At 43.8% G+C, this 88,734-nt stretch carries 96 protein-coding genes and 1 other annotated feature (1 of these 97 cut by a window edge); of the genes, 90 read left to right on the plus strand and 6 right to left on the minus strand.

The genetic code is table 11. From position 1 onward, the window contains the following. A protein-coding gene (locus G601_RS0107580; protein WP_026665007.1) for a hypothetical protein crosses the window boundary here: on the minus strand, positions 1–494 show its 5' portion. 190 nt of this gene lie to the left of the window's left edge; only the first 494 of its 684 coding nucleotides appear in the window; the start codon lies at positions 492–494; its stop codon lies beyond the left edge, outside the window. 314 nt (positions 495–808) lie between these two features. On the opposite strand from G601_RS0107580, the gene G601_RS0107585 reads away from it, so the two are divergent. Next, positions 809–1,225 carry a DUF4430 domain-containing protein gene (locus tag G601_RS0107585; protein WP_035787349.1) on the plus strand — a complete coding sequence of 139 codons (417 nt, stop codon included), beginning with the start codon at positions 809–811 and terminating at the stop codon, positions 1,223–1,225. A gap of 433 nt (positions 1,226–1,658) precedes the next feature. Here G601_RS0107585 and G601_RS26080 read toward each other — a convergent pair whose 3' ends face one another. Then, positions 1,659–3,749, minus strand: a complete 2,091-nt coding sequence (locus G601_RS26080) for a hypothetical protein (protein ID WP_026665008.1) — start codon at positions 3,747–3,749, stop codon at positions 1,659–1,661. 271 nt (positions 3,750–4,020) lie between these two features. On the opposite strand from G601_RS26080, the gene G601_RS0107595 reads away from it, so the two are divergent. Beyond that, a complete protein-coding gene (locus G601_RS0107595; protein ID WP_026493570.1) occupies positions 4,021–4,308 on the plus strand; it encodes a hypothetical protein in 288 nt (95 codons plus the stop codon). A gap of 239 nt (positions 4,309–4,547) precedes the next feature. Here G601_RS0107595 and G601_RS0107600 read toward each other — a convergent pair whose 3' ends face one another. Next, positions 4,548–5,828 (minus strand): O-acetylhomoserine aminocarboxypropyltransferase/cysteine synthase family protein, encoded by a 1,281-nt coding sequence (locus G601_RS0107600; RefSeq protein ID WP_026665009.1) that lies wholly within the window; start codon positions 5,826–5,828, stop codon positions 4,548–4,550. A gap of 1,655 nt (positions 5,829–7,483) precedes the next feature. On the opposite strand from G601_RS0107600, the gene G601_RS0107610 reads away from it, so the two are divergent. The 42 genes from G601_RS0107610 (at position 7,484) to dtd (ending at position 55,934) form a co-directional block, all read left to right on the plus strand. Beyond that, positions 7,484–9,094 carry a PilZ domain-containing protein gene (locus G601_RS0107610; protein WP_026665010.1) on the plus strand — a complete coding sequence of 537 codons (1,611 nt, stop codon included), beginning with the start codon at positions 7,484–7,486 and terminating at the stop codon, positions 9,092–9,094. 36 nt (positions 9,095–9,130) lie between these two features. Continuing rightward, positions 9,131–11,893: a hypothetical protein gene (locus G601_RS0107615; RefSeq protein WP_026665011.1), complete on the plus strand. Its 2,763-nt coding sequence runs from the start codon at positions 9,131–9,133 to the stop codon at positions 11,891–11,893. A gap of 199 nt (positions 11,894–12,092) precedes the next feature. Then, entirely contained in the window at positions 12,093–13,448 is a 1,356-nt protein-coding gene (glnA, locus tag G601_RS0107620; protein WP_026665012.1) for a type I glutamate--ammonia ligase, read from the plus strand. Positions 13,449–13,477: 29 nt separating this feature from the next. Next, positions 13,478–14,029, plus strand: a complete 552-nt coding sequence (locus G601_RS0107625; protein ID WP_026665013.1) for an ANTAR domain-containing response regulator — start codon at positions 13,478–13,480, stop codon at positions 14,027–14,029. Between the two features lie 146 nt (positions 14,030–14,175). Further along, on the plus strand, positions 14,176–14,685 hold the full coding sequence (locus G601_RS0107630) for an acyl-CoA thioesterase (protein ID WP_035787350.1): 510 nt from the start codon (positions 14,176–14,178) through the stop codon (positions 14,683–14,685). Positions 14,686–14,840: 155 nt separating this feature from the next. Next, positions 14,841–15,500 carry an HD-GYP domain-containing protein gene (locus G601_RS22390; protein ID WP_051205666.1) on the plus strand — a complete coding sequence of 220 codons (660 nt, stop codon included), beginning with the start codon at positions 14,841–14,843 and terminating at the stop codon, positions 15,498–15,500. Between the two features lie 191 nt (positions 15,501–15,691). Then, the gene (ptb, locus tag G601_RS0107640; RefSeq protein WP_026493577.1) at positions 15,692–16,609 is read left to right on the plus strand and encodes a phosphate butyryltransferase; all 918 of its coding nucleotides are present in this window, start codon (positions 15,692–15,694) and stop codon (positions 16,607–16,609) included. 24 nt (positions 16,610–16,633) lie between these two features. Beyond that, on the plus strand, positions 16,634–17,701 hold the full coding sequence (buk, locus tag G601_RS0107645) for a butyrate kinase (protein WP_026493578.1): 1,068 nt from the start codon (positions 16,634–16,636) through the stop codon (positions 17,699–17,701). 64 nt (positions 17,702–17,765) lie between these two features. Next, a complete protein-coding gene (locus tag G601_RS0107650) occupies positions 17,766–19,370 on the plus strand; it encodes a response regulator transcription factor (protein WP_242834394.1) in 1,605 nt (534 codons plus the stop codon). Beyond that, positions 19,370–20,710 (plus strand): sensor histidine kinase, encoded by a 1,341-nt coding sequence (locus tag G601_RS0107655; RefSeq protein ID WP_035787351.1) that lies wholly within the window; start codon positions 19,370–19,372, stop codon positions 20,708–20,710. Before G601_RS0107650 ends, G601_RS0107655 begins: the two co-directional genes overlap by 1 nt. Before the next feature lie 142 nt (positions 20,711–20,852). Continuing rightward, positions 20,853–21,947 (plus strand): ABC transporter substrate-binding protein, encoded by a 1,095-nt coding sequence (locus G601_RS0107660; RefSeq protein ID WP_026665015.1) that lies wholly within the window; start codon positions 20,853–20,855, stop codon positions 21,945–21,947. 74 nt (positions 21,948–22,021) lie between these two features. Then, positions 22,022–23,530, plus strand: a complete 1,509-nt coding sequence (locus tag G601_RS0107665) for a sugar ABC transporter ATP-binding protein (RefSeq protein ID WP_026493582.1) — start codon at positions 22,022–22,024, stop codon at positions 23,528–23,530. 3 nt (positions 23,531–23,533) lie between these two features. After that, the gene (locus tag G601_RS22395) at positions 23,534–24,637 is read left to right on the plus strand and encodes an ABC transporter permease (RefSeq protein WP_035790476.1); all 1,104 of its coding nucleotides are present in this window, start codon (positions 23,534–23,536) and stop codon (positions 24,635–24,637) included. Beyond that, positions 24,638–25,675 (plus strand): ABC transporter permease subunit, encoded by a 1,038-nt coding sequence (locus G601_RS0107675; protein WP_026493583.1) that lies wholly within the window; start codon positions 24,638–24,640, stop codon positions 25,673–25,675. After that, positions 25,672–26,709 carry an ABC transporter substrate-binding protein gene (locus G601_RS0107680; RefSeq protein ID WP_026665016.1) on the plus strand — a complete coding sequence of 346 codons (1,038 nt, stop codon included), beginning with the start codon at positions 25,672–25,674 and terminating at the stop codon, positions 26,707–26,709. Before G601_RS0107675 ends, G601_RS0107680 begins: the two co-directional genes overlap by 4 nt. Positions 26,710–26,834: 125 nt before the next feature. After that, entirely contained in the window at positions 26,835–29,405 is a 2,571-nt protein-coding gene (gene secA, locus G601_RS0107685) for a preprotein translocase subunit SecA (protein WP_026493585.1), read from the plus strand. A gap of 104 nt (positions 29,406–29,509) precedes the next feature. Continuing rightward, on the plus strand, positions 29,510–30,652 hold the full coding sequence (prfB, locus tag G601_RS0107690; RefSeq protein WP_026493586.1) for a peptide chain release factor 2: 1,143 nt from the start codon (positions 29,510–29,512) through the stop codon (positions 30,650–30,652). 46 nt (positions 30,653–30,698) lie between these two features. Next, positions 30,699–30,823: a sequence feature (ribosomal protein L10 leader region), on the plus strand. A gap of 23 nt (positions 30,824–30,846) precedes the next feature. Further along, positions 30,847–31,422 carry a 50S ribosomal protein L10 gene (gene rplJ / locus G601_RS0107695; protein ID WP_026493587.1) on the plus strand — a complete coding sequence of 192 codons (576 nt, stop codon included), beginning with the start codon at positions 30,847–30,849 and terminating at the stop codon, positions 31,420–31,422. A gap of 52 nt (positions 31,423–31,474) precedes the next feature. Beyond that, a complete protein-coding gene (rplL, locus tag G601_RS0107700) occupies positions 31,475–31,852 on the plus strand; it encodes a 50S ribosomal protein L7/L12 (protein ID WP_022760814.1) in 378 nt (125 codons plus the stop codon). 334 nt (positions 31,853–32,186) lie between these two features. Then, positions 32,187–36,047 carry a DNA-directed RNA polymerase subunit beta gene (gene rpoB / locus G601_RS0107705; RefSeq protein ID WP_026493588.1) on the plus strand — a complete coding sequence of 1,287 codons (3,861 nt, stop codon included), beginning with the start codon at positions 32,187–32,189 and terminating at the stop codon, positions 36,045–36,047. 67 nt (positions 36,048–36,114) lie between these two features. Continuing rightward, positions 36,115–39,807 carry a DNA-directed RNA polymerase subunit beta' gene (gene rpoC, locus G601_RS0107710; RefSeq protein WP_051205675.1) on the plus strand — a complete coding sequence of 1,231 codons (3,693 nt, stop codon included), beginning with the start codon at positions 36,115–36,117 and terminating at the stop codon, positions 39,805–39,807. 223 nt (positions 39,808–40,030) lie between these two features. Beyond that, positions 40,031–40,450, plus strand: a complete 420-nt coding sequence (gene rpsL, locus G601_RS0107715; RefSeq protein WP_026493590.1) for a 30S ribosomal protein S12 — start codon at positions 40,031–40,033, stop codon at positions 40,448–40,450. Between the two features lie 164 nt (positions 40,451–40,614). Further along, positions 40,615–41,085 carry a 30S ribosomal protein S7 gene (gene rpsG / locus G601_RS0107720; RefSeq protein ID WP_022760818.1) on the plus strand — a complete coding sequence of 157 codons (471 nt, stop codon included), beginning with the start codon at positions 40,615–40,617 and terminating at the stop codon, positions 41,083–41,085. Between the two features lie 53 nt (positions 41,086–41,138). Then, the gene (fusA, locus tag G601_RS0107725) at positions 41,139–43,256 is read left to right on the plus strand and encodes an elongation factor G (protein WP_026493591.1); all 2,118 of its coding nucleotides are present in this window, start codon (positions 41,139–41,141) and stop codon (positions 43,254–43,256) included. Positions 43,257–43,421: 165 nt separating this feature from the next. After that, positions 43,422–44,612, plus strand: coding sequence for an elongation factor Tu (gene tuf, locus G601_RS0107730; protein WP_026493592.1), 1,191 nt, complete (start codon positions 43,422–43,424; stop codon positions 44,610–44,612). Positions 44,613–44,894: 282 nt separating this feature from the next. Next, positions 44,895–45,092 carry a hypothetical protein gene (locus tag G601_RS0107735; RefSeq protein WP_242834395.1) on the plus strand — a complete coding sequence of 66 codons (198 nt, stop codon included), beginning with the start codon at positions 44,895–44,897 and terminating at the stop codon, positions 45,090–45,092. Continuing rightward, positions 45,085–45,660: a zeta toxin family protein gene (locus tag G601_RS0107740; RefSeq protein WP_026665018.1), complete on the plus strand. Its 576-nt coding sequence runs from the start codon at positions 45,085–45,087 to the stop codon at positions 45,658–45,660. Before G601_RS0107735 ends, G601_RS0107740 begins: the two co-directional genes overlap by 8 nt. Before the next feature lie 88 nt (positions 45,661–45,748). Next, positions 45,749–45,913: a hypothetical protein gene (locus G601_RS26085; RefSeq protein ID WP_155834487.1), complete on the plus strand. Its 165-nt coding sequence runs from the start codon at positions 45,749–45,751 to the stop codon at positions 45,911–45,913. Between the two features lie 324 nt (positions 45,914–46,237). Beyond that, the gene (locus G601_RS26620; protein WP_035790477.1) at positions 46,238–46,558 is read left to right on the plus strand and encodes a hypothetical protein; all 321 of its coding nucleotides are present in this window, start codon (positions 46,238–46,240) and stop codon (positions 46,556–46,558) included. Then, positions 46,540–46,926 (plus strand): C39 family peptidase, encoded by a 387-nt coding sequence (locus G601_RS22405; RefSeq protein WP_051205667.1) that lies wholly within the window; start codon positions 46,540–46,542, stop codon positions 46,924–46,926. Before G601_RS26620 ends, G601_RS22405 begins: the two co-directional genes overlap by 19 nt. A 181-nt stretch (positions 46,927–47,107) precedes the next feature. Continuing rightward, the gene (locus G601_RS24850; RefSeq protein WP_051205668.1) at positions 47,108–47,866 is read left to right on the plus strand and encodes a helix-turn-helix domain-containing protein; all 759 of its coding nucleotides are present in this window, start codon (positions 47,108–47,110) and stop codon (positions 47,864–47,866) included. Between the two features lie 199 nt (positions 47,867–48,065). Then, a complete protein-coding gene (locus G601_RS26430) occupies positions 48,066–48,206 on the plus strand; it encodes a hypothetical protein (protein WP_196808837.1) in 141 nt (46 codons plus the stop codon). 36 nt (positions 48,207–48,242) lie between these two features. Continuing rightward, the gene (locus G601_RS0107770) at positions 48,243–48,725 is read left to right on the plus strand and encodes a GNAT family N-acetyltransferase (protein WP_026665019.1); all 483 of its coding nucleotides are present in this window, start codon (positions 48,243–48,245) and stop codon (positions 48,723–48,725) included. 147 nt (positions 48,726–48,872) lie between these two features. After that, entirely contained in the window at positions 48,873–49,667 is a 795-nt protein-coding gene (locus G601_RS22415; protein ID WP_207638031.1) for a class I SAM-dependent methyltransferase, read from the plus strand. Positions 49,668–50,038: 371 nt separating this feature from the next. Then, positions 50,039–50,530: an RNA polymerase sigma factor gene (locus G601_RS0107785; RefSeq protein WP_026665020.1), complete on the plus strand. Its 492-nt coding sequence runs from the start codon at positions 50,039–50,041 to the stop codon at positions 50,528–50,530. Then, entirely contained in the window at positions 50,523–50,816 is a 294-nt protein-coding gene (locus G601_RS24855) for a zf-HC2 domain-containing protein (RefSeq protein ID WP_051205670.1), read from the plus strand. The genes G601_RS0107785 and G601_RS24855 overlap by 8 nt, the downstream gene beginning before the upstream one ends. Then, positions 50,816–51,136 carry a zf-HC2 domain-containing protein gene (locus G601_RS0107795; RefSeq protein ID WP_026493594.1) on the plus strand — a complete coding sequence of 107 codons (321 nt, stop codon included), beginning with the start codon at positions 50,816–50,818 and terminating at the stop codon, positions 51,134–51,136. The genes G601_RS24855 and G601_RS0107795 overlap by 1 nt, the downstream gene beginning before the upstream one ends. A 12-nt stretch (positions 51,137–51,148) precedes the next feature. Further along, a complete protein-coding gene (locus G601_RS0107800; RefSeq protein ID WP_026665021.1) occupies positions 51,149–51,850 on the plus strand; it encodes a hypothetical protein in 702 nt (233 codons plus the stop codon). A gap of 42 nt (positions 51,851–51,892) precedes the next feature. Further along, positions 51,893–52,795, plus strand: a complete 903-nt coding sequence (locus G601_RS0107805) for a DUF7005 family protein (protein ID WP_026665022.1) — start codon at positions 51,893–51,895, stop codon at positions 52,793–52,795. A gap of 80 nt (positions 52,796–52,875) precedes the next feature. Continuing rightward, positions 52,876–53,232 (plus strand): BlaI/MecI/CopY family transcriptional regulator, encoded by a 357-nt coding sequence (locus G601_RS0107810; protein ID WP_026665023.1) that lies wholly within the window; start codon positions 52,876–52,878, stop codon positions 53,230–53,232. Positions 53,233–53,261: 29 nt separating this feature from the next. Continuing rightward, a complete protein-coding gene (locus G601_RS24860) occupies positions 53,262–55,430 on the plus strand; it encodes a M56 family metallopeptidase (protein WP_026665024.1) in 2,169 nt (722 codons plus the stop codon). Positions 55,431–55,481: 51 nt separating this feature from the next. Continuing rightward, entirely contained in the window at positions 55,482–55,934 is a 453-nt protein-coding gene (gene dtd / locus G601_RS0107820; protein ID WP_026665025.1) for a D-aminoacyl-tRNA deacylase, read from the plus strand. Positions 55,935–56,039: 105 nt separating this feature from the next. On the opposite strand, the gene G601_RS0107825 is transcribed toward dtd, so the two are convergent. Further along, positions 56,040–57,641 (minus strand): CTP synthase, encoded by a 1,602-nt coding sequence (locus G601_RS0107825; RefSeq protein WP_026665026.1) that lies wholly within the window; start codon positions 57,639–57,641, stop codon positions 56,040–56,042. A 262-nt stretch (positions 57,642–57,903) separates the two neighbouring features. On the opposite strand from G601_RS0107825, the gene G601_RS0107830 reads away from it, so the two are divergent. From G601_RS0107830 to G601_RS22430, 4 genes are all read left to right on the plus strand, one after another. Next, positions 57,904–59,118, plus strand: coding sequence for an LL-diaminopimelate aminotransferase (locus tag G601_RS0107830; RefSeq protein ID WP_026665027.1), 1,215 nt, complete (start codon positions 57,904–57,906; stop codon positions 59,116–59,118). A 42-nt stretch (positions 59,119–59,160) separates the two neighbouring features. Continuing rightward, positions 59,161–59,961 (plus strand): YlmH family RNA-binding protein, encoded by an 801-nt coding sequence (locus tag G601_RS0107835; protein ID WP_026665028.1) that lies wholly within the window; start codon positions 59,161–59,163, stop codon positions 59,959–59,961. Positions 59,962–60,167: 206 nt separating this feature from the next. After that, positions 60,168–61,406: a bacterial transcriptional activator domain-containing protein gene (locus G601_RS0107840; protein ID WP_026493602.1), complete on the plus strand. Its 1,239-nt coding sequence runs from the start codon at positions 60,168–60,170 to the stop codon at positions 61,404–61,406. Between the two features lie 143 nt (positions 61,407–61,549). Further along, complete coding sequence (locus tag G601_RS22430) at positions 61,550–62,398, plus strand: GTP pyrophosphokinase (RefSeq protein WP_081673440.1); 849 nt, start codon at positions 61,550–61,552, stop codon at positions 62,396–62,398. A 261-nt stretch (positions 62,399–62,659) separates the two neighbouring features. Here the strand turns inward: G601_RS22430 and G601_RS0107850 are convergent, their stop codons facing one another. Next, positions 62,660–63,526 carry a class I SAM-dependent methyltransferase gene (locus G601_RS0107850; protein WP_026493603.1) on the minus strand — a complete coding sequence of 289 codons (867 nt, stop codon included), beginning with the start codon at positions 63,524–63,526 and terminating at the stop codon, positions 62,660–62,662. 643 nt (positions 63,527–64,169) lie between these two features. Between G601_RS0107850 and rpsJ the strand changes: the two genes are divergently transcribed. From rpsJ to G601_RS0108005, 31 genes are all read left to right on the plus strand, one after another. Continuing rightward, positions 64,170–64,481: a 30S ribosomal protein S10 gene (gene rpsJ, locus G601_RS0107855; protein ID WP_022761340.1), complete on the plus strand. Its 312-nt coding sequence runs from the start codon at positions 64,170–64,172 to the stop codon at positions 64,479–64,481. A gap of 142 nt (positions 64,482–64,623) precedes the next feature. Continuing rightward, a complete protein-coding gene (rplC, locus tag G601_RS0107860; protein ID WP_022761339.1) occupies positions 64,624–65,307 on the plus strand; it encodes a 50S ribosomal protein L3 in 684 nt (227 codons plus the stop codon). A 25-nt stretch (positions 65,308–65,332) separates the two neighbouring features. Then, on the plus strand, positions 65,333–65,956 hold the full coding sequence (rplD, locus tag G601_RS0107865) for a 50S ribosomal protein L4 (protein ID WP_026493604.1): 624 nt from the start codon (positions 65,333–65,335) through the stop codon (positions 65,954–65,956). Continuing rightward, positions 65,956–66,255, plus strand: coding sequence for a 50S ribosomal protein L23 (gene rplW, locus G601_RS0107870; protein WP_026493605.1), 300 nt, complete (start codon positions 65,956–65,958; stop codon positions 66,253–66,255). The genes rplD and rplW overlap by 1 nt, the downstream gene beginning before the upstream one ends. Positions 66,256–66,343: 88 nt before the next feature. Continuing rightward, positions 66,344–67,186 (plus strand): 50S ribosomal protein L2, encoded by an 843-nt coding sequence (gene rplB / locus G601_RS0107875; RefSeq protein WP_026493606.1) that lies wholly within the window; start codon positions 66,344–66,346, stop codon positions 67,184–67,186. Positions 67,187–67,219: 33 nt separating this feature from the next. Continuing rightward, positions 67,220–67,501, plus strand: coding sequence for a 30S ribosomal protein S19 (gene rpsS, locus G601_RS0107880; RefSeq protein ID WP_022761335.1), 282 nt, complete (start codon positions 67,220–67,222; stop codon positions 67,499–67,501). A 40-nt stretch (positions 67,502–67,541) separates the two neighbouring features. Beyond that, on the plus strand, positions 67,542–67,928 hold the full coding sequence (gene rplV / locus G601_RS22435; RefSeq protein WP_035772712.1) for a 50S ribosomal protein L22: 387 nt from the start codon (positions 67,542–67,544) through the stop codon (positions 67,926–67,928). Between the two features lie 20 nt (positions 67,929–67,948). Beyond that, positions 67,949–68,620, plus strand: a complete 672-nt coding sequence (gene rpsC, locus G601_RS0107890) for a 30S ribosomal protein S3 (protein ID WP_022761333.1) — start codon at positions 67,949–67,951, stop codon at positions 68,618–68,620. Next, positions 68,620–69,057 (plus strand): 50S ribosomal protein L16, encoded by a 438-nt coding sequence (gene rplP, locus G601_RS0107895; protein ID WP_022761332.1) that lies wholly within the window; start codon positions 68,620–68,622, stop codon positions 69,055–69,057. The genes rpsC and rplP overlap by 1 nt, the downstream gene beginning before the upstream one ends. Then, complete coding sequence (rpmC, locus tag G601_RS0107900) at positions 69,047–69,250, plus strand: 50S ribosomal protein L29 (RefSeq protein ID WP_026493608.1); 204 nt, start codon at positions 69,047–69,049, stop codon at positions 69,248–69,250. The genes rplP and rpmC overlap by 11 nt, the downstream gene beginning before the upstream one ends. A 23-nt stretch (positions 69,251–69,273) precedes the next feature. Further along, positions 69,274–69,528 carry a 30S ribosomal protein S17 gene (rpsQ, locus tag G601_RS0107905; protein WP_026493609.1) on the plus strand — a complete coding sequence of 85 codons (255 nt, stop codon included), beginning with the start codon at positions 69,274–69,276 and terminating at the stop codon, positions 69,526–69,528. A 33-nt stretch (positions 69,529–69,561) separates the two neighbouring features. Further along, positions 69,562–69,930: a 50S ribosomal protein L14 gene (gene rplN / locus G601_RS0107910; protein ID WP_026493610.1), complete on the plus strand. Its 369-nt coding sequence runs from the start codon at positions 69,562–69,564 to the stop codon at positions 69,928–69,930. Positions 69,931–69,941: 11 nt separating this feature from the next. Beyond that, positions 69,942–70,253: a 50S ribosomal protein L24 gene (gene rplX / locus G601_RS0107915; protein WP_026493611.1), complete on the plus strand. Its 312-nt coding sequence runs from the start codon at positions 69,942–69,944 to the stop codon at positions 70,251–70,253. Between the two features lie 22 nt (positions 70,254–70,275). After that, a complete protein-coding gene (rplE, locus tag G601_RS0107920; protein WP_022761327.1) occupies positions 70,276–70,815 on the plus strand; it encodes a 50S ribosomal protein L5 in 540 nt (179 codons plus the stop codon). A 19-nt stretch (positions 70,816–70,834) separates the two neighbouring features. Next, positions 70,835–71,020 carry a type Z 30S ribosomal protein S14 gene (locus tag G601_RS0107925; protein WP_022761326.1) on the plus strand — a complete coding sequence of 62 codons (186 nt, stop codon included), beginning with the start codon at positions 70,835–70,837 and terminating at the stop codon, positions 71,018–71,020. Positions 71,021–71,108: 88 nt separating this feature from the next. Continuing rightward, positions 71,109–71,510: a 30S ribosomal protein S8 gene (gene rpsH, locus G601_RS0107930; RefSeq protein ID WP_026493612.1), complete on the plus strand. Its 402-nt coding sequence runs from the start codon at positions 71,109–71,111 to the stop codon at positions 71,508–71,510. A gap of 15 nt (positions 71,511–71,525) precedes the next feature. Beyond that, positions 71,526–72,065, plus strand: coding sequence for a 50S ribosomal protein L6 (gene rplF / locus G601_RS0107935; protein WP_026493613.1), 540 nt, complete (start codon positions 71,526–71,528; stop codon positions 72,063–72,065). 19 nt (positions 72,066–72,084) lie between these two features. Next, the gene (gene rplR, locus G601_RS0107940; RefSeq protein ID WP_022761323.1) at positions 72,085–72,453 is read left to right on the plus strand and encodes a 50S ribosomal protein L18; all 369 of its coding nucleotides are present in this window, start codon (positions 72,085–72,087) and stop codon (positions 72,451–72,453) included. Between the two features lie 16 nt (positions 72,454–72,469). Continuing rightward, positions 72,470–72,979 (plus strand): 30S ribosomal protein S5, encoded by a 510-nt coding sequence (rpsE, locus tag G601_RS0107945; RefSeq protein WP_026493614.1) that lies wholly within the window; start codon positions 72,470–72,472, stop codon positions 72,977–72,979. Between the two features lie 32 nt (positions 72,980–73,011). Further along, entirely contained in the window at positions 73,012–73,215 is a 204-nt protein-coding gene (gene rpmD / locus G601_RS0107950; protein ID WP_026493615.1) for a 50S ribosomal protein L30, read from the plus strand. A gap of 15 nt (positions 73,216–73,230) precedes the next feature. After that, entirely contained in the window at positions 73,231–73,671 is a 441-nt protein-coding gene (gene rplO, locus G601_RS0107955; protein WP_026493616.1) for a 50S ribosomal protein L15, read from the plus strand. Further along, a complete protein-coding gene (secY, locus tag G601_RS0107960) occupies positions 73,671–74,987 on the plus strand; it encodes a preprotein translocase subunit SecY (protein WP_026493617.1) in 1,317 nt (438 codons plus the stop codon). The genes rplO and secY overlap by 1 nt, the downstream gene beginning before the upstream one ends. Positions 74,988–75,074: 87 nt before the next feature. Then, positions 75,075–75,716: an adenylate kinase gene (locus G601_RS0107965; protein WP_026493618.1), complete on the plus strand. Its 642-nt coding sequence runs from the start codon at positions 75,075–75,077 to the stop codon at positions 75,714–75,716. Positions 75,717–75,734: 18 nt separating this feature from the next. Continuing rightward, positions 75,735–76,493, plus strand: coding sequence for a type I methionyl aminopeptidase (gene map, locus G601_RS0107970; RefSeq protein WP_026665029.1), 759 nt, complete (start codon positions 75,735–75,737; stop codon positions 76,491–76,493). Between the two features lie 37 nt (positions 76,494–76,530). After that, positions 76,531–76,749, plus strand: coding sequence for a translation initiation factor IF-1 (gene infA / locus G601_RS0107975; protein ID WP_022761316.1), 219 nt, complete (start codon positions 76,531–76,533; stop codon positions 76,747–76,749). Positions 76,750–76,861: 112 nt separating this feature from the next. Beyond that, the gene (gene rpmJ / locus G601_RS0107980; RefSeq protein WP_022754357.1) at positions 76,862–76,975 is read left to right on the plus strand and encodes a 50S ribosomal protein L36; all 114 of its coding nucleotides are present in this window, start codon (positions 76,862–76,864) and stop codon (positions 76,973–76,975) included. Between the two features lie 149 nt (positions 76,976–77,124). Beyond that, positions 77,125–77,493, plus strand: a complete 369-nt coding sequence (gene rpsM, locus G601_RS0107985) for a 30S ribosomal protein S13 (RefSeq protein WP_022761315.1) — start codon at positions 77,125–77,127, stop codon at positions 77,491–77,493. A gap of 58 nt (positions 77,494–77,551) precedes the next feature. Next, positions 77,552–77,950: a 30S ribosomal protein S11 gene (rpsK, locus tag G601_RS0107990; protein WP_026493620.1), complete on the plus strand. Its 399-nt coding sequence runs from the start codon at positions 77,552–77,554 to the stop codon at positions 77,948–77,950. Positions 77,951–78,105: 155 nt separating this feature from the next. Beyond that, positions 78,106–78,699: a 30S ribosomal protein S4 gene (rpsD, locus tag G601_RS0107995; RefSeq protein WP_026493621.1), complete on the plus strand. Its 594-nt coding sequence runs from the start codon at positions 78,106–78,108 to the stop codon at positions 78,697–78,699. Between the two features lie 95 nt (positions 78,700–78,794). Further along, a complete protein-coding gene (locus G601_RS0108000) occupies positions 78,795–79,757 on the plus strand; it encodes a DNA-directed RNA polymerase subunit alpha (protein ID WP_026493622.1) in 963 nt (320 codons plus the stop codon). Between the two features lie 153 nt (positions 79,758–79,910). Then, positions 79,911–80,447, plus strand: coding sequence for a bL17 family ribosomal protein (locus G601_RS0108005; protein ID WP_026493623.1), 537 nt, complete (start codon positions 79,911–79,913; stop codon positions 80,445–80,447). A 59-nt stretch (positions 80,448–80,506) separates the two neighbouring features. On the opposite strand, the gene G601_RS0108010 is transcribed toward G601_RS0108005, so the two are convergent. Further along, positions 80,507–80,716: a hypothetical protein gene (locus G601_RS0108010; protein ID WP_026665030.1), complete on the minus strand. Its 210-nt coding sequence runs from the start codon at positions 80,714–80,716 to the stop codon at positions 80,507–80,509. Between the two features lie 155 nt (positions 80,717–80,871). Here G601_RS0108010 and G601_RS0108015 point away from each other — a divergent pair, with 155 nt between their 5' ends. From G601_RS0108015 to G601_RS0108070, 11 genes are all read left to right on the plus strand, one after another. Then, positions 80,872–81,732 carry an energy-coupling factor transporter ATPase gene (locus G601_RS0108015; protein WP_026493625.1) on the plus strand — a complete coding sequence of 287 codons (861 nt, stop codon included), beginning with the start codon at positions 80,872–80,874 and terminating at the stop codon, positions 81,730–81,732. Then, positions 81,723–82,571 (plus strand): energy-coupling factor transporter ATPase, encoded by an 849-nt coding sequence (locus G601_RS0108020; protein WP_026665031.1) that lies wholly within the window; start codon positions 81,723–81,725, stop codon positions 82,569–82,571. Before G601_RS0108015 ends, G601_RS0108020 begins: the two co-directional genes overlap by 10 nt. Positions 82,572–82,576: 5 nt before the next feature. Continuing rightward, on the plus strand, positions 82,577–83,377 hold the full coding sequence (locus tag G601_RS0108025) for an energy-coupling factor transporter transmembrane component T family protein (protein WP_026493627.1): 801 nt from the start codon (positions 82,577–82,579) through the stop codon (positions 83,375–83,377). Positions 83,378–83,416: 39 nt separating this feature from the next. Continuing rightward, positions 83,417–84,163: a tRNA pseudouridine(38-40) synthase TruA gene (truA, locus tag G601_RS0108030; protein ID WP_026493628.1), complete on the plus strand. Its 747-nt coding sequence runs from the start codon at positions 83,417–83,419 to the stop codon at positions 84,161–84,163. 217 nt (positions 84,164–84,380) lie between these two features. Next, positions 84,381–84,809, plus strand: a complete 429-nt coding sequence (gene rplM, locus G601_RS0108035; RefSeq protein ID WP_026493629.1) for a 50S ribosomal protein L13 — start codon at positions 84,381–84,383, stop codon at positions 84,807–84,809. A 20-nt stretch (positions 84,810–84,829) separates the two neighbouring features. Further along, positions 84,830–85,228: a 30S ribosomal protein S9 gene (rpsI, locus tag G601_RS0108040; RefSeq protein ID WP_026493630.1), complete on the plus strand. Its 399-nt coding sequence runs from the start codon at positions 84,830–84,832 to the stop codon at positions 85,226–85,228. Between the two features lie 104 nt (positions 85,229–85,332). After that, on the plus strand, positions 85,333–85,542 hold the full coding sequence (locus tag G601_RS0108045; protein WP_026665032.1) for a hypothetical protein: 210 nt from the start codon (positions 85,333–85,335) through the stop codon (positions 85,540–85,542). A gap of 133 nt (positions 85,543–85,675) precedes the next feature. Then, positions 85,676–86,173 carry a GNAT family N-acetyltransferase gene (locus G601_RS22440; protein ID WP_051205671.1) on the plus strand — a complete coding sequence of 166 codons (498 nt, stop codon included), beginning with the start codon at positions 85,676–85,678 and terminating at the stop codon, positions 86,171–86,173. Next, positions 86,170–86,517: an ASCH domain-containing protein gene (locus G601_RS0108055; protein ID WP_026665033.1), complete on the plus strand. Its 348-nt coding sequence runs from the start codon at positions 86,170–86,172 to the stop codon at positions 86,515–86,517. The genes G601_RS22440 and G601_RS0108055 overlap by 4 nt, the downstream gene beginning before the upstream one ends. Before the next feature lie 167 nt (positions 86,518–86,684). Continuing rightward, complete coding sequence (locus tag G601_RS26435) at positions 86,685–86,990, plus strand: GNAT family N-acetyltransferase (protein WP_330368820.1); 306 nt, start codon at positions 86,685–86,687, stop codon at positions 86,988–86,990. A gap of 114 nt (positions 86,991–87,104) precedes the next feature. Beyond that, a complete protein-coding gene (locus G601_RS0108070) occupies positions 87,105–88,010 on the plus strand; it encodes an Abi family protein (protein WP_026665035.1) in 906 nt (301 codons plus the stop codon). Positions 88,011–88,734 lie beyond the last annotated feature (724 nt).

Consider the following 88,734-nt stretch of genomic DNA (forward strand, 5'->3'; position numbering starts at 1 on the left):
TCTTTTTGCCAATCATTTAAGTAATAGGTTTGTTTTCTGTCTTTGGCCTTGAGTCTTTTACCCGGTGAGCTGAGGTCTCTACGATAGCCACCGCTTACTGTGATGTTGTATACAGGGTCGCCATCTCTGTCGATAATGATTGTCTTATAATCTCCGAAGCCTGTATTTTTTCTCCTGCAGTCATTGCGGGAGTTTATGATATCTTTCTTTGAAAGATTTGATCTGTTGATTCTGATTTCTACCTGATAGGATCTGTATTCAACAAAATCATCGTTGGTATCAAGAAGTTTATCCTCCACGAGTGTGGAATTAATTGTATAGCGTGCTTTTCTTGGGGTAGCTCCGGGATAAAGGACACTGTAAACGTTACCTGAGCTGGATGTGTAAAGCTTACCGCAAAGACTGGCTGCCGCCCGTACCTCTGTAGGTGAAAATGACAACGCCAAAATAAGGGCAAGCATCAGTGCCGCCAGCTGCTTAAACATCTTCTTCATTTGAAAACCTCCTCATAAGAAATGATTTTTCTTCGCAACAATTTATTGGTATTCGTGACAAGTTTGGGTGATTCCGTTCCGTGACATTTTTTCCAGATATTTTCAAAAATATTGGATAAAATAATCATTACATAATTGGAAAAGCAGAACAAGGAACACCACATTAAACTATTATGTAAAAATCCTAAAGAACATCTGAAAAATTGGGTACAAAGGGGCACGTTCTGTGCCGTAAGGATTGCGGGAAAACGCTTGAGTATATACTGAAAATAGTGTATTATCGGTTGGTATGTCAAAAGAGAGGAGTTTTTAACATGAAAAATAACAAGAAGATTATTATCGGTGCAGTTATTCTGGTAGCATTAATCGCGGTTTTTGCCTGCGTTTACAAGTTCAACAAGCCCGCTACCAAGGCTGGTTCAAAGGATGTTGTGATCGCTGTTACAGGAAGCGACGGACAGACAACCTCCTACAATCTTTCAACAGATGCTGAGTATCTGATCCAGGCTATGGATGAGCTCGTAGAGAACGGTTCAGGCTTTACCTATTCAGGAACAGACGGTGAGTACGGCATGATGGTTGAGTACATCAACGACGAGAAGGCTATCTATGCTGAGGACAATGCTTACTGGGCACTGTATGTAAATGGCGAGTATGGACAGTACGGCGCAGACCAGCAGCCTGTGACCAGTGGGGATGAGTATACCTGGACCTACGAGAAGGCACAGTGATAAAAATTTTTTAAGGGACAGATTTAGAATGACCGGGACGAAACACAGATTTTCAATTCTTGATATAGCGCAGGCAGGTATTATGGTTGCCGTGATAGAGGTATCTAAAATGGCACTCAGCGGCATGCCTAACATTGAGCTCACGAGCTTTTGGCTAATTATGTTTACGCTATTTTTCGGATGGAAAATCGTGGTGGTAGTTCCGGTCTTTATTTTGGTTGAAGGCGCTTTTTATGGGATGCACCTCTGGTGGATCATGTATCTCTACGCGTGGCCCCTGCTGGTTTTGATCGTGTGGCTCTTCAGGAAAAATACCTCGGCCATTTTCTGGGCCATCGTGTCCGGCACCTTCGGGCTTATGTTTGGAGCGCTGTGCTCAATTCCCTATTTCGTGATAGGCCTTAGCTCAGGTGGAGTTGCCGCCGGGCTGCGTTCAGCCTTCGTCTGGTGGACAGCGGGTATTCCGTGGGACTTCATACACTGCGCGGGTAATTTCGTGATCATGCTTGTGCTGTATCGGCCTATTTCGGAGGCTATGAAGTGGATAAGCAGGGAGAGAGGATGAGGTCCTGTGAGGGGTCGCATCTCCGGACTCTGTTATGAATTTGCAGTGCTGGTAGGTTTCACCGCTAAATTCCGCAACCGGCCACTCAGCGGCTAGCTTCTTTTCGGGGTTATCGATGGTAACCTTAACTGTGTACAGCGGCATGGTTTCTGAAACTGTCATGCTGAAAATGTAGTACTGACCACGGTCCATAACCAGCGGATCGATGCCTTTTCCCTTATCGTCAACAATCTCAAGGGTTGTGTTGTCGTGCAGCGCTACGATCATCACCTTATTGGATCCGTTGGGCTCGACGGCATCAGATATTATCTGCGTCTCCGTGAACCATGTCTGGGGATCGGTCACTACGAAAAATGCGGCATCATCAGGTACATATTCCATGAATTTTTTGTAGTCGCTCGCTTTTCCTGAAACTGCGTAATCGCAGAAGGCGCACATTGCATGGTCCCGTCTTTCGGGCAGCTCGAAAATTTCTTCCTTCGTCTCGTCGGCGTCTACTTTCAGATACTGACATTTAACCTTTTTTCCATCATCAAGAAATTCCAGGTCCAGGATTTCATCGCCGTCAACGGTAAACATCAGGTCACCGCAAAGGTCTCTGACTTCGTTCCACTGGGCATATATTGCCGTTGAGAAATCGTCGTCAAGCCAGATGAGGCCCGTTCCCTCGATCGGAGTTTCAGTGAACTGGCCGTAGAAGGTGTCAAAGATGTGATATGCGCTGGTGTGAGGAGATATGTGACATTCCACGATCTTTTTTCCATAGGCGGAGCGGACATCCAGAATGTGACTGCCGGGGCTGGTCTCGGACAGGTCATAATCGATGCCATTCCAGGTGAAGGTCATGAAGTCATAGGACACATCATCCTCGCGGTCGCCAACATTGTAAATGCCGTAGAAGGCCTGGTCAACCTCCTCGAGATCCTCCAGCTCGCCATTTTCATCAAGTGTGATACGGCACATCAGCCTGGGATACGTCATGTCCAGTCGCTGGCTGTTCAGGAGGAGATTCTTGTTTACCTTGTCAGTGTATTCGTAGAAGGCAGAGCCTATGCAGACAGGCTCAAAAGCTGCTGCCGTAAACCGCGTTCCGGTGTACTCGTTTTCATCGTCCCATGTGAGCGGGATCATCTCCTGTGCCCAGAAGCCCTCGTCATCAGCCTTCCAAAGCCAGCCATAGAAGATTTCCTTTGCATCGGGTTCCACTGCGATTTCTCTTTTTCTATGCATGAGGACCGCCTGCGAACCCATGTAAAATGAGCCGTCCACGTTGGTCTGATCCTGGAACAGAACGGTGGTTATGAAAGAATCGCCGTTGCCGGTGGACTCCATATACATGTAGTCGTCGCCGTCGCAGTTTCCGATATAGATCTTGCAATCGGAGGTGTCCTTGCCGTCTTCAGGAACATAGTAGTGGTCCCTGTCGAAGTTCATCTTATCAATCCCCGAGACGTTTATCGTGAAGGACAGTGGTAGCTTGTCCTCGCCGGAATACAGGTGGTTGGCGCCAAGGCTTCCTTCGCACTTATCGCCGCTGCCCGTATATTCGTATGAAAAGCTGCCGTCATTTTGGAAGCTTATGGTCGCGTAGTCCGTTTTTGTGACGGGATTTACAAGGCTCCAGTCACCTTCCATGAACTCTAATAGATCTGCTTCGGATGCAGGGATTTTTACTGAGTCCGAGGAGTCAGAGCTGTTCTGCTCGGAGGCTGCGTCTTCGGTGTTGTCTGATGATTCGCTATTGGCAGAAGCGGTTTGGGAAGTGTCTGCGGTGGAAGAGCTGTCTTTTGCATCCGCAGTGTTTTCGCTGGTACTTTCTGATGCACCGGAGCTTTCTGTTGCATCGCCTAATGTGCCGGAGCTTTTGTTATCTGCCGGTGCTTTGCTGCAGGCAGTGGCGCTAAGCATCAGGGATGCTATCATGGTTGCAGATAATAGAAATCCAAACTGTTTTTTCATTATGATAATTCCCCCTCTCTCGCTCAATTTTATCATTATTTTGAACACTAATTTATTATAATAATATAAATTTCGTGAAAGGTGCCTGTAAAAGGTGTCTGGGACTTTCTGTTGTTGCCTGTAAAAGGTGTCTGGTAATTTCTGTTGGTGCCTGGCACCTTTCTCTAAAAAAGCTGAGAAAATAGGGATTTTTGTGTTTTACAAATTGAGAATCATTGTTATAATGGACTCAATTTATTTTGAAAAAATACAGGTTAGGGGAGGAAGCGCTATGGGAATTACAGAGAAACTGGATGAATTGTTGGATTTGGCAAGAGATAACGCAGAGCTTAAAGAGAGACTTCTTGATACACAAAAGTCTGTGAATCCTGTGGCTGATTTTTGTGCTATTGCCAGTGACAATGGCCTGTCGATGTCTGTCATGGACATTGTGAATCAGGGCGAGGAGTTCTACGCTGAGATCAAGCGCAGCACCAACGGTGGAGGAGAGAACTCACCGGACCTTGATTTCCAGAATGATGAGTATTCAATTTTCATGATGAGATTAAGAGATCTGTAAGAAGATAAGAGAAAGCTATAAGAAGATAAGAAAAAAATGTAAGAGATAAGAAAAAATCTATAAGAAGATAAAAAGAGTTATAAAAAAGTTGAACCGCACCCCTGTTATGGAGTGCGGTTTTTGTTTAGTCGGTGAAGCCATGCTTCAAATTTTTATTCTTTATCTGGAAAGATATTATGAAATGGTTTCTGGTAGTAAGTCCTGCCATGCTAAGGCGGGATCATTTGTCAGCACTGTCATCAGATTGCGGCAAAGCCCTTTTCAAGATCTGCAATGATGTCGTCGATGTGCTCTGTACCGATTGAGAGTCTGATTGTGCTCTGTGTGATGCCCTGGTCCTTAAGCTCCTCATCATTAAGCTGTGAATGAGTTGTTGTCGCAGGATGGATAACAAGGCTCTTTACGTCGGCAACGTTTGCAAGGAGTGAGAAGATCTCAAGGTTGTCGATGAACTTCCATGCAGCGTCTTTTCCTCCCTTGATCTCAAATGTGAAGATGGAAGCGCCACCGTTCGGGAAGTACTTCTCATAAAGTGCGTGATCCGGGTGATCAGCGATTGAAGGGTGATTAACCTTCTCAACCTTGGGGTGGTTCTTGAGGAACTCAACTACCTTCCTGGTGTTCTCTGCATGTCTATCGAGACGGAGTGACAATGTCTCCACACCCTGCAGTAGGAGGAAAGCATTGAATGGAGATATTGTTGCTCCGGTGTCTCTCAAAAGGATAGCTCTGATGAATGTTACAAAGGCAGCAGGGCCAACCGCATCATAGAAGGATACTCCATGATAGCTGGGGTTGGGATCAGCGATGTTAGGATACTTGCCGCTTGCCTTCCAGTTGAACTTACCTGCCTCAACGATGATTCCGCCGAGGGTTGTGCCGTGGCCACCGATGAACTTGGTTGCTGAATGAACTACGATGTCAGCGCCGTGCTCGATGGGTCTGATAAGATAAGGCGTTCCAAAGGTGTTATCAATTACAAGCGGAAGTCCGTGCTTGTGAGCTATCTCTGCGATTGCATCGATGTCCGGAATATCACTGTTAGGATTGCCAAGGGTCTCAAGGTAGATTGCTCTTGTGTTTTCCTGAATTGCTCCCTCAACTTCGCTTAAGTTATGAGCATCCACAAAGGTTGTTGTCACGCCGTACTGAGGAAGTGTGTGTGCCAGAAGGTTGTAGCTTCCGCCATAGATTGTCTTCTGTGCTACGATATGTCCGCCGTTTGCTGCAAGTGCCTGGATTGTATATGTGATAGCTGCTGCTCCTGATGCAACTGCCAGGGCTGCACTTCCGCCCTCAAGAGCTGCAATTCTCTTTTCCAGAACATCCTGAGTTGAGTTTGTAAGTCTTCCGTATATATTACCTGCATCAGCAAGTCCGAATCTGTCGGCCGCATGCTGGCTGTTTCTAAACACGTATGATGTTGTCTGATAAATCGGAACCGCTCTTGCATCTGTTGCCGGATCCGGCTGTTCCTGTCCTACATGTAACTGTAATGTCTCAAATCTGTAATTACCCATTTCGTTCTCCTCCTACTTCACTTTCATTTTTGTCTGTAATACGGTTTGTTGTGTATTACTTTTGTTTTTCTCAGTATTACAGCTGTTTCTCGTCTGCATTACTTCTGCTTTCATCAGTATTACAGCTGTTTCTCGTCTGCATTACTTCTGTTTTCATCAGTATTACAGCTTTTTCATCTGTATTACTTGGCTCGTTTATTGTTGGGAATAATATATAACTATTCACATAGTGAGTCAATAGGTTTTAGGATAAACAAAACTTATTGCCTTCGATAGTTTCTGGTTATTGTGGGGAGTGGGGGGCGTGGTTGTGGGCGAGATTATTCTGTAGTTGTGGGTGGATTATTCTGTTGTTGTGGACGGGATTATTCTGTAGTTGTGGGCGGATTATTTTGCAGTTGTGGACGGGCTACGTGACATGTTTATTGATTCGGTACTGGTCAAGTAGCCCTGGGACTATGTTTTGGCCAGCCTACGCGACTTCTTGATGCTTCTGGATATTTCTTGAGTAGTTCTGAGCCTTTATCAGCGCTTGCCTACTTGCCCTTGCTTAGATTTTATAAAAAATCGCGTAGGTTTCATTAATTTTCTCTTCCAGACTACGAGACTTTCTGCTTGTTAGGGGATAGGTCTAGTAGTCTGGGGAGTATGCTTCTTTAAGACTACTCGACTTGTAGATTGTTTGGAAAAAGGTCAAGTAGCGGTAGAACCTTGTTCCGGCACGACTACTTGATTTGTTAATTGTATGGAAAAGGTTCAAGTAACTCATGGACATAGCACCACCGCAGGGCTGGCCAGACTACGTGACTTGTTTGTTGTAGGGGCATTGATTCAGTAGAAAGGTTCAGAAGAATAGCCGGAACAACTAAAAGGTATATTTGCATAGAGATAGTTGTCCGGAAAAAAGGATAAGAACAACTAAATAGAATATTTGTGCGAAAATAGTTGTCCGGAAAAATAATTGGAACAACTAGACGGGGATATTTTGTAGAAATAGTTGTCCGGAAAAAAGAGCGGAACAACTAAACAGCATATAAGTACAGAAATAGTTGTCCGGAAAAATAACTAGAACAACTAGATAGAATATTTGTGCGAAAATAGTTGTCCGGAAAAATAATTGGAACAACTAGACGGGGATATTTTGTAGAAATAGTTGTCCGGAAAAAAGAGCGGAACAACTAAACAGCATATAAGTGCAGAAATAGTTGTCCAAAAAAGGAACAGAACAACTAAACAGCATATAAGTACAGAAATAGTTGTCCGGAAAAAAGAGCGGAACAACTAAACAGCATATTAGTGCAGAAATAGTTGTCCAGAAAAAGAACCGGAACAACTAAAAAGCATATTAGGACAGAAATAGTTGTCCCAAAAACGGAACAGAACAACTAAACAGCATATAAGTACAGAAATAGTTGTCCCAAAAACGGAACAGAACAACTAAACAGCATATAAATGCAGAAACAGTTGTCCTGAAAAAGAAATCGGAACAACTAGAAGCTGATACTTATTAGAAATATTTCCACCACCCACCTCCCCTCCAAATTCCCACCCCTCAAGCCCCATTTTCTCCCCGAATTTCTGCATTTAAGCGCGTTTTTATAATTGCGAAGACATAGACGTTGTAATAAAATATCAATATGAAACTAAGCGACGTGATGAAAGATTCAAAAATAAAAATTCATGCATCCATCAATGGGCACGGAATTCTCCTTATTACTAAGGCAGATATAGGTGTTCGTGATGGTCTTCTTGTGGACTCCCTTACTTACTTTGATGAGGACCTTACGTTTACGGAACCCTCCAAGGTTGTGGCTGTCAATAAGAGGGATGGCAGATCCTATGAGTTCATGGCTACGAGGATCGGACCTGTGGAGACCAAGTATGGTAAGTTCCATCTGATAAGATGCACGGACGATGGCAAGATCGTCAATCGCAGACAGGCTGAGAGATATGATATCGACAGACTCGGCGTTATCAGGATTGGCGACAGCAAGGATATCAGGAATGCTCTCGTCTATGATATTTCAATGAAGGGCATAGCCTTTATTCTTGACACGGAAGCCTCCGTGAAGGTTGGGGATCACATTATCGCGTCATTTAGATACGATCCGACTTATTTCCATTTTTATGCATGCGAAGCAACTGTGGTTCGCGTATTTACGATGAATGGTCAGCCGGCAGTCGGCTGTACTCTTGATGCTATGGGAGCTGATCTTGTAACGCTCATCACCAGCAGGAAGAAGGAGAAGCTTGGCCTTAAGGTTGACGACATCCTTGATGTAGCGGGATCACCCGATGAAAAGATCGCATCAGGAGATAAGATTCCTGTGAATTACGTTCCGCAGCTGGCTGTTTCTAAGGAATACGAGAGCCAGAAGCATCAGGGCAAGTGGGAGCTTCCAACCCCTGAGAAGAAGTCGCCTAAGAGCACACCTGCTCCCAAGTATGAAAAGCCGCAGCCAAGGCGTGAGCAGATTCCTGTGGAAGAAGAGGATCCTGAGCTTCAGCTCATGTCACCCGACGAGGCAGCAGATCTTATTCCCGAGAGATCGGAGGAGGAGATCATGCGCAAAAGGGCAGAGCGCGTAGCCGATATGGACGATATGCCTGAGCTTCCAAACAGCATGCCACTGGTGGATGCCGATGACCTTGAGGAGCTTGCTTCAATAGAGGACAGAACTCCTGCCAAGGCTAAGAAGCTTTTGCCGCAAAAGCCTGAGAATCCGCTTGATGATCTTAAGAAGACCAGGGGCGGTGCTACCAAGAAGTCCAAGCAGATGGTAGCTGACCTTGCTTCCCTTGAGGGCGCGTCATTTAAGCCTTCAGAGAAGACTAAGAGGAAGCTGGATTTCATATCAAAAATAGTTGGGGATAAGAACGAGCTTAAGAAGATGATTGATACTTCCGATGAACCTGATTACAGGGCAGCGGAGGGAATGTCAGCCGCAAGGACAGGTCATCAGGTTAGATTTGTCGATGCGTATAATACTTCTATGAATACAAAGCCTGCACCCAGTTCGGAGAAAGCGGTAAATGCGGGGAGGACTCCGGCGGATGACAGGTATATGGCAGATGAGCCTGTAAGAACAAGGAAGCAGACCTCTGCACTTTCCGGTGGATTCCATGATGAATTTGACGGATACTTTAATCAGAATGGCAACGCTGTAGACGAAGGTCTCTTTGCTCCCAAGAGGGATGACGGATTCCTTACTCCTGAACAGATTGCAGATATTATAGAACTTGAGAGGATAAGTAAGAACGAGTAAAGACTAAAACTAATTACAAACGGGGGAGTTTGACTTATGGGGACAAATCACAGAATCCATTTCGGATTTCTTTTTCATGTAAATTTTTATCATGCTGATCTTGGGGATACCAACGACAACAAGGGCTTTGGAAGAGACCTTGCACGTATCCGCGAGATCCTTGATATCATGGCCAAGGCTAATAAGGAGGGGCAGCCTGTTCAGGCAGCGTGGGATTTTGAGAATGATTACACACTTGGAAGGATCCTCCCTTCTTTGGGGCCCGATGTTGTTGACGGCGTCAAGGCACGGCTTCGTGAGAGAGGCGACGAGCTTTTATTCTCGGGAAGACATGCCAATCTTTTTGCCGGCATGACAGGAAAAGAGCTCAATTTTGCACTTCATTTTAAATCCAATGATCTTGGTGAAACTTCAGATGCACTTCGCGCAGAGGGTGATATTTTCACTCCGTCTATGATCGCCAGACTGAGAAAGTCAGGTATTAATACTGTGCTTTTGGGAAACAGTAACGTTGGTCCAAATGCGCTGTCCACGGTAAGTAAGGAGCTCAGGAAATCTCCTTATGAGACCTACAATCCATCAACCTACAGACATGGTAACAATTCAATAGTGGTGGTTCCTTACTACACTCCGGCTGACTGGATTGAAGAGGGTTCAATGACAAAGTTCCTGACAGGTCTTCATGAAAAGCAGCTGTCCGGTGAGATTGAGGGTGACCTTTTTGTGCTGGCAGGCGCCGATGTGAGAAGTCCCTGGTGGGAGCCTATGGAGATCAGAAGCCTTTTCAGAAAGGCAGCAGGTACCGAGGGCCTTGCAGGCTTCCTTAGAGCTCTGAGAAAACTGGACTTTGTTGCGTATAACACACCAAGCGGATATTTAAGAGATCATGCTCCTGTATCGGAGATCACCTTCGCAGGGGATGTGGCTGAGGGCAGAGGAAGTGACCTTTCATCCTACAGTGAGCTTCCCTATGACAGACTTATCTGGACCCGTATCGAGAGAGCGAGAATCGGCAGCAGGATTTACAACGCTGAGAGAGCATCCGATTCCCTGGCTGAGAGAATAAGACTTTTGTCAGCATCCGAGTTTGGACCGTTTTCACCGGCGCCGGAAAAGGACAGGTTCAGCGAGATTGAAAGGCTTTCTCTTGATATTCAGAATATCGAGAGAAAGGCTATTAATACAAAAGAGATGTCCATGAGAACCAGCGGACGTCAGAGACTTAACAACAGTGCGATCGGTAAGCATCTCTACTCAAGGAGAAAGGACGAGGAGGAGAGGAATTCCTTCATTATAATGAATGCCTCCGGTCAGAGAACTGTCTCCTTCCAGCTTGCTATCGACGGAGGTCAGTGTCCAAAAATCAGTACACTGGTTTTGGAGTGTGATGAGTGTCAGATCGACTCCTACACCGCAGTTGAGATGGGTAAGGAGAACGGATATGTAAACACCGCCTTTGTGGTTATGAAGTTCGCAGAGGCTCAGAATACTTACAAGATTTATTATCATTTTGACAGGTCGGATATTCCGAAGGAGCCCCATAAGCCGCTTATTGAGCTAAGACCCGAGGATCACCCTGTTTTCCATGCTGAGGGTGCCATGAAAAGGCTCCTTGAGGCACAGGGTAAGCTTAAGACAAAGCCGGAGCCTCCCAAGGAAGAGCAGAATCCTGCAGTTGCAGAGCGCATAGCAGCCATGAACAATGCCAAGGGTGCAGGCAAGGCAGCCCGCATAGCAGGTGTGGAGAGAGAAAGCTATGTTATCACAAGCCCCGGACATAAGCTTAAGATTGTTGTGGGCGGAACAGGAGCTTCAAAGGGTAAGATCCGCGAGGTGTACTTCGGAGATGAGAGAATCGGAGATGAGCAGTTCCTTTCATCCTTTGTAAAAAGCGGTGATACCGTAAATGAGTTTACCTGTGAGGAGGTTGCTTCTGCTGAGCTTGCGGGAAGAGGAGACGGTGTGAGGATTACCGGAACGGTTCACGCAAAGGGCGAGGCTACTCCCGGCAAGTTCACGATGCAGCTGATCAAGACCTCAGCTCTTAAGGGAATAGACGGCGTTCTGGTTCATATGGATGTGACTTACCCCGATATGGAAAACGGTGCTGGAGCACTTCAGGAGGTGGCACCGTTCCAGATATCACCTCAGTACCGCGCAGGTGTGGCTGTAATAAGGAAGAGCTTCACCGGGGATGTGAGTGATTTCCCTGTTTCTGTTTTCGGAAAAGCGGTGAGAGGAAACGAGAATATCTCTTCATTTAACCATCAGCTTACAGCAGGTATCGTAGGTGCCAAGGGCGCTCTGTCAGGCTTACTTCTTGGTATTCCGAGAACTGTTCTTGGAGGCCTTGCGGTTTGTCCCGGAAGACTTACAACGGACGGCGAGGGTCAGCACCTTTGCCTCAATCCCTACGGAACCTACGGCACCGGCAAGAGGGAGTATCCTTCCAAGAGCGCAGGACTTATGCAGAAATACGCAGACGCGGCTGTCAATGAAAAGCCTGCAAATATAGCTGCCGGCTACAGCGGAGTTCGTGAGAGATTCTGCATGTGCATGGCTGGCTTTGGCGGTGCAAGTCCCAGCGAGAACCTTATTGCCGAGCTTACAGCTTTTTGTGACGGAGCAATTATCTGCGGAGATGAGACAGGTGTTATCCATCCCTTCGAGGGCGATAATGTGAGACTTCCAAGGACCTACAAGGATGTTTCCATAAGACCTGTAAAGAGCGCAGATCCTGCTGAGCTCAAGGCGATAAAGGCAGAGCTCTCCAAGTTTTTAAATCACCGTCGCAAATGATTTTCGGTGAAAAATCTGTTGACGCAGACATGCGTTTTTTGATATTGTAGACGCAAGGCAAAGGCGCCATTCCATAGGGAAAAGTGTCTTTGCCTTTTCTTTTTTTAGAGAAAAAATTCCGCGAGCGCGCAAGGGCTTTAGTAGTTTTAGAAATATTGCGGCAGCGCCTCCGCATAAGATGGCGCAGAAAGAGGATGAAATGGGCAAGCTAACCAAAAAGGACATTTTCAGAATTGTGAAGGAAGAAGACGTAGCTTTTATCAGGCTTCAGTTTTGCGATATTTTCGGCACACCGAAGAATATTGCCATAACTGCAGGTCAGCTTGAAACTGCACTTAACAATGACTGCATGTTTGACGGCTCAGCTATAGAGGGATTTACAGGACTTTCAGGTGATAAGTTTGAGGAGCTTGAGAGCGACATGTATCTGTACCCCGATCTTGACAGTTTTCAGATATATCCCTGGAGACCCCAGAGTGGTAAGGTTGCAAGAATGTTCTGCGACGTTTACACCGCTGACAGAAAGCCTTTTACATGTGATTCCAGACATATTCTTAAGAAGGTTCTTGAGGAGGCAAAGGAGATGGGCCTTATTTTCAAGGCAGATCCCCAGCTTGAGTTTTTCCTCTTTGATCTTGATGATGAGGGGCAGCCTACGACACAGACTCATGAGAATGCCGGCTATTTTGACCTTGCTCCTGCAGATCAGGGTGAGAACGTGCGCCGAGATATCATCATGAACCTTGAGGAGCTGGATTTTAATATCACTTCCTCTCACCATGAGATTTCTCCTGCTCAGCACGAGATTGAGTTTACAGAAGATGACGCAGCCAGAATGGCTGATATGATAATGACCTTCAAGATGGCAGTTAAGACTATTGCTAAGCGCCACGGTCTCTATGCGACCTTCATGCCCAAGCCCAAGGAAGGCGTGAACGGTTCAGGTATGCACATCAATATCCTCTGTGAGGACGAGGAGGGAAGAGATGTTTTTGCAGGACAGGATGGCAAGCTCTCTGAGACTGCAAATCATTTCATCGCAGGTATCCTTGAGCATATCTGTGGCATGACTCTTGTGACCAATCCTCTTGTTAATTCCTATAAGAGACTTGTTCCCGGCTATGATGCTCCTGTTAATGTGTCATGGTCTTCATCATCAACCAACAGAAGTGCGCTTATCAGAATTCCTACAATGGCAGGCAGAAATGCCAGAATCGAGCTTCGTAATCCTGATGCTGCATGCAACCCTTATCTTGCGCTGGCACTTATTCTTGCGGCAGGTATGGATGGAATCAAGAGAGAGCTTATGCCTCCGGCTGAGCTCAAGGTCAATCTTAAGAACAAGACCGATGAGGAGCTTAGAAAGACTAGATTCTCAACTCTTCCCGAGACTTTGGGAGAGGCCATCGACAGCTACAAGAAGGACAAGTTTGTAAAGGGCATTCTTGGAGATGCTGTATTTAACAGATATCTTGATGCAAAGCGTAGCGAGTGGAAGAATTTCCGCACCTGTGTGACCCAGTGGGAGATCAACGAATATCTGAACAAGCAGTAATAGATTATTAAGTAAGGGAATGTGCCAGCTTGCAAAACATTATAGTTGCATTCGCTAAGCAGTCGGATGCGCAGAACTTCAAAAGCATATTGATGCGTGGCGGTTTTGAGATCGCCAACGTGTGCACAACCGGTGCCCAGGTTCTTTCAGCTATGGAGAACCTTGGTAGCGGCGTGGTCATTTGCGGCTCCAGGCTCGGTGATATGCAATGCATCGAGCTTGCAGGGGGTATGCCGGACTATTTCACCATGCTTTTGGTTGCAAGCCCCGCAAAGGCAGATGAGTTACCGCTCCACGATCACAGCAATATCGTGTATCTGCCCACACCCCTTAAAAAGGACGACCTCTTTTCAACGGTGACCATGCTTGTGGAGGGCGTTCAGCTCCGCCGCAAGAAGCTCAAGGAAAAGAGGAGATTCAGAAGTATCGAGGATCAGAAGATCATCGACAGCGCCAAGGCGATCCTTATGGAGCGCCACAATATGACTGAGCCCGAGGCCCACAAATATCTGCAGAAATGTTCCATGGATTCCGGAACATCTCTTCTTGAAACCGCGGAGATGGTTCTGTCTATCAAGTGATTTTTGGAAACTCTCTATAAATGTAGGGAGTTTTTTTATTGTGTTCTGCAAGAAATTCTCATGTGAAAATCTTTTTCTGTTGCCCCTTTGAACATCATATATATGGTATAATTTACTTATATTTTTTAGGAAAACGGAGGCTTGTTATGAACAACAGAGTTTTTCATGTAGATCACCAGATAGCAAGTAAAAATGTGGAGGATTCCGTCACAGAGTGGACCAGAGTCGTTAAGTTTGATGAGATCAACGGTTATGAGCGACTTTTCGGTGGAGAGCTGATGAGCTGGATAGATCAGGTAGCGGGCACAACTGCTCTAAGGCATGCCGGCACGCCGGTTACGACTGCTGCGATTGATAACATGCAGTTCAAGCAGGCGATCAAGCTCAATGATATCGTTGTTTTAATAGGAAGAATTACTCACGTTGGAAGGACTTCCATGGAGGTTCGCGTGGACACCTACGTTGAGGATCTTCGCACAGGCATGAGACATGTGGTTAACAGAGCTTACCTCACCGAGGTCTGCGTCGATGAAGACGGCAACCCGACTACGGTTCCTTATGGCCTGAATGTCCGCACTGAGACTGAGAGAGCTGAGTGGCAGGGCGCTGAAAAGAGAATAGAGCTGCGTGCGCAGAGGAGAAGAGAAGGATTTTAATTTAGGGCTTTTCCTTTGGTACTAAAGAGTGTAAAATAGTTTCCTACATACCTTTATTAAGTTATGTAGGAATTCTTGTTTGTATGAGAAATTTCTGTTTTGTCTGGGGGGGATAAGAAACGAGCATTAGTAGTAAAGAGGGAACAGAGACAAAGATGGATGATTTTGAAGTAAAATACCACCAGCAAAAAAGGCTTATAGATCAGCTTATGCACGCTCTTGCCAGAGTGGCTGATGAGAACGGAAGATATACCAAGGAGCACTCTGAGAGAGTTGCGCTCTATTCCATGGAGATCGCAAGACGCATGGGTAAGAGCCGCAGGGAGCAGTATGAGATCTATCAGATGGGTCTGCTTCACGATATTGGTAAGATCGGAATTCCGGACTACATCACAGCCAAGGCAGAAGGGCTTAAGGATAATGAGTACAATCTCATGAAGAAGCATCCCATGATAGGTGCCAAGATTCTTCAGGATATCACTGAGATTCCGGGACTTGCGGTTGGTGCCAGATGGCATCATGAGAGGTTCGACGGAAGCGGTTATCCAGACGGACTTGTGGGTATCGCCATTCCCGAGGAGGCCCGCATAATTGGTGTTGCGGATGCCTATGATGCCATGAGCTCCGAGAGAATTTATTCAGGAGTCATGAAGCAAAAGAAGGTAAGGGAAGAGATAGAGCGAGGCAAGGGAACCCAGTTCGATCCTGAGATTGCGGACATTCTTCTTCAGATGATAGATGATGACAAAAACTATGTCATGAATTCCGAAGTGCCTACTTATATTATAGAAGAGTATTTCACAAGATTAGAATAATAATGAAAATTTACGCCGGTAATGCGCTTTTAGGCATGCCGGTTCATTGAAAAGCGAGGCGCATCGTGGTAAAATTCTAACGGTGTGCCTCGTATTTTTTGCATATCTTTTGAAAAGTCATAAGACATATGAAAAATTCGAAGTACATATTATGTTGAATTATATTTTTTTGATAACCAGGAGGAACACAAATGAGTAAGAGTTTCGACGATATTCTCGCGAAGTTAAAGACAGCAAGCACTAAGAAGCTTGCAGTTGCATGCGCACAGGACGAGCCCGTTCTTGAGGCAGTTAAGCTTGCTAAGGAGCGCGGCATTGCTGATGCTATCCTTGTCGGCGATAAGGATGAGATCGAGAAGATCGCAGCAGGCATGGGAATGGATCTTTCCCAGTTTGAGATCATTGATGAGAAGGATACAGTTGAGGCAGCTACAAAGGCGGTTTCACTTGTTCACGATGGCAAGGCTGATATCTATATGAAGGGTCAGCTTGATTCCAAGACTTTCCTTAAGTCAGTTCTTAATAAGGAAGTTGGACTTCGTACAGGTCGTCCTCTTTCTCACGTATGTGTATTTGAGATTCCCGGCATTGACCGTCTTCTTTTCCTTACAGACGTTGCTTTCATGCCCTATCCCACTCTTGAAGACAAAAAGGTTATTATTGAGTATACAGTAAATGTTGCAAGAGCTTGCGGCGTTGAGTGCCCTAAGGTAGCTCCCCTTGCTGCAGTAGAAGTTGTTAACGACAAGATGCCTGTTACTGTAGAGGCAGCTGAGCTCACACGTCTCAACGAGGCTGGCGAGATCAAAAACTGCATCGTTGACGGACCTCTTTCAATGGATCTTGCTATCGATCCTTCAGCAGCTGAGCACAAGGCTGGCGCTAAGGACCGTAAGATCGTAGGTGACGCTGATATCCTTCTTTTCCCTGATATCCACGCTGGTAACCTTACTTACAAGACAATCGTTCGTCTTGCAACAGTTAAGAATGGTAACATCTTAACAGGAACCAAGGCTCCCGTTATTCTTACATCACGTTCAGATTCAGTTGAGGTTAAGCTCAACTCTATAGCACTTGCAGCAGTAGTAGCAGAAGAGAAAAACTTATAATCCGTAAAAATAAAGGAGAAAACCATGATAAAAAGTTTAATCATCAATCCCGGTTCCACATCAACAAAGCTTGGTATTTTCGAGGATGAGACACTTACAATGGAGGAGACTCTCCGTCATCCCACAGAGGAGATTGTTAAGTATGATCACATCATTGATCAGCTTGCTTGGAGAAAAGAACTCATTCTTAACTTCCTCAAGGAATCTAATCAGGATGTTAAGTCTTTCAATGTTATCGTAGGCCGTGGTGGTCTTGTAAAGCCTATCCCGGGCGGTACATACGCAGTTAACGACGCACTCCTTAAGGATCTTAAGGCAGGCGTTCAGGGTGAGCACGCTTCTAACCTCGGCGGACTTCTTGCAAAAGAGATCGCTGATGAGATCGGTGTTCCTTCCTATATTGTAGATCCCGTTGTTGTTGATGAGCTTTGTGATGAGGCTAGAGTTTCAGGTCTTCCTCAGTGTCCCAGAGTTTCAATTTTCCACGCACTTAACCAGAAGGCAGTTGCAAGAAGATATGCTAAGGAGATCGGTAAGAAGTACGAGGATATCAACCTTGTAGTTGTTCACCTTGGTGGCGGTGTTTCTGTTGGTGCTCACAAGAACGGTCAGATCATCGATGTATTCAATGCTCTTGACGGTGACGGAGCTATGTCTCCCGAACGTGCAGGCAGCCTTCCTACAGGCGGTCTTATCAAGCTTTGCTTCTCAGGTAAGTACTCTGAGGCAGAGGTTCGCAAGATGGCAGTTGGTAAGGGTGGTTTCAATGCTTGGCTTGGAACTAACGATATGAGAAACGTAATCAAGATGAGAGATGAGGGTAACGACACAGCTAAGCTCGTTATCGATGCATTCATCTTCCAGCTTGCTAAGAACATCGGCTCTATGGCAGCTGTACTTGATGGTAAGGTTGATCAGATCATCATCACAGGTGGTATCGCTTACAACGCTCCTCTTATGGACAGACTTACTGAGAAGGTTAAGTTCATCGCTCCTGTAACAGTTTATCCCGGTGAGGATGAGCTCCTTGCTCTTGCTCAGGGTGCACTTCGTGTTATGAACGGCGAAGAGGAAGCTAAGATTTACGAATAATTTTTTTTGAAATAGGGTGGCCCTTCCAAGCGTTGGCTCGGGAGGGCTATTTTTAGAGGGTATGATGAAGGTATTTTTGGTTGAGGACGAATTTGTCGTCCGGGAAGGCATAAAGAACAATGTGGATTGGGAGTCGCACGGCTACGAGTTTTGTGGGGAAGCCGGTGATGGGGAAGTTGCGCTTCCAATGATACAGAAGCTTCAGCCTGATATTGTTATTACTGATATTAAGATGCCCTTTATGGACGGGCTCACACTTAGCCGCATGGTCAAGGAGAAGTTTCCCTGGATAGAGATTATACTTCTCACGGGCTATGAGGATTTTCAGTTTGCCCAGGAGGCCATAAGGATAGGCGTATCCTGCTATCTTTCAAAGCCGATAAGCGGCGATAATTTATTGAAGGAAGTGGATGCTCTCGCGGAGAAGACCAAAGAAAAAAGGCGCGAGCGAGAGATTAAAAAGCGCTATGAAGAGGAAATGAAGGAACGCACTGAATATGAGAAGCATGAGCTTTTCAGCGATATAGTCGCAGGGACCAAGGGGCTTTCTGAGATTATTGAGAGTGCCAAGAAGCTGTCTCTGGATCTTACAGCGATCAGGTACAACGTGATCCTGCTTAAGGTATGGTCCACGAGGCATGATGCTAACGAGTATTCACAGAGCGTTGTTGAGATAGAGAAAGGGATAAGGGAGATCGCCGAGAAAACCGGTGCGATTTTCTTTGAACTTGGCGTGGAAGGTATCGCGCTTTTATATGAAGGTGACGACGATAACACCATAGAAAAAAATATCGAAGAAGGCATTACTGAGATGAAGGCACTTTTCGATAACTATCACCACATCAGATATTTCGGCGGTGTGGGACAGAGTGTCGGAAGAATAAGCGATATAGGGGCTTCCTTTGGATGGGCAAGCAGAGCCTTCGCTCACATGTATCTTACTGAGGACAACGGCTTCCTTGTGGGATCGGAGGAGGGCCTCCATCCCGGGAAGGATGATGTGGTCTTATCTGAGATTGATCCCAAGCACATAGACAGAAGGCTTATAAAAGAGTTCCTTAGAAGAGGAGATGTGTCCGAGGCGGAATTTTTCATAGAGGAGTTCCTGAACGGTATGGGCAAGGGCGCCATCCGCTCAACGCTCCTTAGGCAGTACATCGCCATGGATATCTATTTCTGCGTGGCTGACTTTTTGGAGAACGAGCTTCACAAGGAGGAAAAACCGGAGATACCTACTCCGGAGGTTCTGGCGGATGAGGGTCGCACGATTCAGTACATGGCCAGGATTGTGGGTCAGGCTGCGGTTCTTAGAGAAGATGATTCCAAGGGTCATTACCGGGATGCGGTTAATGAGGTCATATCCTATATCGAGGAGCATTACACCGAGGAGGATCTGTCCCTTAATACTCTGGCAGCCCATGTGAACTTTTCACCTAATCATCTGAGTGCGGTTTTCAGACAGCAAACAGGTCAGCCCTTCATCAAGTATCTTACTGATTACAGGATGAATGCGGCAAAAGAGCTCCTTATCAGTACCTCCAAGAAGAGCAACGAGATCGGCCTTTTGGTGGGATATAAGGACCCGCACTATTTTTCATATTTGTTTAAGAAGACACAGGGGGTTACTCCTACGCAGTACAGAAGCGGCTCGCGCACGGAGGAAGGCTGATGGGAGATGAACAGGTAAAGAGCAAGAAGGTCAGGGAAGGTCAGAGTAAGCTCGCCAACCAGATTCGAATATCCTATCTGCTTCTGCTTTTGCCAAGTATTATTTTCATGGTGTATGCCTTCTATAATCTGTGGAAGGTGAACGAGAGATACGATGAGATGCTGGGTTCCGTTGTGGCAGCCAGTGAGTTCAGTCTGGATTTCAAGGAGGATTTCGACTACGAGACTTATCTTGTAATAGTAGGTAATGTCACCCTTGAGAATTCCAAGATTCCTACATATCTGTCTGCAGCAAGGAAGATCGTAACAAGGCTTGAGGACTACACTGACGACGGTGACAACAAGAAGCGTCTTGAGAGTGTTGCGAAGTACCTGGATAATCTGGAGGTCTATATCCAGAGAATCCAGAGCAATATGGAATATGACGACAGGTACGAGGATAACATCACAATCTGGGAAAATGACGTTCAGATAGTTACGTCCCTTATTCAGGAGACCATAAACGAGTACGTCTATTATGAAAATAAGCAGATTCAGACTGCTCAGATCGAGGCGAAGAAATTCTACCTTGATATCGTGAAGATCATGGGTGTTATTTTTGTGTTCATGATTCTCTTTGTGGCTCTGCTTTCCTTCTGGGGTCCCTTGTGGATAACAAGGCCTATCGAGAAGCAGGTAAAGAGTGAGCAGAAGCAGCTGCGAAAGGCTGAGTTTGAGCTTTTGCAGGCACAGATAAATCCGCACTTTTTATACAATACTCTTGATGCCATCGTGTGGTCTGCTGAGGCGGGCAATCAGAAGCAGGTCGTGAGCATGGTTGGAAGTCTTTCGGACTTTTTCAGAAGCTCTCTTAATAAAGGTAAGGAAATCGTCACTATCAGGGAGGATCTTCAGCATGTGAGAAGTTATCTGGAGATCCAGCAGATAAGGTATCAGGATATTTTATCCTATGAGATCGATGTTCCCGAGGAGATTTTTGATTATACGATTCCGAAGATCACGGTGCAGCCTGTAGTTGAGAACGCGCTCTATCATGGCATTAAGAATAAGAGGGGCGGCGGTAAGATTATCGTAACAGGCGGTGATCTGGGCGAGTACATTCAGCTGACGGTGAAGGACGACGGAATAGGTATGTCCCAGGAGAGGCTTCAGAAGATAAGGGAGAGCCTTGCCATGGAGAAGCCGGAGGATAATACTATCTACGGTCTGTATAATATAAATGAGAGAATAAAGCTTTCCTTTGGTGAGGAATACGGTATCGGAATCGATTCAACGGAGGGTGTCGGAACGATAGTTAATATCAGACTTCCGAAAATCTTAACCGAAATCGTAAAAAAATGAACTTAAATAAAAAGGGTGTAAAAAAATTAACTTTATTGCATTTATTATTCAATGGCTTTTTTATCTGTAAAAATTAGAATAGTAATTGTTAAGGGAATGGTCCCTTAGCAATTACTTTTTTCAATTAGGAGGAAAAAAAGTTATGAAGAAGAAGGTATTGTCAGTATTGATGGCATCTACAATGGCACTTAGCCTCGTAGCTTGTGGCGGTGGCGCTAAGCAGGAAGCTCCTGCAGAGCCTGCAGCAACTGAGGCACCTGCAGCTGAAGAGAAGGCTGAGGAGCCCGCAGCTGAGGAAAAGACCGAAGAGACAACTGAAGAGACCGCTACAGAGGATACATCCGCTGCATCAGGCGATCTTATCAAGGTTGGTATCATTAACAACGATCCTAACGAGTCCGGTTATCGTACAGCAAACGATGCTGACTTGAAGGCAATGTTTACAGAAGCTAACGGCTATGATGCAAAGTTTGCATACAGCTTAAAGAATGATGAGCAGATCACAGCAGCTCAGGGCTTTATCCAGGATGAAGTTGATTATCTTCTTCTTTCAGCAGCTGATACAGCAGGCTGGGATTCAGTTCTTAAGGATGCTCAGGACGCAGGCGTAAAGGTTATCCTTTTCGACCGTACAATCGATGCAGATCCTAGTCTCTATGAGGCTTCAATCGTATCTGATATGGCTAAGGAAGGTGAGATGGCAGTTGAGTGGCTCGCAGGTCAGGGACTTGATGAGTACAACATCATCCACATCCAGGGTGTTATGGGTAGTGCAGCTCAGCAGGGACGTAGTGGTGCCCTTTCCGATAAGGTAGCAGCTGAGTCAACATGGAACCTTGTTACACAGCAGACAGCTGAGTGGAACGCAGAGAAGGCTCAGCAGATCGTTCAGTCAGTTATCGATGCAGGTACACCTTTCAACGTAATCTATGCAGAGAACGACGATATGGCTAAGGGTGCTGTTGCAGCTCTTGATGCAGCTGGTATCAGCCACGGCGTAGGCAAAGACGTTATCGTTATGGGTTATGACTGCAACAAGTGGGCACTTGAAGAGCTCCTTGCTCAGAACTGGAACTATGATGGACAGTGCAATCCTTTCCAGGCTAGCTACATCGACGAGATCATCAAGACTCTTGAGAGCGGCGGCACACTTTCAGAGAAGACCATCATCATGGATGAGAAGGGCTTCGATGCTGAGACAATTACTCAGGACGACGTTGATAAATATGGTATCTAATTATTGATTTTCTGAGCGGTGCGGAATGTCCGCACCGCTCTTTTATGTAATATGAAAGAAAAGAGGTATAGCCGGTGGAAGAAAACAGAGTGCTCGAGATGCGAGGCATTAACAAAACCTTTCCGGGTGTAAAGGCGCTTCAAAATGTGGATTTTTCACTGAACAAGGGTGAGATCCATGCACTTATGGGGGAAAACGGAGCCGGAAAGTCAACTCTTATAAAGGTTCTCACAGGTGTTTACACCAAGGATACAGGTACTATCACTCTTGAAGGTCGCGGAGAGGTGGCAATAGGTTCACCTCAGGATGCGCAGAACTTCGGAATCAGTACTGTGTATCAGGAGATAACCCTCTGCCCCAACCTTACTGTGGCTGAGAACATGTTTATAGGACGCGGGGCAGGTAAGATAACAAATTGGAAAAAGATGAATGCGGATGCAGATAAGATTCTGCAGTCCCTTGAGATTCCTGCAAAGGCTAATCAGCAGCTTTCAAGCTGCTCACTGGCTGTTCAGCAGATGGTTGCCATTGCCAGAGCGGTGGACATGGAGTGTAAGGTTCTGATCCTTGACGAGCCTACATCATCTCTGGATGAGCAGGAGGTTGAAAAGCTTTTCGGTCTTATGAGAGATCTTAAAGCGAGAGGAGTTGGTATTATTTTCGTAACCCATTTCCTTGATCAGGTTTACGAGGTCTGCGACAAAATAACGGTTCTCAGAAACGGTACCCTTGTCGGAGAGTATGAGATCAAGGATCTTCCCAGAGTTCAGCTTGTTGCCAAGATGCTTGGTAAGCAGATGGATGATCTCTCTGATATCAAGGGAGAGGGAGGAACATACGAAGGCGCGGATGCGGATGAGAAGATTTTTGAAGCATCAGGTCTTCAGAGCAATGCAGGAATTAAGCCCTTCGATTTTTATATTAAGAAGGGAGAGGTCAACGGTTTCACCGGACTTCTGGGTTCCGGAAGAAGTGAATGTGTAAGAGCGATTTTCGGTGCGGACAGAGTTATAAACGGTTCTGTCAAGATGCACGGCAAAGAGGTTAAGATCAGTAAGCCTCTTGATGCTATGAAAAACGGTATCGCATATCTTCCCGAGAACAGAAGAGGAGACGGTATCATCGGAGATCTGTCTGTAAAGGAAAACATTATCCTGGCACTTCAGGTACTGACAGGATTTTTCAAGCCCTTCAGCAAGGCGCAGGTAAATGCATTTGCTGATGAGTACATAAAGAAGCTGAATATCAAAACCGCTTCAGCTGAAACACCGATCAAACAGCTTTCAGGTGGTAATCAGCAGAAGGTTATTCTGGCAAGATGGCTTCTTATGCATCCTGAATATCTAATTCTTGACGAGCCCACAAGAGGTATCGATATCGGAACAAAGGTAGATATTCAGAAGCTGGTGCTTGAGCTTGCAAAGGACGGTATGAGTGTTACCTTCATTTCTTCGGAAACTGATGAGATGCTCAGAACCTGCTCAAGACTGGTTGTTATGAGAGACAGAAAGGTTGTAGGAGAGCTCTCCGGAGATGACCTTACACAGAACAAGATAATGAGTACGATCGCGGGGGATAAGTAAGATATGAGTAAAACGACAAATAAAGATGAGAGCTTTTTCAAGAAGCTCGTAGGAAATCAGTTGTTTATACCGATTCTGGCACTTCTTCTCCTGGCGGTAATAAACCTGATAAATGATCCCGGATTTTTCAAGATAAGTCTCGGATTAAACAATGCAGGTAATCCTGTTCTCTCAGGTTACCTTATAACGATTCTGGATTACGGCTCAGAGCTTGGAATCTTGGCAATCGGTATGACACTTGTAACTGCTGCTTCAGGCGGACAGGATATTTCAGTCGGAGCAACAATAGCTATTGCTGGTTCAGCTATGCTGAGAGTTCTCTGCGGCGGAACATCAAGACCCACAGAGCTTGCAGCTCCTATCATAGTTGCTTTTCTTGTGGCTTGTGTAGTAGGAATGCTCTGCGGCGCCTTTAACGGTATGCTGGTTGCGGTATTCAAGATTCAGCCCATGATCGCAACGCTGATCCTTTTCACGGCGGGACGTTCAATCGCAGCATGGATCAACAACAATGAGTTGCCTATCGTTCCCGATCCGAAGTTTGCTTACTTTGGAAGCTTTATTCCCGGAATCCCGGTTCCGACCACAGTTTTCATAGTAATCGCATGTATCATTGTGATAGCTCTTGTGCTTAAGTTCACTAACCTCGGTCTCTATACACAGGCTGTTGGTATCAATGAGGGAGCATCAAGACTTAACGGTATCAATCCTACATTTATTAAGTTCCTCAGCTTTGTAATTTTGGGACTGTGTGTTGCAGTAGCTGCACTTATCAAGGTTAGCCGTCTTTCCACAATTAACTATTCCGTTATTGCAAAGGATATCGAGATGGATGCGATCCTTGCGGTAGCGCTTGGCGGAAACGCTCTTTCAGGTGGTAAGTTCAATATGTGGGCTTCAATACTTGGCGCATATGTTATCCAGTTCCTTACAACTACTCTTTACAAATTCAATGTGCAGTCAGATGCACTTGCAGCTTATAAGGCTGTAGTTGTTATTGTTCTTGTTGTATTTTCTGCTCCTTCAGTGAGAGATTATATGAAGCAGCTTACAAGGAAGTTCGCGTCGTCGGATAAGGCTGCGCTTTCCAAGAAGGGGGTGGCCTAAATGAAAAACGAGAAAAAGACAGGTGTTTTCGGTAAGATGAACGATACAATGCTTCTTCTTACTATTACAGTCGTAATCTTCTTTGCGATGTATATCGGTGCGATCGTATTTCAGGGTGGTGCTTTTAAAAAGCCCCAGATGTTCTTCAATATCCTGAACGCCAACGCTGCGCTGATCATCACAGCCTGCGGAATGAGCGTTGTTATGATCTCCGGCGGAATCGATATTTCCGTTGGTGGTGTTGTGGCTCTGGTATCAATGTGCTGCGCGGTTTATCTGGATTATCACGATGGAAGCATTTTTGGATCAATTCTTATTGCTCTTGGAATTGGTGTGGCATACGGTCTGGTTCAGGGCTTCCTGGTTGCTTATCTTGATATCCAGCCATTCATCGTCTCGCTGGCGGGTATGTTCTTTGCCAGAGGTATGACGACAATTGTTAATACTGCTCCCTTCAACGTTGCAGACGAGGAGTTCACAGCTCTTAAGCTTGCGAGAATCGTGATCCCGGGTATGGGAACTACCAATAAAAAGGGTATTTATGTTCCTGCTTATGTTGAGATCGGAGTTATAGTTGCACTTTTAGTTGTTGCTGTTTTATTTGTTGTTCTTCGTTGGACCAAGCTCGGACGTAGCTTTTATGCGGTTGGCGGTAACAAGCAGAGCGCACTTATGCTCGGTGTAAACGTAAAGAGAACCAAGTTTTTATCACATATGATATGCAGCGTGCTTGCAGGTATCGGTGGTTATGTTTATTTCCTCCATGTTGGTTCAGGTTCAGCCAGCCATGCAATGGGTATGGAAATGAATGCTATCGCATCCTCCATCATCGGCGGAACAATGCTTACAGGTGGTGTTGGTAATATCATCGGAACACTTTTCGGAGTGCTTTCACTTAGTACTATCCAGAATATTGTTTCATCTGCCGGTCTTGACCAGGCATGGTGGACAGGAATTACAATTGCTGCTATGCTTTGCATATTCTTACTTATTCAGAGCGTTGTTATGGCTCAGAAGAAAAAGGCACTTAAGGCATGAAAAAAACCATTACACTACTTACCTTACTGCTCCTGCTCCCGGCTATTTTGGCCGGCTGCGGGAGCAGAACCATTGAAGAAGAAAACAAGGAAGAAGCCACAGCGGGAGAGATTATAACTGTTGGTTTTTCACAGCTCGGAGCAGAATCCGACTGGAGGAATACCAATACTGCTTCCATGCAGGAAGCGCTGACTCCCGAGAATGGCTTCAATTTAGTATATAAAAACGGTCAGCAGAAGCAGGCCAATCAGATAACGGCAGTCAGGACTTTTATACAGCAGGGTGTGGATTATATTGTGCTGGCACCTGCCACAGAGACAGGCTGGGAGTCGGTTCTTACGGAAGCAAGGGATGCGGAGATCCCTGTAATTCTTGTGGATAGGAGAGTTGATGTGGCGGATAAGAGCCTGTATTCCTGCTGGGTGGGCTCTGATTTCGAGCTCGAGAGCAAGAAGATGACGGCATGGCTCAAGGCTTTTACAGACAGAAGAAATATCTCTCCCGAGAATCTGCACATAGTTAATATTCAGGGTACTCCCGGTTCCACGGCTCAGATCGGAAGAACCAGGGGCCTTGCAAATGCTGCCAGGGAGTACGGCTGGGATCTCATGACTGAGGTCAGCGGCGATTTTACGGAGAACAAGGGAAGAGAGGTTATGGCCGCTCTTCTTAAGGGTTATGACAATATAAATGTGGTTTACTGCGAAAATGACAATATGGCTATAGGAGCAATTGACGCCTTAGAGAGCGCAGGAAAACGTGTGGGACAGAACATTATGAACGGAGAGGTCATGGTGGTCTCTTTTGATGGAGTAAATGAGCAGTCCCTTCAGTACTGCAGAGAGGGCAAGATATCCTGCATAGCAGAGTGCAATCCGCTGCACGGACCCAGAGTACAGGCGCTTATTGAGGCCCTGGAAAACGGCGAAACACCTGAGAAATTCAACTATGTGGACGAGGGGCTTTTCAGCTGCGTTAGTTCGGTAAAAAATGTGGTTGTTGACGGTACGGAGTACACTATTCAGGAACCCTAGCAGGGTTGATAATATGCGCGTTATTTGCTAGAATGTCATTTGTGATTTTGTCTTTATAAAATAGGAGGCGGATCTGCTTCCTGTTTTTTTATGGCATACGCAAAATTTTAATGGAGCGATAGAGAATGAGTATTATTGATAAGATCATCGGCACACATAGTGAGAGAGAGCTTAAGAGAATCCAGAGTACTGTAGATAAGATTGAGAGTCTGCAGCCTGAGATGAAAAAACTCACAGATGAGCAGCTTAAGGCTAAGACCGATGAGTTCAAGAAAAGACTTGAGAATGGGGAGACACTTGATGATGTTTTGCCTGAGGCTTATGCCACGGTTCGTGAGGCAGCCTGCAGAGTACTTGGCATGGAGCACTTCCGTGTTCAGCTCATAGGTGGTGTGATTCTGCATCAGGGACGTATTGCAGAGATGCGTACCGGTGAAGGTAAGACACTGGTTGCTACACTTCCTTCATACCTCGATGCACTTGAAGGTAAGGGTGTTCACGTTGTTACAGTTAACGACTACCTTGCTAAGCGTGATGCTGAGTGGATGGGTAAGGTTCATGAGTTTTTGGGGCTTACTGTTGGTGTAGTTCTTAACAGCATGACAAGCGAAGAGAGACAGGCAGCATATAATTGCGATATTACCTATGTTACTAACAACGAACTTGGTTTCGACTATCTTCGTGACAACATGGCAATTTACAAAGAGCAGTGCGTTCTCCGTGGACTCAACTATGCGATCATCGATGAGATCGACTCAATCCTTATCGACGAAGCTCGTACACCTCTTATCATTTCCGGTCAGAGCGACAAGTCAACAAAGCTTTACGAGGCTTGCGATATCCTCGCTAAGCAGATGACACGTGGTGCTGATATGGAAGAGTTCTCCAAGATGGATGCCATCATGGGTATCGAGCAGGAGGAGTCAGGAGACTTCATAGTTAATGAGAAGGATAAGCTCGTTAACCTTACAGCACAGGGTGTTGCAAAGGTTGAGAACTTCTTCAGAATAGATAACCTTGCTGATCCGGAAAATCTTGAGATCCAGCACAACATTATCCTTGCCCTCAGAGCTAACAACCTTATGGCAAAGGATCACGACTACATCGTTAAGGATGATGAGGTTCTTATCGTCGACGAGTTCACAGGTCGTGTAATGCCCGGTCGCCGTTATTCAGATGGCCTTCACCAGGCTATCGAGGCTAAGGAGCATGTAAAGGTTAAGAGAGAGTCCAAGACACTGGCTACCATCACCTTCCAGAACTTCTTTAATAAGTTCGAGAAGAAGTGCGGTATGACAGGTACAGCTCTTACAGAGGAGCGAGAGTTCCGTGATATCTACGGAATGGACGTTATCGAGATTCCTACCAATAAGCCTGTAATCCGTAAGGATCTTCAGGATGCGGTTTACAAGACCAAGAAGGAGAAGCTGAACGCTGTAGCTGATGCTGTTCAGGCAGCTCATGAAAAGGGACAGCCCGTTCTTGTTGGTACTATTACAATTGAGTCCTCTGAGGAAGTAAGTAAGCTTCTTAAGAAGAGAGGAATTCCTCACAACGTACTTAACGCCAAGTTCCACGAGATGGAAGCTCAGATAGTTGCTGAGGCCGGTAAGCACGGCGCAGTTACAATCGCAACTAACATGGCTGGTCGTGGTACCGATATCAAGCTTGATGATGAGGCACTTGCTGCCGGCGGTCTTAAGATCGTAGGTACAGAGCGTCACGAAAGCAGACGTATTGATAACCAGCTCCGTGGACGTTCAGGACGTCAGGGAGATCCCGGTGAATCCAAGTTCTATCTTTCACTTGAGGATAACCTTCTCAGACTGTTCGGTTCTGAGAGACTTATCTCAATGTTTAACTCACTTGGTATTCCTGAGGGTCAGGAGATCGAGCACAAGGCTCTTTCAAAGGCTATCGAGTCAGCTCAGAAGAAGATCGAGGATAACAACTATGGTATCCGTAAGAACCTTCTTGAGTACGACCAGGTTAACAACGAGCAGAGAGAGATCATCTATGACGAGCGTAAACGCGTTCTTAACGGCGACAGCATGCGCGATACTGTTTATAAGATGATTACAGATATAGTAGAGGAGTCAGTTCAGACAGTAGTCGGAGAGGTTACTGATTCAGATGAGTGGAATCTTACAGAGCTCAACGAGCTTCTGCTTCCTATCATTCCTCTTAAGAAGATCAACCGCGGACGTATCACAAAGCTTACCAAGAACGGACTTATGCAGCAGCTTAAGGAAGAGGCTGTTAAGCTCTATGAGGAGAAGGAGGCTGAGTTCCCGGAACCCGAGACAATCCGTGAGATCGAGCGTGTAATTCTTCTTAAGGTTATCGACAGAAAGTGGATGGACCACATCGATGATATGGATCAGCTCCGTCAGGGTATCGGCCTTCAGGCATTTGCCCAAAGAGATCCTAAGATCGAGTACAAGCTTGCCGGCTTCGAGATGTTCGATGATATGACTCGTAACATTAAGGAAGATACAGTAAGACTTCTTTTCCACGTTCACATCGAAGAGAAGGTTGAGCGTGAGCAGGTTGCAAAGGTTACAGGAACAAATAAGGATGACAGTGCTGCCAAGGAGCCTGTAAAGCGTATGGAAGCCAAGGTTTATCCCAATGATCCCTGCCCTTGCGGAAGCGGTAAAAAGTATAAGAACTGCCACGGCAGAGCACAGGGTTGACCAATTTTAATTTAATTGGTAATATAAGTTGCTTTACTGATGACATTAAAACAAATGCAGAGTGATGAGCTCTGCATTTCCCATGAGAACTGGAAGGAATAGATATGGTAATACTTGATCAGATGAAGGTCGAGCTTTCTAATCTCAGAGGTACTCTTGATGAGGTGACAGCTTCTCTTGACCTTGATTCAAAGAAAAAAATGATTGAAGAGTTGTCCCGTGAGATGGAAGAGCCTACTTTCTGGGATGACGCTGACAAAGCCAATAAGAAGACAAGAAATCTTAAGAACATGCAGGATCTTGTTGCTGAGGTAGAGGGTCTTCATAAACAGTATGATGACATGATGGATCTCATCGACCTTCAGAATGAAGAGGGTGTTGATGATGACGATATGGCAGCTGAGATCAGATCTGAGCTTGATCAGTTTGAAGATACTCTTGAGAAGATCCGTATCAGCAATCTTTTGAACGGACCTTACGATAAATATGATGTAATCCTCAGACTTAATGCAGGTGCAGGCGGAACAGAGGCTTGCGACTGGGCATCAATGCTTTACAGAATGTATACCAGATGGGCAGAGAGAAAGGGCTTCTCAACAGAGGTTCTTGACTACCTCGATGGTGATGAAGCAGGAATCAAGTCAGTTACATTCCAGATTTCAGGAACTAACGCTTACGGACTTCTTAAGTCAGAGCACGGTGTTCACAGACTTGTTCGTATCAGTCCTTTCAATGCACAGGCTAAGAGACAGACTTCATTCGTTTCCTGCGATATCATGCCTGATATTGAGGAAGATGTAGATGTCGACATCAATCCTGATGATCTCAGAATTGATACATACCGTTCAAGTGGTGCCGGTGGACAGCACATCAATAAGACATCATCTGCCGTACGTATCACACATATTCCTACAGGCGTCGTAGTTGCCTGCCAGAATGAGCGTTCTCAGTTCCAGAACAAGGACAAGGCTATGCAGATGCTCAAGGCAAAGCTCTTCATTATGAAACAGGAAGAGCAGGCAGCAAAGCTTGCAGGTATCAGAGGTGAGGTAATGGATAACGCCTGGGGAAGCCAGATCCGATCCTACGTTCTTCAGCCTTACACAATGGTTAATGATACACGTACAGGATTCAAGGCTTCCAACGCTGACGCAGTTCTTGATGGAGAACTTGATCCGTTTATCAATGCTTATCTTAAGTGGCTCGCTACAGGCGGTAAGCCGGTTGGCGACACTGAGGAAGAATAAATTTAAAAAAGTTGTTGACATAATATTTATGTTGTGTTAATGTATTCAAGGTCGTTATGACCAGCCGAAGACAGTAGGTGTCATTTGATGACGTAAGCTTAGCGCCTACCGAGGAAAAGTTTGATAAGACTTTTATGCCTCTCGTCTTCGAGAGGCTTTTTCTTTGGCGGTAAATTCTATAAGGAGGTAAAAAGATGGCAAAGGTTGAATTAAAACAGCCCGTAGTAAAAGAGATTTCTGAGAAAATTCAGAACGCTCAGGCACTCGTACTTGTAGATCACCGTGGTTTAACTGTTGCTGAGGACACAGAGCTTCGTAAAAAGCTTCGTGCTGAGAATGTCAGCTACAAGGTTTACAAAAATACGATGATGAACTTCGCATTCAAGGGTACAGACTTCGAGCAGCTTTCAGATCTTCTTAACGGACCTAGCGCACTCGCTATTTCTGAGACAGATCCTGCAGCTCCTGCACGTGTACTTGTTGAGTTCGCAAAGAAGGCAAAGGCACTTGAGGTCAAAGGTGGTGTGATCGAGGGTAAGCTGTATGACGCAGAGGCACTCAAGGAGATCGCAGCAATCCTTCCTAAGGATCAGTTGCTTTCCAAGTTGCTTGGTTCTATGCAGTCACCTATCGCAAACTTCGCTCGTGTGGTTAAGCAGATTGCAGAGAAGAAGGCAGAGGGCGGCGAGGCAGCTCCCGCAGAGGAAGCTCCTGCAGCAGAGACAGCTGAGGCTCCTGCTGAAGAGGCAGCAGCTACAACAGCTGAGTAATATTTTAATTTTTAAAACGAAAACTAACTATTTTTAATGGAGGTAAATAATAATGGCAAAGTTATCCACAGCAGAGATTATCGATGCAATCAAAGAGTTATCAGTACTTGAACTCAACGACCTTGTAAAGGCTTGCGAGGAGGAGTTCGGTGTATCAGCAGCAGCAGGTGTTGTTGTAGCAGCAGCAGGCGGCGCAGCAGCAGGTGCTGAGGAAGAGAAGAGTGAGTTCAACGTAGAGCTTACAGAAGTTGGCCCTAACAAGGTTAAGGTTATCAAGGTTGTTCGTGAGATCACAGGTCTTGGACTTAAGGAAGCAAAGGATCTCGTAGACAACGCTCCTAAGATGATCAAGGAAGGCGCTTCTAAGGAAGAGGCTGATGACATCAAGGCTAAGGTTGAGGCTGAGGGTGCAAAGGTTACTCTTAAGTAATAACCGTCTTTATAGAGATTTACTGAGGGAGAGATGCGAAAGCATCTCTTCTTTTTTATTGAATAGGAAATTCCTATTCAATAAAAAAGCACTCCGTGGGATGCACACTCGCGCGAATGGAAGATGTTGCATTCTGCAACCGCGCTCGGCGCGAGAATGTCGCAAGCGACATTCTTCCTTGTTTTGTTTTTTGAGCAAAAATAATACTTGACTTAAAAAAAAGCTTGTTGTAGAATGGATGATGCACTATTGTGGAGTGGTGGGCTTTTGCGCGCTTTTTTAGGTAGCGGTTGGCTTTACTACTAAATAAAAAATAAGAACGGGGTGAATGTCAATGGAAAAAAACAGATTGCATCCTAGTGGTACTGGTAAAAATGTACGTATGAGTTTCCAGCGCCAGAAGGAAGTCCTGGAGATGCCGAACCTGATTGAAGTTCAGAAGAACTCCTATCAATGGTTTCTTGACGAGGGTCTTAAAGAGGTCTTTAACGATATCTCTCCTATTGAGGATTACAGCGGTAAGCTGAGTCTTGAGTTTGTTGATTTTAAGCTTTGCGAAGATGAGATCGACAAGAACAAGAATACAATCGAGAAATGTAAAGAGAGAGATGCGACCTTCGCAGCACCTCTTAAGGTTATGGTTCGCCTTAATAATAAAGAGAGCGGAGAGATTGCTGAGCATGAGATTTTCATGGGTGATCTTCCTCTTATGACTGCAACCGGAACATTTGTTATCAACGGCGCGGAGCGAGTTATCGTCAGCCAGTTGGTTCGTTCCCCCGGTATCTATTATGATATAACTCGTGATAAGATCGGTAAGAAGCTGATCGCATGCACTGTTATTCCTAACCGTGGTGCATGGCTCGAGTATGAGACAGATTCCTATGACGTATTCTATGTACGTGTTGACAGAACCAGAAAGGTACCTGTAACTGTACTTATTCGTGCACTTGGAATCGGTTCTAATGAAGAAATCGTTGACCTGTTTGGTGATGAGCCCAAGATCCAGGCTAGTTTTACTAAGGATCCCTCAACTGATTACCAGAGTGGTCTTCTTGAATTATACAAAAAGATTCGTCCCGGCGAACCTCTCAGCGTAGAGAGCGCAGAGAGCCTTATTACTGCTATGTTCTTCGATGCAAGAAGATATGATCTTGCTAAGGTTGGACGTTATAAATTCAATAAGAAGCTTCACTTCAAGAACAGAATTAATAAGCAGATCCTTGCAGAGGACGTTATCGATGAGAACACAGGCGAGATGATCGCAGCAGCAGGCACTAAGGTTGACCGTGCACTTGCTACTGAGATTCAGAACGCTGGTATTCCTTATGTTCTTATTCAGGGTGAGGAGCGTAATATCAAGGTTCTTTCTAATATGATGGTTGATATTACAAGCTTCATCGATTGCAATCCTGAGGAACTTGGAATTACTGAGGATGTTTACTATCCTGCACTCAGAGATATCCTTACAGAGTGTGCTGATAAGGATCCTGAGAGCCTTGCTGATGTTATCAGAAAGAATGTAAACGAGCTTATTCCCAAGCACATTACTAAGGAAGATATTCTTGCTTCCATTAACTATAATATGCATCTTGAGTATGGTATCGGACATGATGACGATATCGATCACCTTGGAAACCGTCGTATCCGCTGCGTTGGTGAGCTTTTACAGAACCAGTACAGAATCGGTCTTTCAAGACTTGAGAGAGTTGTTCGTGAGAGAATGACAACACATGATGCTGATGAGATCTCTGCTCAGAGCCTTATCAACATTAAGCCTGTACAGGCTGCTGTTAAGGAGTTCTTCGGATCTTCACAGCTGTCACAGTTCATGGATCAGAATAACCCTCTTGGTGAGCTTACTCATAAGCGTCGTCTTTCAGCACTTGGTCCTGGTGGTCTTTCACGAGACAGAGCCGGATTCGAGGTTCGAGACGTACACTATACTCACTATGGACGTATGTGCCCTATCGAGACTCCTGAAGGTCCTAACATCGGACTTATCAACTCACTTGCAAGCTATGCAAGAGTTAACCAGTATGGTTTCGTAGAGGCTCCTTATCGTAAGGTAGACCGCACAGATCCTCAGAACCCTCGCGTAACTGATGAGGTTGAGTATCTTACAGCGGATGAAGAAGATAATTACCATGTAGCTCAGGCTAATACACCTCTTGATGAGCAGGGATATTTCAAGAAGAACAATGCTTCCGGTCGTTACAGAGAAGAGACTTCCGAGTATCCTAAGACCATGTTCGAGTACATGGACGTATCACCGAGAATGGTATTCTCAGTTGCTACAGCACTTATTCCTTTCCTTGAGAACGACGATGCTAACCGTGCTCTTATGGGATCAAACATGCAGCGTCAGGCAGTGCCGCTTCTTACAACAGAGGCTCCTGCAGTAGGAACAGGTATGGAGCACAAGGCAGCTGTTGACTCAGGTGTTTGTGTTGTTGCCAAGAAGGATGGTGTTATCGATTTCGTAGATAGCAAACTTATCCAGATGACATACGATGATGGTGAGAAGGAAGAGTATCACCTCATTAAGTTCCAGAGAAGTAACCAGAGTAACTGCTATAACCAGAGACCTATCGTCTTCAAGGGCGATCATGTTAAGGCTGGCGATGTTATTGCTGATGGTCCTTCAACATACATGGGTGAGCTTGGTCTTGGTAAGAACCCTCTTATCGGATTCATGACCTGGGAAGGTTATAACTACGAGGATGCTGTACTTCTCAGCGAGAGACTTGTTCGTGACGATGTCTTCACTTCTATTCATATTGAAGAGTATGAGGCAGAGGCACGTGAGACAAAGCTCGGACCTGAAGAGATCACAAGAGACGTTCCCGGTGTTGGTGACGAAGCTCTTAAGGACCTTGACGATCGCGGAATCATCCGTATCGGTGCAGAGGTTCGTGCAGGTGATATTCTTGTTGGTAAGGTTACTCCTAAGGGAGAGACAGAGCTTACAGCTGAAGAGAGACTCCTTCGTGCTATTTTCGGTGAAAAGGCACGTGAGGTTCGTGATACATCACTTAAGGTTCCTCACGGTGAGTATGGTATCGTTGTTGATGCCAAGGTATTCACAAGAGAGAACGGCGATGAGCTTAGCCCCGGTGTAAACCAGGCAGTTCGTATTTACATTGCACAGAAGAGAAAGATTTCAGTCGGTGATAAGATGGCTGGTCGTCACGGTAACAAGGGTGTCGTTTCCCGTGTACTTCCTATAGAAGATATGCCGTACCTGCCTAACGGTCGTCCTCTTGATATCGTACTTAATCCTCTGGGCGTGCCTTCTCGTATGAATATCGGACAGGTCCTTGAGATTCACCTTTCACTTGCTGCTAAGGCTCTTGGATTTAACATCGCTACACCTATTTTCGACGGTGCTAACGAGAAAGATATTCAGGCAACTCTCACTATGGCTAACGACTATGTAAACAGTACATGGGAAGAGTTTGAAGAGAAATATAAAGACAGCGTAGATCCCGATATCATGAAGTACCTTTATGATAACAGAGATCACAGAGAGCTTTGGAAGGGTGTTCCGATCCACACTGATGGTAAGGTTCAGCTTAGAGATGGTCGTACAGGTATTCCTTTCGATTCACCGACCACTATCGGACACATGCATTACCTGAAGCTCCATCACCTTGTTGATGATAAGATCCATGCACGTTCAACCGGCCCTTACTCATTGGTTACACAGCAGCCTCTTGGTGGTAAGGCACAGTTCGGTGGACAGCGTTTCGGAGAGATGGAAGTTTGGGCTCTTGAGGCTTATGGTGCAGCTTACACACTGCAGGAGATTCTGACAGTTAAGTCTGATGATGTTGTAGGACGTGTTAAGACATACGAAGCAATCATCAAGGGCGATAATATTCCTGAACCCGGAGTACCTGAATCCTTCAAGGTTCTTCTGAAGGAGCTCCAGTCACTTGGTCTGGATGTACGTGTACTTCGTGAGGATAATACCGAAGTTGAGATCATGGAGTCGGTTGATTACAGTGATTCTGACTACCGCTATGAAATTGAAGGTGAGGTAAACCGCGATATCGATCGTGAGAACCTTGCAGAGAATGGTTATCAGACACAGGCTTTCGATGAAGATGGCGAGCTTGTGACTGAGGATGACGAAGCAGCATACGAGGAAGAAGAGTTTGATGCTGCAGATGGTCTTGATGACAACTTTTAATTTGCGGTAATTAGTAACTGCAACCATGTAAACAACAGAAAAGAGGTTACGAATGTCTGATTCTACAATGAATAAAGCAATAAACGAAGCTTCCAGCGGAAGAACTTCATCAGCACCGACATATCAGCCGATGACATTTGATGCTATAAAGATTGGTCTCGCTTCTCCTGAGAAGATCAGAGAGTGGTCACATGGCGAAGTTTTAAAGCCTGAGACAATCAACTATCGTACACTTAAACCCGAGAGAGACGGTCTGTTCTGTGAGAAGATTTTTGGACCCACAAAGGACTGGGAATGTCACTGTGGTAAGTATAAGAAGATTCGTTACAGAGGCGTAATCTGCGACCGTTGCGGCGTTGAGGTAACAAAGAGCAGTGTTCGTCGTGAGCGTATGGGTCACATCGAGCTTGCAGCACCTGTATCACACATCTGGTATTTCAAGGGTATTCCCAGCCGTATGGGACTTATCCTTGACCTTTCACCCAGAGTACTTGAGAAGGTTCTGTACTTTGCTTCATATATAGTGCTTGATCCCGGTGAAACAAACCTGGAGTATAAGCAGGTACTTTCTGAGAAGGAGTACCAGGATGCACGCGAGGAGTGGGGCGGAAAGTTCCGTGCCGGAATCGGTGCTGAGGCTGTAAAAGAGCTCCTTATGAGCATTGATCTTGAAGCTGAATATCAGGAACTCAAGGAAGGTCTTGATACTTCAAGCGGACAGAAGAAGCAGCGTATCATTAAGAGACTCGAGGTTGTTGAGTCTTTCCGTGAGTCAGGAAATGATCCTTCATGGATGGTACTTGATTGCATTCCGGTAATTCCTCCGGATCTTCGTCCTATGGTACAGCTTGACGGTGGACGTTTTGCTACATCAGATCTTAACGATCTTTACCGTCGTATAATTAACAGAAATAATCGTCTTAAGAGACTTCTTGATCTTGGAGCTCCGGACATCATCGTTCGAAACGAGAAGCGTATGCTCCAGGAAGCAGTAGATGCTCTTATTGATAACGGCAGACGTGGAAGACCTGTTACAGGCCCCGGAAACCGTGCACTTAAATCACTTTCAGACATGCTTAAAGGTAAGGGCGGTCGTTTCCGTCAGAACCTTCTTGGTAAGCGTGTTGACTATTCAGGACGTTCAGTTATCGTCGTAGGTCCTGAGCTTAAGATTTACCAGTGTGGACTTCCTAAGGAAATGGCTATCGAGCTTTTCAAGCCCTTCGTTATGAAGGAACTTGTTTCCAGAGGAATCTCACAGAATATTAAGAATGCTAAGAAGCTTGTTGAGAGACTTGATGAGCAGGTATGGGACGTTCTCGAGGACGTTATCAAAGAGCATCCCGTTATGCTTAACCGTGCTCCCACACTTCACAGACTTGGTATCCAGGCATTTGAGCCCATCCTTGTAGAAGGTAAGGCTATTAAGCTTCATCCGCTTGTATGTACACCTTTCAACGCGGACTTCGATGGAGACCAGATGGCTGTACACCTTCCTCTGTCAGTAGAGGCACAGGCAGAGAGCAGATTCCTTATGCTTGCTCCTAACAACCTGCTTAAGCCTTCAGACGGTGGCCCTGTTAACGTTCCTACACAGGATATGGTACTTGGTATCTACTATCTTACTCAGGAGCGCGAGGGTGCTAAGGGAGAAGGTAAGTTCTTCAAGAGCATTGACGAAGCAATCCTTGCTTATGAGAATGATTACATCACTCTTCAGTCAAAGATTAAGATCCGTGTAGAGCGTAAGGATGAAAACGGTGAGGATATTTCAGGTGTCGTTGAGTCAACACTCGGAAGATTCCTGTTCAACGAGTTCATTCCTCAGGATCTTGGATTTGTAGATCGCTCTGTACCGGAGAACAAGTTCAATCTTGAGATCGACTTCATGGTTGGTAAGAAGCAGCTGAAGAAGATCGTTACAAACATGATCAATACTCATGGTACATTTGCAACAGCAGAGGTACTTGATAAGATCAAGTCAACAGGTTATCACTACTCAACAAGAGCTGCTATGACAGTTTCAATCGCTGATATGACAGTTCCTCCGCAGAAGCAGGAGATGCTTGAAAAAGCTCAGGCAGTTGTTGATGAGATCGCAGTTAACTATCGCCGTGGTCTTATGACAGACGAAGAGCGTTATCGTCTTGTTGTTGAGACATGGATGGAGACAGATAAACAGCTTACAGAAGTTCTTCTTAAGGGACTTGATAAGTACAACAACATCCACATGATGGCAGATTCCGGTGCCCGTGGTAGTGATCAGCAGATCAAGCAGCTGGCCGGTATGCGTGGACTTATGGCTGATACAACAGGTCGTACAATCGAACTTCCTATCAAGTCAAACTTCCGTGAAGGTCTTGACGTTCTGGAGTACTTCATGTCAGCGCATGGTGCTCGTAAGGGTCTGTCCGATACAGCTCTTCGTACAGCCGATTCCGGATACCTGACACGTCGAATGGTTGACGTATCTCAGGAGCTTATCATCCGTGAGCTTGACTGTAGCGAAGGAAAGGCTACTATCCCCGGAATTACCGTTAAGGAATTCAAGGATGGTAAGGCAATGATCGAGCCTTTAGAGGATCGTATCACTGGAAGATATACATGTGAGGATATCAAGGACAAGGACGGCAACGTTATTGTTAAGAAGAATCACATCATCACACCCAGCCGTGCTAAGAGAGTTCTCAGCGAGGGTGTTAACAGTAAGGGTGAGCCGGTAACAGCAGTTAAGATCCGTACAATCCTTACATGCCGTTCACACATCGGTATCTGTGCTAAGTGCTATGGTGCTAACATGGCAACAGGTGAGCCCGTACAGGTTGGTGAGACAGTTGGTATCATCGCTGCTCAGTCAATCGGTGAGCCTGGTACACAGCTTACCATGAGAACATTCCATACCGGTGGTGTTGCCGGTGGAGATATCACACAGGGTCTTCCCCGTGTCGAGGAGCTTTTTGAGGCAAGAAAGCCTAAGGGACTTGCCATTATTTCAGAGCTTGATGGTACAGCTACCATTAAGGATACAAAGAAGAAGCGCGAGGTTATCATTACTAATGATGAGACCGGAGAGTCAAAGGCATATCTCATTCCTTACGGATCCAGAATCAAGGTTTTGGATAACGAACAGGTTGAGGCCGGTGATGAGCTTACAGAAGGTTCCGTAAATCCTCATGATCTTCTTAAGATCAAGGGTATCCGTGCAGTTCAGGATTATCTGCTCCGCGAGGTTCAGAGAGTTTATCGTCTGCAGGGTGTTGATATCTGCGATAAGCATATCGAGGTTATCGTTCGTCAGATGCTTAAGAAGGTTCGTATCGAGGAGAGTGGAGATACAAACTTCCTTCCCGGAACACTTGTTGATGTTCTTGATTTCGAGGACGACAACGAGAGACTTATAAGCGAAGGCAAAAAGCCCGCTGAAGGAAAGCAGGTAATTCTTGGTATTACCAAGGCAGCTCTTGCTACTAACTCATTCCTTTCAGCTGCATCCTTCCAGGAGACAACAAAGGTTCTTACCGATGCTGCCATCAAGGGTAAGGTTGATCCGCTTATCGGACTTAAGGAAAATGTTATTATTGGTAAGCTGATTCCTGCAGGTACAGGTATGAAGCGTTATCGTAACACAGCTCTTAACACAGACGCTAACTTCAAGGATCTCGACAAGCTGATCCTCAAGAAGAATCTTGATGACGATGATTTCATCGATGAGCTTGATTCAGATTTAGACGAAGTAGTCGTTGCTGATGATGAGGAGTAAGACTTTTCGTAATTATGAAAAGTTCATAAAATAGCACGATTTTAAAACGATTGTGCTTGACAAGAAAATATTTAATACTTATACTTAAAAACTGTGCGACAAGCGAGAGGGGATAGTGTGCCCCTTTCGCTTGATGTATGTGTTGATTTTCAGATAGTTTCTATGTCAGAGAGCTGTCTGTTTATCATATATTGTTTTATCACTAAAATAGGAGGTAAAAGGAATGCCAACATTTAACCAGTTAGTTCGTAAAGGCCGTCAGACTTCTGAGAAGAAGTCAACAGCTCCTGCGCTTCAGAAAGGATTCAATTCCCTTCATAAGAAGGCAATTGATACTGCTTCACCGCAGAAGAGAGGCGTATGCACAGCTGTTAAGACTGCTACACCTAAGAAGCCTAACTCAGCTCTTAGAAAGATCGCCAGAGTACGTCTTTCTAACGGTATCGAGGTAACAAGCTACATCCCCGGCGAAGGTCACAACCTTCAGGAGCATAGCGTTGTTCTCATCCGTGGTGGAAGAGTTAAGGACCTGCCTGGTACAAGATATCACATTATCCGTGGAACTCTTGACACAGCAGGTGTTGCAGACCGTAAGCAGGCTCGCTCCAAGTACGGCGCAAAGAGACCTAAGGCTGCAAAGTAATTTAAGTAACTATCATAACAAGATCTAATTTTTTTAAGAGTGTTGGTGTTTCTTTTTCGTAATAAAAAGACCCGCACGTACACTAAAAATTAGTGAGTACCTATGATCTATAGTAAACAGATGAAGACTGACACTCATCTGCGATTCTAAAGGAGGGAAGAACCGTGCCGCGTAAAGGACATATTGTAAAACGTGACGTATTAGCGGATCCTTTATACGATAACAAGGTTGTAACAAAGCTTATCAACACAGTTATGCTTGATGGTAAGAAGGGTGTTGCACAGAAGATCGTATATGGTGCATTCGCACAGGTAGAGGAGAAGGCTGGAAAGCCTGCTCTTGAAGTATTCGAGGGTGCTATGAACAACATCATGCCCGCTCTCGAGGTAAAGGCTAGACGTATCGGTGGTGCTACATATCAGGTACCGATCGAGGTTCGTCCGGATAGACGTCAGGCCCTTGCACTTCGCTGGCTTGTAACATTTTCTCGTAACAGAGGCGAGAAGACCATGGTTGACAGACTTGCATCTGAGATTCTTGATGCATTCAACAACACTGGTGCATCTGTAAAGAGAAAAGAAGATATGCACAAGATGGCAGAAGCAAACAAGGCATTCTCACACTACAGATTCTAATTTATTTAGTTTTTGGTGTAAGAAACGTCGATTATTATTAGGAGGATAAACCTTTGGCTGAAAGACAATACCCATTGGAGAGAACCAGAAACATTGGTATTATGGCTCATATCGATGCCGGTAAGACTACACTTACAGAGCGTATTCTTTACTATACTGGTGTTAACTATAAGATTGGTGAGACCTATGAAGGTACTGCTACCATGGACTGGATGGAACAGGAGCAGGAGAGAGGTATCACAATCACATCTGCAGCTACAACATGCCATTGGACACTTCAGGAAAACGGAAAGGTTAAGCCCGGTGCACAGGAGCATCGTATAAACATTATCGACACTCCCGGCCACGTTGACTTTACCGTTGAGGTTGAGCGTTCACTTCGTGTACTTGATGGCGCTGTAGGCGTATTCAGTGCAAAAGAAGGCGTTGAGCCTCAGTCTGAGAACGTATGGCGTCAGGCTGATGGATTTAATGTTCCTCGTATGGCATTCATCAACAAGATGGATATCATTGGAGCAAACTATTTCGGAGCTGTTGAGCAGATCAGAAATAGACTTAAGAAAAATGCTATTATGATCGAAATCCCGATCGGAGCTGAGGATCAGTTCCAGGGTATTATCGACCTTTTTGAGATGCAGGCTTACATCTACAATGATGATAAGGGCGAAGATGTAACAATCGGCGAGATTCCTGCTGATCTAAAGGACGATGCAGAGCTTTATCGTAGTGAGCTCGTAGAGAAGATCTGCGACCTCGATGAAGATCTTATGATGAAGTACCTTGAGGGCGAGGAGCCTACAATGGAGGAGCTTAAGGCTGCTCTTCGTAAGGCTACTTGCGAGTGTAAGGCTTTCCCTGTATGCTGTGGTTCTGCACACAGAAACCGTGGTATCCAGAAGCTTATCGATGCTGTTATCGAGTTCATGCCTTCACCTATTGACATCCCTGCATGTAGCGGTACAGACATGGATGGCAACGAGGTTACAGTTGAGTCAACTGATGATGGCCCGTTCGCAGCTCTTGCATTCAAGATTGTCAGCGATCCTTTCGTAGGAAAGCTTGCATTCTTCCGCGTATATCGTGGTACAGCAAATTCTGGTTCTTATGTACTTAACAGTACTAAGGATACAAAGGAGCGTCTTGGACGTATCCTTCAGATGCACGCTAACAAGCGTTCAGATCTTGATAAGGTTTACTCAGGTGATATCGCTGCAGCTGTTGGTCTTAAGAACACAACTACAGGTGATACACTCTGTGATGAGAAGAACCCCGTAATCCTTGAGTCTATGGAGTTCCCGGATCCCGTTATCGAGCTTGCTATCGAGCCTAAGACTAAGGCTGGTCAGCAGAAGCTTGATGAAGCACTTCAGAAGCTTGCTGAAGAGGATCCTACATTCAGAGCACATACAAACTCTGAGACAGGTCAGACAATCATCGCTGGTATGGGTGAGCTTCACCTTGATATCATCGTTGACAGACTTCTTCGTGAGTACAAAGTAGAAGCTAACGTTGGTGCACCTCAGGTTGCATACAGAGAGGCTCTTCTTAACGCTTGCGATATCGAGAGTAAGTATGCTAAGCAGTCCGGTGGACGTGGTCAGTATGGTCACTGTAAGGTTCGTTTCGAGCCCATGGATGCCAACGGCGAGAATCTTTACCAGTTCGATAGCGAAGTTGTCGGCGGTTCTATTCCTAAGGAATACATCCAGCCTATCAGCGAAGGTATCGAGGAGGCTATGAAGGCCGGATCTCTTGGTGGATTCCCTGTTGTAGGTGTACATGCTACAGTTTATGACGGATCTTATCATGAAGTCGACTCTTCAGAAATGGCATTCCACATTGCTGGTTCAATGGCATTTAAGGATGCTATGGCTAAGGGAGGAATGGTTCTCCTTGAGCCCATCATGAAGGTTGAGGTTACTATGCCTGAGGAGTACATGGGTGATGTTATCGGTGACGTTAACTCACGTCGTGGACAGGTTGAAGGTATGGATGACCTTGGCGGCGGTAAGATCGTAAGAGCACATGTTCCGCTTGCTGAGATGTTCGGATATGCTACAGACCTTCGTTCAAGAACACAGGGTCGTGGTAACTACTCAATGTTCTTTGAGAAGTATGCTCCTGTTCCGAAGAACATTCAGGAAAAAGTACTTTCTAACAAAAATGCATAAATAAATTAAGGGCTGGCATCGATTTCTAACGAAATCATGCCATAAAGCCCTTGTTTATACTATTTAAGGCTTGATTTCAAGCCAAAATTCTAATATAATCGGTATAGTCGGTTATTATGAAAAAAAATGTTGATGTAACATTTTATTTAAGGAGGATATTTAAAAATGGCAAAAGCTAAGTTTGACAGAAGTAAGCCGCACGTAAACATTGGTACAATCGGACACGTTGACCATGGTAAGACAACTCTTACAGCAGCTATCACAACTGTTCTTGCAGACAGAGGATTCAGCCCTGCTGTTGCTTTCGATCAGATCGATAAGGCACCCGAAGAGAAGGAGCGTGGTATCACAATCAACTCTGCTCACATCGAGTATGAGACAGCTAACAGACACTACGCACACGTTGACTGCCCTGGCCACGCTGACTATGTAAAGAACATGATCACTGGTGCAGCTCAGATGGATGGTTCTATCCTCGTTGTTGCTGCTACTGATGGTGTTATGGCTCAGACAAAGGAGCACGTTCTTCTTGCTCGTCAGGTAGGCGTTCCTTACATCATCGTATTCATGAACAAGTGTGACATGGTTGACGATCCTGAGCTTCTTGACCTCGTTGAGATGGAGATCAGAGACCTTCTTACAGAGTATGAGTTCCCTGGCGATGATACACCTATCATCCGTGGTTCTGCTCTTAAGGCTCTTGAGGATCCTAAGTCTGAGTGGGGTGACAAGATTATGGAGCTTATGGATACAGTTGATTCTTACATCCCTGAACCTACTCGTGAGACAGATAAGCCTTTCCTTATGCCTGTTGAGGACGTATTCACAATCACAGGTCGTGGAACAGTTGCTACAGGTCGTGTAGAGAGAGGACACCTTAACCTCAACGACGAAATTGAGATCGTTGGTATCAAGGAAGAGACATCTAAGTCAGTATGTACTGGTATCGAGATGTTCCGTAAGACAATGGATTACTGTGAAGCTGGTGATAACGTAGGTCTTCTTCTTCGTGGTGTAGACCGTGACGGTATCCAGAGAGGTCAGTGTATCACAAAGCCCGGTTCTGTAACTTGCCACAAGAAGTTCACAGCCGAGGTTTACGTTCTTACAAAGGACGAGGGTGGACGTCATACACCTTTCTTCAACAACTACAGACCTCAGTTCTACTTCAGAACAACTGACGTTACAGGTGTTTGCAACCTTCCCGAGGGAACAGAGATGTGCATGCCTGGTGACCACGTAACAATGTCTATCGAGCTTATCCACCCCATCGCTATGGAGCAGGGTCTTAAGTTCGCTATCCGTGAGGGTGGACGTACAGTTGGATCAGGTAAGGTTGCTACAATCGTAGAATAAAGCCTTCGGCTTTGAGCCGCGCGTACGAATAAATAAAGAGCTTGGAAAGCACTTGTGCTTTTCCAGGCTCTTTTTTATTCGTGCATGGGGCGAATGCCCCGCGCTAGTAAGCGAAAGCGAAGCTTTCGGTTACGATGCGGCTCAATGCCTGTAAAGATACAAAAAAAGCTTATAAACAGAAGTGTGACAGTTGTGATATTTGATAAGATACAAAAATGAGTATTTGTAGTATTATGTTGGTAAGAGGCATGATGCAATACAGATAAAGTTAAGGAGTAGCCTATGCAGGAAATAAAAGAAAAAAATGAATTAGATTATACCTGTGGAATTTCGGATGATGAATTAACTGAAAGATTTAAGGAATCCATACGCATAGACGAGGAGATAAGAAAAATTAAAGGGCTTCCTACGTCAGGTTATGATGCCGAAGCGAAACGAGCATATATACTCTACCCTGATGGGAGGAAAGAGTATGTCTGATGTAGAGAAGAATTTAAAGCCAGAGGTAATTGTTTTTGCTGGACCTAACGGCAGTGGAAAATCAACAATTACAAAAATGGCAAAAACAGTTGGCGTGTATATTAATGCAGATGATATCAAAAGATCTAGTTTGTGTAGTGATCTTGAAGCAGCTCAAAAGGCAGAGGAACTCCGAGAGCAAGCTATAAATGAGAAAAGAGATTTTACATTTGAAACTGTTCTTTCTACAGACAGAAATCTTAATCTTTTGAGGCGTGCTAAGGAGAATGGTTACTTTATTAGATGCATTTATGTTCTTACTGCATCTCCAGATATTAATGTAGCACGTGTCAAGATTAGGGAGGCTTCAGGTGGTCATGGTGTGCCTGAGGAAAAGGTAAGATCCAGGTATTATAAGGCTCTATCTTTAGTTCCACAGTTGGTTGATGTTTGCGATATACTGCATGTTTATGACAATACGGACACACCATTTCGAATTTTTAAAAAGCGAAAAGATGTGTGTTTTCAATGGGAAAACGACTTTTGGAGCAACGAGAACATTGCTATATTAACCGGGATACATAATTGATATCAGTATAGAAGCGTCAACAGTTTGTTGACGAATTGATATATAGAATCGTCCCCAAGCTGAGGACGATTTCAGAAAAGAGAATTCTATGGCAAATATTAGATCTGTTCAAGATTACAAGGAATTTCTTAAGGAAAACAGAGAACTTCTGCATAAAAACGCTGTAAGAATCGAAGATCTTTCTCCGGATGATGATTGGATTCTTGATGAGGAGTGGGATAGAATATATGAGCAAGAGTTTTTAAACATATGATAGTATAATAGCCTTTGTTAAGCTAGGTGTTTGAGATATACTTTTTTACAACGAACGAAAACCTTCGAGGTTTTCAGCGGAAGCGGTGCCAGCATCAATTCCGTTCTTGAAGATTTACTAAGAACACTTCGGTGTTCTTTTTTCTTACAGAAAAACGGGGGCAACAATGACAAGGCTTTTGTTTGTTTAGATTCCCTATTACAATATAAAGGTATGAGAAAGAGAGGGCTTGGGTCTTGTTTGGGGAAATGAGATCTGGGAAGTGACCGATATGAAAAATAAATTAGTTGGGGTGATTCTTATTGGCATGCTCATTTTATCTGCATGCTCTTATTCCAATTCAAAAGAAACAGAACAGAATTAAGTAGCAACTTCTTCAAAAAAACTTCTGAGGTATTAATTTCAACTGACCAGGTTCCAGAAGATGAATTTGTTGCTCAGATGCCAGTACACTCAGGCATATGGAAAGCTGCTGATTATGGCAGTACAACTTATTATTATGAGTTTTCTGATGAGTATACTGGTAGACGGCTTGGATCAAATGCAGGAAATGTTGAAGAGTTTTCTTATGAAATGAGTGATAGTGATAATCTGGTAATACATTATGCTGACCGACATGTGTTGCAATGGTTGCCTGCGGATTAAAACAGGATGCAAAAATAAATCCTTATGTTGTTGGTAAATATGCAGCGGAGCAGGGACTATATACATATGGTCAGGGAACATCCTGGGATATTATGAAAACAGGAGCTGAGCATTATGGGCTTACTGTTTCTGAAGGAAATATTTCAGCAGAATATATAAGGGATAATCTTTCAGATAACACCCCTATGATATGCTCAATGAAACCAGGGAATTTTACTTATACCGGACATTTCATTGTTTTGACAGGAATCGATGAGAAGGGACTTGTAACGGTAAATGATCCTAACAGCCCTAAGAACAGTTCAAAAAAATGGGATGTGGACAAACTGGTTTCTCAGATGAAGAGCATATGGATGTACAGATTATAAGGTTTTAAGCATAAGCACTTTTTATGATAACCCGGCGCAGCTTGGTGTCATTATAAAATAGTGTATCTACGAATCATAGAGTATAAAATATACTTTTATCTATGCTCTATAGGTTACAATATACTTAGAATTATCCTACGCTTAAGTTGTAACCATTAACGCGCTGATAGGAGTGTTAAAAATGATTGATCAAAAGAAAACAGGACAGTTCATATCAGATATCAGAAAAGAAAAGGGCCTTACTCAGAAACAGCTGGCTGACGAGATTGGAGTTAGCGACAAAGCTATATCCCGCTGGGAAACGGGGCGTGGCATGCCTGATACTTCAATTATGGCAGATCTTTGCAAGGTACTTGATATCAGTATTAATGAACTGTTATCCGGGCAGCGCCTATCCAGCGTGGATTACAACGGAAAGGCGGAAGAAAATATGGTAGAACTAATAAAAACAAATGAAAATGTCAAAAAACAAGGCAGAAACGCCGTCATTGGGACTGTTGTTGGTATTATTTTGCTGTGCCTCTTTATTTATCTGATTACAATTATATCCGGTGGAGTAGGAATGATAATCTACTTCATCGATCCTCCATCCTTAGTCGCGTTGCTTGGTATTCAGCTTATTATCCTTGGCGCATCAGGACATTTTGCAGATTTTTTCAGAAGTTTCAAGTTGCTTTATTCATCAAAAAGCTATTCCGATGAAGAGTTTATGCAGTTATCAGAAAAAACAGAATATGCTTTAACCTTTGGTATAAAAGCCACGCTTCTTGCCGGAATATGTGTTGTACTGATTGGTTTCGTTGCTTTCATGCATAATCTGTCTGATCCGGCTACAATCGGCCCAAGCCTTGCTGTGATGGTGCTTACTTCCCTTTATGCTTGTATAATCTCCCTTATTCTTTTGATGATTAAAGGAAGAATCCATCGTTTTCATTCATAAAAAATTCAGTTGTGATTGACAGCCTTATAGGAGAAATCAGATGGCTTATGAAGATCCTCAAATAGTCCAGGAATGGCTAGATTCACTTAATGAGTTAGATGTAAAAGTTAAAAAGATGTTCGGCTGCTATTGCCTGTACTGTGATAACTAGGCTGTAGGTTGGATCTATGATAGTGTCATGAGCCTACGAGAGGTAGGCTTGGATTACTTGCCGGATGATATCATGAGACCGGGGAAAGATGATAAGATCCAAGAACTGGTAATTCCACTTGATTATGTCAGAGCGGATTGGCTACCAAGGGCTGTTCAGGATACAGCAGATTTTGGAAAAGAACAATAAAAGAACGTATTTGAGTAAAATTGGGGAGAGCACTGTATGTTAAGACTTGAGAAGATAAATGGTAAAAATGTTTGGGATATATTGAAGCTGTCAGTTAATGAAGACCAGAGAGAATTCGTTGCTTCTAATGAGGTTAGTATCATTGAGGCTTATACAACTGGCACCAATAATGGCTATGCGTTTTCTTTTGGTATTTATGATGACGATATTCCAGTGGGTTTCGTTATGATCGGATATGACAAAGATGATTATTGGGATGATGCACCTAAGGTAGCAGATAATAGCTATAATCTATGGCGGCTGATGATAGACAAGAGATATCAGCAAAAGGGCTATGGCAGAAAAGCAATAGAACTTGCGCTCGAATTTATTAGGACATCTCCATGTGGAAAAGCTGAGTACTGTTGGCTTTCATATGAACCGGAGAATAAGGTGGCAAAAGCTCTTTATGAGTCTTTTGGATTTGTAGAAACCGGGGATGTGGACGGAGAAGAATTAATTGCAGTTTTAAAACTATAAAGCATAAGCATGATGAGGATTGTGCTGTAGTCACACATGGCTTCTTTATGCATACTTTGATTAGAATAATGAAGAATGTGGGCTTCAAAGCAGATAAAGAGCGTGTGAACTATAGGAATGGAGAAGTGATTTTGCTTACAAGAGGTTGTGAGAGTTAAAAAGGATTTTTTGTATATGACAGATTGGGGATTAGAGAAAGATTTTTTGCATAGTTCCAGGAAGAATATGTGGAACAATGATTATTTTGAATTCCTTGTAAAATGTGTTTGGAAAATTGACAAGCCGGTAAGGATTATCGATTTTGGCTGTGGATATGGTTTTCTGGCGCAGATGTTATTGCCATTGATACCTGGTGGGAGCAGCTATAAAGGCATCGATATTTCTGAAGAACTTATAAAAGATGCAAACATACAATTTGAAAACTGTCAAGAGGTTAGTTTTGAACTTGCTGATCTAAATGAATATGTGCCAACTGAAGAGTATGATATTGCAATATGCCAGTCTGTACTTAGGCATCTGTCTAATCCTGAAAATATCTTGAAAAAGATGGTCAATTCTGTTAAGGAGAATGGATTGGTTATATGCATTGAGCCCAGTAGAAGATTGGAAAATGCAGGTATATATGTCGATAGTAATGCTTTTGATCCGTTTGAACATGACGATTTTCTACGACAAAAGTGGACATCTGAGAATAAATCCGGTGGTCGTGATTATCAGATAGGCGTTAAAATTCCAAACCATATGAGTAAGTTGGGGCTTAAGGATGTAGGTGTCAGAATCAATGACTACGTGGATTATATTGGAACTATAAATGACAAGGAGGAATCTGCCCCAAAAGAGGTAACTAGATTTCTCAAGGATCATAATGTCGATGATAAATATCCTGAGGCAGATGGATTCTTGGCTGCGCGTTGTCATGTGATTTCTTATGGTTACAAATAACTTGAAAGTGTTAAGGTGAAGAACAATGGCGGATTTTGGTATTAATGAAATGCTTGAAATGCAAAGAACATTACAGGAGAGATACAAAGACAAGTGGGAAGGTATTTCTCCGGAAGTTGGGAAGAGTAAGCTGCTGCAGAGATTGCCCAGGCTACAATCGTAGAGTAATTCTTACCCTAGCCTAGAGCTAAGCGCATATAATGCGATAAGAACAGCCACTGCAAGGTTTTCTTGCAGGTGGCTGTTTTTTATTGCGTTTTTAACTGCGTTTATTTTTTTATAATATTGAGAAAATATTGTAACGAATCTACGAAAAAGCGGACTAATATTATAGAATCAAATAAATGAGTCGGAAAGGAGGTATCCGTGGATTGAATATAAAAAAAATATGCGAAGAGTACTATCCACTTGTAATGGGATATCTTCTGACACTCACTAATGGAAACAGGGATCTGGCTGAAGACCTAACGCAGGAGACATTCTTGAGGGCTATCAAAAACATAAATACATTTAAAGGTGAATCCAAAGTTACAACCTGGCTTTGTCAGATTGCGAAATATACATTTTGGCAGCATCTTGATAAGAACAACAAGTTCAAGAATATACCTCTGGATGAGGTGGTAGAGGGTGCTTCAATTGAGTTAGTTGATGAATTATATATAAGAAAAGAAGAGAATGAGGCTCTATACAAGAGCATAGACAGCTTAGATAAGACAACGAAAGAAGTTGTGCTATATAGGATAAAGGGTGAACTATCCTTTAGGGAAATAGGCGAGTTATTCGGTAAAACCGAGAACTGGGCCAGGGTAACTTTTTATAGAGGTAAGGTGAAAATCGGAAAGGAGATGAATGGTTATGAGTAAGTTTGAATGTGAATTAGTAGCAGATCTCCTTCCGAGGTATATAGATAAAAAATGCACTCAGGAAACGACAGAATTTATCGAAGACCATATTAAGAGCTGTGAGGAGTGCAGAGAATTATTTGAGGTGATGAATACAGAGATAATAGGTGTGACTGAAGACAAACCAGCTAAGCGGAGAAGACTGAGCGGTGGGATTAAGGTGCTGCTTGTAGTTTTGGGATATCTTGGAATAGTAATCGTTGCGCTGATGATTTTTTCATATATTTTGATGAACGGGGTATTGTGATGGATGAGAAGATAACCCAGTGCGGAATTATAGAGGATCTGATACCTTCATACGTGGATGAGGTATTAAGTGATAGTGTGAATGATGCAGTAGAAAGCCATTTGAATGAATGCCCTAAGTGCCAGGAGGCGCTCCGGCAATATAAACTTAAGCTTCAAAATTCTCAGATGGAATCAGCAAAAACAGAGGCCGCTTTTGTAAAGAAGATGAAAAGTGCAAAGCATTATCTGATTGGAATGGCGATCGGGGCAGCGATTCCGATCGTGGCGTTCATAGGTTTTATAGTATATATTGTGATACTTACAGTGATAAACGGATAAGGGAGACAAGGCATGAAAAAAGGTTCAAAGATAGCAGTTGGGATTATAGCGGGCATAGTAATAGGCCTTATTACAGTTGTAGCGTTTATATTTGTTTTCATAATGCTGTTCTTTTTTGGTGGTCCGCCCAAGGTAACAAAGGGGGCGGATAAGTACGAGGAGACGATAAAAAAATATACTACTCTTCCAAATGGCAGAGTACGCACCGGTTTCTTCGTATTTCCGGAGAAGATTCCTGCAAGTGCATTTGAACAGGAGGAGCAGCCGGAGTTCTATTTTTCATATCAGGATACTTGGGATGATCCTACCTGTGAAGTATACTTAAAGTGTGTATACTCTGATGCAGATTATGAGGCAGAGATAAATAGAATTAAAAACGAGCATAAGGCTTTTGGCGGGAATAACAAGGATGTGCTTTATGAGAATTCTGAAAGATTTAATCATCCTGTATATCTGGCTATAGATCATCACGATTTTTCCTATGAATATGCCATGGATTTGGGCGATAATAGTATTGCCTATATTTATACCGCTTATAAAAGCGATTTGAAGAGTATTAAGAAGATTCCGAAGGAATATCTCCCTACGGATTTTGAGGAGAGTCTGGACTTTGAGAACGGCTCCTATTGGGCCGAAGGTAACTATGATATATACGAATTACCTAATTCAACGCCTGAGCTTCATAATGGTGGGAGAGACTTTGGCAGGAATTAAACGGTAATATTTTTCTATAGATGATAGGGGGAATGTTAGGAATTGAAGGCTTTTTTACAGGGAAAAGGAGTAATTCAATATCTAGCGGAAATATACTATCAGCTTTATGTTGCACCAGGCATGGAAGGTGCTGAGGAGATGTATAAAGCGATAGTAAAGCGCGGTGAGAGTGCGTATGCAAAGGAACTGACTCACTTTACTTTATCTGATCAGGACAAGATAGAAGTTGCCAATACCCCGGCAGGAGAGATGAAGGTCGTGACGCTTCATGAGAGGCACGATTTTGAGATCTTTTTACAGATCATGGCTAACAGATGCGCGGTGAAGGAGATTCCTGCGACTCAGGGAGCGTCTATCATCGATGGCATTATAAACTGGCGAAGAATAGAGGCTCATAGGGATGAGTTCATAAAAAAGGAGCTTGAAAAGGGCGTGGATGAACCTGATTGGAGTGCAGAATTTAGCAGGTTTACGATGGATAAGAGTAATTATCTCGACGCTATAATTGTGCTGTCTGTGGGCCCTTATAGTGGTATCACCGCAGCAAAAGTCGATATGTCTGATGATGAGTGGCTTGGTTATTCGGACACTATCCGTAAGTACCATGAGTGCACTCACTTTATTTGTCGTAGATTGTATCGTGAAAAGATTGATCCTATCTGGGATGAGATTGTGGCGGATGCTGTTGGAATCTTTGCTGCCTTTGGAAGATATGATGCGAAGATGGCGGAGCTCTTCTTAGGGATAGATGAGAATGGTTACTTTGGCGGCAGGCTTGAAAACTATGTGGACGTTGATAAATCGGACACCGCTCTCTGGGGAAATGAGATGGAGAAGGTATCAAAGCAGGTACACGGCACCATTATGCAATTTTCGGAGATGATAGAGAAGAGTAAGCTGTCTGATCCATTCGAGATAGCGATTATGCTAGAGGAAAGCAAATAAAAAGTCATTGACACGTTGGTCTATTGTGTGTAGACTATAATTACAAAGTCGATAGTGAATAGACCAAAAAGGAGGTTGTCATGGCGGTAGAATTAGGGGAAGTCCAGATGCAGTTTGCCAAGCTTATATGGGAGAAGGAGCCGGTTGGTTCCGGAGAGCTTGTGAAAATGTGCGCGGATGAATTCGGGTGGAAGAAATCAACCACCTATACTGTTCTTAAGAAGCTCTGTGAGAAGGGCTTGTTTCAAAATGTAGATGGCGTGGTCACGTCCATGATTTCCGAGGAAGAATTTTATACCAGGAAAAGTGAGGAGTTTGTGGAGGAGACCTTTGGAGGCTCGCTTCCCGCTTTTCTTGCGGCGTTTACATCAAGGCAGAAGCTCTCTAAAAAGGAGCTCGCTGAGATTAAGAAGATAATCGATAACGCGAAGGAATGAGACAGGCATAGTAAGGCGGAGGAAAATGTATGGGGACTATTTTTATAAAGGTTATTGAAATGAGCATAGCAGCCGCATTTTTGATGGCTGCGGTTATTCTTCTTAGATTTCCGCTTAAGAAGGCGCCCAAATGGTTTATGGGCGTTCTGTGGGCTATAGTTGCGCTGAGGTTGGCGCTCCCTTTTCAGATCGAGACGAAGCTTGGCGTTATGCCGAATTTTGCCGGAGTGATCGAAGGCTACTTTAATGAGAGCGGAATCACAAACGCAGCTACTTCTGTTACGAATCACATTTATACACCTGACTCAAATGTGGGCTATGTGGCTGAATTTGAGCCGAATACTTCTGTTGATGCTGATGAAGAGATAATAGAATATCTTCCAAATGAGGAGATCATCACGACCACTATAGCAGACGGAAGCATGAGCAACCTGACCGACAGGAAGGATCTGTTTATCAGACTTCAGATGATATGGCTGTTTGGTCTTATGGTGGTTATCGCATACGCTGTTTTCAGCTACATCTCTATATGGAAAAAGACCAGAGCTTCAATAAAAATGGGTGGTAATGATAGGGTTTTCATCTGTGATGAGATTGATACACCTTTCATACTTGGAATAATCAGGCCGTCAATTTATCTGCCTTCGGGCCTTGATGATGAGACCAGAAGGAATGTCCTTGCCCATGAAAAGGCTCACATCAGAAGGGGAGACCATCTTCGCAAGCAGTTTGGATTCGTTCTTCTGGCAGTGCACTGGTTCAATCCGCTTGTGTGGGTTTCATATATGCTGTTTTGCAAGGATATCGAGCTTGCCTGCGATGAGCGCGTAATAAGTCGCATGTCTCTGGACGAAAAGAAGTCCTATGCCAATTCGCTCCTTCTTTGCAGCACGCATCAGAAGCTTATTCTGGCGTATCCGCTGGCTTTTGGTGAGGTCGGAGTAGGAACGAGAGTGAAGCAGATTTTCAATTATAAAAAGCCTACCTTCTGGCTTTTGGTACTTCTTGTGATGATAAGTGGTGCGCTGTCAGCGTGCTTCCTTACAAGCTCAGCAGATACTGATGGGGCTGCGCAGGATGCGGATATTCACGTTACCATGCCGAATGCTGAAAGCGATGCTTCTGAGCAGACTTCAGAGGATGCCGAAAGTAACAGCTCCAGTCATGTATTCAAATCAACTCCTCAGGATGCGCTTCTTGGACAGTGGGGTACCTGCTTCATCGACAGAAACGTTGATGGTATAATCGAGAATTCCACAGAGTTTGTCCAGAAAAAACTTATCAGTGAGGGTGTTCTTTCCATGGACGAGGATGGCACATACTTTGGATGGTCAAGTCCCTGGCCGGATTCACTCTCTGATAATAAAGGTCAGCCAATCTCGGTTTCGTATTTTCTTAATGATGAGGAAAAGACTGAGGCGGTCGTACATTACTATGCGACGGATTCAGAGCCCCACGTGTATGTATGGATCGAGAAGATCAAGGTGGGTCAGGATGAAAACGGTGACTACAAGGTTACTGAGGAGTACCTTGATATGTACGATAGTATTGATACCTTCAAAGACTTGGAGGATGCGTACTTTAGTCACAGCATGGATAATGAGGCGATTGATTACACCAAAAACGGTTTTGGTGAATACTTAAATGACCATGCAAAGACAGATCCGGACGGCCTTTACAGCATGTATTTTGACCCGGTAGAATCCGCAAAGTATCTGCTTAATCTCTCTGATGATGAGTCAAAGGTTGTCGTGGCAAAATCAGAGGATAAGGATAACGGCACAGTTGTATCCATCAAATTTGTTAAAGAGAGCAAGTTCATGGATATCCTGATGGTTAAGCCATGGGGTGAGGATGGTATATTTGTTCCTCAGATGAAGATGCCTGCAGGATTGTATGGCGAGAGAAACTATGAGCTTCTGGATGATACAACAGGAAGTCTGTCTGATGATGAAACCAGCTATCAGATAGCAGATGATTCCGAGAACGATTATCTTGCAGGTAATGAAGGCCCCGGGAATTTGTTGTATACTGAAGAGACCGAGGCAAAAATCGGTACCGTACCTTTTTCAGATGATACCTCATACTTCGAGGATATCCATAAGGATAAATCCACGGTAGATGGCTACTATAAGGAAGTCGATCCTGATGGAGATAAAAAGAAAGAAAAGGAAAAGGTTATCGATCTTGAAGATTAGGGAGATGCAACAACCGACATCGTAATAAAAAAGAATCTAGGAGTAAGTTAAGTGAGAGCAGTTGTAACAAGAGTTTTATCAGCATCAGTAACGATTGACGGCAACAAGGTTGCAGATATAGGAAAAGGATTCCTGGTTCTTCTGGGAGTCCACACCAGTGACACTGAGGCTGAAGCAAAGAAGATCGCAGACAGAATCTGCGGTCTTAGAGTTTTTGAAGATGAAAAAGGAAAGATGAATATAAATCCGAAGGACGCGGGAGCTAAGCTCCTTATAGTGAGTCAGTTCACGCTTTATGCTGACTGCAAGTCCAGAAGACCCGGATTTACGGAAGCAGCAAGGCCTGAGATTTCAGAACCTCTCTACGAGCTTGTGGTAGCTGAGTGCAGAGAGCGCGGCTTTGAGGTACAGACAGGAGAGTTCGGCGCCGACATGAAGGTGGAGTCAGTGAATGATGGCCCTGTTACGTTACTCCTTGACACAGCGGAACTGGGATCTAAATAAAACAGCTTTCTAAAAGAATGGCCCATATAATTTTTATGCTGATTATACGCTAAGCGTAACAGAAGCAGAAAAATTATATGGGCTATTTAAATGGAAAGCGTCGGTTTACTTATAATCCCTGGCCGCCTTTACAAATCCTGCAAACAGCGGGTGCGGATTGTTAGGACGGGACTTGAATTCGGGATGAGCCTGAGTTGCAATGTAAAATGTGTTCTCAGGATACTCGATCATCTCAACGATACGGTTATCAGGAGAAAGACCGCAAAGCTTAAGACCATGCTCTTTTAATGCTTCCCTGTAATCGTTGTTAACTTCATAACGATGACGATGACGCTCTGTTATATTCTCGTTCTGATAGAGAGAATATGCCAGGGTGTCCTTTTCTAATGTGCAGGGATATGAACCAAGTCTCAGTGTACCGCCGAGGTCCTCGCCTGTTGTGTGATCAGGTAAAAGAGCAATGAGCGGGTGAGTGGTTCCTGCATCGAACTCAATTGAATGAGCATCATCATATCCTAAAACGTTTCTTGCAAATTCGATTATTGCGAGCTGCATTCCAAGGCAGATGCCGAGGAAAGGAATCTTGTTTTCTCTTGCGTATTTGATGCAGGTGATCATTCCTTCGATTCCGCGATCGCCGAAGCCGCCGGGAACGATGACACCGTTAACATCTGCTAACGCTTCTTCTACATTCTCATCAGTAATAGTTTCTGAATCAATCCACTTTATCTTAACTTCTCTTTTAGCAGCGATTCCGCCGTGCTTTAATGCTTCCACAACGCTAAGGTATGCATCGTGAAGCTGAGTGTATTTTCCGACAAGAGCGATGTTGACAGTCTCCTCAAGAGAGTAGAGAGTGTCTACCATGTGTTGCCAGTCGCCCAGATCAGGCTCTTTGCATTCGAGGTTCAGGCACTCGAGAGCAACCTCTGCCAGGTGCTCCTTCTCCATTGCAAGGGGAGCCTCATATAAGTATTTAAGGTCAAGGTTGTTAAGTACGTTTTTGCTGGGAACGTTGCAGAAAAGAGAGATCTTTTCCTTGGTCTCCTTATCAAGCTCGACTTCGCTTCTGCAGACGATTACGTCAGGCTGAAGACCCATTCCCTGGAGAGTCTTAACTGCCATCTGTGTGGGCTTGGTCTTGATCTCCTGAGAGCAGCGAAGATATGGAATAAGGGATACGAGGATGATCATTGCATTTTCATGTCCTACCTCGTGCTGGAACTGTCTGATTGACTCAAGGAAGGGCTGAGATTCGATGTCACCTACGGTTCCGCCGACCTCGATGATTGCGATATGTGTGTCGTCGTTCTCGTAGTTTCGATAAAAACGACCTTTTATCTCATCTGTTATGTGGGGTATAACTTGGACAGTATGTCCGCCGTAATCTCCACGTCTTTCTTTGTGAAGTACTGACCAGTAGATTTTACCTGTGGTCACGTTAGAATTCTTATCGAGGCTCTCATCGATGAAGCGCTCGTAGTGTCCAAGATCCAGGTCGGTTTCTGTTCCGTCCTCGGTAACGAAAACCTCACCATGCTGAATGGGATTCATGGTGCCGGGATCCATGTTGATATATGGATCAAATTTTTGCATGGTAACTTTGTAGCCTCTGGCCTTTAAAAGTCTTCCCAGTGAAGCAGCAGTGATTCCTTTTCCTAATCCTGATACAACTCCGCCCATAACAAAAACATATTTTACAGACATATAACCTCCTAAAAATAAAAAAGGCGCAAAACAGTGAGAGGTAGCCCTACTGTTTTGGCGCCATTGCCTTTACTAAACTATGTTAGTTTTTTTTAGAAATGATGTCAATACTTTTGGGGGCATAAATAAGGTAATATTAATTCTGTTATCTTGACACGGGAAAATACATAGTTTAAATTAATTGAGTTAAGGCAAAGGCGTCTTGGACATTGGTTCAAGGCGCCCTTTTTTACGACTTTTTGGATTTTGTGAAAGGAGCATTATGGCAAAGGTTAATGATAATTATTTGAAGCTTCCCGGAAGCTATCTGTTTTCTACAATAGGAAAAAAGGTTAAGGACTTTTCAGAGAAGAATCCTGATAAAGAGATAATAAGACTTGGTATCGGTGACGTTACACAGCCCCTTGCGCCTGCGGTTATCGACGCTCTTCATAAGGCTGTAGATGAGATGGGAAATGCTGATTCCTTCATGGGTTATGCTCCTGATCTTGGTTATTCATTTTTAAGAGAGGTTATCTCTGAAAAGGACTTCAAGGCACGTGGATGTGATATTGAAGCTGATGAGATTTTCGTATCAGACGGTGCTAAAAGTGACTGCGGAAATATCCAGGAGATCTTCGGACTTGATAACAGGATTGCGGTTTGCGACCCCGTGTATCCTGTGTATGTTGATTCCAACGTTATGGCAGGAAGAACCGGTGAGTATGATCCCCAGCTTGAGCGCTTCAAGGATGTTATCTATATGAAGTGCACCAAGGAGAACGGCTTTACACCTGATATTCCGAGCGAGGTTCCGGACCTTATTTATCTGTGCTTCCCGAACAACCCCACAGGTGCGGTTATGAAAAAGGAACAGCTCCAGGAGTGGGTAGACTATGCTAACAAGCATGACTCAGTCATCCTCTATGATGCTGCTTATGAGTCATACATTTCAGAGGCTGATGTTCCACACAGCATCTACGAGTGCGAGGGTGCAAGGGACTGCGCAATCGAGTTCAGATCATTTTCAAAAACAGCAGGCTTCACAGGACTCAGACTTGGATACACTGTTATCCCTAAGAGCCTGAAAACCGGCGGCGTTGACCTCTGGCCTTTGTGGGCAAGAAGACATGGAACCAAGTATAATGGTGCCCCATATATTGTACAGCGAGCTGGAGAGGCAGTTTATTCTGCAGAGGGAAGAAAGCAGGTTGAGGAGCAGATCGCATACTACATGCAGAATGCGAAGATCATCAGCGAGGGGCTTAAGGACGCAGGCTTTGAAGCATACGGCGGAGTGAACGCACCTTACATTTGGATGAAGACACCTGACAATATGACAAGCTGGGAGTTCTTTGATTATCTCCTTGAAAAGGGCAATGTGGTTGGGACACCCGGATCAGGCTTTGGACCTTCAGGTGAGCACTACTTCAGACTCACAGCCTTTGGCAGCAGAGAGAACACTGAAAGAGCTATCGAACGCATAAAGACTTTATGATAAAATGGATTCAAATCATTTTTATGTAAAGTCGATGGTGTTATGAATAACGATAAGATATTGCTTGGCAGAATAAGAGATCTGGCAAGAAGAGCATATGAAAATAATTATGTTACGCACACGGAGTTTTTATCAGGCTCAGAGCTGTATGATGTGAAATCCATGTGCGTGGCAAATAGTATGATCACCGGAGATAATCAGATCGAGGGTGTGGATTACTGCGTATACGGAGGCACATCAGAGGCGGAGAGGTCTGTGATGTGCTTTCTTCCGTCTTATCTTGATGCGGAAGGATTCCTTCTTCAGGAGGAGGTGGACCCGGAGGTTATCAGCTGCATTCTGATAGAGCCTGTAAACAGAAAGTTTGCGGATGAGCTTACCCACAGAGACTTTTTGGGAGCGCTTATGAATATGGGCATCGAGCGCAACAGGATAGGCGATATCATGACTGACCAGACCAGGGCCTACGTCTTTGTCATGAAGGAGGTGGCGCAGCTTATATGTGATGAGCTGTGCAGGATAAAGCACACTACCGTGAAGTGCAAAGAGGTGCCTGCTAAGGAATGCGATATCGTTCCTGAATACAAGGAGCTTGAGGGTACGGTTTCTTCCGAGAGACTTGACGCTATCCTGGCCCTTGTATATAAGCTCAGTCGCAGCAAGGCACAGGAGCTTGTTGAATCGGAGTCTGTTTTCATAGATGGGAAAACTGCGTATTCTGCAGGTTATGACTTAAAAGAAGGTGCCAGGGTATCCGTTCGTGGGTATGGGAAGTTCGTTTATGACGGTGTCCAGAAATCCACCCGTAAGGGCAGGCTATCTGTGAAAATAAAGAAATATTGAGAATGTATTAAATCATTTTTTGAGGGTATTTTTACATTTTGTTGCAAATATGTCATATTTTATTATCATACACAGTGAAGGCATGGTATAATTATTGTCAATTGGAATAATATATTCTAACTTTTAAACGGATTTACACAGAAAGGGAGAAGGCATTGTTGTTATAAGAGCTTTGGGGGAAGCTACATCAATGTTATGTGTGGGAAATGAAGAAAACGAAGCTTTATATCAAAACATTAGGCGGGTTTGGCATTGAGTGCAATGGCAAAGAGATTACTCTTGGAAGAAATCGTGCATCCAAGTACATTCAGCTGGTTGCAAGAGTGTTTACTGCAGGCGCGGCCGGAGTGAAGAAGGAAGACCTTCAGGATGACATCTATTCAGAGGATCTCAGCGTTAAGAGTAATCTCAATAACAGTATGAACAACCTGATTTATCAGTTCAGAAAGGTTGCTGAGAAAGCAGGCATTCCCGGAGGCAATGTGATTGCCTTCATAGATGGCATGTACAAGACTGACCCCAACATTGACGCTAACGCTGATACCGTTGAGTTTCTTGGTTATATAAGCAGTGCCAAGAAAGCGACCAAGGACGCAGATAAGGCGATCAATTACAGAAAAGCCTTCGATATATATAAGGGAGATTTTCTTCCGGAGCTCAATGAGCTTTACTGGATTTCCAAAAAGAGTGAGGATCTCAGAACCGTATATGAAGAGTGCGTGGATTTCCTTGCAGAGTACTACATGACAAATGGCGACTATGAGAATATGGCTCATATTTTCCATAATGCATCTGAGATCGATCCTGACTGTGAGTGGCAGGTGGGCGAGATCAATGCGTACAGACTCATGAAGGATTACCGCAAGGCTTACTCTCTCTATGAGGAGATGATCAGATACTACGCTGAGGAGCTCGGAATCACTCCCACAGAGAATATGCAGAACTGCTACCAGGAGCTTCAGGATGCAGCGTTCTCAGGCCAACAGGGCGACGAGGATGACGCGGCTGGAGAGAATTCTCTGAAAAGTGGTCTTATTGACGATGAAGAGGAAGAAGGCGGACCGTATGAATGCCTTTACCCTGAAATGAGTGCTTCCTACCATATTTTAAGCAGAAATATGGAGAGACACGGTCTCACAGTTTTCCTTCTGCTTCTTACTATCGCTGACTATGAAGGAAAAGAGATCAGGCAGGAAGAGAAGGCAGAGAGAAGAATGGAGTCCCTCAGGGATGCCATAAATGATACGCTTCGTCACGGCGATGCTTTCTGCAGATTTTCAAGGACTCAGTATCTTGTGCTTCTTACAGGAACAGGTGTTGAGGAATGCATGCTCGTTCACAGAAGACTTCAGGATAAACTGAAGGTACTTGCAGGTCCCAGAGCAACCTTAAATTACAGAATTATCTCCTACGCAGACATGACCGCAGAGGGCCAGTACGTATAAAGTAACTTTTTTTCAAATTATTTAGAAATTTGTGGGCTTTTTGCAGTAACATAATAAAAGCTTTATGGATAGTTTATAATTTGTTGAATGTTAGTGATATAATTGTAATTGAGGGGGCATAATGGTTATTTGGAGGAATGCCCATGGCTATTGGAAATCTTGACTTGACGTCGCTTGACAGGACGCTGATGACCAATGAGCAGAAGTCATTGTTGAATGTTAGCAACGTATCGCAGAAGGAAATCGAGCAGTTGCTCATTATGAGAGGGCAGGTGCAAGAATTCCAGATCATGATGATGAAGTATGATTGTGCTTTATCAGAAGTGAGAACCAAATTGGAGGTTTTGAATAAGGAACTCTCACTTAAAAACAATCGTAACCCGTTTGAGAGTATTAAGAGTAGGATTAAAACTCCCGTAAGCATATATGAAAAATTGAATCGCAAGGGCGTACCCTTTTCTATTGAGAATATTGAGAGCAATATATCGGATATTGCCGGTTGCAGGGCTATTTGCTCCTTTGTTGATGATATTTATATGGTTGCCGACTGTCTTAAGAAACAGGACGATGTAAACGTGCTTGTTGAAAAGGACTATATCGCTACACCTAAGGATAGCGGATATCGAAGCCTGCATCTAATTATTGAGACACCGATTTTCTTAACGGATGTCAAAGAGATGATGAAGGTTGAGGTTCAGTTTAGAACCATCGCTATGGATTTCTGGGCGAGTCTTGAGCACAAGATGAAATATAAAAAGGACATCGAGAATGCTGACCTCATATCTGAGGATCTTAAGTTCAGTGCAGATCTTATCAATCAGCTCGACAGACGTATGCAGCAGATTCGTGAGAAGATCGATGCCGGTGACGGAAGAACTTACAGAATGACACCTACCGAGGAAGAAGAGAGAGCTGACTCCGAGACCATGGAGATCATCCGCAGAGAGATTCAGGCGGAGCAGAAGGCCATGGCTGCAAGGAGAAAAAAGTAGAGTTCCTTCTATTATTAATTGAATATGAAAAAATGAATGCCATTACAGAATCTTCTATAGATAACTGTAATGGCATTTTTGTTTGTTGCACAAGACCGGCAAGCGAATGGATGCTTGCATACAAATTCATTTGCCGGTTGTAAGAACATGGAGCACGAAGTGCGGAATGTTCGTGTGCGAAATCGAGTAGGAGTCAGCCTACTCGATTTGTTTATATTAGGTGATTCGATTTCTTCCTATATAAATGCTTTTTGTAATGCTTTAGTTTTTGGCAGTCCATCTTCCGCTTGCACCGCAGGGAAGAACGAGTCCGTTTGATGAAACGGGAAGGCCAACCTCATCAGCTTCAACTGAGCCTTCGTGAAGAGGATCGATAGCTGTATGTAACATATAGGAAAGAACTGCTGGCTGCAGACCTGTGGTATATGAATTGATAAGGAAAAACAGAGGCTTATCTGAAAGGAGCTGAACGCTTCTTAATATAAGGTCATATACACAGTCCTCGATTTTCCAGATCTCACCCTTGGGGCCTCTGCCGTAGGACGGAGGATCCATGATGATTCCGTCATAGTGATTGCCACGTCTGATCTCGCGGTCAACGAATTTACCGCAGTCGTCTACGAGCCATCTGATAGGAGCATCAGCAAGACCGGATGAAGCAGCGTTCTCCTTTGCCCACTGAACCATACCCTTTGCTGCATCTACGTGTGTTACACAAGCACCTGCCTTTGCAGCTGAAACTGTAGCGCCGCCTGTATATGCGAAAAGGTTCAGGACCTTGATAGGTCTGTCAGCATTTTTAATAAGCTCTGAAAACCAGTCCCAGTTAGCTGCCTGCTCGGGGAACAGACCTGTATGCTTAAAGCTGAAGGGCTTTAAATGAAAAGTAAGTTCCTTATAATTAATGGTCCATTCTTCAGGAAGTGAACGGAAGTCCCATTCGCCGCCGCCTTTATTGCTTCTCTGGTAGCGGGCGTTCCACTTCTTCCAGCCCATGTGCTTTTTCTTGGTGTTCCAAATAACCTGGGGATCGGGACGCACCAGCATGTAGTCACCCCAGCGCTCTAGCTTCTCACCGCCGGATGTATCAATGACTTCGTAATCTTTCCAATTCTCTGCAATAAACATAGAGATAACTCCTTGCTAAATGATTTGACAGGATATCTTCTTTATTATATAGAAAAGAATTTGCATTAACTGTTCTGAATAGTGAAATGAAAAATGAGAATCTACATAATATTTAAAGAAGACTAATTGTCACAACTGTTTAAAGTGGTATAATGCTCTGAGTGTTACTAAATCAAGTTTACCACGTTTGTTCTATTAATATATAGAAGAAACATTTACCTATTCTATCTGAAAATGCATAAAATGGTAGAGTATGCATCAAAAAGATTAAAAAACATCAAGTTTAAACCGCTAAAATTGCCTATTTTCAATAAAAAGAGATTAATTTTGAAAATAACACTTGCATAGAATGGGAAAATGATATATAGTAATCCATGCTGTGACATGATAGCTGTGAAGCGAGAGGTTGCTGTCTTATCCAGTGAGACAGGTTTTCCGTGGAGCGAATGTCAAGAGACCTTTAAGGTCAGACAATCTGACGACAAGTCACTGTACAAACAATATGTCTGCGAGCTTTTGCGAGCAGAAACGACGTGTGAGAAAACATTGGATGAATTTGAGTCCATGACACACACGGGAGAGTGTACAGTCACCGCTTGTCGTACTTATCTAATTAAAGTGCGAAAAGGAGGCGACTTTTTTTATGGCAAATCAGGTAATGAGAATTACACTTAAGGCGTATGATCATCAGCTCGTAGATGCTTCTGCAAAGAAGATCATCGAGACAGTTAAGAAGAACGGATCTCAGGTCAGCGGACCTGTACCGCTTCCTACTAAAAAGGAAGTAGTAACAATCCTTCGTGCTGTACATAAGTACAAGGATTCCAGAGAGCAGTTCGAGCAGAGAACTCACAAGAGACTGATTGATATCATCACACCTACACCTAAGACAGTTGAGGCTCTTCAGAGATTAGAGATGCCCGCAGGTGTAAACATCAACATCAAGATGAAATAATTCATCGGTAACTAATGTAAACCTCTACTAGTATGATGCGAGACGCATGATGCCGTAATACTGGAGAATTGCAATAAGCAATTGAAGCGACATTGCGAACGATTTAAGCATCCGCTGTAGATGTAATAAGGAGGTAAATACAATGAAGAAGGCTATCTTAGCTACGAAGATCGGTATGACACAGATCTTCAACGAAGACGGTTCACTTGTACCTGTAACAGTTCTTCAGGCAGGCCCCTGTGTAGTAACACAGATTAAGACTGTTGAGAACGATGGTTACAGCGCAGTTCAGGTTGGCTATGTTGATAAGAAAGAAAAGATCATCAACAGAGACAAGAACGGCAAGAAGACAATCGTACATGCACATGGTGTAAACAAGGCTCAGCAGGGTCACTTCAAGAAGGCTGGCGTATCATGCAAGAGATTCGTTCGCGAGTTCAAGTTTGAGAACGCAGCTGAGTATGAGCTTGGAAGCGAGATTAAGGCAGACATCTTCGCCGCTGGTGATAAGATCGACGCTACAGCAACTTCCAAGGGTAAGGGATTCCAGGGCGCTATCAAGAAGAATGGTCAGCACAGAGGACCTATGGCCCATGGTTCTAAGTTCCACCGTCATCAGGGTTCTAACGGATCCAGTTCTGATCCGAGCCGTGTATTCAAGGGAAAAGGAATGCCTGGTCACATGGGAAGCGTTAAAGTAACAGTTCAGAATCTTGAAGTTGTTCGCGTAGATGCTGATAAGAATCTGATCCTTGTTAAGGGCGCAATACCCGGACCTAAGAAGGGACTTGTAACAATCAAGGAAACCACAAAGGTTGAGGCATAAACTTTTCGAAAGGAGGAACATACAGATGGCTAACGTATCTGTTTACAATATGGAAGGCAAAGAAGTTGGCAGCATCGATCTTAATGATGCCATTTTCGGAGTTGAAGTTAATGAACATCTTGTACATCTGGCAATCGTTCAGCAGCTTGCTAACAATCGTCAGGGTACACAGAAGGCAAAGACACGTTCCGAAGTTAGCGGAGGTGGTCGTAAGCCTTGGAGACAGAAGGGAACCGGTCATGCTAGACAGGGTTCAACAAGATCTCCTCAGTGGACAGGCGGCGGTGTAGTATTCGCTCCCGTTCCGAGAGATTACTCTTTCAAGATGAACCAGAAGGAGAAGAGAGCAGCACTTAAGTCTGCACTTACAGATAAGGTTCAGAACAATAAGCTTATCGTTCTTGACGAGCTTAAGATGGATGAGTTCAAGACAAAGAAGTTTGCAGAGGTTATGAACAACCTCAAGGCTACTCGCAAGGCACTCGTTGTTGTTGCTGAGAACGACGCTAAGGTTGTTAAGTCTGCAAAGAACCTCGCTGAGGTTAAGACAGCGCTTACAAACACAATCAATGTATATGATATCGTAAACGCTCATACACTCGTTCTTACAAAGGACGCAGTTGCAAAGATTGAGGAGGTGTATGCATAATGGCAGCATTACAGTACTATGACGTAATCCTTGAGCCTGTACTTACAGAGAAGAGCATGAATGCCATGGGCGAAAAGAAATACACTTTCTTCGTTCATCCTGAAGCTAACAAGACTCAGATAAAGGAAGCAGTTGAGAAGATGTTCGAAGGCGCTAAGGTTTCTAAGGTAAACACACTTAACGCAAACGGCAAGCTTAAGAGACGCGGAATGACTTACGGTAGAACTGCTAAGATCAAGAAGGCTATCGTACAGCTTACTGCAGACAGCAAGGACATCGAGATTTTCCAGGGACTTTGATAATAACTAATTAACTATACGCACAGGATCAAAACAAAGTCCGGATCCGGGTTAACAACCGTGCGTGATAACAAAAAAGGAGATTATCATGGGAATTAAGAAATACGGCCCATATACACCGTCCAGAAGAAATATGACAGGTTCTGATTTCTCAGAGATCACAAAGTCAACTCCTGAGAAGAGCCTTCTTGTTTCTAAGAATTCAAAGGCTGGACGTAACAACCAGGGTAAAATTACTGTAAGACATCGCGGTGGCGGTGGAAGAAGAAAATACAGAATCATCGACTTCAAGCGTTATAAAGATGAGTGCACAGCAAAGGTTATCGGTATCGAGTACGATCCTAACAGAACTGCAAACATCGCACTGCTTGAGTATGAGGATGGCACAAAGGCTTACATCCTTGCTCCTCAGGGACTTAAGGATGGCATGACAATCATGAATGGTCCTGCAGCCGAGGTTCGTATTGGTAACTGCCTCCCTCTTGCAAACATTCCTGTCGGTGAAAGCGTACACAACATCGAGCTTTATCCCGGTAGAGGTGGTCAGCTTGTTCGTTCAGCTGGTAACTCTGCTCAGCTCATGGCTAAAGAAGGTAAGTATGCAACACTTCGTCTTCCTTCAGGCGAGATGAGACTTGTTCCGATCGAGTGTCGTGCAACAATCGGTACAGTTGGTAACATTGATCATAACCTTATCAACATCGGTAAAGCTGGTCGTAAGCGTCACATGGGCATCCGTCCTACAGTTCGTGGATCAGTTATGAACCCGAATGATCACCCGCACGGTGGTGGTGAAGGTAGAGCACCTATCGGTCGTTCTGGCCCTAGCACACCTTGGGGTAAGCCTGCTCTTGGTTACAAGACACGTAAGAAGAAAAAGGCTTCTAACAAGATGATCATTAGAAGAAGAGATGGTAAGGCAATCAAGTAATTGGTGCCTGATTGATAGAAAAGGAGAATGACAATGTCTAGATCACTTAAAAAGGGACCTTTCGCAGATGCTAGTCTGCTTAAGAAGATCGATGCAATGAATGCAGAGAATCAGAAGCAAATCGTTAAGACATGGTCCCGTCGTTCCACGATTTTCCCTTCCTTCGTTGGACACACAATCGCTGTTCATGACGGAAGAAAGCATATTCCGGTATATGTAACGGAAGATATGGTTGGTCACAAGCTTGGTGAGTTCGTTCCTACAAGAACCTACAGAGGTCACGCAGGTGCCGAGAAGAAGGGCGGAGTTCGCTAAGTCCGTGTGACTTGGTTCAACATTGAAAGGAGGCAAATCTATGGCAACAGCACATAGATCTCAAGTAAAGAGAGAGAGAAATGCTCAGAAGGATTCAAGACCTTCAGCAAAATTATCTTACGCAAGAATCCCTGTTCAGAAGGCATGCTTCGTAATGGATGCCATCAGGGGTAAAGACGTTGAGACAGCACTTGCTATCCTGGAGTACAATCCGAGATACGCTTCCAGCGTTATTTATAAGTTACTTAATTCTGCAATCGCAAATGCTGAGAACAACAACGGCATGAACAGAGCAAATCTGTACATTGCAGAGTGCAATGCAAGCAATGGCCCGATTATGAAGAGAATTCAGCCTAGAGCTCAGGGTAGAGCTTACAGAATTCAGAAGAGATTAAGCCATTTGACTGTAATTCTGGATGAGAGATAAGAAAGGAGAAAGTAAGTTCAATGGGACAGAAAGTTAATCCTCATGGCCTCAGAGTCGGCATCATTGCAGATTGGGATTCCAAATGGTACGCAGAGAACAATGAGTTCGCAGACAACCTTGTTGAAGATTACAAGATCAGAAAGTTTCTGAAGAAGAAGCTTTACGCAGCTGGTATCTCCAAGATCGAGATCGAGAGAGCATCCGATCGCGTTAAGGTTATCGTTTACACAGCTAAGCCCGGTTTCGTTATCGGTAAGGGTGGTGCTGAGATCGAAGTTACAAAGAAAGAGCTTTCAAAGCTTACAGACAAGAAGGTTCTTGTTGATATTAAAGAAATCAAGAAGCCCGATAAGGACGCTCAGCTTGTTGCAGAGAATATCGCACAGCAGCTTGAGAACCGTGTATCCTTCCGTCGTGCTATGAAGTCTTGCATGAGCAGAACAATGAAGACAGATGCACAGGGTATCAAGGCATGCTGCAGCGGACGTCTTGGTGGTGCTGATATCGCTCGTAGCGAGTTCTACAGCGAGGGCACAATCCCGCTTCAGACACTTAGAGCAGATATTGATTATGGATTTGCTGAGGCAGATACAACCTATGGTAAGGTTGGTGTTAAGGTATGGATCTATAAGGGTGAAGTACTTCCCACCAAAGCATCCGAGAATTCAGATAAGGAAGGGAGCGATAAATAATGTTAATGCCGAAGAGAGTAAAGCATCGTAAGCAGTTCCGCGGTTCTATGGCTGGTAAGGCTACACGCGGCAACACAATTGCATACGGTGAGTATGGAATAGTAGCGCTTGAGCCCTGCTGGATTCGTTCAAATCAGATCGAGGCAGCCCGTGTCGCTATGACTCGTTTCATCAAGCGTGGTGGTCAGGTTTGGATCAAGATTTTCCCTGACAAGCCTGTTACAGCAAAGCCTGCTGAAACTCGTATGGGTTCCGGTAAGGGTTCTGTAGATTACTGGGTAGCAGTTGTTAAGCCTGGACGTGTAATGTTTGAAATCGGCGGAGTCGATGAAGAAGTTGCAAGAGAAGCACTTCGTCTTGCAACACACAAACTTCCTTGCAAGTGCAAGATCGTTTCAAAGGCTGATTTGGAAGGCGGTGCATCCAATGAAAACTAATAAGTATGTAGAAGAGCTGAAAGCTAAGTCTGCTGAGGAACTCAGCCAGGAGCTTGTATCAGCTAAAAAGGAACTTTTTAATCTGAGATTCCAGAATGCAACTAACCAGCTGGATAACACAGCAAGAATTAAAGAGGTTAGAAAGAATATTGCTAGAATTCAGACTGTGATCACTCAGAACGCAGCACAGTAATGGAATCCTGAAAGGAGTATATCGTGGAAAGAAATTTAAGAAAAACGCGTGTTGGTAAAGTAACAAGCGATAAGATGGATAAGACCATCGTTGTTTCCATCGAAGATCATGTAAAGCATCCTCTTTACAAGAAGATCGTAAAAAGAACCTATAAGCTGAAGGCTCATGATGAGAACAATGAGTGCCGTATAGGTGATACAGTCAAGGTTATGGAAACAAGACCGATCTCTAAAGATAAGAGATGGAGACTGGTTCAGATTATTGAGCGTGCTAAGTAATTAGCTGATAGTTGATTATAAAGGAGAAATAACATGATTCAGCAGGAAAGCAGACTTAGAGTTGCTGATAACACTGGTGCAAAAGAGCTTTTGACAATTCGTGTTATGGGCGGTTCTACAAGAAGATATGCGAGAATCGGCGATGTAGTTGTTGCTTCGGTCAAAGAAGCAACACCAGGCGGCGTTGTAAAGAAGGGTGATGTTGTTAAGGCAGTTGTAGTACGTACTGTTAAAGAGACTCGCCGTAAGGATGGTTCTTACATCCGTTTCGATGAGAACGCTGCAGTTATCATCAACGATGAAGGTAACCCGAAGGGAACTCGTATTTTTGGACCCGTTGCAAGAGAGCTTCGTGACAAGAAGTACATGAAGATTCTTTCTCTCGCTCCGGAAGTATTATAAGGAGGCACCGAATGTCTACAAGTAAGATTAAGAAGGGCGATACCGTTAAGGTTATCGCTGGTAAGAGCAAAGATAAAGAAGGCAAGGTACTCTCCGTTGACACAAAGAATGGTAAGGTAGTAGTTGAGGGTGCTAACATGATCACAAAGCACACAAAGCCCTCTGCATCTAACCCCAACGGTGGTATCATTCAGCAGGAAGCTCCCATGGACATCTCCAACGTTATGTATGTTCATAAGGGAAAGGCAACACGTGTTGGTTTCAAGGTTGAGGACGGCAAGAAGGTCCGCATCGCTAAATCAACTGGTGATGTCATTGACTGATAAGGAAAGGAGGTAAGGAGCTTTGAGTAGATATAAGGATTTATATAAAGACGAGATCGTGAGCGCTATGACAAAGAAGTTCGGTTACAAGAATGTTATGGAAGTTCCGAAGCTCGACAAGATCGTAATCAATATGGCTGTAGGAGAAGCTAAGGAGAACGCTAAGGTTCTTGAGAACGCTGCAAACGATATGCAGATCATCTCCGGTCAGAAGCCTGTTTATACAAAGGCAAAGAAGTCCATCGCTAACTTCAAGATAAGAGAGGGTATGCCGATCGGATGTAAAGTAACTCTTCGTGGTGAGAAGATGTACGAGTTCATGGATCGCCTCGTTAACCTTGCACTTCCTCGTGTCCGCGACTTCCGTGGTGTTAACCCGAACGCATTCGATGGCAGAGGAAACTATGCTCTTGGTATCAAAGAGCAGCTCATCTTCCCTGAGATCGAGTACGATAAGGTAGACAAGACAAGAGGTATGGATATCATCTTCACAACAACTGCCAAGACTGATGAAGAGGCTCGTGAGCTTTTAACACTCTTCAACATGCCTTTCGCTAAGTAATTAAGGAGGAATCGAACACATGGCTAAATTATCCATGAAGGTAAAGCAGCAGATGAAACCCAAGTTTTCAACACGTGCATACAACCGTTGCAGAATTTGCGGTCGTCCTCATGCTTATCTTAGAAAATACGGAATCTGCAGAATTTGTTTCCGTGAGTTAGCTTACAAGGGTGAGATCCCGGGTGTACGTAAGGCTAGTTGGTAATTTATTAAAACATTGCGGCTTCGTGTCTCTGTGCATGCAGGCACAGTAAGGCGGAGCAATAATAGAAAATTAAGGAGGCTTTTTCAAAATGGCAATGAATGATCCTATTGCAGATATGCTTACAAGAATTCGTAATGCAAACACTGCAAAGCACGATACAGTTGACGTTCCTTCTTCAAAGATGAAGCTTGCTATCGCAAACATTCTTCTTGACGAAGGTTATATTAAGAAACTTGATGTTGTTGAAGAGAATGGTTTCAAGAACCTTCACATCACACTTAAGTACGGTGCTGACAGAAACGATAAAGTTATCACCGGTTTGAAGAGAATTTCCAAGCCTGGTCTTCGTGTATACGCAGGTAGAGATGAGCTCCCGAGAGTACTTGGTGGCCTCGGAATCGCTATCATTTCTACAAACCAGGGTGTTGTAACTGATAAAAAAGCAAGAGAGCTTCAGGTTGGTGGTGAAGTTCTTGCATTTGTATGGTAAATTGGAGGTACGGGCATGTCACGAATTGGAAAAATGCCAATCGCAATTCCTGCTGGCGTAACAGTAGAAGTTGCAGAAAATAATAAGGTGACTGTTAAGGGTCCTAAGGGCACTCTTGAGAGAGTTTTCCCTGCAGAGATGCAGTTCGAGCAGAAAGACGGTCAGATCGAAGTTAAGAGACCTGACGATCAGAAGAAGACCAGAGCGCTTCACGGACTTTCAAGAAGTCTTCTGAATAACATGGTTGTTGGTGTTACAGATGGCTATGAGAAGAAGCTTGAAGTTAATGGTGTAGGTTATAGAGCAGCCAAGACTGGTAAGAAACTCACCTTAACCCTTGGTTATTCACATCCGGTTGAGCTCGATGATCCTGAAGGAATCGAGACAGTCGTTGAAGGTAATGCAATTATCGTCAAGGGAATAGATAAAGAAAAGGTTGGCCAGCATGCAGCAATCATCAGAGAGAAGAGAGCTCCTGAGCCGTATAAGGGCAAGGGAATCAAGTACGCTGATGAAGTTATCCGCCGCAAGGTTGGTAAGACCGGTAAGAAGTAAGAGATAAGGAGAGTAAAAAATGGTTAGTAAAGAATCCAGACAGAAGAGTCGCGAAAAGAAGCATCTGAGAATTCGCAATCGTTTTAGCGGCACTGCTGAAAGACCGCGCCTTGCAGTTTTCAGAAGTAATAATCATATGTATGCTCAGGTTATCGATGATGTTGCCGGTAAGACACTCGTTTCTGCTTCCACACTTGAGAAGGACATTAAGTCAGCTCTTAAGGTTACAGATAATGTTGAGGCCGCTGCATACGTTGGTGATGTTGTTGCTAAGAGAGCAATGGAGAAAGGTATCAAGGCTGTTGTTTTCGACAGAGGCGGTTACATCTACCATGGTAAGGTAGCAGCACTGGCTGAGGCAGCCAGAAAAGCAGGCTTAGAATTCTAAGGAAGGGAGAAAGATAATGAAGCGTACAATCGTTGATGCAAGTCAGCTTGAATTAACAGATAAAGTCGTTACCATCAAGCGAGTTACAAAGGTTGTTAAGGGTGGACGTAACATGAAGTTCACCGCACTCGTTGTTGTAGGTGACGGAAACGGTCATGTAGGTGTAGGCCTTGGTAAGTCCACTGAAATTCCGGATGCTATCCGTAAGGGTAAGGAGGACGCAACTAAGAACCTCATCACAGTTCCGCTTGATGAGAACAACAGTATTACACATGATTTCGTTGGTAAGTTCGGTTCCGCTGAGGTTCTTCTTAAGAGATCCCCGGAAGGTACAGGTATCATCGCTGGTGGTCCTGCTCGTTCAGTATGTGAGCTTGCTGGAATCAAGAACATTCGTACAAAGTCACTTGGTTCTAACAACAAGCAGAACGTAGTTTATGCAACCATCAATGGTCTTGCAAACCTTAAGACACCGGAAGAAGTTGCTAAGAAGCGTGGTAAGTCTGTAGACGAAGTAATCGCTTAATAGTAAGCAACATCTAGTAAAGGAGAAAATCAATGGCAGCTAATAAAGAAAGTGGAAAGAAGCTTAAAATCACATTGGTTAAGTCCACTATTGGTGCTGTTCCGAAGCAGGTTGCTACGGTAAAATCAATGGGATTTAAGAAGCTTAACAGCAGTGTTGAACTGCCGGATAACTCTGCAACCAGAGGTCAGATCCAGCAGATCAGACACCTTGTTAAGGTTGAAGAACTGAACTAATAAAGGAGGAAAGTCATGGAATTATCTAATTTGAGACCTGCCGAGGGTTCTGTTCAGAATGACAATTTCAGAAGAGGCCGCGGTCATGGCTCAGGAAATGGCAAGACTGCAGGTAAGGGACACAAAGGACAGAAGGCTCGTTCAGGTGCTCCCAGACCGGGATTTGAAGGTGGACAGATGCCTCTGTTCCGTCGTCTTCCTAAGAGGGGATTTAAGAACATTAACTCTAAGAAGATCGAAGCTATTAATGTAAGTTCACTTGAGTGCTTTGATAACGACAGCGTCGTTGACATTCAGGCACTTAAGGATAAGGGCATCATCAAGCACGAGTATGATGGTGTTAAGATACTTGGAAACGGTGAATTTACCAAAAAGCTTACGGTTAAGGTAAATGCATATAGTGCATCTGCTAAGGAGAAAATCGAAGCTCTTGGGGGAACGGCAGAGGTGATTTGATGTTCACAACCATTAAGAATGCATTCAAAATCAAAGATATACGATTAAAGTTACTGTTCACATTTGCAATGCTTTTGGTGATCAGACTTGGCTCAGCAATACCCGTGCCTGGAATGAACGTAACAGTCTTCCAGCAGTGGTTTGCTGAATTATCCGAAAACAATGCCTTTGGTTTTATGGATCGATTTACAGGTGGATCATTTGAGAATATGTCAATTTTGGCACTCAATATTACACCTTATATCACATCTTCCATTATTATCCAGCTTCTCACGATTGCTATTCCTAAGTTTGAGGAATGGCAGCGTGATGGCGAGGATGGAAGAAAGAAGCTTGCAGCACTCACTCGTTACATTACTGTAGCACTTGCTCTTATCGAGTCAGTAGCTATGGCAATCGGCTTCTACAGAAGTAACTTCCTTATTGAGAAGTCACCTCTGTATGTAGTTGAGATCGTTGCAGCGCTTACCGCCGGCAGTGCATTCCTTATGTGGATCGGTGAGCGCATCACAGATAATGGTGTAGGAAATGGTATTTCAATAGTCCTGACTATCAACATTATCTCAAGGATGCCTTCCGATTTGATGAGCCTGTTCACACAGTTTGTTACAGGCAAAAATATTGCCAGGGGGGTTGTATCCGTAATCATCATTGTTGCTGTTATAGTTGCAATGGTCGTTCTCGTTGTTCTTCTTAACGGCGCTGAGCGTAGAATTCCGGTACAGTATGCAAAAAAGATTCAGGGGAGAAAAACCTACGGCGGAAACCACTCAGAAATTCCGCTTAAGGTTAATACCGCAGGTGTAATGCCTATTATCTTTGCGATGTCCCTCTTCCAGTTCCCTATCATTATCAGTCAGCTCGTTGGCTATAAGGGAACAGGAGCGTGGAGCGAGATCCTTAAGTACTTGAATCAAAGCTATTGGTGTGATCCTTCCAATTTGAAGTATTCAATTGGACTTGTTGTATATGTTTTACTGCTTATATTCTTTGCATATTTCTATACATCGATCACATTTAATCCGCTTGAAATTGCGGACAATATGAAAAAGCAGGGTGGATTTATTCCTGGTATTCGTCCTGGAAAGCCCACCAGTGATTATTTAACAAACATTCTGAACTACATCATTTTCATTGGTGCAGTTGGACTTACCATTATCGGTGTCCTTCCTATCTTCTTTAATGGTGTGTTCGGAGCAAACGTATCCTTCGGTGGTACGAGCCTTATCATTGTTGTAAGTGTTATTCTTGAAACGGTGAAACAGATTGAATCACAGATGTTGGTACGTAATTATAAAGGTTTTTTAGATGATTAAAAAATGAGAGGTTTCGGAGCATACTATAAGTATGCTTCCTAACCTCTTATTGCTTACAATTAGTAAAATAACAGGAGCGAAACAAGTATGAAGATTATTATGTTAGGTGCACCCGGTGCGGGTAAAGGAACACAGGCTAAGATGATCGCTGACAAGTACAGTGTTCCTCACATTTCTACAGGGGATATTTTCAGAGCAAATATCAAAAACGGTACAGAGCTTGGTAAGAAGGCAAAGGAGTTCATGGATAAGGGACAGCTTGTTCCGGATGAACTTACTGTTGAGATCCTTCTTGACAGAGTTGCTCAGGATGATTGCAAGAACGGATATGTTCTTGATGGATTCCCGAGAACAATTCCTCAGGCAGACGTACTTGATAAGGAACTTACAAAACTTGGCGACAAGGTTGATTATGCTATAAACGTTGATGTTCCGGATGAGAACATCATCAGAAGAATGTCTGGAAGAAGAGCATGCCTTAAGTGTGGTGCTACATACCACATCGAGCATATCCCTCCGAAGCAGGAAGGTATCTGCGATACATGTGGCAGTGAGCTTGTTCAGAGAGATGACGATAAGCCGGAGACAGTTAAGAACCGTCTTAGCGTATATCATGAGCAGACACAGCCCCTCATCGACTACTATACAAAGAAGAACATTCTTAAGACAGTTGATGGCACTAAGGACATGCAGGAAGTATTTAATGAAATTACAGGTATTCTCGGTTAATTTGCGAGGTCTTAAGTAATGCCGGTAACAATTAAAACGGACGAAGAATTGAACCTCATGAGACATGCCGGGCAGCTCCTGGCACAGGTACATGAAGTTCTGCATGATGCGCTCAGACCGGGTATCTCCACACTTGAGCTTGATGCTATCGGTGAAGAGGCAATTCGCAGTCGTGGTGGTATACCAAACTGCAAAAATTATGAAGGCTATCCGGCTTCAGTATGTATTTCCGTGAATGACGAGGTCGTTCACGGAATACCTAAAGCCGAGACCATATTAAAGGAAGGAGACATTGTTTCCTTCGATACAGGTCTTATATATAAAGGATATCATTCAGATGCTGCAAGAACCTGGGGAGTAGGTAATGTATCTCCCGAAGTTCAAAAGCTTATGGAAGTTACACAGCAAAGCTTTTTTGAAGGCATAAAATACGCAAAGGCCGGGAATCATCTTTACGATATATCAAAGGCTATAGATAAGTATATTAAGCCCTTCGGATATGGAATAGTAAGGGAGCTGACAGGTCACGGTATCGGCACATCCCTTCACGAGGAACCATATATTCCGAATTATAGGCAGTTCAGAAGAGGAATCCTGTTACAGCCGGGTATGACGCTCTGTGTAGAGCCTATGATCACATTGGGTAAAAGGAAAATTGCTTTCCTTGATGATGACTGGACCGTAGTTACTTTGGACGGTTCACCAGCAGCCCATTATGAGAATACAATAGCAATAACTCCGGACGGAGAACCTGAGATACTGACAATCATAAAATGAACGATGTAAATGTAATATAGAAGTGAGGTTAATTTAAATGTCTAAAGCAGATGTAATTGAAATTGAAGGAAAAGTTGTTGAGAAGCTTCCGAACACAATGTTCAGAGTTGAACTTGAGAACGGACATATAGTACTTGCCCACATCAGTGGAAAACTCAGACAGAACTTTATTCGTATTCTTCCCGGAGATAAGGTAACACTTGAGCTTTCACCTTATGATCTTACAAAAGGAAGAATTATCTGGCGTGATAAGTAATCACCAAAAAACTACTTGTAATTCATATTTATATATGTTATTATTGAATGCGGTCGTTTTTGAAGGGTACAAGTATGCCCTTTTGTACGCATATACCAGAAAGGAGTTACAAATGAAAGTTAGGTCTTCTGTTAAGCCTATGTGCGAAAAGTGCAAGGTTATTAAGAGAAAAGGCGTTATTCGTGTAATTTGCGAAAACCCTAAGCACAAACAGAGACAGGGCTGATTCGAGTCATTTTGACATTACTTTTTGATACCAAGCGTATTGGAAAGATCGGACCAAGCTACTGTCCGATTGGGCTCAGTAATTTGCCCCAATCAAACAAGTAACATATTAAGTTTAAATTTTTTTTATTAAATGGAGGAATTAAAAAAATGGCTCGTATTGCAGGTGTAGACTTACCCAGAGATAAGCGAGTTGAGATTGGTCTCACATACATCTATGGTATTGGTAGAACAAGCTCAAACAAAATACTTGCTGCTGCAAATGTAAATCCCGATACACGTGTTCGTGATCTTACAGATGATGAAGTAAAGAAGATTGCCGAGATTATCGGTAATGATTATGACGTAGAAGGTGATCTTAGAAGAGAGATCGCTATGAACATCAAGCGTCTTTCAGAGATCGGATGCTACAGAGGAATCCGTCACAGAAGAGGACTTCCTGTTCGTGGTCAGAGAACAAAGACCAACGCTAGAACAAGAAAAGGTCCCAAGAGAACAATCGCTAATAAGAAGAAGTAATTCTCTTATTATACAGTAACTAAGAATTATTCATAGGAAGAAAGTAGGTTAGTTTAAAATGGCAAATCAGAAATCAAATGCTTCTAAAACTAAGAAGCGTGTCAAGAAAAACGTTGAACACGGACAGGCACATATTCAGTCATCTTTCAATAACACAATCGTTACATTGACAGATGCTGCAGGTAATGCTCTTAGCTGGGCAAGTGCTGGTGGTCTTGGCTTTAAAGGTTCAAGGAAATCTACTCCATATGCTGCACAGATGGCTGCAGAGACAGCAACAAAGGCTGCACTTATTCACGGCCTTAAGACTGTTGATGTCTTTGTAAAGGGACCGGGTTCAGGAAGAGAAGCTGCTATCAGAGCTCTTGCTGCAAGTGGTCTTACTGTTACCAGTATTACGGATGTAACTCCCGTACCTCATAACGGATGCCGCCCGCCCAAGCGCCGCAGAGTATAATCCTATTTTGCTTTTCATCAGAGCCTGCGTTTTTACGTCTGGCTCTGTTGAAATATATAGATACTATTAACTTTTACTCGTTGGAAGAAGGCACATTTGATATACCGTGCTGTAAACAACAGTCAGGATTTTCCTGAACAAGAAAGGAGCCAATAATGGCAGTAAACAGAGTTCCAGTACTTAAGAGATGCAGATCACTTGATTTGGATCCTACATTCCTTGGATATGACAAGAAGTCCAAGAGAACAAACAGCAGAGCAAACAAGAAGATGAGCGAGTATGGACTTCAGCTCCGTGAGAAGCAGAAGGCTAAGTTCATCTATGGCGTTCTTGAGAAGCCTTTCCGTAACTACTACGATAAGGCAGATCGTCAGAAGGGTCAGACTGGTGAAAACCTCATGGTTCTTCTTGAGCGCAGACTTGATAACGTAATTTTCCGTATGGGCTTTGCAAGAACAAGAAGAGAAGCTAGACAGGTTGTTCTTCACAAGTTCATCACAGTAAATGGTAAGGTTGTAAACGTTCCTTCATATCTCATCAAGGCTGGTGATGTTATTGAAGTTAAGGAAGCTGCTAGAAGCATCCAGAGATTCAAGGATATCGCAGAGATCACAGCAGGCAGAATCGTTCCTGAGTGGCTTGATGTAAACAAGGATAACCTTAGTGGTACAGTAAAAGAATTCCCTTCAAGAGAAGTAATCGACGTTCCTGTAGACGAGATGCTTATCGTCGAGTTGTATTCTAAGTAATATAAAATAATACGGAGCCGGGCTTTAGTCCTAAAGCTTCGGTTCTGGATTATTTAAATTTAGAAACACCATAAAACCATAAGGAGGGTATGTCAGTGTTTGATTTTGAAAGACCAAATATTGAAGTTGCTGAGATTTCAGAGGATAGGAAGTACGGCAGATTCGTAGTAGAGCCTCTCGAGAGAGGTTACGGAATTACTCTTGGTAATTCTCTTAGAAGAATTATGCTTTCTTCTTTGCCTGGAGCAGCAGTAAGTCAGGTCAAAATCGAAGGTGTACTTCATGAGTTCAGTTCTATTCCCGGAGTAAAGGAAGATGTTACTGAAATCATAATGAATATCAAGAATCTCTCAATCCGCAATAATTCTGAGACAAACGAGCCTAAGACAGCATACATCGAGTTTACTGGCGAAGGCGTTGTTACAGCTGCTGATATTCAGGTAGATCAGGATATCGAGATCACAAACCCTGAGCAGGTTATCGCAACATTGTCCGGAAAAGATGCTAAGCTTTACATGGAGCTTACCATCACAAAGGGTAGAGGATATGTAAGCTCAGACAAGAATAAGCTTGCTGATCTTCCTATCGGCGTTATTGCTGTAGATTCTATCTATACACCTGTAGAACGTGTAAATGTCAGTGTTGAAAATACACGTGTAGGTCAGGTAACTGACTATGATAAGCTGACACTTGATGTTCACACTAACGGAACACTTGCTCCCGATGAGGCTGTAAGCCTTGCTGCAAAGGTTCTTAGTGAGCATCTTAGCCTCTTCATCGATCTGTCTGAGAATGCCAAGACTGCAGAAGTTATGGTAGAGAAGGACAATGATGAGAAGGAGAAAGTTCTTGAGATGAGCATCGACGAGCTCGAGCTCAGCGTTCGTTCTTTCAACTGCCTCAAGAGAGCTGGCATCAATACTGTTGAGGAGCTTACAAACAAGACTCCCGATGATATGATGAAGGTTCGTAACCTTGGACGTAAGTCCCTTGAGGAAGTGCTTGCAAAGCTTGATGAGCTTGGTCTTGCACTCAGAACTGGCGACGATCAGAACTAATGAAATGTAAGTATTCGCTGAAGGTAAATCCAATGTGTACTGACGCGGATTCTCATAGGTAAACATACAACATATCGGAAGTAAAACCAAAGAGTATTCTGATATGCACCACAGCAGAAGGAATTCTGCGACTGAGAAAGGAAGTAAATTATTATGGCAATGTACAGAAAATTAGGCAAGGCAACAAAGCCTAGAAGAGCTCTTCTTAGAAACCAGGCAACAATGCTCCTTTACAACGGAAAGATCGTTACAACCGAGGCTAGAGCTAAGGAAGTAAAGAAGATCGTTGAGCCTATCATCGCTCTTGCAGCTAAGGAAATGGACAACTACGAGACAGTTACTGTTGAGGCTAAGGTTGCTCGTAAGGACAAGGACGGCAAGCGCGTTAAGGAAGTTAAGGATGGCAAAAAGGTAACAGTTTATGATACTGTTCAGAAGGAGATCAAAAAGGATAAGCCTTCACGTATGCACGCTAGAAGACAGATCCTCAAGACTCTTTATCCTGTAACTGAGGTTCCGAAGGCAGCAGCTGGAAGAAAGAAGAACACAAAGCAGATCGACCTTGTTGAGAAGCTTTTCACAGAGTATGGTCCTAAGTACGCAAGCCGTAACGGTGGTTACACAAGAATCGTTAAGATCGGTCAGCGTAAGGGCGATGCAGCTATGATGGTTGTTCTTGAGCTCGTTTAATTCGAACATTACTTATAATAAAGAGCGGTCAGTGATGACCGCTCTTTTTATGTAAATTTTTATTGATCAGCATCAGATACATTTCCTTCGGAAACAGCGATATCAGAATCAGCATCATTGCTATTATCGCTTCCTCCATAAGCGATTTCAGGGTGCTTCTGGGCATATTCTGCAAGGGTTTCGTTTCCACTGAGTGACCGTGCCAAAACTGCGCATACAACAATGGCAGCGATCAGTATAAGTGCTGGCTTAATATATTGTTCAAACATGTGTATATCATAGCATATATGCGCTTGTTTTTCACAACTCCATATAATAAAATAGATAGGATGTACAGCGATAGGTTATAGCTGCATTCGCTAAATAGTACACTATTTAATTGGTATGACATTTTATATTGTGAGGTAACATGAGTTCAGAGAAGATGCTCCGCACGGAGAACCTTACATTTGAATATATAAGACGTGACGAGGAAGGTAATGTCGAAGGCATAACTACTGCTGTAGATGGAGTAAACCTTGAAGTCAATCAGGGCGAATTTATTTCCATCCTTGGTCATAACGGTTCAGGTAAATCAACATTGGCCAAGCATTTCAATGCTTTGCTGTTCCCGACAGAAGGTACAGTCTGGGTTGATGGCCTGAATACATTGGAAAACAAGAACATCTGGGACATCAGACAGGATGCCGGAATGGTTTTCCAGAATCCGGACAATCAGATCATAGGTCAGATTGTTGAGGAGGATGTGGGATTTGGCCCTGAGAACATGGGAATCCCCACGGAAGAGATATGGGAGAGAGTTGAGGAGAGCCTCAAGGCTGTAGGAATGTACGAGTACAGGAAAAACTCTCCAAACCACCTTTCAGGAGGACAGAAGCAGAGAGTATCAATCGCCGGCGTTATTGCGATGCACCCTAAATGCATCATCTTCGATGAGCCGACAGCCATGCTCGATCCTAACGGTCGTAAAGAAGTCATCCGAGCAGCCCGTGCACTTAATGAGGTTGAGGGAATAACCATTATTCTTATCACTCATTACATGGAAGAGGTTATCTATTCAGACAAGGTCTTTGTAATGGATAAAGGGCATGTTACCATGCAGGGTACGCCAAGAGAGATCTTTTCGCAGGTGGACAAATTAAAGGAGCTTCGTCTGGGAGTTCCGCAGGTGACATTACTTGCACATGAGCTTCAGAAGCGAGGACTCAACATTCCTGATGGAATACTTGATAGAAAAGAACTGATAAATGCGTTGAAGAAAGCAACCGGTACAAAATGGCAATAATACTTGATCATGTAAATTACATATATAATCCTGATACAGCCATGTCCAAGGCCGCTCTTAAGGATATCTCACTGCAGATACCTGACGGGCAGTTTATAGGGCTGATCGGGCATACAGGCTCCGGAAAATCGACGCTGGTTCAGCACCTTAACGGACTGATGAAGCCTACTTCCGGCTCCGTCTATTTCAATGGAAAAGACATAAACGATGAAGAGTATAACAGGAAGGAACTGAGAGCCAAGGTTGGACTGGTGTTCCAGTACCCTGAGCATCAGCTTTTTGAGATAAACTGTTTCCAGGACGTATGCTTTGGACCTAAGAATCTGGGACTTCCGCAGAAGGAAGTGGAGCTTAGAGCTTATGATGCATTAAAAAAGGTCGGTTTTCCTGATGAATCTTTTTATCAGTCGCCCTTTGACCTCTCCGGAGGACAAAAGCGAAGGGTAGCGATAGCCGGAGTTCTGGCAATGAAACCTGACGTACTGATACTTGATGAGCCCACAGCGGGTCTTGACCCCAAGGGAAGGGACGAAATACTGAACCTGATAGCAGATCTTCATGAAAATATGGGAATAACCGTCATACTGGTTTCTCATAGTATGGAGGATGTGGCCAATTATGTGGAAAGAATAATCGTTATGAATAAGGGCGAAGCACTATATGATGGCGAGCCTAAGGAAGTCTTTTCACATTACAAGGAGCTTGAAGAGATAGGACTTGCGGCTCCCCAGGTTACATACGTTATGCAGGAGCTCAGGGATGCAGGTATCCCTGTGGCTACGGATGCGACGACAATTGACGAAGCAGCCGATGAAATAATGAGAGTGTTAGGAGCATGAGCTGAATGCTTAGAGATATAACACTGGGACAATATTATCAGACGGATTCAACACTACACAGACTTGATCCGAGAGTGAAAATAGTTGCAACACTGGTTTATATTGTATCCCTGTTTGTAGTAGACAACTTTATAGGATATATTATTGCAGCGGCTTTTCTGGCTACTGCGATAGTGCTGTCCAAGGTGCCCGTAAAATTCATTTTTAAGGGCATGAGAGCCATTTATATGCTTTTGGTTATAACTATGGTGTTCAACCTATTTTTGACGCCTGGAGAGCCTCTGGTTTCATTTTGGAAGCTGAAAATAACCAAGGAAGGTTTGAAGATAGCGATCATGATGGGAGTAAGACTGGTTTTCCTAATTACAGGATCATCCCTCATGACACTGACAACAACACCGAACCAGCTTACGGATGGCCTTGAAAGCCTCATGAAGCCCCTTAAAAAGCTTCATGTTCCGGTACATGAGATATCTATGATGATGTCCATAGCCCTTAGATTCATCCCGATTCTAATGGAAGAGACAGATAAAATAATGAAGGCGCAGATGGCCAGAGGTGCTGACTTTGAGAGCGGTTCACTGGTTCAGAGAGCAAAGAGCCTGATTCCGCTTCTCGTACCGCTTTTCATATCTGCATTCAGACGTGCGAATGACCTGGCAATGGCCATGGAAGCGAGATGCTACCGCGGCGGCGAGGGCAGAACCAAGATGAAGCCCCTCATTTATCATGGCACCGATTTTGCCGCATATCTGGTGATTTTACTGTATTTGTGCCTGATGATAGCTATAGGCATCATTTTTTGAAAATGACCTTTTGAATTTTCGTGAGGAATAGGAATTAAGTTGAAAAACATTATGCTGACAGTTGCCTATGATGGAGCAAACTATCATGGATTTGCTTTTCAGGAGAACACGGCAACGATCGAAGGAGTTCTAAAAACAGCAATAGACGGACTGACCGGCGAAGATACCGAGATAATCGGCGCCAGTAGGACAGATGCGGGCGTGCATGCTTATGGGAATGTGGTCGTTTTTAGCACCGAGTCCACTATACCCCCTGCAAGCTTTGCACCGGCCCTTAATAACAGACTTCCCGAAGATGTCAGGATAATGGAGTCCAGGGAAGTACCCCTGGGATTCCACCCAAGAAAGTGCCTGTCTGAAAAGACCTACGAATACCGCATTTTAAATGTAAAGACGATGATCCCGACCAAGAGGCTGTACGCATGCCATAACAGCTATCCTCTTGATGAAAGCAGGATGAATGAGGCTGCCAAGTACCTGGTGGGTGAATATGATTTTACAAGCTTTTGTGCAGCGGGTTCACAGGCTCTTAGCCATGTCAGAAGGATAATATCCGCAGAGGTGACAAGACAGGGCGATGAGATAACCATAAAAATAGTTGGCAACGGCTTTTTATATAACATGGTGAGGATAATTGCAGGGACTCTGATGGAAATCGGCCGAGGAAAAGGCGAGCCCTCTGACATGAAAACTATGATCGAAGCCATGGACAGATCCGCCGCAGGACCAACAGCTCCCCCACAGGGACTTTTCCTTATAAAATATGAGTTCCCGGAGGATTTATAAAATTTTTCTAACTTCAGTAATTTTGTGCCTTTTTGGGTAGATTTGAGGTTGACAAATTGAAAGAAATGAGCATATAATATATGACTGTGTGACGATAATCGCCAAGTAATCCCGGTAAGTTATGAGGCGTGCATCTATATATACAAGCGAATGGATCAGGTGAAGGGTTCATCGCACCAGAGATTTATACTGTTAACTGGTTATGGAGGTAATTAGAATGAACACATATATGCCTAATGCTTCTTCTGTAGAGAAGAAATGGTATGTTGTAGACGCAACAGATATGACACTCGGTCGTCTTGCTTCTAACGTAGCTAACGTACTTAGAGGAAAGAACAAGCCGATTTATACACCCAACATTGATACAGGTGATTATGTAATCGTTATCAATGCTGATAAGATTAAAGTTTCAGGTAAGAAGATGGACCAGAAGATGTACTGGCACCACACAGATTACGTTGGACACCATAAGGAGTTCACACTTCGTCAGATGATGGAGTCACACCCTGAGCGTGTTATCGAGCATGCTGTTAAGGGAATGCTTCCCAAGGGTTCTCTTGGAAGACAGATGTACACAAAGCTTCACGTATACGCAGGTCCTGAGCACGAGCACGCAGCTCAGAAGCCTGAAGTACTTACATTCTAATCTGAAAGGAGAATTTGAAAATGGCTAAAGCAGCAAGTTTCTATGGCACAGGTAGAAGAAAGAAGTCTATCGCCAGAGTTTATCTTACACCCGGTAAGGGCAATATCACTATCAACAAGAGAAGCATCGACGAGTATCTTGGTCTTGAGACACTTAAGGTTATCGTTCGTCAGCCTCTTGTTCTTACAGAGACACTTGATAAGTTCGATGTAAACGTAACTGTTCGCGGTGGCGGCACAACAGGTCAGGCTGGTGCAATCCGTCACGGAATCTCAAGAGCACTTCTTCAGGCTGACTCAGATGAGTACAGACCTGCACTCAAGAAGGCTGGATTCCTTACACGTGATCCTAGAATGAAGGAGAGAAAGAAGTACGGTCTCAAAAAGGCTCGTCGCGCTCCTCAGTTCTCAAAGAGATAATCTTTCGAGATTCAAAAAGAATTTACAAACCTCAGAAACTCAGTGTTTCTGGGGTTTTTCTTTTATCTATAATTGCATTCAGTTGTGGTGAAACGCAGAAAATTTTGTTCCGTAAACAGCAGGTAGGAAAACTTGTATCCGGAGCTTTCAAGAAGTTTAAGGAATGGTGGGATAGAACTAAAAAGCCTGAAGTTACTGAAAAGGCTAGAACAATCATCCTGGAACAGCTTAGAGAAGCTAAGGTTAGAGCTGATCAGCACAACGAACAGCAAGTTCCAAAACCACACAGAACAGATCTTGGGATGGAGAGATAAAGCTTTATAAGACATAAAGCAGGGGCGTGAAAATGCCCTTGTTTTCTGCACATAAGAGTTGAGATGGCATTATCTGTGAAGTATAATCAGTATATTGCTGAAAATTTAGTTTGCGTTGTACAGGGGGCAATTTATGTTTAGGGAGATTGATGATAGCTTTATACAGCTTATAGCTATGACCCCGGAAATGTATCATAGCTATTTTAAAGAATATGAGAATGATCCGGATCTTTGGCTAGATAAAATGAAATATACGCCTTATGAATATTCTGAAGAAAAGGTAAATAAGTATATCCAGCGTCAAAAGAATCTTAATCGAAGAACACTTGCTATAATGTGCGGAGGAGAGATTGTTGGTGAAGTAATTATAAAGAATATTGAAGAACACAAATGTGCCACCTTGGGTATATGCTTGAAGAATGCTAAGTATAAAGACCAAGGCATAGGGACACAGGCAGAACGACTTGCGGTTCGATATGTTTTTAAAGAGTTGGATATACCAGTGCTGTATGCTGATTCAATACAGCCTAATACAAGAAGCCAACATGTTTTGGAAAAGGTTGGCTTTAAATATGTGAATGAAGATGCTGACTTTAAGTATTATCGGATAGATCGGGGAGATTCAGAATGACACATTATATGAATTTATGGGATGATTCTTTTCGGGCAATTAATGAAGGCTGGAAAACAGTCGAGATGCGTTTGAATGATGAGAAAAGATCTGTCATAAACGTTGGCGATGTCATTGATTTTACAAATACAACGACTCAAGAGAAAATGTCCTGTAAGGTTACAAATATATATAAGTATTCAAACTTCGTCGAACTATATGAGAATCATGACAAAGTTTCCATTGGATATAGAGAACATGAAAGTGCGAATCCGGACGATATGCTCATGTATTACACAAAAGAGCAGATTGAAAGGTACGGAGTAATGGGAATTGAATTGGATAGATTGAATAAAGAGAGATGATGAGGTTTTAAGGCAATAAATGATAATTAAAGTTGACGAGAAAAACATTCTACAGGCTGCTACGATACATTCTGTTTCCTGGCAGGAATCGCATAAATCTTTTTGCTCAGAGGAGTTTATTAAAATACACACACCTGAACGTCAGAAACAGTATCTTCAAAAAGAAAATGGATGCTGGGAGTGAAGTATATATGCTAGTAGAGCAAAAACCAATAGCTATTGTATCCATTACAGGAGATATAATTGAGGACCTTTATGTTGTGCCGGATAAACAAAATAATGGCTATGGGACTATGCTACTAGAGTTTGCTATAGGTAGATGTAAAAGCAATCCGAGACTATGGATATTAGAAAATAATAAAGGGGCGGAGAGACTTTATCGCAAGATGGGCTTTGTAGAAACGGGCAGAGTAAATTCTGTAGATAAAGGATTAGATGAGATAGAGTTTTTTATTCCTTTAACAATACGCTAGGGTTGAAAAATAAGTAAAACATGTTATACTATGCTTAACAGAGTTGCCAGGTGCGAATAACACTTGGGACCAAGCCGAGCGTCGAGCTTGGCTTTTTTACTTTATGGAGATTATATGGATTTAAAGAAACCTTACACATTAGATGAGCAGATAAAGAAGCTAAGAGATCATGGTGTAGTTATAGCGGATGAAGCATTTGCAAGAAATGCGCTTCAGAAGGTTAGCTATTATAGATTGTCTGGTTATATGCTGCAATACAGAATTTCTACAGATAGTCATGAAATGATAAAAGGAGTCCGCTTTGAGGATATATATAAGATATACTGTTTTGATGAAGAAATAAGAGCTTTACTTCGACAGTATATTGAGAAAGCAGAGTTTTTCTATAAGAATCTGATCGGCAATAAGTTTGCGGAGCTTAAGTGCCAGACATCACCTTATGATCAGCACTATGATGTAAATAATTATTATGATAAAGCCGGAATTACAAAGACATTACAAAACTTCAGCAAAGAGAAGGCGTATTATAAGGACAGTGCTATTGTGAAGCACCATTTCAATAAATATGCGGACAAGATGCCGGTATGGGTAATGATGGAGTTGATGACATATTCAAGCGTTTCATTGTTCTATCACGCTTTGTATTTGTCGGACAAAAATGTTATAGCAACGCAAGTCGGCATAAGCACATCAACGTTGGAGAACCATTTACATGCGTTATCTGTAATCAGGAATAAGTGCTCCCATGGCGTGAGGCTTTATAACTCCTCAATCAATCCTCCGGTAAGATTTAATAAGAGCTTTTTGAGAAATAATCCATCAATCAGAAATGATTCCTTATTTGCATATGTTTTGATGCTGATAAAGAGATTACCTTCAGATGATGAAAGAAAAAATTTCCGTGATAAGCTTAATCGCATAGTAAAAAAATATGAAGCAGATATAGACTTAAATCTTATTGGCTTTCCTAAAAACTATAGGGAGTTGATGTATATAAAGAATCTGAAGAATATTACTTAGAATTGCCACAGTTGTATACAGTAGTCCTGAGCTTTCTACCGTACACAACAGGTAAACAGCAACTTGATGAAGAAATGCCTCAAATACGGCATTTTCACTTCATTAATAGTTCTCAAAGAGATAATCGATCTGCAGTTGCAGATTTCAGAAGACTCGGTACATTTGTACCGGGTCTTTTTTGTATGCCGAAAGCCTTCAAAATATTCTAATCTTAATAGGAATTATTTAAGACCTGAGAGATGAATAACTGATAGTGCAATAGGCAGGGGCGTGAAAACGCCCTTGTTTTATACACATAATATTGAACAGGATGGTAGTATATAGGTATAATTATAAACAGTTGCTACAAAGAAAAAATTTAAGTGTTTTTGAATAGATTAACTTTCAGCAGTGCGCCCAGCTAAGGGTGTTTAATCAAGCAGGTGGGAATCCTGCTTTGCAAAGGTCTAACCAATCAGCAAATAGCGAGTCTTGCGTAGCAGTCGGTAACGGCTGGTGCGAAGCGTAGACAGCGAGTTAGCAGGGATGAAATGCTATTGAGCCTCGAAAAGATAAAGTATCCGTTCGGTCGACGGTTTTGCTGACCCGGAAGACAACATCGTAGATCACGTTATTGGTGAGCGATATACGACACGGCGGGGTCATAGGGCCATTCATGTTAAACATTATGATTAAACGTCAACTGGGGAGAGCCTGCAGTTTCTCGTATAAGAGTATGATATAC

Source organism: Butyrivibrio sp. FC2001 (assembly GCF_000424125.1).
Classification (GTDB): Bacteria; Bacillota; Clostridia; order Lachnospirales; family Lachnospiraceae; genus Butyrivibrio.

Bases quoted from the DNA above. Each gene is read 5' to 3' on its own strand.
- G601_RS24855 (WP_051205670.1), top strand. From the start codon at position 50,523: ATGAGTAAGTTTGAATGTGAATTAGTAGCAGATCTCCTTCCGAGGTAT.
- prfB (WP_026493586.1), top strand. From the start codon at position 29,510: ATGGTAATACTTGATCAGATGAAGGTCGAGCTTTCTAATCTCAGAGGT.
- rpsC (WP_022761333.1), top strand. From the start codon at position 67,949: ATGGGACAGAAAGTTAATCCTCATGGCCTCAGAGTCGGCATCATTGCA.
- G601_RS0107825 (WP_026665026.1), bottom strand. From the start codon at position 57,641: ATGTCTGTAAAATATGTTTTTGTTATGGGCGGAGTTGTATCAGGATTA.
- G601_RS0107770 (WP_026665019.1), top strand. From the start codon at position 48,243: ATGTTAAGACTTGAGAAGATAAATGGTAAAAATGTTTGGGATATATTG.
- G601_RS0107680 (WP_026665016.1), top strand. From the start codon at position 25,672: ATGAAAAAAACCATTACACTACTTACCTTACTGCTCCTGCTCCCGGCT.
- rpoC (WP_051205675.1), top strand. From the start codon at position 36,115: ATGAATAAAGCAATAAACGAAGCTTCCAGCGGAAGAACTTCATCAGCA.
- rplL (WP_022760814.1), top strand. From the start codon at position 31,475: ATGGCAAAGTTATCCACAGCAGAGATTATCGATGCAATCAAAGAGTTA.
- rpmC (WP_026493608.1), top strand. From the start codon at position 69,047: ATGAAAACTAATAAGTATGTAGAAGAGCTGAAAGCTAAGTCTGCTGAG.
- rpsD (WP_026493621.1), top strand. From the start codon at position 78,106: ATGGCAGTAAACAGAGTTCCAGTACTTAAGAGATGCAGATCACTTGAT.
- G601_RS24860 (WP_026665024.1), top strand. From the start codon at position 53,262: ATGGGGACTATTTTTATAAAGGTTATTGAAATGAGCATAGCAGCCGCA.
- G601_RS0107595 (WP_026493570.1), top strand. From the start codon at position 4,021: ATGGGAATTACAGAGAAACTGGATGAATTGTTGGATTTGGCAAGAGAT.
- G601_RS0107650 (WP_242834394.1), top strand. From the start codon at position 17,766: ATGAAGGTATTTTTGGTTGAGGACGAATTTGTCGTCCGGGAAGGCATA.
- G601_RS0107600 (WP_026665009.1), bottom strand. From the start codon at position 5,828: ATGGGTAATTACAGATTTGAGACATTACAGTTACATGTAGGACAGGAA.
- rplB (WP_026493606.1), top strand. From the start codon at position 66,344: ATGGGAATTAAGAAATACGGCCCATATACACCGTCCAGAAGAAATATG.
- G601_RS26435 (WP_330368820.1), top strand. From the start codon at position 86,685: ATGGATGCTGGGAGTGAAGTATATATGCTAGTAGAGCAAAAACCAATA.
- rplV (WP_035772712.1), top strand. From the start codon at position 67,542: ATGGCAACAGCACATAGATCTCAAGTAAAGAGAGAGAGAAATGCTCAG.
- rplP (WP_022761332.1), top strand. From the start codon at position 68,620: ATGTTAATGCCGAAGAGAGTAAAGCATCGTAAGCAGTTCCGCGGTTCT.
- tuf (WP_026493592.1), top strand. From the start codon at position 43,422: ATGGCAAAAGCTAAGTTTGACAGAAGTAAGCCGCACGTAAACATTGGT.
- G601_RS0107850 (WP_026493603.1), bottom strand. From the start codon at position 63,526: ATGTTTATTGCAGAGAATTGGAAAGATTACGAAGTCATTGATACATCC.
- secA (WP_026493585.1), top strand. From the start codon at position 26,835: ATGAGTATTATTGATAAGATCATCGGCACACATAGTGAGAGAGAGCTT.
- G601_RS0107655 (WP_035787351.1), top strand. From the start codon at position 19,370: ATGGGAGATGAACAGGTAAAGAGCAAGAAGGTCAGGGAAGGTCAGAGT.
- G601_RS0107735 (WP_242834395.1), top strand. From the start codon at position 44,895: ATGCAGGAAATAAAAGAAAAAAATGAATTAGATTATACCTGTGGAATT.
- rplD (WP_026493604.1), top strand. From the start codon at position 65,333: ATGGCTAACGTATCTGTTTACAATATGGAAGGCAAAGAAGTTGGCAGC.
- rpsK (WP_026493620.1), top strand. From the start codon at position 77,552: ATGGCAAATCAGAAATCAAATGCTTCTAAAACTAAGAAGCGTGTCAAG.
- map (WP_026665029.1), top strand. From the start codon at position 75,735: ATGCCGGTAACAATTAAAACGGACGAAGAATTGAACCTCATGAGACAT.
- G601_RS0108055 (WP_026665033.1), top strand. From the start codon at position 86,170: ATGACACATTATATGAATTTATGGGATGATTCTTTTCGGGCAATTAAT.
- G601_RS0107830 (WP_026665027.1), top strand. From the start codon at position 57,904: ATGGCAAAGGTTAATGATAATTATTTGAAGCTTCCCGGAAGCTATCTG.
- G601_RS22440 (WP_051205671.1), top strand. From the start codon at position 85,676: ATGTTTAGGGAGATTGATGATAGCTTTATACAGCTTATAGCTATGACC.
- secY (WP_026493617.1), top strand. From the start codon at position 73,671: ATGTTCACAACCATTAAGAATGCATTCAAAATCAAAGATATACGATTA.
- G601_RS0107615 (WP_026665011.1), top strand. From the start codon at position 9,131: ATGGGGACAAATCACAGAATCCATTTCGGATTTCTTTTTCATGTAAAT.
- rplW (WP_026493605.1), top strand. From the start codon at position 65,956: ATGGCAGCATTACAGTACTATGACGTAATCCTTGAGCCTGTACTTACA.
- infA (WP_022761316.1), top strand. From the start codon at position 76,531: ATGTCTAAAGCAGATGTAATTGAAATTGAAGGAAAAGTTGTTGAGAAG.
- G601_RS0108070 (WP_026665035.1), top strand. From the start codon at position 87,105: ATGGATTTAAAGAAACCTTACACATTAGATGAGCAGATAAAGAAGCTA.
- G601_RS0107660 (WP_026665015.1), top strand. From the start codon at position 20,853: ATGAAGAAGAAGGTATTGTCAGTATTGATGGCATCTACAATGGCACTT.
- G601_RS0107610 (WP_026665010.1), top strand. From the start codon at position 7,484: ATGAAAGATTCAAAAATAAAAATTCATGCATCCATCAATGGGCACGGA.
- rpsS (WP_022761335.1), top strand. From the start codon at position 67,220: ATGTCTAGATCACTTAAAAAGGGACCTTTCGCAGATGCTAGTCTGCTT.
- rpsH (WP_026493612.1), top strand. From the start codon at position 71,109: ATGGCAATGAATGATCCTATTGCAGATATGCTTACAAGAATTCGTAAT.
- G601_RS22390 (WP_051205666.1), top strand. From the start codon at position 14,841: ATGGATGATTTTGAAGTAAAATACCACCAGCAAAAAAGGCTTATAGAT.
- G601_RS0108025 (WP_026493627.1), top strand. From the start codon at position 82,577: ATGCTTAGAGATATAACACTGGGACAATATTATCAGACGGATTCAACA.
- rpsM (WP_022761315.1), top strand. From the start codon at position 77,125: ATGGCTCGTATTGCAGGTGTAGACTTACCCAGAGATAAGCGAGTTGAG.
- G601_RS0108010 (WP_026665030.1), bottom strand. From the start codon at position 80,716: ATGTTTGAACAATATATTAAGCCAGCACTTATACTGATCGCTGCCATT.
- rplC (WP_022761339.1), top strand. From the start codon at position 64,624: ATGAAGAAGGCTATCTTAGCTACGAAGATCGGTATGACACAGATCTTC.
- G601_RS26080 (WP_026665008.1), bottom strand. From the start codon at position 3,749: ATGAAAAAACAGTTTGGATTTCTATTATCTGCAACCATGATAGCATCC.
- rplN (WP_026493610.1), top strand. From the start codon at position 69,562: ATGATTCAGCAGGAAAGCAGACTTAGAGTTGCTGATAACACTGGTGCA.
- G601_RS0107840 (WP_026493602.1), top strand. From the start codon at position 60,168: ATGAAGAAAACGAAGCTTTATATCAAAACATTAGGCGGGTTTGGCATT.
- G601_RS0107795 (WP_026493594.1), top strand. From the start codon at position 50,816: ATGGATGAGAAGATAACCCAGTGCGGAATTATAGAGGATCTGATACCT.
- rpmD (WP_026493615.1), top strand. From the start codon at position 73,012: ATGGCAGCTAATAAAGAAAGTGGAAAGAAGCTTAAAATCACATTGGTT.
- G601_RS0107925 (WP_022761326.1), top strand. From the start codon at position 70,835: ATGGCTAAATTATCCATGAAGGTAAAGCAGCAGATGAAACCCAAGTTT.
- rpsE (WP_026493614.1), top strand. From the start codon at position 72,470: ATGAAGCGTACAATCGTTGATGCAAGTCAGCTTGAATTAACAGATAAA.
- rplX (WP_026493611.1), top strand. From the start codon at position 69,942: ATGTCTACAAGTAAGATTAAGAAGGGCGATACCGTTAAGGTTATCGCT.
- G601_RS0107630 (WP_035787350.1), top strand. From the start codon at position 14,176: ATGAACAACAGAGTTTTTCATGTAGATCACCAGATAGCAAGTAAAAAT.
- rplO (WP_026493616.1), top strand. From the start codon at position 73,231: ATGGAATTATCTAATTTGAGACCTGCCGAGGGTTCTGTTCAGAATGAC.
- G601_RS22430 (WP_081673440.1), top strand. From the start codon at position 61,550: ATGGCTATTGGAAATCTTGACTTGACGTCGCTTGACAGGACGCTGATG.
- G601_RS22395 (WP_035790476.1), top strand. From the start codon at position 23,534: ATGAGTAAAACGACAAATAAAGATGAGAGCTTTTTCAAGAAGCTCGTA.
- rplR (WP_022761323.1), top strand. From the start codon at position 72,085: ATGGTTAGTAAAGAATCCAGACAGAAGAGTCGCGAAAAGAAGCATCTG.
- G601_RS0107800 (WP_026665021.1), top strand. From the start codon at position 51,149: ATGAAAAAAGGTTCAAAGATAGCAGTTGGGATTATAGCGGGCATAGTA.
- rplM (WP_026493629.1), top strand. From the start codon at position 84,381: ATGAACACATATATGCCTAATGCTTCTTCTGTAGAGAAGAAATGGTAT.
- G601_RS26085 (WP_155834487.1), top strand. From the start codon at position 45,749: ATGGCAAATATTAGATCTGTTCAAGATTACAAGGAATTTCTTAAGGAA.
- rpsI (WP_026493630.1), top strand. From the start codon at position 84,830: ATGGCTAAAGCAGCAAGTTTCTATGGCACAGGTAGAAGAAAGAAGTCT.
- glnA (WP_026665012.1), top strand. From the start codon at position 12,093: ATGGGCAAGCTAACCAAAAAGGACATTTTCAGAATTGTGAAGGAAGAA.
- rpsJ (WP_022761340.1), top strand. From the start codon at position 64,170: ATGGCAAATCAGGTAATGAGAATTACACTTAAGGCGTATGATCATCAG.
- G601_RS0107740 (WP_026665018.1), top strand. From the start codon at position 45,085: ATGTCTGATGTAGAGAAGAATTTAAAGCCAGAGGTAATTGTTTTTGCT.
- G601_RS0108015 (WP_026493625.1), top strand. From the start codon at position 80,872: ATGCTCCGCACGGAGAACCTTACATTTGAATATATAAGACGTGACGAG.
- G601_RS0108020 (WP_026665031.1), top strand. From the start codon at position 81,723: ATGGCAATAATACTTGATCATGTAAATTACATATATAATCCTGATACA.
- rpoB (WP_026493588.1), top strand. From the start codon at position 32,187: ATGGAAAAAAACAGATTGCATCCTAGTGGTACTGGTAAAAATGTACGT.
- buk (WP_026493578.1), top strand. From the start codon at position 16,634: ATGATAAAAAGTTTAATCATCAATCCCGGTTCCACATCAACAAAGCTT.
- rpsL (WP_026493590.1), top strand. From the start codon at position 40,031: ATGCCAACATTTAACCAGTTAGTTCGTAAAGGCCGTCAGACTTCTGAG.
- rpmJ (WP_022754357.1), top strand. From the start codon at position 76,862: ATGAAAGTTAGGTCTTCTGTTAAGCCTATGTGCGAAAAGTGCAAGGTT.
- G601_RS0107810 (WP_026665023.1), top strand. From the start codon at position 52,876: ATGGCGGTAGAATTAGGGGAAGTCCAGATGCAGTTTGCCAAGCTTATA.
- G601_RS26620 (WP_035790477.1), top strand. From the start codon at position 46,238: ATGCTCTTATTCCAATTCAAAAGAAACAGAACAGAATTAAGTAGCAAC.
- ptb (WP_026493577.1), top strand. From the start codon at position 15,692: ATGAGTAAGAGTTTCGACGATATTCTCGCGAAGTTAAAGACAGCAAGC.
- G601_RS0107835 (WP_026665028.1), top strand. From the start codon at position 59,161: ATGAATAACGATAAGATATTGCTTGGCAGAATAAGAGATCTGGCAAGA.
- G601_RS24850 (WP_051205668.1), top strand. From the start codon at position 47,108: ATGATTGATCAAAAGAAAACAGGACAGTTCATATCAGATATCAGAAAA.
- G601_RS0107675 (WP_026493583.1), top strand. From the start codon at position 24,638: ATGAAAAACGAGAAAAAGACAGGTGTTTTCGGTAAGATGAACGATACA.
- G601_RS0107965 (WP_026493618.1), top strand. From the start codon at position 75,075: ATGAAGATTATTATGTTAGGTGCACCCGGTGCGGGTAAAGGAACACAG.
- G601_RS0108005 (WP_026493623.1), top strand. From the start codon at position 79,911: ATGGCAATGTACAGAAAATTAGGCAAGGCAACAAAGCCTAGAAGAGCT.
- G601_RS22405 (WP_051205667.1), top strand. From the start codon at position 46,540: ATGGTTGCCTGCGGATTAAAACAGGATGCAAAAATAAATCCTTATGTT.
- rplJ (WP_026493587.1), top strand. From the start codon at position 30,847: ATGGCAAAGGTTGAATTAAAACAGCCCGTAGTAAAAGAGATTTCTGAG.
- G601_RS0107585 (WP_035787349.1), top strand. From the start codon at position 809: ATGAAAAATAACAAGAAGATTATTATCGGTGCAGTTATTCTGGTAGCA.
- rplF (WP_026493613.1), top strand. From the start codon at position 71,526: ATGTCACGAATTGGAAAAATGCCAATCGCAATTCCTGCTGGCGTAACA.